Genomic DNA, 114098 nt, shown 5'->3' on the forward strand with positions numbered 1-114098 from the left:
GATTACGACGACATCCTTGATGCCTGCACATCGGCCTGGAAGCACTTTATTGCCGATGTGGAGCGGGTGATGTCACTTTGTAGCCGAGATTGGATAAAACTGACCTAATGTTTAATCCGATTGGTATCACAATAATTTGAGGAATGGACACATGTTCAAAAGAACAGTAACGATGATGCTGGCGGCGGGAACCCTGGTATTAGGCGGTTGCGCATCCAATGGTGGTGCAGAGCAGGCGGCGGCGGACAACAGCGACTTCGGCGGCAAGTCCATCTACCTGCGTGGTGAGATGAACGACTGGATGGCCACCGACGAAAGCAAGGTCGTCAAGGTTGCCGACAAGCTCTACATGGCCAAGGGGACGCTCAAGAAAGAGTGGGCTCCTTACAAGTTCAAGTTTGCCGACTCCGGCTGGAGTTGTGGCACCAACTTCGGTTACAAGAGCCCGAGCGATGGCGTTGCCGTGCTCGGCGGGGAACCTGTACCGGTCAACCCGTGCTCCAAGTATGAGGACATGAAGTTCTCGCCCGAAGCGGATGGCGTCTATGAGTTCTATCTGAATATGGCGGGTGAGACACCGAGCGTATACGTCAAGAAACCCTGAGATAGTCTCTCGCTTTAAATCTCTCGGAAATTGAACCGGTTAAATGCCCTGGCCCAGAAATCTGCTGGCCGGGGCATTTTTTTAGGATAAAATCGGCGCCCTTACGACGGATGAATCACAACATATTGTGTTTTAAGTTCTTAAATTTACTACTGGTAGTATTCTTGTCACGATATTGCCCCATTCACAGGAGGTTGATTGACCATGGCTAAATCCATTCCGGTACTGGAGGGCGTCACCGCCAGCCGCCAGATCCCTCTGCAGGAGACGTCTCTCGAGATCTGGGACAGCAAGTATCGTCTCAAGAGCAAGGATGGCACCCCCATCGACGGCTCCATCGACGAGACCTACCAGCGTGTCGCTCGCGCGCTGGCTGCGCAGGAGCGCGAACCCGACACCTGGTATGAACCCTTCCTGTGGGCCCTGCGCAATGGTGCCATTCCGGCGGGCCGTATCACCTCCAACGCCGGGGCGTTTGAGCACAAGCCGGCGACCTCCACCATCAACTGCACCGTCTCCGGCACCATTGAGGATTCGATGGACGATATCCTCGGCAAGGTGCACGAGGCGGGGCTGACTCTGAAGGCGGGTTGCGGCATCGGTTACGACTTCTCGACCCTGCGACCGCGTGGAGCCTTCGTCTCGGGAGCGGGGGCCTATACCTCCGGGCCGCTCTCCTTCATGGATATCTACGACAAGATGTGCTTTACCGTCTCCTCTGCCGGTGGCCGTCGTGGCGCCCAGATGGGCACCATGGATATCCGTCACCCCGATGTCGTCGAGTTCATCCAGGCCAAGCGGGAGGATGGTCGCCTGCGTCAATTCAACCTCTCCCTGCTCATCACCGAAGAGTTCGTCAGTGCGGTGAAGGAGGATGCCCCCTGGCAACTGATCTTCCCCTACACAGCCAAGGAGGTGGAGCAGGATGGCATCACGCTGGATGACCCTGCGAGGGTGGTCTGGGCGGACTGGCCCAACAAGGAGGGGGTGGTGATCAACGAGCTGGGTCAGGTGGCCTGCAAGGTCTACAAGACCCTGCCCGCGCGCAAGCTGTGGAACGTCATCATGACCTCTACCTACGACTATGCGGAGCCCGGTTTCATCCTGATCGACAAGGTGAACCAGATGAACAACAACTGGTTCTGCGAAGAGATCCGTGCCACCAACCCCTGCGGTGAACAGCCTCTGCCGCCCTATGGGGCCTGCCTGCTGGGCTCGGTCAACCTGACCACCTTCGTGCGCGATCCCTTCACCGAGCAGGCCGCCTTCGACTGGCCCGCGTTTCGCAAGGTGGTGGCCATCTTCACCCGCATGCTCGACAACGTGGTGGAGATAAACCAGCTGCCGCTGGCCAAGCAGCGCGAGGAGATCACCGCCAAGCGTCGCCACGGCATGGGCTTCCTGGGGCTGGGCTCGACCCTCACCATGCTGCGCATCAAGTACGGCTCTGCGGCCTCCGTCGCCTTCACCGAACAGGTCTCCCAGGAGCTGGCGATGACCGGCTGGCAGGAGTCTCTGCGTCTGGCGAAGGAGAAGGGGCCCGCCCCCATCATGGAGCAGGAGTTCGAAGTCACCGGCAAGATGCTGCGTCTGCGCCCCGAAATGGCGGCAGATGGCATCAAGCTCGGCGACAAGGTGAAGGGCAAGGTGTTGCATGCCCGCTACAGCCGCTACATGCAGCAGGTGGCCGAAGTGGATCCCGCTCTGGTGGCCGAGCTGGCCGAGGTGGGCGGACGCTTCACCCATCACAGCAGCATAGCGCCGACCGGTACCATCTCCCTGTCGCTCGCCAACAACGCCAGCAACGGCATCGAGCCGAGCTTTGCCCACCACTACAGCCGCAATGTCATCAAGCCGGGCAAGAAGAGCAAGGAGAGGGTGGATGTCTACTCCTTCGAGCTGCTGGCCTATCGCGAGCTGGTGAACCCGGCCGCCATGCCCTATGCCGAGGAGGAAGGTAGCCGCCTGCCGGATTACTTCATTACCGCGGACGACATCACGCCGACCGGGCACGTGGATATCCAGGCGGCGGCCCAGCGCTGGATCGACTCCTCCATCTCCAAGACCGCCAACGTGCCGACCGATTTTCCGTTCGAGCAGTTCAAGGATATCTACCTCTATGCCTCGGACTCCGGTCTCAAGGGCTGTACCACCTTCCGCTTCAACCCGGCCGCCTTCCAGGGCGTGCTGGTGAAGGAGAAGGATCTGGAGAACACCAGTTACGAGTTTACCCTGGAAGATGGCACCGTCATCACGGCGAAGGGGAACGAGGAGATCGAATACGATGGCGAGCTGCACACCGCCGCCAACCTCTATGACGCCTTGAAAGAAGGCTATTACGGCAAGTTCTGAGGACGAGACATGGTCAAGAAGATCGACAGAAAAATCGTCGCCTACAAGGTAAAAACCCGGGATGAGCCGCAAGATGCGCCGACGCCCCAGGATGACGTGGTGCACATGCATGAAACCGTGCTGCGCCCGGAACGGTTGATGGGCACCACCTACAAGCTGAAGACGCCGGAGCATGTCTCCGAGCACTCGCTGTTCATCACCATCAACGACATCATTCTCAACGAGGGCACGGTGCACGAGACCCGGCGCCCGTTCGAGATCTTCATCAACTCCAAGAGCCTGGAGCACTATCAGTGGATAGTGGCGCTGACCCGCATCATCTCGGCGGTGTTTCGCAAGGGAGGGGACGTCACCTTTCTGGTGGAGGAGTTGCGCTCCGTGTTCGATCCCAAGGGGGGCTACTGGAACAAGGGCAAGTACGTGCCTTCGCTCATCGCTGAAATTGGCAATGTGATCGAAACCCATCTCACCGAGATCGGCATGCTCAAGGTGCCCGGGCTGGACGAGCACCAGCAGGCGTTCCTGGCCGAGAAGCAGGCGCAATTGCAGGCACAGCAACAGGCAGAAGAGCAGCCGGCGGGCAGCGGTTTCCCACCCAGTGCCGCGCTCTGCTACAAGTGCCACACCAAGGCGCTGGTGCAAAAGGATGGCTGCATGACCTGTCTCAATTGCGGGGATTCCAAGTGCGGTTGAGGTGCTGATTGCCACCAAAGGCCGGCAACATGCCGGCCTTTTCGTTGCTGATTTTATGTTCGAACGACGCCCATGATGGCAGCGATTTGTTGCGCACCGGTAAATTCGGGCGTAGCGTTGGGGGTAATAAAACTGTCACGGCCGTGTGGTTTCAATGACATCTGAGATTCACACACGTGGCACCTTCAGTGCCAAGGAGGATGCTTATGGACAACACGGACCGAAAGCTGTTTATCCTGGATACCAACGTTCTGCTTCACGAACCCCTCGCCATCTACTCCTTCAAAGAGCACGACGTGCTCATCCCCATGACGGTGCTCGAAGAGCTCGACAACATCAAGGATCGCCAGAAGGACGTCAGCCGTGATGCCCGCATCGCCATCCGTGCCCTGGAAGATGTTTTCCGCGATGCGACTCCGGAGCAGATAGTGCAAGGAGTGGCACTGGCCGGCGAGGCGAGCGGCCGTATCTCCATCTTCAGCGATCACCATCTGCCCCAGGATGCCGAGGTGTTCACCGACAAGGAGGCGGACAACCGCATCATCAACGCCGCCCTCTACCTGCAAAAGCACGAGATGAAGCGTCAGGTGGTGCTGGTCACCAAAGACATCAACATGCGCCTCAAGGCCAAGGGAGCAGGTCTTGCCCATGTGGAGGATTACCGCAGCGACCAGCTCATCGACGACATCCGCCTGCTCGCCAAGGGCTTCCAGGTGGTGCCCGGCAGCTTCTGGGAGCGGGTCGGCGAGTGCGACAGCGAAACCCATGGCCGCGATACGGTCCACGTCATCGATGCCAACCTGCTGGAGGGAGTCCACGTCAACCAGTACCTGCTGGACGAGGAGAACTTCTTTGCCGCGCGGGTACTGAGCCACGACGGCAACAAGATCCGCCTGAAAGATCTCGGCCGCGAGCGGCTGATGTCCCGCAAGGCCTGGGGGGTGCATCCCAAGAACGTCTATCAGGGCATGGCGCTGGATGCCCTGCTGGATCCGCACATCGACCTGGTGATCCTGACTGGCCCGGCGGGCTGCGGCAAGACCCTGCTCGCCATGGCGGCGGCGCTGGAGCTGGTGATCGAGAAGGGGATCTACGAGAAGGTGATCGTCACCCGCAATACCCCGGAAATTGCCGAGAGCATCGGCTTCCTGCCCGGCACCGAGGAGGAGAAGATGATGCCCTGGCTGGCGGCGGTGACCGACACCCTGGAGGTGCTGCACAAGCAGGACGAGAACATGAGCGGGTCGCTCAGCTACATCATGGAGAAGGCCAATATCCAGTTCAAATCGGTCAACTTCATGCGCGGGCGCAGCATCCAGAACACCTTCGTGCTGCTGGACGAGTGCCAGAACCTGACCGCGTCCCAGATCAAGACCATCATCACCCGCTGCGGGGAGGGGACCAAGATCGTCTGCTCCGGCAACCTGGCTCAGATCGACTCCAACTACCTGAGCCCGGTGACCTCGGGTCTGACCTACATCGTCGAGCGGTTCAAGGACTTCGACGGCAGTGCCAACATCTTCCTGAACGGGGTGGTGCGCAGCAGGCTGGCTTCGTTCGCCGAGGAAAATCTCTGATTTGACGGGATCTCTGCATGAGAAAGGGGAAGTCGGACGGCTTCCCCTTTTTTGATCCCGCCTATCTCATGCCTCTCTCGGTCGGCCCAGGTAGCGCAGCAGCCCGGGGTGATCGCTGCTGTGCAGGATATCCGGCTTGCCCTGCAAGGCGATGCGCCCTGCGTCGATGAAAAGCACCTGATCGGCGATGAGCTGGGCATCCTCGGGGTTGTGAGAGACCATCAGCACGGTGATGCCCTGCTCGCAGGCGAGGCGGGCGACCTCCGCCAGCATCTCCCGGCGCAGGGCCGGATCGAGGGCCGAGAAGGGCTCGTCCAGCAGCAGCAGCGGCCTGCCCCGCACCAGGGCGCGGGCCAGCCCCACCCGCTGCTGCTGGCCGCCGGAGAGCTGCTCCGGCAGGCGCGTCAGCATCTCCCCCAGGCCCACCTTGTCAGCGGCCTCCTGCACCTGCCTTTTCTGGGCCGGATTCAAGCGCAGGCCGGGATGCAGGCCGATGGCGATGTTGTCGAACACCGACAGGTGCAGGAAGAGGTTGTGATCCTGGAACAGGGTGGTGACCGGGCGCTCGGCGGGGCCCAGTGACAGCAGATCCTGGCCGTCGAAGGTGAGGGTGCCCGACTCCACCGGCACGAAGCCCGCAATCATGCCGAGCAGGGTGGACTTGCCGGCGCCGCTCGGACCGATGAGGGCGGTGATCTCCCCCTTGGGCAAGGTCGCACTGAAGGTCACCTGCCAGTCGGGATAACTGGTGACCAGTTCCTCAATTACCAGCATGTTTGGCTCCTGAATGTCGTTTTATAGAACAACAAGTAAGAAAAATTGATGAAAGGCAGCGTGAGTGACTGCTCCAAGGGGCGCCCCAGGGGCGTGCCCGGCCGGATCCTGGGGGTAGGGAGGCGGCAATGCCGCCGGGGATCAGTGATCCACATGCCTGCCTCCCAGCCCCCGCTCCACCAGCCAGAACAGGGAGAAGCAGAGGGTGAGCAGCAGCAGGGCGGTGGCGGCCGCCTCGGTCAGCCGGTAGCTGCCGAGCTGTTGATAGAGCAGCCAGGGCAGGGTAGTGAGCGTCTGGCTGCCGAACATGGCGATGGCCCCGAGATCCCCGAGGGACAATATCATCGAGAGCGCCATGGCCAGGGCCAGCGGACGGCGCAGCAGGGGCCACTCCACCAGGCGCAGGCGATGCAGGCCGCGCACCCCCAGGCTGTCCGCCAGCCGATCGTACTGGCGCACCACCAGTTGCATGGGGGCCGAGAGGGTGCGCAGCACATAGGGCAGCGCCATCAGGGCGTTGACCAGCACCACCAGCCAGGGGCCCAGGGCAAAGACGTCGGTGAAAGGCATGAACAGGATGAAGAGGCCGGTGGAGAGCACCACCGCCGGGATCATCAGGATCATGGAGCCGCTGGCCTCCCACAGGGCGGCGGCCCGCCGTTTGCGATCCCGCACCCTCAGATGCCGGCTGGTGAGCAGCAGCCCGGCGCCGAGCAAAGTGGCCAGGGAGCCCGCCGCCAGGGCTATGCCCAGGGACTGTCCCCCTGCCTGCCACAGCCGGGGTGAGCCGAGCGCCGCCAGCAGACCGGGGTTGAACCCGGCGACCACGATGGCCAGCAGGGGCGGCAGGAAGATGGCGAGCCCCATGGTCAGGGCAAGGCCATCCACCAGCGCGCTGCCCTTCTGGTGTCTGTCGGGACGCAGGCAGGGGCGACGGCTGGTGAGGCGACTGGCCGGGGTGGTCTGCAGCTTGTGTTGCAGCAGGAGCAGGGCCAGGGTCAGCAGTAGTTGCACCAGGGCGAGCCCGCCAGCGGTGGCGAGATCGAAGTCAAAGCGCAGCGCCTGGTAGACGGCCACCTCCAGTGTGGTGGACTTGGGGCCGCCCCCGAGCGCCAGCACTGTGGTGAAGCTGGTGAAGCAGAGCATGAAGATGAGGCTGGCGAGCCCCGGCAATATGCCGCGGATGAGCGGCCACTCCAGCAGCCGGAAGATGTGGGAGGAGCGCATGCCGAGCTGGCTGGCGAGGCGCCAGGAGGACTCGGGGATGCTCTCTATGCTCTGCAGGATGAGGCGGGCGGCCAGCGGCATGTTGAAGAAGACATGGGCCAGCAGGATGCCGAACAGGCCATAGAGATAGTTGCCGGGATCCAGGCCCAGGCCGTGCAGCAGTTGCGGCAACCAGCCCTGACGACCGTGCACCGCCACCATGCCGAAGATGGCGATGATGACCGGCAACACCAGGGAGAGACCGAACAGCTTGAGCAGCAGGCGGCGTCCGGTGAAACGGCGTCGCGCCAGGGCTCTGGCCACCGGGATGGCAAGCCCCAGGCTCAGCAGGGTGGAGAGCAGTGCCTGCCAGAGGCTGAAACCCAGCACGTGGCGCAGGTAGGGATCGCCTAGCAGGGCGCGGGGGGAGAGGGCCCCCGCCTGCCACAACAGGGCGACCAGCGGCCCAATGGAGAGCAGCAGGATGACCAGGGTGGCTGCACTGCCGGGCAGCCACCAGAGGGTGCGACGACCTGAACTCACTGGGTGACGGCTTGCAGCCATTCGCGGATCCACCCCTTGCGGTTGGCGGCTACCTCGTCAGAGCTGAAGGTGAGTGGCTTAGCTACGGTGATCATCTGTTCGAACCCCTTGGGCAGCGCCACGTCTGTCACCGGATACATCCAGTTGCCGCCGGGGATCTCGTTCTGGAAGGCGGGGCTCACCATGAATTGCAGGAACTGGTCAGCCAGTTTGCCCTGTGTGGCGCCCTTGAGCTTGGCGGCTACTTCCACCTGGCGGTAGTGACCCTCCTCGAACGCGGCCGCCCGGTACTGGGGTTTGCTCTCGGCAATCAGGTGATAGGCGGGGGAGGTGGTGTAGGAGAGCACCATGTCCGCCTCGCCGTCGAGGAACATGCCGTAGGCCTCTGACCACCCCTTGGTGACGGTGACCGTCTTTTTGGCCAGTTGCGCCCAGGCGGTCGGTGCCTCATCCCCGTAGACCGACTTCATCCAGAGCATCAGGCCCTGACCCGGGGTGGAGGTGCGGGGATCCTGATAGATCACCTTGATATCGGGGCGCGCCACCAGCTCCTTCAGGCTCTTGGGGGGCTGCTTGAGCTTGTTGCTGTCATAGACGAAGGCGAAGTAGCCGTAGTCATAGGGGACAAAGGTGTCATCCTGCCAGCCACCCGGCACCTTGAGGTCATCGAGCCTGGTGGAATGAGGGGCGAACAGGCCGCTCTGTTTGGCCTCGCTGATGAGGGCATCGTCCAGCCCCAGCACCATGTCGGCCTTGCTGTGCTGGCCTTCCAGCCGCAGCCGGTTGAGGATGGCGACGCCATCCTCGAGGGGCACCAGATTGAGGGTGCAGCCGCACTCCTTCTCGAAGGCCTGCTTGATCTTGGGACCCGGCCCCCATTCGGCGGCGAAGGAGCCGTAGGTGTAGACGGTGAGGGTGTCGGCGGCAAACGCCTGGGCAGAGAGCAGGCTGGTGGCGATCAGCAGCAGGGTCTTCATCAATGGCACTCCTGTGGATGTCGGGGTGCTCATCAATGGCACCTCGCGTGTGGTGAGCGCCGGCGGATGAGGGCACAAAAAACGCGCGCCATGCCTCAAATTCCTCCGCCAGCATTATCTGGATCAGGTTCACGGGTATAATCTCAGCGGTAAACCGCACCCCGTTTGAGCAACGCATCGCATTGTATTGGCGTTCCTGGGGGGAGGCCAGCACTATGTTTCACGGGCCGCATCGTGCGAGCCACCACCAAGGAGGAAGTCCCCAGTGATCACCAGCACCAAGGAAAGACGTGCCTTCCAGCGCATGGTCATCAATGCCCCCGTCACCCTGTTCCAGCATCAGCAGGTGCTGGAGGGGGTCTGCCGGGATCTCAGCGCCAACGGCATGGGCGTCGAAGTGAACAAGCACGAGTTCGATCTGGCCCAGCCCATCCGGGTGAGCCTGGCGACCAGCAGCAATCTTCTGCCTCCCTTCGAGGCCCAGGCTCGCATCGTGCGGGTGTTGGAGGAAGAAGACGGTCTCCTGCTGGCGCTGGAGTTTCTCTCCCTCACCTGAGACCCGGGCGCCCGTCCTCCTCGAGACAGGCCAGCCATGGGCTGGCCTGTCTCATTTCCCCTCATCCTGCACCGGCTGCACACTCAACTGGCCGCTGTCGACCAGCGTCTTGCTGGTGGGCGCGAGCTGGCCCATGGGCAGCTGGGCCGGGCCGGTCGGCTCCATCAGGAGGTAGGTCTCCCCCGCCCGGCTCAAGGTGGCGTCCCCCGGTTTGGCTGGCAGGGCCACCCCCAGCAGGGCATGTCCCGGCACGAACACCATGGCCTGCTTGAGATCGGGATACCCCTGGGCCAGCAGGGCGGCCATCAGGGTCACCTTGCTGTCGCAATCCCCCCGGTTCTGCTCCAGCACCTGGCGCGGGCTCAGAAACCCCTTGCCAGAGCGGCCCGACTGGCTGTCGAGCAGTTGATAGGGGATGGCCTGGATGAAGTCGAGCATGTGGGCCACCGTCTTCTGGCGCGCCTCGGTCTCGGTGGCCCCTTCCTGCTTGAGCTGCTCCATCAACGGGGCCAGTTCGTCCCGGCTTTCCAGGGCGATGCGCACATGATCCTGCTTGATGGCGGGAGCGCCGTCGGGGGCAGTGAAGGGCTGGAAGTAGTGCTGCGTGAGCCAGGCGGCCTCCAGTTTGGCCTGCTCGGGCTTGACCCATTGGGAGGCTTCCCGCGCCTTGTCGGCGTTGCGGCTCTTGATGCTGAGGCTCATGGCGGGGCGAACGAGGGAGAACTGCACCTCGGGGAACGCCAGGGGGGCCTGCTGCAGCAGGCTTTGCAGTACGTCTTCCTGCATCCTGGCCGGACGGTAAGCGATGAGAGGGGGCAGCTTGCCCGCCTCCAGCCGATAGCTGAGCTGCTGCGCCTTGCCCTCTCTGTCCTGCCAGCCGACGTTGAGCTGACCGCCACTGTTGGTGAAAGAGGTCTGCCCGCCCAGGGCCGGGAGGCTGATCAGCAGGCAGAGCAATGAAAGGGCGCCCCTTGCGGACATAGGTGTCTCCTGTCGGACATGCAGAGGTGGCGGGCTTTGTACTGCGACCCGACAATAAAACAGGGAGCCTCGGCTCCCTGTTGATTCTACTCGCTTTTTTGTCGCAGGCTCGTCAAATCCAGCTTGGCTGCTTCGCCTCGAAGGCGCTGATGGCGGCCTCGTGCTGCAGGGTCAGACCGATGGCATCCAGCCCGTTGAGCAGACAGTAGCGACGGAACTCGTCGATTTCGAAGCCGAACGTGAGGCTGCCTGCACGCACCTGGTTGGCCTCCAGATCCACTTCGATCTCGATACCCGGCTGGGCGGCGACCAGCTGGAACAGGGCGTCGACCTCCTCCTCTTTCAGACGAACCGGCACCATGCCGTTGTTGATGGCGTTGCCGTAGAAGATGTCGGCAAAGCTCGGAGCGATCAGGGTCTTGAAGCCGTAGTCCGCCAGCGCCCAGGGGGCGTGCTCGCGACTCGAGCCGCAGCCGAAGTTCTCCCGCGCCAACAGGATGCTGGCCCCCGCGTAGCGGGGCTGGTTCAGTACGAACGCCGGGTTCGGCTGCTGGCCTGCATCGTCCAGGAAGCGCCAGTCGTGGAACAGGTGCTTGCCAAAGCCGATGCGGTTCACCTTCTGCAGGAACTGCTTGGGAATGATGGCGTCGGTGTCGACGTTGGCGCTGTCGAGGGGAACGACGATCCCTTTATGCTGTTTGAATCCTGTCATCGCTGTTTCCTCTTACAGTGCGCGAATGTCGGCGAAGCGGCCGGTGACGGCGGCGGCGGCGGCCATGGCCGGGCTCACCAGGTGGGTGCGACCGGCACGACCCTGACGCCCCTCGAAGTTGCGGTTGCTGGTGGAGGCGCAGCGCTCCCCCGGTTGCAGCCGGTCGTTGTTCATGGCCAGACACATGGAGCAGCCGGGCAAACGCCACTCAAAGCCTGCCTCGATGAAGATCTTGTCCAGCCCCTCGGCCTCGGCCTGGGCCTTCACCTGCTCGGAGCCCGGCACCACCAGGGCCTGTACCCCGGCGGCGACCTTGCGGCCACGGGCGATGGCGGCGGCCGCGCGCAGATCCTCGATGCGGCTGTTGGTGCACGAACCGATGAACACCTTGTCGATGGCCACGTCGGAGAGCTTCTGGCCCGGTTGCAGGTCCATGTAGGCGAGGGCCTTGCGGGCGGACTGCTGCTCCACCGGATCGGCGAAGGATTCCGGTGCAGGGATGGGCTCATTGACGGCAATCACCTGGCCCGGGTTGGTTCCCCAGGTCACTTGCGGGGCGATGTCGGCTGCGTCGAGCACCACTTCGGCGTCGAAGTGGGCACCTTCGTCGCTTTTGAGGGTCAGCCAGTAGGCGATGGCCTGTTCCAGCGCTTCCCCCTTGGGAGCGAACTCCTTGCCACGGATGTAGTCGATGGTGGTCTGGTCGGGGGCAATCATACCCGCTTTGGCGCCGAGCTCGATGGCCATGTTGCACACCGTCATGCGCCCTTCCATGGTGAGCCCCTCGATGGCTTCACCGGCGAACTCCACCACGTAGCCGGTCCCGCCTGCATGACCCACCTTGCCGATGATGGCGAGCACCACGTCTTTGGCGCTGATGCCTGCGGCCAGTTTGCCGTTGACAGAGATACGCATGGTCTTGGCGCGGCCCTGTTTCAGGGTCTGGGTGGCCATTACGTGTTCCACTTCGGAGGTGCCGATACCGAATGCGAGCGACCCGAAGGCACCGTGGGTGGCGGTGTGTGAGTCACCGCAGACGATGGTGGTGCCGGGCAATGTGATGCCGAGCTCGGGGCCCATCACGTGGACGATGCCCTGGTACTTGTGGTTCAAGTCATAGAGACGAACCCCGAACGCCTTGCAGTTGGCGGCGAGTGTCTCCATCTGGATGCGGGCCATCTCGCCGGAGGCGGCGATGTCCTTGGTGGTGGTGGAGACGTTGTGATCCATGGTGGCCCAGGTCAGATCCGGGCGACGCAGCTGGCGGTTCATGGCGCGCAGGCCGTCGAATGCCTGGGGGCTGGTCACTTCATGCACCAGATGACGGTCGATGTAGATGAGAGGGGTTTCCCCTTCCACTTCCCGCACCACGTGGGCGTCGAACACTTTCTGATAGAGGGTCTTGGACATTGCTCGGTTTCCTTGTTATCGATGCCGTGGGATCAGATGCGCGCGGCGATCTGGCTGCCCATGTCGGCCGTGCTCTGCACCGGGTGCGTGGCGCTGGCCTGATGCAGGTCGGCGGTGAAATAGCCTTCTGCCAGGGTCTGGGCCACGGCCTGCTCGATGGCCTGGGCGGCGGCTTCCTGGCCGAGACTGTAACGCAGCATCAGGGCGGCGGAGAGGATCTGGGCGATGGGATTCGCAATCCCCTTGCCGGCGATATCTGGGGCCGAGCCACCGGCCGGCTCGAACAGGCCGAAGCCGGATTCGTTGAGGCTGGCTGAGGGGAGCAGGCCCATGGAGCCGGTGATCATGGCGCACTCGTCGGAGAGGATGTCACCGAACAGGTTGGAGCAGAGCAGCACGTCGAACTGGGACGGATCCTTGATGAGCTGCATGGTGGCGTTGTCGATGTACATGTGGTTCAGGGCCACGTCCGGGTAGGACTTGGCGACCTCGGTCACCACCTCGCGCCACAGGATGGAGGAGGCGAGCACGTTGGCCTTGTCGATGGAGGTGACCCTGGCCTTGCGCACCCGGGCCGATTCAAACGCTATCTTGGCGATGCGCTCGATCTCGAAGCGGTGGTACACCTCGGTGTCGAAGGCCTTCTCGGTGGCGCCTTCCCCTTCACGCCCCTTGGGCTGGCCGAAATAGATGCCGCCGGTCAGCTCGCGCACGCAGGCGATGTCAAAACCGCGATCGGAGATGTCGGCACGCAGCGGGGAGAACTGCTCCAGACCGGTGTAGATGCGGGCCGGGCGCAGGTTGCAGAACAGTTTGAAGTGGGCACGCAGGGGCAGCAAGGCGCCGCGCTCCGGCTGATCGTTGGGCGGCAGGTGCTCCCACTTGGGGCCGCCCACCGATCCGAACAGCACCGCATCGGCCGCTTCACAGCCTGCAATGGTGCTCTGGGGCAGCGGTGTGCCGTGGTTGTCGATGGCGATGCCGCCGACGTCGTGACGGTCATAGTCGAGGGAGAAGCCGAATTTGGTCTGCACCTTTTCCAGTACCTTGATGGCCTCTGCCATCACTTCCGGGCCAATGCCGTCACCCGGCAATACTGCGATCCGATAACTGCTCATACTCTCTCCGTCTTGATAGTGTGATTCCGTTTCATCCGGGAGGCCGGTCCGGGCCACGGCCCTGGCCCCGGTCCTCCCCATGTCATGTTGTCATCTTGTCCGGCGGCGGGCTCAGACGGTTTCCGATTTGATGGTGTGGTTGCGCTCCATCTGCTCGGCGACCTGGTCCGCGCGCCAGATGCTGTTGATCACGTGGACCAGGGCCTGGGCCGAGGATTCGATGATGTCAGTGGCCAGCCCCATGCCGTGGAACTTGCGCCCCTTGTACTCGGCGACGATGTCCACTTGGCCGAGGGCGTTCTTGCCCTCGCCCTTGCCCTTGAGTTCGTATTTATCGATGCGGATCTCGTAGCCGGTGATGCGGTTGATGCACTGGTAGACCGCATCCACCGGGCCGTTGCCGGTGGCGGCCTCGCACACCAGATCCTGGCCTACCTTGAGCTTGACCGAGGCGGTGGCGAGCACCGAGCTGCCGCTCTGCACGCCGAGGTACTCCAGCTTGAAGTGCTCGGGCTCCTCGTGGATCTGGCTGAAGAAGGCGAGGGCCTCCAGGTCGTAGTCGAACACCTGGCCCTTCTTGTCGGCCAGGGTGAGGAACTTGGCGTAGAGATCGTCGAGGTCGTAGCTGCTCTCGGCGTAGCCCATGGACTCCATCCGGTGCTTGATGACGTGGCGGCCGGAGCGGGAGGTCATGTTGAGGTTGTTCTGGGTGAGACCGATGCTCTCGGGGGTGATGATCTCGTAGGTGTTCTTGGCCTTGAGCACGCCATCCTGATGGATGCCTGAGCTGTGGGAGAAGGCGTTGGCGCCGACGATGGCCTTGTTGGGCTGCACCGGCATGTTGCAGATTTGACTGACGAGGGTGCTGGTGCGGTGGATCTCGCTGTGGCGGATGTTGGTGTGTACCCCGAGCAGATCGGCGCGGGTCTTCAGGATCATCGCGACCTCTTCCAGGGAGCAGTTGCCAGCACGCTCGCCGATGCCGTTGATGGTGCACTCGATCTGGCGGGCCCCCATCTGCACGGCACTGATGGAGTTGGCCACCGAGAGGCCCAGATCGTCGTGGCAGTGCACCGAGATGATGGCCTTGTCGATGTTGGGTACCCGGTTGAACAGGGTGTGGATGATACCGGAGAATTCGGTCGGCACCGTGTAGCCCACGGTGTCAGGAATGTTGATGGTGCGGGCGCCTGCCTTGATGGCGGCTTCCACCATGCGGCACAGGTTGTCTATCGGGGTGCGGCCCGCATCTTCGCAGGAGAACTCCACGTCATCGGTGTAGCGCAAGGCGTGCTTGATGGCGCCGACCCCCATCTCCAGCACGTCTTCGAAGCTCTTTTTCAGCTTGCTCTCCACGTGGATGGAGGAGGTGGAGATGAAGGTATGGATGCGAAACGCCTCTGCCACTTTCAAGGCTTCGCCGGCGGCATCGATGTCTTTTTGCAGGGCGCGGGCCAGGGCGCAGACCCGGCTGTTCTTGATATGGCGGGCGATGGTCTGAACCGATTGAAAATCGCCGGGGGAGGAGACGGGGAAACCCACTTCCATGATATCGACACCGAGCCGCTCCAGCGCCTGGGCGATCTGCAGCTTCTCCTTGACCGTCAAGCTGGCCGACAGCGCCTGCTCACCATCACGCAAGGTGGTGTCGAATATGATGACCCGATCTGACATGTGACTTCCCTCTTCCTAAGTTCGCTGCGTGCATCCTGCATGGCATAAAAAAACCCGTGCGGGGTGCACGGGTTTCTGTAAATTCCGGCTATGCCTTAGCCCGGCTACAAGGATCCCGCGCGAGGAGTCGCGATTAGGGAGAGCAGTAGTAGCGGAGCGGCAATACGCATGATGTCTCAATCCTTCCAGTCGATAACGCTACTACCAATAACGAGATTTTTATGCTGTGTCAACCGGAATGGACAGGTTCAATCCACTGGTTTATTTAATCGGATTGTAAAGGAGTGCAAATTCTCTTGTCCCATATTCGGTTCATGCCTGATTATCTGGTCATTCCTGCTGTACTCGATCACCCGCACAATCAGATCGACTTATCAGCCCTTGCTGAATTATCTGAGGTATTCCATGGAAAAACGCAGACCTGGCCGTCCAGTCGGACGTTCCGACATTCGTGACAAGCTGCTTGCCGCCGCACGCGAACGTTTTCTCAACACCCCCTACAGCAAGGTGACGACCCGCGAGATTGCCGAGCTGGCAGGCTCCAATCTGGCGATGATCCACTACTACTTCGGCAGCAAGGAAGGCCTCTACAAGGCGGTGCTGGGGGATGTGGCCGAGCCCCTCGAGCAAGCCTGGCACGACGAGAGCAGCAACCGCAGCCTGACCGATCTGCTCAACACCTACTATCAGGTGATGGCGCCCAACAGCGAGCTGACCTCCGCCATCTCCAGCGCATTGTCGACCGAAAAGAGCCCGGGGCGTGATTTTGTGCTGAGCCGCCTGCTGGATCGCCAACTTCCCCAGTTCGATGCCCTGCTCGAATCCATGCGCTCCAACGGCCAGCTGGCGGACAACCTGGACCCCGAGATGCTGAAGATCTCCTTCCTCAACATGATGTGGCAGCCTTTCGTGATGAAGGATCTCTACGAACAGGTGTTTGGTCTGACGGTGGATGAGCACTTCATGAGCCGCCTCGCGGCCCACAACTGCCGCCTGATGGAAAACGGCCTGCGCGGTGCCCTGAACTGACTTTTTCGGGATGACGGATGAAAAAGGGCCCCTGGGCCCTTTTTTTCATCAATCTGTTATCTGGGCGTCAACGAAGTGTCATGCCGCCCTCCTAGTCTGCACTCAGGATGCAAGGGAGGGCCGTGATGAACAAGATCCAGCAATGGGACCTGCGGGTGTGCCGTGTCTGCCTGCTTCATCCCTACAATCAGCCGCAGGCCAGGATAAGCCGGCTTGTCTCCCGTACCGGTGACGGCCCCCTCTATGCCGTGGCGGCTTGCCTGCTCTGGTGGCAGGGGAGCGCCGGGCAGGAGGCGGTCAGTATGGCGCTCTGGGCGTTTGCCCTCGAGTTGCCGCTCTACCTGCTGCTCAAGAATGCCCTCAAACGCCAGCGCCCGGCAGGGCTGCCTGTCTTCATCACCCCGTCGGATCGTTACAGCCTGCCCTCGGGCCATACCGCGGCCGCCTTTCTGATGGCGACCGTAGTGGCCGCCAGTTTCCCGCTCTGGGCACCGCTGCTGTTTGTCTGGGCCGCGCTGGTGGGGGCGTCCCGCCTGCTGCTCGGGGTGCATTATCTGAGTGATCTGGTGGCCGGGGCGCTGCTTGGCGGTGGTTGCGCCCTCTGGGCGCTGGGTTGGAGCCAGGGATGAGGATACTGTTCGGCGTTCAGGGGACCGGCAACGGCCACATCAGTCGCAGCCGGACCCTGGCGCGCGCATTGAAGAGCAGGGGCGTGGCGGTGGACTATCTGTTCAGCGGGCGCGCTGCCGACGGCTACTTCGAGATGGGGGAGTTCGGGGATTATCGCACCTTCCCCGGTATCACTTTCGCCAGCCATCAGGGGCGCATCTCGGGCTGGCGCACCCTCAAGGGACTCTCCCCCCTGCGTTTCTGGCAAGATCTGCGTGCCCTCGATTGTCGCGAGTACGATCTGGTCATCAGCGACTTCGAGCCGCTCAGTGCCCATGCAGCTCGCCGCTGGGGCAAACCCAGCCTCACCATCAGCCATCAGGCGAGCTTCGACTGGCCGATCCCGCGCTGGGGGGAGAGCGGCTTCAACCGCCAGCTGATGCGCCATTTTGCGCCGGTACGCCAGTCCCTGGGGCTGCACTGGTTCCATTTCGGCCAGCCCCTGCTGCCTCCCATCGTCGATCCCCTCGAGCCGGTGCCGGACAACCAGCAGATCCTGGTCTATCTGCCATTCGAGCAGACAGAGACGATCGCGGCCCTGTTGTCGCGTTTCAGCACGCAGTCGTTCATCTGCTTCCATCCCGAGGTGCGCAAGCGTAGCGAGTGGCGCAACATCCGCTTTGAACCTCAGGCCAGAGAGGGGTTCAAGCTGGCGCTGGCCGGTTGTCGCGGGGTCATCAGCAATGCGGGATTCGAGCTTGCCTCCGAGGCGCTCTCTTTGGGCAAGAAGCTGCTGGTCAAACCCCTGGGTGGCCAGTTCGAGCAGTTGACCAACGGCAGGACCCTGGAGCTGATGGGGCTGGCCCAGTTGATGGACAGCCTGGATGCCAATGCGGTGCGAAGCTGGCTGGAGGCCCCTTCTCCTGGCAGGGTACGCTATCCCGATGTGGCAGGAGAGCTGGCCGACTGGTTGCTGGCCGGGGCCGGGGAGGAGGTGGGGGCGCTCTCCCGCCGCCTCTGGGGCAGGACTCTCTTTCCGGAGGAGGTGTGTGACAGCCTGGGGGAGCTTGCCAGCCGTACCGGCCAGGAGCGTCCCTGGTTATCCCAACTCAGCGCCTTTGACTAAACTGAGTCGATCCCACCACGGAGAGGACGGACACCATGCGCTTTACCAATGAAAACGGCGACACCATGACCCTGGCAGACAATCTCACCCTGCATGAGCTGCTCGACATGGGTGTCAGCATTTCGGTCTGCGAAGAGACGGATCCGGATCAGCAGATCTGGCTGGCAGAACCCGAAGACGAGCAGTGAAACCAGCCAGTTTTTGACGGCCCACCCCCTCGGGGTGGGCCGTTTATTTTGTTCCTGACCGACGCGGGCAGCATGATCCGCTGGTTGTTCCCCCCAGGGCCCCTCTTTGTTGCCCGTCTGGTGGCCAAGTCACTGAATGTTAATAGCTGTTTGAAATTTATGACTGTTATGGCCAGACAAAGCCGTGGACAAGCGTTCACGGGCGGGTTAAGTTGGTTTTTCACCCGCTTTTCGGGTGAATGATGGAAAACCCCTATTTTTCTACTATCGACGGCTCCGAACTCGCCTGATCTGCCTGCAGACAACAACAAGACTCGGATCGGCGCTGCCGGGAAGCAGCGGACTGTCGATAGCTTTCGCTTAACGGAGCAAAGCCTGGAGGGCTTTATCATGGAGATGTTATCAGGCGCCCAGATGGTGGTTAGAGCGCTGGAGGATCAGGGAGTGGAACACGTTTTCGGCTACCCTGGTGGCTCAGTGCTCGACATCTATGACGCTCTCTTCGAAAACGGCAAGATGGAGCATGTCCTGGTGCGGCATGAGCAGGCCGCAGTGCACATGGCGGACGGTTACGCCCGCTCCACCGGCAAGGTGGGCACTGTGCTGGTGACCTCGGGTCCCGGCGCCACCAACTGCATCACGGGGATCGCCACCGCCTACATGGATTCCATTCCCCTGGTGATCCTGTCCGGCCAGGTGCCGACCAGCATGATCGGGGAGGATGCGTTCCAGGAGACCGACATGATCGGCATCTCCCGCCCGGTGGTGAAGCACAGCTTCCTGTGCAAGAAAGCCAGCGACATTCCCGAGGCCATCAAGAAGGCCTATTACATTGCCGCCAGTGGCCGCCCGGGGCCCGTGGTGGTGGATCTGCCCAAAGACGTGCAGAATCCGAAAGAGAAGTTCCCCTATCAGTATCCCGAGTCCGTTTCCCTGCGCTCTTACAATCCGACCAAGGCCGGGCACAAGGGCCAGATCAAGCGGGCTGCCAAGCTGCTGACCGAGGCGAGCCGCCCGGTCATGTACGTGGGTGGCGGCGCCATCAACGCCAATGCGGATCACCTGGTGACCAAGCTGGCGGAGCTGCTGAACCTGCCGGTGACTACCACGCTCATGGGGCTGGGCGCCTTCTCCGGCACCCATCCGCAGTTTATCGGTATGTTGGGGATGCACGGTACCTTCGAAGCGAACAAGAGCATGCACAACGCGGATCTCATCTTCGCAGTGGGTGCCCGCTTCGATGATCGCGTGACCAACAACGTAGCCAAGTTCTGCCCCAACGCTACCATAGTCCACATCGACATCGACCCCACCTCCATCTCCAAGACGGTACAGGCCCACGTGCCCATCGTCGGCTCGGTGGAAACCGTGCTGGAACAGATGCTGGAAGTGATCCGCGAGTGCGGCTTTGACAACGACAAGCAGGCGCTGGCGGACTGGTGGGAGCAGATCAACCAGTGGCGCTCCCGCAACTGCCTGGCCTACGAGACCCACCCCACCCTGATCAAGCCGCAGCAGGTCATCGAGACTCTCTACAAGGTGACCAAGGGGGAGGCGTTCGTCGCCTCCGACGTGGGTCAGCACCAGATGTTTGCCGCCCTCTACTACCCGTTTGCCAAACCGCGCCAGTGGATCAACTCCGGCGGTCTCGGCACCATGGGCTTTGGCATTCCCGCCGCCATGGGCGCCCAGTTTGCCAACCCGGAAGCCGTGGTCTGCTGCGTCACCGGCGACGGCTCGGTGCAGATGAACATCCAGGAGCTCTCTACCTGCATGCAGTACGGGGTGCCCATCAAGATCATCTCCATCAACAACCGTGCGCTGGGCATGGTCAAGCAGTGGCAGAAGATGTTCTACGGTGGCCGCCACAGCCACTCCTACATGGAATCCCTGCCTGACTTCGTCAAGCTGGCGGAAGCCTATGGCCACGTCGGCATCGCGGTGAGCGATCCGGCGGAGCTGGAGAGCGCCATGGAGAAGGCCTTTGCCATGAAGGACAGACTGGTGTTCATGGACATCTCGGTCGATCCGGACGAGCACGTCTATCCGATGCAGATCAAATTTGGCGCCATGGACGAGATGTGGCTGAGCAAGACGGAGAGAACCTGATGAGACATATAATTTCCGTTCTGCTGGAGAACGAATCCGGTGCCCTGAGCCGTGTGGTGGGCCTCTTCTCCCAGCGCGGCTACAACATCGAGACCCTGACGGTGGCCCCTACCGAGGATCCCACCCTGTCCCGCATGACTATCGTCACCATGGGGGATGAGCGGGTGCTGGAGCAGATCCAGAAGCAGCTGCACAAGCTGGTGGACGTGCTCAAGGTGTGTGACCTGAGCGAGGGTGAGCACATCGAGCGGGAGATCGCGCTGGTCAAGGCGCGCGCCGCCGGTGGTGCCCGTGACGAACTGAAGCGGCTGGCGGACATCTTCCGTGGCCAGATCGTCGACGTCACCCCCGAGCTCTACACGGTGCAGCTCGTCGGGACCAGCGAAAAGCTGGACGCCTTCATCAAGACGGCTGCCCAGACCAACGAGATCATCGAAGTGGTGCGCTCCGGTGTCTGCGGCATCTCCCGGGCGGACAAATCCCTGCGTCCCTGATGTGGCCGGATGTGAAAATAGCTGTTCAAGGGCTCTTCGGAGCCCTTTTTCGTGTCTGGCAGCGTTGCGGGCAAGTGGGGGGGGCCGGTAGGGATGATGGCCACAGCATCAGGAGGTTATCAAGGGGGTGAAAGAGAAGATGAGAGGGAGGGCCTTCACCTGTCATTTTCTTTCAAATGATCGGTAAACTATCCACAAAAGCTGTGGAAAACTCTGTAGATTAGCGGTGTGTCTGGCGTTAGTCTCATGATCTTAAAGGGATATTTCAATTTGATCCTGGCTGGATCGCATTTGTGCAATCCCCTGGCGAGGGTGTGAGCGTTTGCTTATCCCTCGTGCCTTGCCAAGGGCGGAACGCGGATCTGTTCGTGGATCCGGACGGGATCCCGATCTGATCTTGCGGATCAACATTTCTGGGCGCGAGCCATAAAAAAACCCGCCTCTCGGCGGGTTTTTCATTGCATCGGACTGCGGGTCGATTACTCGGCCTGGGCTGCCTGGATGCCGGTCAGGGCGATGGTGTAGACGATGTCGTCCACCAGGGCGCCGCGAGAGAGGTCGTTGACCGGCTTGCGCATGCCTTGCAGCATGGGGCCGATGGAGACCAGCTCGGCGGAGCGCTGTACCGCCTTGTAGGTGGTGTTGCCGGTGTTCAGATCCGGGAAGACGAACACGGTGGCCTTGCCGGCAACCGGGGAGTTCGGTGCCTTGGACTTGGCGACGTTCTCCATGATGGCCGCATCGTACTGCAGCGGGCCGTCGATGATGAGGTCGGGACGCTTGGCCTTGGCCAGCTCGGTCGCTTCACGCACTTTCTCCACATCCGCGCCGGCGCCGGAGGTGCCGGTGGAGTAGGAGATCATGGCCACGCGCGGCTCGATGCCGAAGGCGGCAGCGGAGTCGGCGGACTGGATGGCGATCTCGGCCAGTTGCTCGGCGGTGGGATCCGGGTTGATGGCGCAGTCACCGTAGACCAGCACCTGATCCGGCAGCAGCATGAAGAAGATGGAGGAGATCAGGGAAGAGCCCGGGGCGGTCTTGATGATCTGCATCGGCGGACGGATGGTGTTGGCAGTAGTGTGCACTGCGCCGGATACCAGACCGTCGACCTCGTTGCGCTCCAGCATCATGGTACCCAGTACCACGTTGTCTTCCAGCTGCTCGCGGGCAACCACTTCGGTCATGCCCTTGTTCTTGCGCAGCTCGACCAGACGAGCCACATAGCGCTCGCGTACGGCAACGGGATCGATGATCTCGACGCGGTCGGTCAGGATCACGCCCTGCTGTTCAGCGACGCGGCGGATCTCGTCCGGGTTGCCCAGCAGCACCGGACGGGCGATACCGCGCTCGGCACAGATGGCGGCCGCCTTGATGGTGCGCGGCTCTTCCCCTTCCGGCAGCACGACGCGCTTGTTGGCCTGACGGGCCAGCTCGGTCAGCTGATAGCGGAAGGCCGGCGGGCTCAGGCGACGGGAGCGGGTGGACTTGGCGGAGAGAGACTCGATCCAGTGCTTGTCGATGTGACCAGCAACGTAGTCCTGCACCAGCTCGATACGCTCGCGGTCATCTTCCGGGATGTCGACGTTGAAGTTCTGCAGGCTGACGGCGGTCTGCCAGGTGTTGGTGCCGGTGATCATGATCGGCAGACCGGTGGCCATAGCCTGTTGGCACAGGGCCATCACCTGGGGTTCCGGGTGGTAGTTGCCGGTCAGCAGCAAGGCACCCAGCTTGACGCCGTTCATGGCGGAGAGGCAGGCGGAGACGATGACGTCGGAGCGGTCGCCGGAAGTCACCAGCAGGCTGCCTGGACGGAAGTGCTCGATCATGTTGTGGATGGAGCGGGCGCAGAAGGTCACGGTCTGCAGGCGGCGGCTTTCCAGCTCACCCTTGTTGATGATCTTGGCGGCCAAGTGCTTGGCGAGATCCTTGGCGCGTGGTGCGATCAGCTGGGTGTTCCAGGGAATGCAGCCGAGGATGCGCAGCGGACTCTTGCCGAAGACCTGCAGCACTTCCAGGTTGTGGCCGGTATCGGCGCCGTGGTGGTGCGCTTCGAACATCTCGGTCAGGTCGGGACGGGTCACGCCGTGCTCGTCAACCGGGGCACCCACCTTGTTGATGACGCAGCCCACGATGCGCGGGTTGTTGACGCCACCGAAGTTGGAGCAGGCCAGCTCGATGCGCTCTTTGAGCTTCTGGCTGGAGTCGTTGCCCGGATGGGTCACGAACACCATGTCGGCGTCCAGCGCCTTGGCGACGTCGTAGTTCAGCTTGTTGGCAAAGGGTTGCTTGTCGGTCGGAACCAGGCCCTCGATCACCACCACTTCGGCACCGCTGGTCTTCACGTGCTCTTCGAAGCGGGCCACGATCTCTTCCAGCAGGATGTCGGTGTTGCTGGAGGTGATCATGTTCTCGGCGTAGGAGAGGGCGAACGGCTCGGGCGGGTTGATGTTGGCAGCGGCGCGGATCACGGCGGTGGAGCGCTCGGTACCGGTTTCACCCGGACGCGGCTGGGCGACCGGTTTGAAGAAGCTGACATTGACACCGTGACGTTCCATGGCGCGAACGACGCCAAGACTCACGGAGGTTACGCCGACACCAGTGCCGACCGGGATGAGCATAATAGTGCGTGCCACTTATTACCCCTTGTTCATTTTTTGGGATCAGGAAAAGGCCGCCCTGGGGCGGCCTTGCTCTACAGCTAATTTATGCGCCGACCAGTTCCAGCGCGTCGTGGGCGATGACCCACTCTTCGTTGGTCGGGATAACCAGGGCCTTGGTGGAACCAGCCTTGGTGATCTCGCCGCCCTTGCCGAAGCGAGCCTTCAGGTTGGCGTCGTGGTCGACGTCAAAGCCCAGCAGGCCCAGCTTGTTCAGGGTGATCTCACGGATCGGGGCGGAGTTCTCGCCGATGCCGCCAGTGAAGACCACGGCATCCAGACGACCGTCCATGGCGGCGGCGTAGGCACCGATGTACTTGGCCAGACGGTAGCAGTACACGTCCATGGCGCGCTTGGCTTCTTCCTTGCTGTCGTAGTTGTCTTCAACGAAACGGCAGTCGGAGGTGACTTCGGTCAGACCCTGCAGGCCGGATTCCTTGGTCAGCATGGTGTTGATCTCGGCAACGCTCATGCCCAGCTTGTCGTGCAGGAAGAAGATGATGGCCGGATCGATGTCACCGGAACGGGTACCCATCACCAGGCCTTCCAGCGGGGTCAGGCCCATGGAGGTGTCAACGGACAGGCCGTTCTTGATGGCGCAGACGGAGCCGCCGTTGCCCAGGTGGCAGTTGATGATGTTGAGCTCTTCCACCGGCTTGTTCAGCTGCTTGGCCGCTTCCAGGCTGATGTAGTAGTGGCTGGTGCCGTGGGCGCCGTAGCGACGGATGCCGTTCTCTTTGTAGAGCTTGTACGGCAGGGCGTACAGGAAGGCTTCTTCCGGCATGGTCTGGTGGAAGGCGGTGTCGAACACGGCGACATTCTTCTCGGCCAGTTCCGGGAAGACCTTCAGGGCGGCACGGATACCGATCAGGTGAGCCGGGTTGTGCAGCGGTGCGTAAGGAATGGCGGCTTCGATGCCGGTAATGACGTCATCACAGATGCGAACGGAGGAGGTGAAACGCTCGCCGCCGTGTACCACGCGGTGGCCGATGGCGATCAGGTTCTTGGACAGTTCCGGGTTGAGCGGCAGGATCTTGTGAACGATGAAGTCCAGCGCTTCCTGGTGAGCGGCACCGGCACCCAGATCAGCGTTGCCTTTCTCGCCGTTCAGCTTCCACTTGATGCGGGCGTCGTCGAGGTTGAAGCATTCGGCCAGGCCGGACAGCAGGTCATCACCGGTGGTTGCGTCAATGACAGCAAACTTCAGGGACGAGCTGCCACAGTTAAGAACAAGAACCAGCTTACTCATGAATAAATCCTATCGCAGATTGGGTTGGGTTGGAGGATGCGCCGGACGCGGTGCGTCCAAAAACTATCAACTTATCCTTATGAGGGTTGGCAATCTGTTGCTTGCCCCTTGTATAGTGATACAAGACCCGAAATTCAGACGTCCCTGACTGGTCAGTGGCCGTGCCCCAGCGTAAAAATGGGCGTACAAAGGATAACCTGATTGTTGAAAAATAACAAAGTCATCCTCAACCTTTGTTATTGCCTCTCAAATATTGTCGAGGTTTTGCCGTTAATGCGTTCGAAAAGAGCTCGGAGGTAGCATGAGCATGAACATTTTTGGAACTAAATTACAGCAAGGCCGTCATTATATGACTCTTTGGCCGCGCCGTCCCGAGCTTAATTCCATGTTCCCGGAGAATCGGGTGATCAGGGCCACCGAATTCGCCCTCAAGGTGATCCCGGCACTGGCGGTGCTCAGCGTCATGGTGCAGTTCCAGTTTGGCGAGCTTCATTACTGGCCCTCTGTGATGGCGTCCGTGCTCTTCCTGCTCAGCCTGCCGCTGCAAGGGTACTATTGGCTCGGCCAGCGCGCCGATACCCGGCTGCCCCCCTCCCTCGCCACTTGGTATCGGGAGATAAACGGCAAGATGAACGAGCAGGGCGGTCAACGTCAGCTGGTGGCCCGTCCCCGCTACGAAGAGCTGGCCGATACCCTCAACGCCGCCTTCAAGCAGCTGGACAAATCCTTCCTCTACGAATGACTTTCCGGAGTCAGACTGACGACAAAGGCGCCCTCAGGCGCCTTTTTCACATTCAGGCGGCCAGCACCTTGCTGATCTCCTGGATGGAGAGCTTGTACTGACGGGGGCACTGACGCCAGACCGCCAGCATGCGCTGGTACTTGTCCCGCATGGCGATGTCGCTGGAGAGCTCATCGCAGGGGCAGGGCAGTTCGGGGAAGCGCTTGTCCACTTCCAGCAGGAAGCAGACGTAATCCGCCAGTTCCCGCTCCTGGCTGCGGCTGTAGCCGTTGAAGGCAAGGCGGCTCTCGTTGACATCGGCCCGGGCGCTGGCATCCAGGTTGCCCCAGGAGATGGCCAGTGCATGGTGCAGCTCCAGAGTGTCCAGCACCTCCTGGCAGGTGGCGAGATCCAGATGGCCGAAGCTCTTCTCCAGCTCGAGGATCTGCAGGCAGTAGCCGCGCTCGACGATGGTGCTGGCACGCTGGTAAAACGCCGCCTTTTCCGGATTGAGTTTGGCCAGGATCTCGTACTGGTTGCTCAGGATCAGGCGTTCGGTGTGGCTCATGTTCATGGGCTGTCTCGCTGGAAAATGAATCTGGGGTCACGTTAACCCATATCCAGGATGAATTTTTTGATCTGAGAGGGGAGGTTGGCGAGAAAAGGGGGGGAAGAGGCGCCCTGGTGAGCCGCCAGAGAGTGGGGCTGATGCCGTGGTGAAACGAGCAGGGCCCGCCATGGCGAGCCCTGCAACAATACCGCTGGCGGCTTAGCCCTTGACGAGGTCGAGCACCACCTGATGGTGATCGCTGGTCTTGAACTTGTCGAAGCGATGGGCAACCTTGCCCTCTTCGTCGATGAGGAAACTCAGGCGATGGATGCCGTCATACTCCTTGCCCATGAACTTCTTCGGGCCCCAGACGCCAAAGGCATCGGCCACCGCGTGATCCTCATCGGCCAGCAGGCGGAAGTTGAGGTTGTCGCGCGCCTCGAACTTTTTCAGGCGCTTGGCGCTGTCCGGGCTGATGCCGAGCACCACCACATTGAGGGCAGCCAGCTCGCTATTGACGTCGCGCAGACCGCAGGCCTGGGTGGTGCAACCCGGGGTCATCGCCTTGGGGTAGAAATAGATCAGCACCTTCTTGCCGCGCAGGTCGGCGAGGCGAACCTGATTGCCGTCCTGATCGGAGAGGGTGAAATCGGGGGCCTGGGTACCAGCTTCTAGTGGTGACATGGGGTCTCCTCGGATAAACGCCGTCAGGCGTACTTGTGATTGACGATGAATTCGAACGACTCGGCGCCCAGTCCACGACAGAAATCGGCGAAGGCTGTCTTCGAGCCAGGCTCTTCTCCCTGCTTGGAGAGATTCAACTGAAAGTTAGCCTTGAGCAGGTTGAAGGGCTGCTGTTCCAGGGTGATGGTCTGCATGGCCTGGATGTCCCAGCCGTGATCGCTGAAGAACTGGGTGCACTGACTTACGATGCCCGGCTGATCCCGGATCAGCACCTCTGCGCTGGCGCTGATGTCATATTGCAGGGAGTGGTGGCGCTCGGTGCGTTTCATCATGGTGATGAGATCCCACTCCTGGCTGCGCAGTGGGAGGCTGATTTCCAGTTGCATCAGGCTGTTCCAGTCACCGGACAGGAGCATGATGAAGGTGAATTCGTTGCCGAAGATGCCAAGACGGCTGTCGACAATGTTGCAACCGCAGCCACTGACGTGACGGGTCACCTCATTGACGATGCCAGGCCTGTCCGTGCCGATGGCCGTTACGACCAGGTAGTGAGTCATAAATCGTCTCTCGTCCATTATTGAGAATGCGTTGACCGCGGGTGCCGGCACCCTGCCGGGAGGCCTCTTGTGCGCTCGTGCATTCATACGTTTTGTGCCGGATGGTAACACGGCTTGTCCCGTGCCTCCCTTGTTTTTCAAAAGGGGCAGCTTTACCATTACGCCCCTGAAAATCGGGAGAATTATCCATGTTACGCGGTAGTATTGTTGCGCTCGTTACCCCCATGCTGCCTTCGGGCGACATCGATTGGGTCAGTCTGGCAGCGCTGGTGGAATATCATGTGGATGCCGGGACCAGCGCCATCGTCGCCGTGGGAACCACGGGAGAGTCGGTCACCCTGAGCGAGCAGGAACATATCGCCGTGGTTGAGAAGACGGTGGAATACGCCGCCGGACGCATTCCCGTCATCGCGGGCTGCGGATCCAACAATACTGCTCACGCCATCGCCCTCTCCCAGCGTTTCGCCACCATGGGCGTGGTGGCGGGTCTCTCGGTTACCCCCTATTACAACAAACCCACCCAGGAAGGCCTCTATCGTCACTATTGTGCGATCGCCGAGGCTAGTGGTCTGCCTCAAATTCTCTATAATGTGCCCGGTCGCACCTGCTGTGACCTCAAACCCGAGACGGTGGCCCGTCTGGCCAAGGTGCCCGGCATCATAGGTTTGAAAGAAGCGACTGGCGATCTTGGCCGTACCCCGCTGCTGCGCGAATTGTGCGGGCCGGATTTTGCGCTTTATAGTGGCGATGACGCCAGCGGATGTGATTTTATGCTGCAAGGGGGCGATGGTGTCATTTCGGTCACCACCAATATTGCGGCGCCCCAGATGGCCGACATGTGTCGTGCTGCCCTGGCCGGTGATGCCGGGCAGGCTCATGACATCAACAATCGATTGATGCCGTTGCATCAGACTCTGTTCTGTGAACCGAGTCCCATTCCGGTGAAATGGGCCTGTGCCCGGCTGGGATTGATGGCGACGGCGACCTTGCGTCTGCCCCTGACCGATCTCACCCCCGAGGGGGAAGCGGCGATGGCGCGAGCACTGACGACTGCGGAGTTGATGGCGAGTGTTTAAAGCAAATGGAAAGGGAAATGCAGTGCGCCTGGTACTGAGTGTCGCGACGGTGGCCGTGCTGGCTGCCTGCAGCTCACCACAGGAACGCAAAATGGCCAACCGTGGCTTCGAGTATGAAGAGAGCCGCCTCGAAGGCCGCGCCTTCCTTGTGCCCGCCGGGTTGAGTACCCCCGCCTTTAACAGCAATTTCGACATTCCGGCCCTGCCCGAGAGCAGCCGTGAGGGCGCCCTCGGGGCCAAGGTGGACGTGCGTCCACCCGCCCAGTTGCTCACCGTGGTGCCCGGCAGCCAGGTGGTGGCCAATGCCAGCGAGCCAACCGTTGCCTTCTATGCCCTCAGCACTTCCCAGAGCGTGGAGCGCGATACCTGGGCCTTCCTGATGAACTTCCTGGCCGAACACAAGGTCACTACCGAGAAGCTGGATCAACAGGACGGCGTCTTGCAGACCGGCTGGTTTGACAACTCAGCGGTGCTCGATGGCTGGGCGGAAGATGACGATGACTTCAAGATCCGTCAGCGTTACCAGTTCACCCTGCGCAACGATGTGCAGCGCCACGCCATCAAGATGTCGGTACGGGTGCTGGATCACGAAGAGACCATCGACGGCGAGACCAGCACTGTGCTGACGCCGGCGGACGCCCAGCGTTATGCTACCCGCGCCCTGAACCAGTTCTCCCTCTATTACGACAAGCAGCTCAAGGCCCGTGAACAGCACAAGTCCAGCGATGGCATGGGGCTGGAGCTCGGTCTGGACAACAACGAGCTGAGCGCCTGGATTGCCGAAGGGTCGTTTGACCAGGTATGGCGCCGCCTCAATCAGGTGCTGCCTGCCTATGGTTTCACCATCAAGGATACCCAGCAGTCCCTGGGCTGGATCGACGTGGAGTACGATGAGCCGGACAGCGAGTTCTGGAAGGCCAAGGGAGCGGAGCCCTTCAAGCTCGAGGAAGACAAGTATCGCTTCCAGCTCGGCGAGATGACGGGCGGCAAGACCTCCATCACCCTGTTCGACAAGGACAAGAAGCCTGTCGCATCCGGTGTCATCTCCCAGATGTACATCAGCCTGTCCGAGGCCTTTGCCAAGGGCTTGGCCGATCAGGGGGCGAAGTAAGCATGAAAACAGGGGCCTCGCGCCCCTGTTTTGTTATGTCCGGGTTGCCGCAGGGCCAGCGTGCCGAGCCGGTTGCCCCGGGCCTGAGTACCTGATGATGTGAATCCCCCACAGACAGGGGTCTGGTGCCCCTGCCTAACTAGTCCCACAACAGGAAGTGTTATTAGCCATGAGTCTTGCAGATCAAGTATTGGCGGTGAACGACGATTTGCCGATCCGTACCGATAAACCTGTCCATTCCGGCAAAGTGCGCAGCGTCTACTGGTTGACCCCGGCAGACAGTGCCCGGCTCATTCGGGAGAAAGGCTATGATGTGCCGGCCGATACGCCCCTGGCCCTCATGGTGATCAGTGATCGCATCTCGGCTTTCGACTGCATCTGGCAAGGGGTGGACGGTCTGAAAGGCGTGCCGGGCAAGGGCGCGGCGCTCAATGCCATCTCCAGCCACTGGTTCAAGCTGTTCAAGGAGCAGGGGCTGGCGGACAGCCACATCCTGGACATCCCGCACCCCTTCGTCTGGATCGTGCAAAAAGCCCGTCCCGTGATGATCGAGGCCATTGCCCGCCAGTACATCACCGGCTCCATGTGGCGTGCCTACAAGGATGGTGAGCGGGAATTCTGCGGCATCACCCTGCCGGAAGGGCTCAAGAAGGATCAGAAGCTGCCCGAGATCCTCATCACCCCGTCCACCAAGGGGATCCTCAAGGGGCTGGATGGCGTGCCGGAAGCGGACGACGTCAACGTCTCCCGCGGCGACATCGAGCGCCACCATCAGGCCTTCGGCTTCCGCTCCCCGGCGGACATCGACCGCTACGAGGCGCTGCTCAAAGAGGGCTTCAACGTCATCAGCGAGGCGCTGGCTGCCCTGGATCAGGTCTTCGTCGACACCAAGTTCGAGTTCGGTTACGTGACCGATGCCGCCGGTCGCGAAAAGCTCATCTACATGGATGAAGTGGGCACCCCCGACAGCTCCCGCATCTGGGACGGCGCAGCCCTTCGCGGCGGCGAGATCATCGAGAAGTCCAAAGAGGGCTTCCGCCAGTGGCTGCTGAACCACTTCCCGGATCCGGACATCCTGCTCAACAAGAACCGCATGCCCGAGCGCTTCGCCCTGGCCCGTGACAACAAGCTGCCCACCGAGGTGATGATGGATATCTCCCGCACCTATGTGGGGATCGCCGAGAAGATCATCGGTCAGCCGCTGGTACGCAGTGCCAATCCGAAGCAGGAGATCATCGAGGTACTGCGGGAGCAGTACGGCCTGATCGACTGAGGCCGACCGCTTTTTTTGCCGCAGGCGAACAAACGTTTGCCGGTGGCAGGGGAGGCGCTTGCAACGCAGATGACAAAACGGGCCCCATGACGGGGCCCGTTTTCATTGGGTTGTCCGGAGCGCTCAGCCATTGACCCGGAAGATCTGACCGGTCTGTACCCCCAGTACCGATTTCTTGTAAGCCTGGGCCACCCGGGCGGCGGGTACCGGCACGAAGCCCGGGAAGAAGTCGGCATACTTGCTCATGGACTCTTCCAGCACGGTGGGGCTGACCACGTTGATGCGAATGCCCCTTGGCAGCTCGCAGGCGGCCCCTTTCACGAAGTGCTCGATGGCACCGTTGATGGTGGTGGCGCTCACCCCCCAGTGGATGGGCTCCTCGCTCAGAATGCCGCTGATGAGGGTGATGGAGCCACGGTCGCTCAGGTGGGCAATGGCGGCCCGGGTCAGGTTGATCTGGCCCATCAGCTTGCTCTGAAGCCCCACCTGCCACTGCTCGTCCGTCATCTCGGTCAGGGCATTGAAGGCGACGCTGCCGCTGGCGACCACCAGGGCATCGAAGGATCCGATCTGCTCGAAGAGCGCCCGGATGGAGGCGGGGTCGCGCATGTCCACTCTGGCATCCCCCTGGCTGTGACCGACCCGGATCACCTGGTGATCCTGGGCAAGCAGTTCGCTGACGGCGGCGCCAATGGTGCCGGAGGCACCCACAATCACAATCTTCATATCTATCGCTCCTGGTTGAGATGAGTTGATGATAGCGGGATAAAAAGGGAGAAAAAGCGCTTATGATGAACCAATTGTTTCCATATTGGTGCTAATGATGGATATCACCCACCTGGCCAGTTTCTATGAAGTGGTGCAACGGGGCAGTTTCTCCGCCGCTGCCGATGCCCTGGGGGTGAGCAAGGGGATGCTGAGTCGCCATGTCAGCGCCCTGGAGTCCGCCCTCAATGCCCAGCTGCTCCAGCGCACGACCCGCAGACTCAGCCTGACCGAGGCGGGGCGGGTGCTTCACCAGCAGGCCGGTGAGATCTTCGCCCTGGCCCGGGAGGCGGAGGAGGGGATCCGCGCCCTGACCGAGGAGGACAGCGGCCGCCTGCGCTTCACCTGCCCGGTCAGCACGGGGGACCGCATGGTGAGCGAGCTGCTCGCCCGTTTTGCCGAGTTCTGCCCCGGCGTCCAGGTCGAGCTCAACTTCACCAATGCCATGATCGACATGAGCCAGGGGGAGAATGACATCGCTCTGCGGGCCATGGAGCTGATCCCCGACAACCTGGTGGCCCTGCCGCTCGGCAGGCTCAAGGATGTGGTGGTGGCAAGCCCCGCCCTGCTGGCGCGAGAGGGGATCCCCGCCACTCCCTATGAGCTGGGGGGGCGCTCCTGCCTGCTGCAGGGCCACAACCCGGACTGGGAGCAGTGGCACTTTCGCCAGGGGGAGGAGGAGGCGCACATCCTGGTGCAGGGGCGAGTGCGGGCCAACCACTACAGCACCCTGCTGCAACTGGCCCGGGCGGGCATGGGGTTTGCCAAGTGTCCACTGATGCTGGTGGAGGCCAGCCTGGCCCGAGGGGAGCTGGTGGCCGTGCTGACGGAGTGGCAGACCGGCCTGCACCCGATCCATGTGCTGCACGCCCAGCAGCGCCGGGGGCCGCGCAAGATCCGGCTGTTCAAGCAGGTGCTGGCCCAGTGGTTTGCCGAGCGGCCCCATTATCTGCTGGGGTGAGCCTGCATCCCGTTATTTTTCTGTCATCTGGGGCTGCTACCCTGCGCCCTTCATCGCGAAAGGAGAGTCAGGGAATGAAGCGTCATCAGGGTTGGGCAGGGGTTGCGCTGCTGTGCTGCGGCGGTGTGCAGGCCGAGGTCAGGGTCGAGGTGCCCCGGGATTTCCAGATCCTGGCGGTGAGCGCCGGCAAGGTGCAGGACGAGCAGCATGCCGTGCTGGCCGACGGGGAGCAGCAACTGCTGGTGCGCTACGAGGGGGTGATCCCGAGTCGCAACAGCAGCGACAACGATCGCCAGGTTCGCTCCGAGCCTCAGGTGCTTCGCTATGAGGCACGCGGGCAGTCGGTGCGCCTGCAGGCTCCCGTGCCTGCGGACGAGGCCGGGATGGAACGCTACGCCAGGGCCCCTGTCCTGGGCCTGGTGGCGGGGGGGCAGCCCCTCGAGGTGCGCCAGGATACGCTGATGGTGCAGGGGATGCAGATCGGCATGGACTGGCATGCCAGGCTGATGGAGTACAACCGCAGCGAGGGGCCTGCCGTGCTCGCCGGTGCGGCGGATGTGACTGCGGCCGCCGTGGCGACGCCCCGGGCCTCCTCCGTGCCGGCCAGCGCCCTGGAAGGGCAGTTGCAACAGCTTTTCCTGCAGGCGGACCCCGCGCTTCGCAAGCGCTTCATCGGTTGGGCCGTGCCGCGCCTTTAAGTTTGCTCCCCGTTGCAGTAACGTGGGCACATCTTTGATTCCCGATGTGCCCATGTTGATCAGCGAGGCCCCCATGTTTGAATTGCACCCCCGCCTTCAGGCGGATACCCGGATACTGGGGGATCTGCCCCTGTGCCGCGTCCTGCTGGCCAAAGACAGCCAGTATCCCTGGCTGATTCTGGTGCCCCGGGTCGCCAACCTGCGGGAGATCCATCATCTGGCCCCCGAGCAGCAACAGCAGTTGATGCAGGAGTCCTGCGCCGTCGCCACCCTGATGGAGCGGGCACTCGGCCCGGACAAGATCAACGTGGCGGCCCTCGGCAATCTGGTGCCTCAGCTGCACCTGCACCACGTGGCCCGCTTCAGCTCGGATGCGGCCTGGCCCGGCCCCATCTGGGGTGCCTGTCCCGCCATTCCCTATGAGGAGCAGGCCTTGCAAGGGGCGGCTGCCAGTTGGCAAACCCGTCTGGCTACCCTGGATGGATTTCAGCCATTTCTGACTGATAATCCAGTCAAGTGAGAGGTGGCTCGCGCTTTGGGCACCGGGATCACGCAATCTGTTAGCGTATCGCGTCGGTGCATGGTGACATGGGCGACACGAGTGACAGCCCCATTATTTCGATCAGCAGGAAGGTTCCATGATAGTGACAAGATCCGAGGATGATGCCGTATTGACCACAGAGGACGTACTGCTGAGCCTGTGCAATTCGGTGACGAGCGTATTGAGTGCGGCGACCCAGACCCAGGTGCGCTTCTCCGGCATGGTGCAGCGGATCAGCAAGACCTGCCTCAAGCCTGACATCGGCTGTTTCGTGCTGTTTGACGGCGGCTTCTCCGGGCTGGTGGTGATCAACTTCTCCGCCGCCGCGGCCATGGAGCTCTACCAGAGCTACATGCTGAGCATGGGGCTCTCCAAGGAGGATCTCGCCATCTCCCACACCTCGGACGAGGTGAGCAACGTCATGGGCGAGCTGATGAACCAGATTGTCGGCAGCTTCACCACCAAGGTGGGGCGCGAGCTGCAGACCCACATCACCCAGAACCAGCCCAAGATGCTGGCGCTCAACAAGCAGGTGATGCTGAGCGTCGACACCAACCTCGACAATCCCGAGACCCGCCGGGTGACCTTCTTCACCGCCAGCAACAACATCTTCTATCTGGAGCTGGCCATGGACAAGACGGAGTTTATCCGGATCCATGATGGCGGCGTGCAGGAGGAGGTGGATCCCGACGAGCTGATCGCCCAGGCCAAGCAGTCAGCCAAACCGGCACCGGCGGCCGCGCCGGCGAGCAACGAGCACGACGATCTGCTGGATTCCCTCGGCATCTGATGGTCGAGGGTTGTGCAAATGAAGAGGCCACCCCGGGGGTGGCCTCCTTGCTTGGGGCGGGTCAGAAGTTGTAAAGCAGCCCGGTACTGAAGCGAAGCGCCTCGGCATCGTAGAAGTCGATGTCGGAGTCGGCGCTGGAGTAGGCCGCGGTGAAGGTGGCGGCAAGGGGTTTGATGCCGAACAGGTTGTGCCAGAAGAAGGTGCCATTGAGGGCGAACTCGCTGGCATCGGCGCGCTGGCCGAACAGGGGATTCGCCTCGTCATACTTGCGCTTGCCGGCGTAGAGGTTGCTCACGATGGACCACTGGGAGGCACGCTTGGCATAGGTCAGCTGCAGACCGGTGTTCTTGAAGCTCTCCGCACTCCCGTCCAGGCGGGCCTCCTTGTAGAGGAAGGCGGGCTCCAGCAGCTGGTCGCCGCCGAAGTGGTACTGGTAGGAGACAGCCAGGTCGTGGACCTTGCCGTTGCGGCTCAGCATGGAGGCGTAGTGGGTGCCGTGGGTCAGGTCATATTGCTGGCCGCTGCGCTCCTCGTCGAGCTCCACTTCCCGGCTGGTCAGGGTGGCGTAGACGTTGCTGCCCCAGATCCTGTCCCAGGCAAAGCGCACCCCTTTCGAGGTGAGATCGGTGGCGCTGCGGTCCACGCCGGTGGCGAAGGGATCGCTCCACACTTCCACCGGCATGAGGTTGAACACCAGGGAGGTGGCGACGATACCCTTGTCACCCATCTCCTGGCGCAGACCGAGTTGCTGGGTAAAGTCGAAGCGCACCGCGTCCTGGATGAGGTTGCCGAGGAAGACCTGGGTGCGGGTATCGGCGAAGGTGTAGTGGATATCGGCATTGAGCAGCGGGCTCAGACCGCTTTCGCGGCCGGGGGAGCCCAGATCATCGATACGGCTGTTGCTGTCGTCACCGGCATAGAAGTTGGACTTGTGGCTGCCGGCATTGACTCCGCCCAGCAGAAAACCGGACCAGCCGGTCTGGCGGGGGATCTCCCCCAGATCGGCGTGGGCGGTGGTGGCGACCAGCAGGCCAAGGCTCAACAGAACATGATTTCGCATCGGGTATGCTCCTGACATAACGAATGAGAAGGGTGACAGTGCGCCCCGGTATCCCGGTGGGACCGGTGCTGACTGAGGCATGGCAGGCATGCTACCCCAGCCGGAGTGTGACGTTAATCAATAATTGAATACGCGACGGACAAGAGTTCATGGCGCCGTACTGGTATCCTGTTTGCGCAAGAAAAGGGGAGAAAACAACGAGATGAAGCAGATCAAATCCTGGGCGCAATATTACGTCGACCTGATGACCAAGCTGGGACTGGTGCGCTTCAGCATGTTCCTGGCCACCGCCATCATAGTGCTGGCCGTTTCGATCCAGATGGGGGTGACCCTGTTTTTGCGCGGCACCGTGGACATCGTCGACCTGGTGCGCTCTGTCTTCTTCGGCCTGCTGGTGACCCCCTGGGCCGTCTATTTTCTCTCCATCGTGGTGGATCAGCTGGAGGACTCCCGCCAACGGCTGACCCGGATGGTGCGCAAGTTGCAAGACATGCGCGAGCGGGATCTCGAGCTCAACAGCCAGTTGCAGGAGAACATCAGCCGGCTCAACGCCCAGATCGCCGAGACCAACCGGGCCGAGGCCCTGCGCCAGCAAGCCATCGAGGATCTCGAAAACGAAGTGTTCCAGCGGGAGAAGGCCCAGTTGCATCTGGGGGAGCGTACCGCCCTCTTGCGCTCCTTCATCGACTGCTCCCCCGATCTGGTCTATTACCGCAACGAGGACGAGCAGTTCTCCGGTTGCAACCGCGCCATGGAGGAGCTCACCGGCAAGGTGGAGGCGGAACTCATCGGCCTGACCCCGTTCGATGTCTACAAGCACGACATCGCCAGCAAGGTGGTGGAGACCGACAAGCAGGTCTTCGCCCAGAACGAGCCGCTCACCTATGAGCAGTGGCTGGAGTATCCCGATGGCCGCAAGGCCTACTTCGAGCTGCGCAAGGTGCCCTTCTTCGACCGCTTCGGCAAGCGGCTCGGCCTGCTCGGCTTTGGTCGCGACATCACCGAGCGCAAGCAGTACCAGGACAAGCTGGAGAAGGCGAGTCGGGACAAGACCACCTTCATCTCCACCATCAGCCACGAGCTGCGCACCCCGCTCAATGGCATCGTCGGACTGAGCCGGATGCTGATGGATACGCCCCTCGATGCCAGACAGCAGCAGCAGCTCAAGACCATCCACCTGAGCGCGGTGACGCTCGGCAACATCTTCAACGACATCATCGATCTGGACAAGCTCGACCGTCGTCGGCTGGAGATTGCGCCGGCTCCGCTGGATTTGCCCGCCTTCCTCGACGAGCTGGAGACGCTGTCGCGCATCCAGGCGGAGCAGAAGGGGCTCTACCTGTACTTCGACCGGGACGGCGACATGCCCCAGTTCGTGATGGCGGACGGCACCCGGCTGCGCCAGGTGCTGTGGAACCTGGTGGGCAATGCGGTCAAGTTCACCGATGAAGGGGGCGTCACCATACGCTGTCTCGCCCACGCCGCTGATGAACCGGGCAAGCTGGCGCTGCACTTCGAGGTGGAAGACACCGGGGTGGGCATTCCCCGCGCCCAGCAGGAGAAGATCTTCGCCATGTACTATCAGGTGCAGGGCAAGAAGCACGCCACCGGCACCGGCATCGGGCTGGCGGTCTCCCGTCAGCTGGTGCAGGCGATGGGCGGCCAGCTCTACGTGGACAGCGACCCGGGCGAAGGCGCCTGCTTCACCGCCGAGCTGGAGGTGGACTGCGTCGAGCCCAAGGCCGCGGCCCCGGAGCCCGAGATGCCCTGCCTCGATATCCTGCTGGTGGAGGACGTCGAGCTCAACGTGACAGTGGCCTGCGCTCTGCTGAACAAGCTCGGCCATCAGGTCAAGGTGGCGCGGGATGGTGCAGAGGCGCTGGCCATGGCCAACCCGGATGATTTCGACTTGATCCTGCTCGACATCCAGTTGCCGGATATGACGGGGTTCGATGTGGCGGAGCAACTGCTCGCGCGCTACGGCGACAGCCTGCCCCCCATGGTGGCGCTCACCGCCAATGCCACCGGCGATCGCCAGTACTACCGGGATCACGGCATGCAGGATGTGATCAACAAGCCGCTGGGCTCCAAGGCGGTGCGGGAGGTGATAGGCCACCTGTTTGCGGATCTCGCCGGGGACGAGGCGGACGAGCAGGACGATGTCCACCATCAGGATGCCCTGCTGGATCTGCCCTTCCTCACCGATTACGCCAGCACGGTCGGCAAGCCGGTGCTGCTCTCCAGCGTCGAGCTGTTCGAGAAGATGATGCCGGACTACATGGCAGTACTCGACTCCAACATGATTGCCAGGGATCAGGCCGGTGTGGTGGAGGAGGCCCACAAGATCAAGGGGGCGGCGGGCTCCATCGGCCTGCGCCGGTTGCAGCAGACGGCCCAGCTTATCCAGAGCCCGGATCACCCCGCCTGGTGGGAGAACGTGGAAGACTGGATTGAAACCCTGCGCCGGGAATACCCGGGTGACATCGCCCGCCTGCGGCGCTGGCTGCTCTCGTAGACACGACGCCTCAGGCAAGGAGCCACGACATGTATGACCGTTTGATCCCCCCCGAGCGCATTCACCCCTGGGGAGACGAAGACCTGCTGGAGGCGACGGAGCAGGACCGCACCCGCATCGTGCAGGCGGCGCCGGTGCGTCGGTTGCAGCAGAAGACCCAGGTCTTCCCGCTCGATGTGAAAGCCTCGGTGCGTAGCCGCCTCACCCATTCGCTGGAGGTGCAGGAGACCGGTCGCCAGATCAGTCGCCGCATCCTGGCGGCGCTGCCGGCCGGAGTGGTGTGCGAGGGGGCCTTCATCAATCTGGTGGAGATGTCCTGCCTGTTGCACGATGTCGGCAACCCGCCGTTTGGCCATTTCGGCGAGCAGGTGATGAGTCAGTGGCTTGCCCAGGAGCTGGACGGCCTCTTCACCCGTGCCCACGACCAGTTGCCGAGCGCCCAGTGGGCAACCCTTCGCCAGGATCTGCTGGTGTTTGACGGCAATGCCCAGAGCCTGCGACTGGTGCACAGCCTGCACGAGCTGAACCTCACCCTGGGGCAACTGGCGGCGCTGTGCAAATACCCGCAGCAGCCCCTGCCGGGATTGCACCATCCCCAGGGCTATGGTCAGCACCACGGCTGGACCAGCAAGCGCGGCATCTTCTTCAGCGAACAACCCCTCTATCGTGCCCTCGGCCAGAGCCTGGGGCTGGCCGAGGGGTGCCGTCATCCGCTGGTCTACATCATGGAGGCGGCGGACGACATCTCTTACTGCATCGCCGATCTCGAGGATGCGGTGGACAGGCACATCCTCACCCAGAACGAACTGCTGGCAGCCCTGCGCGAGGCGGACGAGGGCGGTTACATGGCCGACCTGCTCGATGAGGCGCTTGCCTCCGGTCGGGGGTTCTTCCCCCATTTTCGCCAGCATCTGACCCGGGATCTGGTGGCGCTGGCCGCCCATACCTATGTGGCCGAGCACGATCAGATCCTGAGCGGGGCCTATCCCCAGGCGCTGCTGCACGGTCAGGCTCCGGCAGCCCGGGTACTCGATACCCTCAAGCGGGTGGCTCGCGAGCTGGTGTTCATGCGCCCGGAGGTGGAGGCGCTGGAGCTGGAAGGCTATGCCGCCCTGCGCGGGGTGCTCTCCACCTACGCCTGCCTGCTGGCCCTGCCCGTCAGCCAGTTCGAGCGGCTGCTCGCAGGCAACGGCGGGAGCGAGCTCTTCTTTGCCCGGCGGCTGTTCCACCGCCTCTCTGCCCGCCACCTCAAGGCGTACCGGCTGGCGGTGGCGAGCCGGGATCCCCGTTTCGAAAAGGAGAGCGAGCAGGAGTGGTACTACCGGGTGCGGCTGCTGCTCGATTATGTGAGCGGCATGACGGATACCTATGCACTGGAGGAGTTCCGGCTGTTGTCAGGGATTTGACTGAACCTCTTTTTGGCCGCATTCCACCCATATGGGTGGGAGAGATATTGCGTAAAATTCGGTGTTTTTTTACACTGCGGCAACTTGTTCAACTTTCACACGGTAAGGAGACGACCATGCAACATTCCATGTTCAACGTTGCGTTCGATCGCTGCTCTGGCAGCGCGAAGACTCGTGCTCTTTATTTGCCGCGTGGAGGGGACAGGTAACACCTGCTTTTTTCATCACCCGCGGTTGTCCCGCAGGGTGATCACCTCTCTCCGGGGGAACCGCACGTTCAACTGGAGAATATTATGTCTATCGAACTCGCCCTGCTGCGCCACGTAGAGACCCTGGTTCAAAAAAGGATCACCCGGCTGGAGCGTCGCGTCAGCTACCTGCATCTTTCACCTGCCCTGCTCAAAGACATCGGGCTGGAAGGCAAGGAAGTGCAGATCGCCCACATCCGTGAGCGGGAGTTTCAAACCGGTTTCCGGCTCGGGAACCGAATAACCTGATGGGAGGGGGCCTGGCCCCCGACCTGGTGGATGGCAGGCCTGGGCCTGCCATTTTTCTTTCCTGATGAGCATTGTCTCAATTTAGTTGTCGCACATTGCGCCAAACACTCTATGATCCACCTCCGTTTCGTATGGGAGTTGATAATGTTCCGCCGCTGCTGTCGTCTCATCCTGCTATGTGGTCTGGCTTTCTGGAGCCTGATGGTTGCGGCTGCGCCGGCGCAACTGGACCAGAGCAACTTCACCCTGGACGAACTGCGCTGGCTTGCCACCCATGATGAACTGGTCGTCGGCATGCCTTCGGCGGCCTGGCCACCCTATGTCTATACCGATGGACGCGGCAATTTCACCGGCCCCCTGGATGAGTTCGCCTCCCAGATTGCAGCCAGGCTGGGGGTGAGCCTTCGCTACCGTGCCTACGTCAACAATGCGGCGGTCCAGCAGGCCTTGCTGGATGGCAAGGTCGACATGTTGATCGGGGTGGCACCGAGCCCGACCCGCACCCTGCAGATGCAATTTACCTCCGAGCTGATGGCACTGCCCCGCGCCGTGCTGCTGACGGGGGGGCGGGAGAGCCTCTCCCTGGAGGAGGCCTATGGGGTGCGCTGGGTCTGCGTCTTCGGTGTCAGCGCCTGCGATGAGCTGCTGCGCCTTGGGATCTCGAACCTGATCACGGCCGACAGCCGGGACGAGGCGATCTTCATGCTCAAGGAGGGCAAGGCGGATGCCTATCTGGCCGAGCTGCCCATGCTGAACAGGCTGCAAGCCATGGCGGGCATGGCGCTGGCCAGGATCGACTGGATGAGGGATACCTCCCTCGCCATGGCCGTGGCACCCAGGAATGATGTCTTGCAGGGATTGCTGGAGCGGGCCCTCGAGGATATCTCTCCCTTGGAGCGTCGCGCCATTCTGGAGGCGGGGGATATCCTCGACTATGCCCTGGTGAAAAGGAGCAGGGAGATCGTCTTCAATCCGCAGGAGCAGGCGTGGTTGCAAGCACATCCGGTCATCCGCTACGGGGTTGCCCCGGATTGGCCCGGGATGAGCGAGGTGGACGACAGGGGGCGGCTCAAGGGGCTCATTGCCGATCTGCTGACACTGATGAGCCAGCGTGCCGGGCTTCAGTTCACCCTGGTGCCGACCCGGAGCTGGGCCCAGAGCATGGCGCTCTTCCAGGATCGCAAGCTGGATCTCATCCCTGCCATGACTCCCACCGCGGAGCGTCAGCAGTTTGCCCGGTTTACCCCCAACTACGCGTCGATCAACCGGGTGGTCGTGGCGAGGCAGGGGATGGCCGAGCTCACCGCCGCCAGGGCACTGAAAGGGCACAGGGTGGGCATGGTAGGGGGCTCGGTGGAGCAGGTCTTGCTGAACGAGGTGGGGGCCATCGCCGTGCCGGTGGCCAGCGATGCCGAATTGCTGCCCCTGCTGGACCAGCAGAAGGTTGACTATGTGCTGATGAGCACCACCACCCTGGAGCAGTCGCTGCAAAAGGGATTCAGCGACCGCTACCAGGTGGTCTTCTCCGGCAGCGACCTGCGGGTACCCATCGCCATGGCGACCCAGTTGCAGGACCCCATGCTGCAGCAGATCCTCACCAAGGTGTTGATCGCCATTCCCCCCGACGAGCTCTCCGCCCTGGAGAAAAAGTGGCTCTCCCTGACCATACAGACGGGACTGGATCCGAAGACGGTGCTGCTCTGGTCCTCCCTTGGCGGCGGCATCTTCCTGCTCTGCCTCTTGCTGTTCATGGGCTGGAACCGGACGCTGCGCCGCCAGATCAGCCAGCGGCGGGAGGCCGAGCGGCGGCTCGAGGAGCAGTTGATGTTTGTCCAGATGATGCTGGATGCCCTGCCCAACCAGGTGGTGCTGACCAACGAGCGCTATGAAGTGGCAATGACGAACCGGGCGTATCGGCAGATGTTTCTCGGCGGGGAGAACCTGACGGGCTCCTATGAGCGGTTGCTCCAGGATCGATTGCCCGAGTCGATCCGCGCCAGGGTGATGGAGGAGGATGCCAGCGTCTGGGAGAGCGGAGAGGAGCTTCATGGACGGGGCGAGATCCGGTTTGATGACGATCGCCTGCACCAGATGATCTACACCAAGCGGCTCTTTGCGGGGCCCGATGACAATCGGCTCGGGATCCTGACCGTGCTGACCGACGTGACCGAGCTGGAGCAGGCGCGGTTTGCGGCCCAGGAGGCGCAGACCCGGCTGACCCAGATCACCGACAGCATGCCGGGTCTGGTCTATCAGTATCACTGGCTTGGGCCGGGCAAGGGGCACTTCCTCTACACCTCGCAAGGGGTCAGGGAGATGGTGGGGGTCGAAGAGGAGCAGGCCGGCATGGCGGTCACCGGTGCCTCCATCCTGGGGATGACAGGCAAGGCGCACCAGGACTTCGTGGCCACGGTGGATCGTCATGCCCTGAGCATGCAGCCGCTTGATCTCGAGGTGGAGATCCGGCGTCAGGGGGAGGCGGGCTATTTGCAGATCCGTGGTCACTTCGTTCACCAAGAGGGGCTTGAAGGGGTCATATTGAACGGCGTGGTGCAGGACATCACCAAGCTCAAGCGCCAGGAGCTGGAGCTGCGCCAGGCCAGGCGGGTGGCGGAGGAGGCGACCCAGGCGCGCAGCCGCTTCCTCGCCACCATGAGTCATGAGCTTCGCACTCCCATCTCCGGCATGCACGGCATGCTGGAGCTGCTGCAAATGAGCGCGCTGGATGACGATCAGCGCTACATGTTGCGCAATATCTCGACCTCCACCAACCATCTGCTCTATCTGGTGAACGACATCCTGGACTTCTCCAAGATGGAAGCCGGGCAGTTGCAACTGCACCCCCATCACTGCCGCCTGACCTCGGTGATTTGCGATGTCATCCGGGGACATGCGGCCCTGGCCTATGGCAAAGGGCTCAACGTGACGCTGCGGTGGGGGAAGACGGTGCCGGATCTGGCCTGCATCGACGGGATAAGGGTGGGGCAGGTGATCTCCAATCTGTTGAACAACGCGGTGAAGTTCACCGAGGCAGGGGCGATCGCCATCCAGGTGGATTATGAAGACGACCGGCTGGCCTTCCGGGTCCGGGATACCGGGATCGGCATCGCCCTGGAGCAGCAGCGCACCCTCTTCATCCCCTTCAAGCAGGTGGAGTCCGACACCAATCGCCGGTTTGGCGGCACCGGGCTTGGGCTTGCCATCTGTCATCAACTCACCCAGAAAATGGGGGGGAGCCTGACCCTGGAGAGTACCCCCGGAATGGGCACCTGCGTGACCTTCACGCTGCCCCTGGCCGAGTGCCAGTGGGAAGCGCCGCCCCTGACCGGTCAGGTATGGTGGTGGTTTGGGGAGGATGAGGGGCTGGAATCAGTGATGGTCAGGCTGGGCGCCAGACTGGTTCGCATGGAGGCACACCATTGGCAGCAGCCCCTCGAGGGGCATCTGCTGGCGCAGGAGAATCACCTGGAACAGGCCCTTGGCAGTGACTGGCTGGCCTGTTTGCAGCGTTCGAACCTCAAGGGCATAGTACTCTCTCCCCATGAGGCCCTGCGGGGGCGCATGGGGGGCGACGCTTGGTGGCGACTGGGACAATCGCCCCTCTACCCCGATCTGTTGCTGGAAACCTGCCAGTCACTGTTCAACCAGCAGGCGAGCCAGTCGATGGGGATGGAGGGGGAGAAGCTCAGGGGGCGGGTGCTGGTGGCCGATGATCACCCCGTCAACCGGGCATTGCTGACGAGACAGCTCGCTATCCTGGGGCTCGAGTCCGAGGTGGTGGAAGATGGCGAGGAGGCGCTGCGCGCCTGGCAGGGGCAGGACTTCGCCCTGCTGCTGACCGACTGCCACATGCCGGTGATGGATGGCTATGCCCTCACTCGAGCCTTGCGGGATGCCGGGGACAGTGCTCCCATTATCGGGGTGACGGCCGATACCTCTGAGGAGGCGAGCCAACAGATGCGTGATGCCGGCATGAACGACATGCTGTTCAAGCCCTACAGCCTGGATGCCCTGAGCCAGACCCTGGGACGCTGGTTGCCGACTCAGGAAGAACAGCTCGCCTCGGAGGCGCCCCGGCAAGCCAGGGTTCAGCTGCCAGGCATAAGCTGGTTGACCCTGTTCGGGGATGAGGCGGTGGCTCGCAGCATGGCCAGCGAATACCTGGAAGCCAACGAGCAGGATGGCGAGGACATGAGGCTGGCGCTGGCCAGCCAGGATACCCAGGCGCTGGTGGAGACGGCACATCGCATCAAGGGGGCCGCGCGCATGGTAGGACAGCAGGCATTGGCAGAGGAGGCGGCCCGGCTGGAGGCGGCGGCCAGATTGAAACAACTGGACAAGCTCGATGACCTGGCCAGGGCGGTACAGGCATTGATGGACTCTATCAGAGGTGAAACGGGGTTATGGCTCGATGAATAGCGCACGGCATGAGTTGGCGATCATGGTGGTGGAGGATCTCAACTTCCAGCGCAAGGCCCTGATGCACCAGATCCGCGGACTGGGCTACGGCAACCTGCTGGAGGCGCAGGACGGGGAGGAGGCGCTGGCACAGTGCCAGCACCACAGGGTCGACATCCTGTTCTGCGATCTGCGCATGCCGGGCATGGATGGCATGGCGCTGCTGCGCCGCCTCTCCCTTGGCGGGTTCCGCGGCGGCATTGTGCTGTGCAGCGCCCTGGAGGATGACGTGGTCGATGCCGTGCTGCGCATGAGCCGGGCCTATGGCCTGCAGGTGTTGGGGCGCATCGAGAAACCCGCGTCTCCCCAGCAGATCGCGCAGCTCATCGGTGCCTGGCGGCCCCAGCAGGTGCGCAGCCAGGAAGAGGATGGTTATCACCTGACCCTGGATGAGCTGCGCCGGGCGCTGGATCAGGACCAGTTGCTGCCCTGGTATCAACCCAAGGTGGGTTTTCACAACGGGGAGTGGCTCGGCATGGAGGCACTTGCCCGCTGGCAGCACCCCGAATATGGCCTCATCTCGCCGGCCCGTTTCATTCCGCTGGCGGAGCACAACGGGCTCATCGACCCGCTCACCGAGGTGATCATCGGCAAGGCGCTGCGGGACGGCCACCTGTGGGAGAAGACCGGGCTCTCCCTGAACCTGTCGATGAACCTCTCCACCACCTCCCTCATCGAGGGGGATCTGTGCAACACCCTGCTCAGCCACTGCCAGCGCTGGAGCATCAACCCCGAGCTCATCACCCTCGAAGTGACCGAGAGCGCCTTCGTCAAGGATCTCGGCAAGTCGCTGGAGGTGCTGACCCGCTTGCGGATGCACGGTTTTGGTCTCTCCATCGATGATTTCGGGACCGGCTACTCCTCCATGCAGCAGCTTGCCCTGCTCCCTTTTACCGAGTTGAAACTGGACAGATCCTTCGTGGATCGCTGCTATGAAGATCCCTCTCGCCTAGCCATCATCGAGTCCAGCATCGAGCTGGCTCGCAAGTTGGGCTTGAAATCGGTGGCCGAGGGGGTCGAAGATGAGGCGACCTGGCAATTGCTGGCGAAGCTGGGGTGCGATCAATGCCAGGGCTTCTTCTCCGCCCGTCCCATGCCCCGCGAGGAGCTGATGGGATGGCATCAGGGTTGGCAAGCTCGTTTGCCCGCGCTCATCAGACGCTAATCCCGGGCAGGATGCCCGACGAATTCCAAGGATGGCCATGAAAATATCAAGCAAGTTGTTGTTGAGCTTCTGTTTTATCAACCTGCTCATCATTCTCTCCTCCGCCCTTGTCTATCATCAGCTCGGCCGGATCGAAGGCTCGCAAGATGCCTTGCTGGCCCAGGCCCTGCCCGCCCTGCAGCGGGACGAGGCGAGCCAGAAAGCCCTGATTGCCACCGTTTCATCCCTGCGGGCCTATCTCATCCTCGGCAAGGATCCGGCACAGGGTGATCGCATCAAGCAGGAGTGGGAAGAGGCCTGGCACGCCATCGAGCGCCAGCGTTTCACCCCCGACCTGACCCGGGCACTCAAGGATTTCAAGGGGGCACAGTCACAGGTGTGGGCCCTGGCTCACACCGAAGAGAACCTGCCCGCCCACACCCTGATGCTGCTGGAGGCCGGCCCTCTGGCGGAGTCGGCCCTCGATCAGTTGCAGTCTTTTGCCAATGAAGAGGTGGCAACGCCCCAGGCGACGTTGCCCGGTGACAGGCGCCTGCTGCTCAAGCAGGTGGGGGATGCCTACAACAGCCTGGGCAATGCGCTCTCCGCCCTGCGGGATTTCCTCATCTCGGGGGAGAAGGAGTACCTGGACAAGTACCGGGACTACTACCAGTTCCACCAGCAGCGGGTGGCCGAGCTGAAGCAGCAAGAGGCCAACTTCACCGAGGCACAAAAGGGGCTCTGGACGCTCTTTGAAGAGATGTCAGCCCCCTTTGCCGAGCTGGTCGGCCAGGTGATCGAGAAGCGCCAGGCCCCGGACTGGGACAGGGCCAACCACCTGATGGCCACCGAGATAGAGCCTGCCCTGACCCGGCTGGCGGATCAGCTGGCGACCCAGGTGACCCATACCCGTGCCGAGGTGGACAAGATGGCGGGGGAGATGGCGGCCGCCAGTCAGACCATTCACCGCACCCTGCTGCTGGCCACCACCAGCGTCATCCTGCTGGGCACCCTGGTGGCCCTGCTGTTCAGCCGACGCCTGACCCGGGACATCGCCAGCCTGGTGAAACGGGCGGGCCTGGTGGCCGATGGCCGCCTCCCCGTCACCCCCTTGCCCGTGCTTCGTCAGGATGAGCTGGGAGGGCTCACGGGCTCCATCAACCGGATGTCGGCACAGTTGCGCGAGCTGGTGGGGGAGATCCAGGGGGCGGTCGGTCAGGTGGAAGGGGCTGGCCGCGAGGTGGGCCAGACCACCAATGCCATCGTGGATGATCTGGCAAGCCAGAATCAGCGGCTCGATGCGGTGGCAGCCGCCATCGAGCAGATGTCGGTCAGTACCCGGGATGTGGCGGGCAACATTGCGGACGCGGCGGGAGCGGCTCGCCAGACCGAGCAACAGGCAAGGGAGGGGGAGCAGGCCCTCGCCCGCATGGGGACCACCATGGCGCAGATTGGTGCCATGATTGCCCAGGCAAACCAGGCGATGACGCAGCTCAGCAGCCAGAGCGAGCAAGTGGGGAGGGTCACCGAAGTGATCGCCACCATCGCCGAGCAGACCAATCTGCTGGCACTCAATGCGGCCATCGAGGCGGCGCGGGCCGGTGAGCAGGGACGGGGATTTGCCGTGGTGGCCGATGAAGTGAGGCAGTTGGCCAGCCGCACCAGCGCATCGACCATGGAGATCAACCAGACCATTGCCAGCATCCAGCAGCAGACCCGGGAGACCGCGGATACCGTGGGCAGCGGCACCCTGCTGGTGGAGCAGGGGCGCGGCGCCGTGGCCTCGGTGACCGAGACTCTGGAGTCGATGGCGACGCTGGTGCAGGATCTCAGCGGCCAGCTTGCCGCCATCGCCACCGCCACCGAGCAGCAGTCAAGGGCGGCGCAGGAGGTGGCGGGCACGGTGGAGGAGATTGCCGGGCTCAGCCATCAGTCCAGCGAGCATGGCCAGCAGGGGGAGCAGATCGCCGCCCGCCTGACCCGGGAGACCGGGAGACTGACATCGGCCATCAGCCGCTTCGAACTGGATGCCTGACGCAAGTGAGAGAAAAACGGGGCAGACCTCTGGGTCTGCCCCGTTTTTTTCGGCCCGAAAACCTGGTGGTGGAAGGATGCACGCCGCAGGTGCGGTCCTGACCGTTCGGAAGCTGGGGGATGGTGTCTTGTGTACTGCCCTGTGGCTCTTTCTGCCGGCAGGACGGGTCACTCCAGGCGGCGGAAGGCCTGGTTTTCGAAGCTGCTGCAGGTCTCCTGGTTGAGCAGGTTGACCAGCAGGATGGCCCGCTTTTCGCCATCCGGTTCCAGATAGATGGCTTCAAACCCGGCGAGGGGGCCGGATTCGATAAGTACCTTGTCTCCCTGGGTCGGCAGGCGGGCATAGCTGGCGCGCGCCTCGTCGCTGTCGTCCCGGCTCATGAGCCGGTAGATCAGCTGGCTGCTGACTGGGGTCCACTCCTTGCCGAAGTGGATGATGCGACTGATGCCCCGGGTCGATTTCAGGGTGACCGGGGTGACCTCTTCCAGATCCACGTAGATGAAGAGGTAGTTGGGGAACATGGGCTCGCGCTGGGGCACGCGCTTGCCTCGCCGCAGTTTTTCAATCTCGACCATGGGGTAATAGGATTCAACGCCCTGGGCTGCCAGATGGGCGCGGGCGCGGGCCTCTTCCTTGGGTTTGCAGTAGGCCAGATACCATTTCTTCATTGTTGTTCTGTTTTTCGTGTTGCCGTGCTTGTGGCTATGATAACGGGGGTAAAAAAAAAGGCCACGCTTGACGTGGCCTTTTTTCCAGAGTGAGTGATTACCAACCTTTCACCAGACCGCCCTTGAACAGCTCGGTCCCCTTCTTGAAGACCTCGTCGGTCTGGAAGGACTGGACGAACTCCTTGACCTTCTCGTCGTCCTTGTTGTTCTCGCGAGCAACGATCAGGTTGACGTAGGGGGACTCCTTGTCTTCGACAAACAGGCCGTTCTCGGTCGGGGTCAGACCAATCTGACCGGCGAAGGTGTTGTTGATGATGGCCAGATCCACGTCTTCCAGGGAGCGCGGCAGTTGTGCGGCTTCCAGCTCGACGATCTTGAAGTTGCGCGGGTTGCTGGCGATGTCCAGTACGGTCGCTTCCAGACCGGCACCCTCTTTCAGCTTCAGCAGGCCCTGCTTCTCCAGCAGGATCAGGGAACGACCCAGGTTGGTCGGATCGTTCGGCACCGCGATCTGGGCACCGTCTTTCAGCTCGGACAGGGCCTTGACCTTCTTGGAGTAACCGGCGATCGGGTAGACGAAGGTGTTGCCGACCGGCACCAGCTTGAAGCCGCGATCACGGATCTGGGCATCCAGGTAGGGCTTGTGCTGGAAGGCGTTGACGTCGACGCTGCCGTCGTTCAGGGCCACGTTCGGGGTGACGTAGTCGGAGAAGGTGACCACTTCGACGGTCAGGCCGTATTTTTCCTTGGCCACCTTGGCCGCGGTCTCAACCAGCTCGGTCTCGGGACCGGCGATGGCGCCCACCTTCAGGGTCTTGTTCTCTTCCTTCTGGCCGCAACCGACCAGTACCAGGGTTGCCAGCAGCGCAGCTGCTGCGGATTTGATGCCCAATTTCATAAAAACCTCCTGTCAGAAATCGACGATTAACGATGATCACATTGTTTGACCAGGCGCTCACCCGCGCTCTGGATGAGTTGAACCAGCACCACCAGAATGACCACGGTGACCAGCATGACGGTGGGATCGAAACGCTGGTAGCCGTAGCGAATACCCACATCACCGAGACCACCGCCTCCGATGGCACCTGCCATGGCGGAGTAGTTCACCAGGGTGACGAGGGTGATGATGACACTGTTGAGGATCCCCGGCAGGGCCTCGGGCAGCAGCACCTTGGCGATGATTTGCAGGGGTTTGGCCCCCATGGCCTTGGCCGCTTCCAGCAGGCCGTCAGGCACCTCCATCAGGGCCCCTTCCACCAGGCGGGCGATGAAGGGAATACAGCCCACGGTCAGCGGCACGATGGCGGCGATGGTGCCGATGCTGGTGCCGACGATGAAGCGGGTCAACGGAATGATGGCGACCAGCAGAATGATGAAGGGCACCGAGCGACCGACGTTGACGATGACGCCCAGGACCTTGTTGAGCAGCGGATTGGCCAGGATCTGGCCCGCCTTGGTCACGTGCAGCGCCACGCCGAGCGGCAGGCCGAGCAGGCAGCCGAACAGGGCGGAGGCAAACACCATGATGAGGGTGTCGCCCAGAGCCGAAATCAGCAGATTAATCATTGCTTCGGACATAACCCATTACCTCCAGCTGAATGTGGTTGTCGATGAGGAACTGCTGGGTGGCCTCGCACTGGGCCTCGTCCCCGAACAGTTCCGCCAGCAGGAAGCCGAACTTGACGCCACCGGCGTATTCGATGTCTGCGCTCAGGATGCTGATGTCGATGTTGAAACGGCGGCTCGCCTCGGAAATCAGCGGCGAATCCACCGTGGTCCCGGTAAAGCCGAGCTTCACCAGGGGATAGCTGCCGGGCACCCGCTCGGCACTCATCCGATCCTGATACTCCTGGGGCACTTCCAGGTGGATGGTGGAGTGGATGAAATCCCGGGCCAGCTGGGTCTTTGCATTGCTGAAGAACCAGGCCACTTCCCCCTGCTCGATGAGATGGCCGTCGCTGATGATGGCCACTTCGTCGCAGATCCCCTTCACCACGTCCATTTCGTGGGTGATGAGCAGTATGGTGAGCCCCAGCTTGACGTTGATCTCCTTGAGCAGGGTCAGGATCGAGCGGGTGGTCTGCGGGTCGAGGGCCGAGGTGGCCTCGTCACACAGCAGGACCTTGGGAGCCGGTGCCAGGGCACGGGCGATGGCGACGCGCTGCTTCTGCCCGCCGGAGAGCTCGGACGGATAGGCGTGGGCACGGGCTTCCAGCCCGACCAGGGCCAGCAGTTCGCTGACCCGGCTCTGGATCTTGTCCTTGCTCCAGCCCGCCAGCTCCAGCGGGAAGGCGATGTTGGCGGAGACGGTGCGAGAGGCCAGCAGGTTGAAGTGCTGGAAGATCATGCCGATCTGGCGGCGAGCCTGAGTCAGATCCCGCTCGCTGAGGGCGACCAGGTCCTGGCCATCGACGATGACCTGCCCCTCGGTGGGGCGCTCCAGCAGGTTGACGCAGCGGATGAGGGTACTCTTGCCGGCACCGGAGGCACCGATCACCCCGAAGATCTTGCCTTGGGGCACATGCAGGCTCACGTCACGCAGGGCGTGCACGGCATCACTGCCTTTACCGTAGACTTTGTTGAGACCGATCAACTTAATCATGGATTCTTCCGTGCTAACAGCCTTAAAGCACAGGGCGCTACAGGCGGGTAAATTGGGCAGAGGTTTCACTGGGTAGCTCTGTCATCATGGAGGATGATGCTAAGATGTCCGGATGGCTGTGTCAACGCATGTTTTTACGTCTAGACGTCTAAAAAATGGATAAGGATTCCCGCCATTTGACTATGGTGTGGAGGTATAACCACCAGCATCAATATAAGATTCCGATTTGATGACATTAGTCCGAATATAAGCTGGTAAATATCTTTTATGTCGTCGATTTGATGTCTCCCCTTCGGACAAGGTACCCGGTCGTCCGGGCAGCATCGCTGCCGGTTTCCCCTTCCTCCTGCCGTCTCTTTTTCTGTTTTCTTTTCCATCTCCTTGATGCAGAACAATAAATGACCAGTTCGTGGCCGTGTCGACATGCCAGCTCCCTATACTGGCTGCAGGTAGATGCCAGGAGGGAGGCGAGATGCGATTCCAACAGATCAAGGACCTGATGCTCTATCTCGAGGAGCTTCATCATCGGCAAGGGCACATTTACGGGCGCCAGATCCCCCGGGTGGATGCTGAGCGCAGCAGGATGTTGCTGGCCTATTTGCAAGGGCGGGAGGATGCCGCGGCGGCTCATCTGCACGATTATCGCGAGCAGATGGGAAGCGCGGTGAAGGAGACCTGGCTGGATCAGGGATTTGGCGAGGATCTGCTGGCCGAGGGGGATCGTCTGGCACTGCCCGCCACAACCCAGCCCGCGGAGATAGTGGCCCTGGTGTCACGCCAGGAGGAGAGGCTCATCGGCGAGCTGGAACGTCTGGCCCGGGAGTGCCCCACGCCCGACACGGCGGCGCTGCTGAAAGCCCTGGCCTCCATGGCCCAATCCCGCCTGACCCGTCTGGTACACGGTGCTCATCGCCTCGACGATCTCTGAGCCCGGATGAGAGAGACCCGGCACGGGCCGGGTCTTCTGATGTTGCTGGCGGTCAGCCCCCTTGCCGGGCCGCGCCATAGAGGGCGGCGCCTATGATGCCGGCCTGGTTGAGGTTCGCGGCCGCCACCAGGGGAGCCCGGGTCTCAATCTTGTCGATGAACTTGTCGAGCTTGGCGGCGCTGCCGCCCCCCAGGATGAAGAGGTCGGGGGAGAACAGAAACTCCAGGCGAGCCAGGTATTTGTTGAAACGTTTGCCCCAGCGGCCCCAGGAAAGATCCTCGCGCTTGCGCACCGCATCGGAGCAATAGTGTTCGGCCACCATGCCTTCCAGCATCAGGTGACCCAGCTCGGTATTGGGCAGCAACTGACCATTGACGAAGACGGCGGTACCGATGCCGGTGCCGACGGTGATGAGAATGATGACGCCCTGGCGATCCTGCCCGGTGCCAAAGCGCATCTCCGCCAGACCGGCCGCATCGGCGTCGTTCAGGACATGGCAGGGCAGGCCGGTCACATCGGCAAACAGGTGGGCGGCATCGGTCTCAATCCAGCTCTTGTCGATGTTGGAGGCATTCTTGGCGATGCCGTTGTGGATGGTGGCGGGAAAACCGCACCCCACGGGACCCTTCCATTGGAAGTGTTCGACCAGCGCCTTGAGGGTGTGTGCCACGGCGGCCGGGGTTGCCGGTTGCGGTGTGGCGATGCGGTGGCGTTCGCCAATCAGCTCCCCGGTTTCGGTGTCGACCAGGCAGCCCTTGATCCCGGACCCCCCAATATCTACTCCCAGCATCTGCATCAGAATCTTCCTTTTATTGTGCCGATGTTCAATGGTCGGCAGAGCATGAAAAAATGGCTGCGATCCGGCAAGGGCCAGATCACTTATGCGTGATCCGGCAGACCTTTTTCGATGCAGCGGATCAGCAATCGCGTCTTTTTATTCTCTTCCTGCTGACGCCTGGCCAGGGTCGCCAGCGCCCACTCGATATGCTCGGCCACCATGGGCGCCGCCTCAGGCAGCGCCTGTTGCAGGGCGGCCAGGACCTCGCTGCTGGCCGGTCCGTTGCCAAGGGCCACCGCCAGGTTGCGGCGCCAGCGCTGATAGCCGATGCGGCGGATGGGGCTGCCTTCCGTGTGCTTGAGAAACTCGGCCTCGCTCCAGCCCCACAAGGTCAAGAGGGGCGGGCGGTGCAGATTGGGGCGCGGGCTGAAGTCGGGCTCCGGGCTGGCATTGGCATAGCGGTTCCAGGGGCAGATGAGCTGGCAGTCGTCACAGCCATAGATGCGATTGCCCATGAGCGGCCTGAACTCCTCGGGAATGGGGCCGTCGTTCTCGATGGTGAGATAGGAGATGCAGCGCCGTCCGTCTACCACATAGGGGGCGATGATGGCACCGGTGGGGCAGATATTGATGCAGGCCACGCACTTGCCACACAGCTCCTTCTCCACCGGGGTATCCACGGGCAGCGGCAGGGCGATGAGCAATTCTCCCAGAAAGAAGAAGGAGCCGGCGGACTCGTTGATCAGCAGCGAGTGCTTGCCCACCCAGCCAAGGCCCGCCTTGGCCGCTAGCGGCCTTTCCAGAATAGGGGCCGAGTCGACGAAGGGGCGCCACTCGCCCAGGGTTTGTCCCGCCGCCTGCAACAGGGTTTCGCACCGCAGCTCGATGCGCTCCCCCAACTGTTTGAGCCGGTTGCGCAGCACCTTGTGGTAGTCGCGGCCGAGGGCATAGCGGCTGATGTAGCCGAGGGTGGGATTGCGCAGGGTGGCGGCAAAGCCCGCCTCGAACGGGAGGTAGTTCATCCGCACCGAGATGACCCGCAAGGTGCCCGGCAACAGCTCGTGGGGGCGGGCCCTCATCATGCCGTGGCGCGCCATGTAGTCCATGGTCCCGTGATAACCGGCATCCAGCCAGGCCTGCAACCTTGGCTCTTCCAGGGTGAGGTCGGTGTCGGCGATGCCGACCTGGTCAAATCCTAGCTCCCTTGCCCAGAGCTTGATATCGTGGGCCAGTTGCGCAAGTTCGGCAGCCGTCATGCAGCATCCCCCCTCTGCCTGTAGGAGTGTGGCAGGCGCAGGGCGGCAATATGGCGTGCCAGTTGCCGGGTCATGGGATGATGAAACGTGGGGGCCGTCATGGTAGAGGTGTTCGGGGACGCTATCCGCAAAAATGAGTGGGAGAGTCTAGCACAACCCCTGTGGCGGGCCGAGCAGATCCGCAGCATGGAACGGCGCTGGGCCGAGCAGGAGGGGTTGCCCCTCTATGTGCTGATGGAGCGGGCCGGGAATGCGCTGTGCAACTATGCCTGTCACCACTGGCCCGACAGCCGCCAGTGGTGGATCTTCGTCGGCCCTGGCAACAACGGTGGGGATGGCTACGTGCTGGCCCGCCTTGCCCGGCGCATCGGCCTCGAACCTCTGGTGATTGCCGCCCGGGCTCCCGGCCTGCTGAGGGGAGATGCCAGGCGGGCTGCCGAAGAGTGGCTCGCATCGGGGGGGAGCGTGACCATGGCCGAGGATCTGCTGCCCGCCACGCTGCCGCCGCCGGATCTGGTCATAGACGCACTGCTCGGTACCGGCGTCCAGCTTCCCCTCTCCTCGTCAATGACAAAGATCGTCGCAACAATCAATGGCTTGAACGCGCCCGTGCTGGCGGTGGATCTCCCCTCCGGTCTCAATGCCGACACCGGCCGCGCCATGGGCGCACTGGTGCGTGCCACCCGCACCCTCACTTTCATCGGCATCAAGCAGGGCATGCTCACCGCCGACGGGGTGGACGGAGTCGGCCACCTCGACCGGGATCCCCTGGGAGTGACGCCGGGGGAGGAACGGGTTCCCGCTGCCGAGCGGATCGATTATCCCAGCCTCAAGGGGTTGCTGACCCCGCGCAGGCGCTCGGCTCACAAGGGACACAGCGGCAAGGTACTGCTGACGGGGGGGAACCTCGGCATGCAGGGGGCCATTCTGCTGGCGGGTCAGGCCTGCCTGCGGGCGGGGGCGGGATTGGTACGCCTGCGCCAGCACCCGGATTGCCCGGCGGCCAGCCTGGTTCAACCCGAGCTGATGGGATGCCCGGCGGACATGGATGAAGGGTGGGCATCGGTGCAGGTACTGGGCCCCGGGCTCGGTCAGGATGGGTGGGGCCGGGCCCGGTTCGAACAGGGCATCGGAGCCGCCGTGCCACTGGTATTGGACGCCGATGGATTGAATTGGCTGGCGCAGGCCCCCCGTCATCAGGATAATTGGGTGCTCACGCCCCACCCCGGGGAGGCGGCTCGCCTGCTGGGTTGCTCCATCGCCGAGGTCGAGGGGGACAGGTTTGCGGCCGTCTCGCGACTGCAACAGCGCTACGGTGGTGTGGTGTTGCTCAAGGGGGCGGGGTCGCTCATCTGCGACGGCAGGCGCATTTCCCTGTGCGACGAGGGCAACCCCGGCATGGCCAGTGGCGGCATGGGTGACCTCTTGTCTGGTATAATCGCCGCCCTTCTGGCTCAGGGCTGGTCTGCGGGCATGGCCACCCGACTCGGGGCCGTGATCCACGCAGAGGCCGCCGATCTGGCCGCTGCCGAGGGTGAGAGGGGCATGCTGGCATCGGATCTGCTGCCCTGGATCCGTCGTCTGGTCAATCCGACACAGTAACAAGTAACAAGAAGAACATGGCAAAAACCTTGATGATGACACTGCCGGACGAGGCAGCAACAGTGGCGCTGGGTGGCCGTCTGGCAAAGGCGTGCCAACAGGCCACCACGGTATTTCTGCACGGTGCCCTCGGGGCCGGCAAAACCACCCTGACCCGAGGCTGGGTGCAGGGACTGGGTCATGAGGGCAAGGTCAAGAGTCCGACCTATACCCTGGTGGAGCCCTATGAGCTTGCCCAGTGGCAGGTCTATCACTTCGATCTCTATCGACTGGCCGACCCGGAAGAGCTGGAGTTCATGGGCATTCGCGACTATTTCGCCGCCGATACCCTCTGCCTGGTGGAGTGGCCAGAGAAGGGCGAGGGCTGGCTGCCAGCCCCGGATCTCGAGATCACCCTGAGTTATGCAAACGAGCAGCGCGCGGTGCAGATTGATGCCCGCACTGCTATCGGCGAAGCCATTCTAGAACGGTTGTCATCTCAGTGCGCGTGATCCTTGTTTTTGTTCTCTCCCTGATGGCATTGCCCACCTGGGCCAATCAGCTCAAGAGTGTGCGGGTGTGGCCATCACCGGACAACACCCGGGTGGTGCTCGACATGAGCAGCGCCCCCAATTTCAACTACTTCACCCTGACCGGTCCGAACCGTCTGGTCATCGACCTGAAAGGGGCGAGCAACGCCACCAACCTGGCCCGCATCGAGAACAAGAGCGAGCTGGTGCGCAAGATCCGCGAGAGCACGCCGCTGGAGAAGGGCGGCCTGCGACTGGTGCTGGATCTCGGCTCTGCCATCAAGCCGGTGGTCTTCCCGCTGGCGCCGGCAGGTCCCTATGGCCACCGTCTGGTGATCGATCTTCCCTATGAAGAGAAGGGGAGCGCTGCGGCGCAGCCCGCTCCCGTCGGGGGGCACGGCAAGGCCATCGTCATCGCCATCGATCCTGGTCACGGCGGGGAAGACCCGGGCTCCATCGGCCCGCGCCGCACCTACGAGAAACGGGTGACCCTGGCGGTCTCCCAGAAGCTGGCGACCCTCATCGACCGGGAGCCCGGCATGCGCGCCGTGCTGACCCGCCGTGGCGACTACTTCGTCGATCTCAACAAACGCTCCGAGATTGCCCGCAAGGCCAAGGCAGACCTGCTGGTGTCAGTGCATGCCGACAGCTTCCACAACTCGACTCCTCGCGGCGCCTCCGTCTGGGTGCTGTCGACCAACCGCGCCAACCGCGAGATGGGTAGCTGGCTCGAGAAGCAGGAGAAACAGGGGGAACTGCTGGGAGGCGTTGGCAAGGTATTGGCCGAGTCTGATCCCAACCCCTATCTGGCGCAGACCTTCCTGGATCTCTCCATGGACAAGTCCAGGGCCGAAGGCTATGACGTCAGCCGCCAGATCCTGCGCTCGCTCGGGCGGGTGGCCAGATTGCACAAGAAGGCGCCGGAACATGCGAGTCTGGCGGTGCTGAAGGCGCCGGACATCCCCTCGGTACTGGTGGAGACGGGCTTTATCTCGAACCACGCCGAGGAGAAGCTGCTGGCCACCGCCAGCTATCAGGATCAGCTGGCCCGGGCCATCTTCGAGGGGATCCGCAACTATTACCGCAGTCATCCGACCAAGGGGCCCATGCTCACCGGCAAGGGCCAGGTTGCTGCCCCGCCGCGTCAGGCGCCTGCCAACAAGCCGGTCGCTGTCAGCAAGCCGGCTGCCCAGCCAACGCAGCAGGTCGTGACCAACCGGATGCCGGCGAGCGAGCCCTATCGCGTCGGTGAGGGCGGCGCCCCGGTCAGCAGCGTCGGCAGCGCCTCCGGTGCCGGCGTGATCAAACCTTACAAGGTCGCAGCCCAGGAGCCGAGTGCGCCGGTAGCCAGCGTGCAGAGCAACGACAAGTCCAACATGATCCGCCACGTGGTCACCCGTGGTCAGAGTCTCTCCCGGCTCGCCGAGAAACATGGGGTGAGTCAGGCGCGACTGGTGGAGATCAACAAGCTTAAGTCGCGGGACATCCAGATAGGGCAGGTGCTCTATATTCCGCGAAAATAGCGCGGGTGAAGAACGCCGCCCTTCTCTGCCGATGGCAGGGAGGGGCGGTGAGCATTGATGGCGCCAGGTCCACCTCTTCCCCTTTTTCATCTGCAGGAGCAAGCGATGCCAATCCGTATATTGCCGCCGATTCTGGCCAACCAGATTGCTGCCGGTGAGGTGGTGGAGCGGCCCTCCTCCGTGGTCAAGGAGCTGGTGGAAAACAGCCTGGATGCGGGGGCTGACCGGGTCGAGATCGACATCGACAAGGGAGGCGCCAAGCTTATCCGCATTCGTGACAACGGCTGCGGTGTCGCCAGGGATGAGCTGGTGCTGGCGCTGTCGCGCCACGCCACCTCCAAGGTGGCGACCCTGGACGATCTGGAAGGGATCAACAGCCTGGGCTTTCGCGGGGAGGCGCTCGCCTCCATCAGCTCCGTCTCCCGCCTCACCTTCACCTCCCGTACGGCAGAGCAGAGCGAGGCCTGGCAGGCCCAGGCGGAAGGGCGTGAGATGAGCGTCACCGTCAAGCCGGCGGCCCACCCGGTGGGCACCACGGTGGAGGTGGTGGATCTCTTCTTCAACACCCCGGCGCGGCGCAAGTTCATGCGCAGCGAAAAGACCGAATTTGCCCACATCGACGAACTGGTGCGCCGCATCGCGCTCTCCCGCTTCGACGCCACCCTGATCCTGCGTCACAACGGCAAAGTGGTGCGCCAGTACAAGGCGGCCAACACGGTGGCGGAGCAGGAGCGCCGCCTTGCCGCCGTCTGCGGCTCCCCCTTCATGCACCATGCCCTGGCGGTATCGAGCGAACACAGCGACGTGCGGTTGTGGGGCTGGCTGGCCACTCCGGCAGGGGCCAGGCCGCAGAACGACCTGCAATACACTTATGTCAATGGCCGCATGATGCGGGACAAGCTCATCAATCACGCCATCCGCCAGGCCTATGACGAGCTGCTGCCCGCCGATCGCTTCGCGGCCTATGTGCTTTATATCGAGCTGGATCCCCGCCAGGTGGACGTCAACGTCCATCCGGCCAAGCACGAAGTGCGTTTCCATCAGGCGCGTCTCATCCACGATTTTATCTTCCAGGCGCTGTTTACCGCCCTGCGCCAGGACGGAGCAGGGAGCGCCACCGATGAACCCCTGGCCGAGACCCAGGTCGAGCTGCCGGGCAGCCCGGAGATCACCTATCCGGGTCAGGCGCCGCGCACCGAGTGGTACGGTGCCGAACACGGCTATCGGGCTCCTGCCCCTGCACGAGATGGCGACGGCGTGCGGGAAGGCGGTGGTGGCAGGGGAGGACACTACCAGCCTCCCGAACCCCCGAGCCGGGCCGCGATGCGAGGCATGGGCGCCTTGCTCACCACCCTGCCCGAGGTGGCGACGCCGGCATCCCGGCCCGGAGCCGAGAGCGGTGCCGTCGAGACGCCAGCCCGAACGGGGGAGTGGCGCGCCCTGAGCCTGGTCGAGCAGGCCTATCTGCTGATGGAGCGTCAGGGGCAGCTGGCGCTGCTCTCCCTGGTGCGCGCCGAGCGTCTGTTGTTGCGCCACTGGCTGCTGGATGCCTGGGGCCAGGGGCTGGCGGCCCAGCCTCTATTGCTGCCGGTCTCCTTCAAGTTGCCGAAAAACCTGGTAGCCCTGGTGGAGGAGCGGGAACGCCTGCTCAAACGCATGGGGCTGGAGTTGAAAAGCGGGGGGCGCGACACCATGATCCTGACTCGGGTGCCCGCCCTGCTGCGCCAGACCGATCTGGCCCGCCTCTTACCCGAATTGTTGCAACTGGTCGAGAGCGGATCTGACAGTGATGCCGACGCGCAGGCTGGGGTACTATGCCAGTGGTTGGTGGAACAAGGCATAAGTGACGAAAAAATATACGATTTTGCCACTGCCACCCGGTTGTTGACGGAACTTGTTGCCGATTTCAGTGACCAACTGGCAGACGTTCGCATGGTGCGCCCGTTGTCGCTGGCGAACGTGCTGGCCGAGTTTGCCGATGGCAACTGACGGCGTCTCGTCGTCTGTTGCATCCATATGACCAGTTTTATGCCGGCTCGCCCGTGAAGGGGCGGCCGAAGGGAGTGTTTAACGTGGCTGACTTGCCGACTGCAATTTTTCTGATGGGGCCGACGGCCTCCGGCAAGACGGATCTCGCCATTGAACTGTGCCAGGCCCTGCCCTGCGACATCATCAGCGTGGACTCTGCGCTCATCTATCGCGGCATGGACATAGGCACCGCCAAGCCGACGCCAGCCGAGCTGGCGCAGGCCCCGCATCGGCTGATCGACATCCTGGATCCCGCCATGAGCTATTCGGCGGCGGATTTTTGCAAGGATGCCCTGCGGGAGATGAAAGAGATCGCCGACCGTGGCCGCATTCCGCTGCTGGTGGGCGGCACCATGCTCTATTTCAAGGCGCTGCTGGAGGGGCTTTCTCCGCTGCCTTCCGCCGATCCCACCATTCGGGCCGGCATCGAGGAAGATGCTGCCCGCCTCGGCTGGCAGGCGCTGCACGACGAACTGGTGCGCATCGACCCGGTGGCCGGTGCACGCATCCACCCCAACGATCCCCAGCGCCTGTGCCGGGCGCTCGAGGTTTACCGCATCAGCGGCAAGACCCTCACCGAGCTGACCCAGGTACAGGGAGAGGGGCTGCCCTACCGGGCGCTGCAGTTTGCCATCGCGCCGAGGGATCGGGCCGTGCTGCACCAGCGCATCGAACAGCGGTTTGACAAGATGCTGGGCAGCGGCTTCGAGCAGGAGGTCAGGGCGCTTTACGAGCGGGGGGATCTTACCCCGGATCTTCCCTCCATTCGCTGCGTGGGATACCGCCAAATGTGGGACTACCTGGCGGGGGAAGTCGAGTATGATGAGATGCGTTATCGCGGTATTGTTGCCACCCGCCAGTTGGCCAAGCGTCAGATGACCTGGTTGCGCGGTTGGCCTGATGTGACCTGGTTGGAATCTGGTGAGTCTGGCAATCTGGCCAGGGTCGTCGCCCAAGCTGGTCCGGCTTGACACTCCTGTATAATCAGGTTGTTATATTGAATATCCGGTGTTTAAAAACAACAAACTATAAGGAAAAGAAAGATGGCTAAGGGGCAATCTCTCCAAGACCCGTTTTTGAATGCGCTGCGCCGTGAGCGTATTCCTGTTTCTATCTATTTGGTGAACGGTATCAAACTGCAGGGTCAGATCGAATCGTTTGACCAGTTTGTCATTCTGCTGAAGAACACCGTGAGCCAGATGGTCTACAAGCACGCCATTTCCACCGTGGTGCCGGCCCGTGCCGTCAACCATCACCAGCACGCCCCGGGCGCCGCCGGTGAAGAGCAGGGTGAAGCCGAGGCGTGATATCCTGCGGCGAGTTCACTCGCCAACTCAGATCCATCATGATACCTGTCAAGGAGCAAGCGCTTGTTTGACCGTTACGAAGCTGGTGAACTGGCCGTTCTGGTACATGTCAACTTCAGCGATGAGGGCGAGCGGGAGGATCTGGACGAGCTCAAGATGCTGGTGAGCTCGGCCGGGGTCAATGCACTGGGGGTGATCACCACCAGTCGCAGCGCACCCAGCGCCAAATTTTTTGTCGGCAGCGGCAAGGCGGAAGAGATCGCGTCCCAGGTCCAGATGCTGGACGCCGACGTGGTCATCTTCAACCATGCCCTGACCCCCGCCCAGGAGCGCAACCTGGAGCGTCTGTTCCAGTGCCGGGTCGTGGACAGAACAGGCCTTATCCTCGATATCTTCGCCCAGCGCGCCCGCACTCACGAAGGCAAGTTGCAGGTCGAACTGGCCCAGTTGCGCCATCTTTCCACTCGTCTGGTGCGAGGCTGGACCCACCTTGAGCGACAAAAGGGGGGGATCGGTCTGCGCGGCCCGGGTGAAACCCAGCTTGAAACCGACCGACGCCTGCTGCGTGAGCGCATCAAGGCCATTTTGCGCCGCCTCGACAAGGTGGCCAAGCAGCGGGAGCAGGGGCGCCGTGCCCGCAACCGCAACGAAGTGCCGACCGTTTCTCTGGTGGGGTATACCAACGCCGGAAAATCCACTTTGTTCAACCAACTTACAGATGCCAGCGTGTATGCTGCCGACCAATTGTTCGCAACCCTGGACCCCACCCTGCGCAAATTGGTGATCCAGGATGTGGGTGATGTGATCCTGGCGGATACAGTTGGATTTATTCGGCACTTGCCCCATGATCTGGTCGCGGCCTTCAAGGCGACCCTGCAGGAGACTCGCGAAGCGGACCTGCTGCTGCACGTGGTGGACTGTGCCGATGAACAGATGCAGGAGAATATCGAGTCGGTCCAGCGTGTGCTGGCCGAGATCGAGGCGGATGACCGTCCCCAACTGATGATCTGCAACAAGATCGACAAGCTGGGGGATCGTCCGGCTGGTCTTGAACGGGATGAGGCTGGACGACCGGTGCGAGTCTGGTTGTCGGCCCAGACTGGCGAGGGCAGTGAATACCTGTTCCAGGCACTGACCGAACTGCTGGCCGGCTCCATGGTGCATCACACCCTGCAACTGCCCCCTTCCGCCGCCAGACTGCGCAGTGCGCTCTATCGGCTGAAAGGTATCGAGCAGGAAGGTTTCAGCGAGGAGGGGGACTTTGTGCTGGAAGTTCGCCTGCAACTGGCTGACTGGAACCGCCTCATGAAACAAGAAGGTGAGAGTTTACAACGCTTTATCAGGCATTGATGGGTCGATGAACATAACTGGTTTGCTGACTTCATCGCCCCTCTGTGGCCCGATAGAGATGATATCCATCCGCATGTATTAATGGAGACGCTGATGGCTTGGAATGAGCCTGGTAACAATGGCAAAGACCGTGACCCCTGGGGGAACAACGGCAAGAATCAGGGCCCCCCTGATCTGGACGAGATGCTTCGCAAGGTGAGCCGTCGTTTTGGCGGTCTGCTCGGTGGTGGCAAATCCGGTGGTGGTGACGTCGGCAAGTTCGGCCTCTCCATCGCCTTGGTGGTGGCCGTGGTGGTGTGGGTCGTCAGCGGCTTCTACACCATTCGCGAAGCCGAGCGAGGCGTGGTGCTGCGCTTTGGCGAATACTCCCACAACGTGGATCCCGGCCTGCGCTGGAAACCGACCTTCATCGACCGGGTGATCCCGGTGGACGTGGAGTCTGTCCGTTCCCTGCCGGCGTCCGGTTTCATGCTGACCCAGGATGAGAACGTGGTACGGGTCGAGATGGACGTGCAGTATCGCGTGGTCGATCCCGAGCAGTACCTGTTCAGCGTGACCAACGCCGACGAGAGCCTGAGCCAGGCCACCGACAGCGCCCTGCGCTACGTGGTGGGTCACACCCGGATGGACGATGTGCTGACCACGGGTCGTGAGAAGGTGCGTCAGGAAACCTGGCAGGTGATCGACAGCATCATCGAGCCCTATCAGATGGGTCTGCAGATCGTGGACGTCAACTTCCTGCCGGCGCGTCCGCCGGAAGAGGTGAAGGATGCGTTTGATGACGCCATCTCCGCCCAGGAAGATGAGCAGCGTTTTATCCGTGAAGCGGAAGCCTATGCCCGTGAAGTGGAGCCCAAGGCTCGTGGCCAGGTCAAACGTCTGGAGCAGGAGGCCGAAGCCTACAAGTCCCAGATCGTGTTGAAGGCCAAGGGTGAAGTCGCTCGCTTCAACGAGCTACTGCCCCAGTATCAGGCCGCGCCCGAGCTGACCCGTGATCGTATCTACCTGGAAACCATGGAAGAGCTCTATCAGCAGGCCAACAAGGTGGTGGTCGACATGCCGGCTGGCAACAACAGCATGATCTATCTGCCGCTCGACAAGCTCTCTGGCAAGGCGAATGCCGTGCAACCGGCACGTCCTGCGGGCACCCCGGCAGTCGAGGCGGCCCAGCCGTCCAACGAAGGGGCCAACTCCACTCCGACCCCGCTGCGTGGCGGTGATCGTTTCAGCACAGGGAGAAACTGATAGATGAAAAAGCTAGCTATTGGTGTCATCGCTGTGGCCGCCATGGTCTGCTTCTCTTCCATCTTCATCGTCGATGAAGGACAGAAGGGGATCGTGGTGCAGTTTGGCAAGGTGAAACGGGTCGACTCCGGTGAACCGCGCCTGTACGAGCCGGGTCTGCACTTCAAGGTGCCGCTCATCGACCAGGTACGCAAGATGGATGCCCGCATCCAGACTCTGGAAGGCCAGGCGGATCGCTTCGTTACGTCCGAGAAGAAGGACCTCATCATCGACTCCTACGTGAAGTGGAAGATCGAGGACTTCTCCAAGTACTACCTGGCGACCGGTGGTGGCAACAAGATCCAGGCTGAAGACCTGCTCAAGCGCAAGATCAACAACGGCCTGCGTTCCGAGATCGGTAACCGCACCATCAAGGACATCGTCTCCGGCGAGCGCAGTACCGTGATGGAAGATGCCCTGATGAAGATGGCGCGCTCCTCCGAGCTCGGCATCAAGGTGGTGGATGTGCGCATCAAGCAGATCAACCTGCCGGTGGAAGTTTCCAGCTCCATCTATCAGCGGATGCGTGCCGAGCGGACCGCGGTTGCCCGTGAACACCGTTCACAGGGCCGCGAGCAGGCCGAGATCCTGCGTGCCGACATCGACCGCAAGGTGACCGTGATGATCGCCGACGCCGAGAGTAATGCCCGTCAACTGCGTGGTGAAGGGGATGCCGAAGCCGCCAGGATCTATGCCGACAGCTACAAGAAGGACCCGGAGTTCTTCAGTTTCGTGCGCAGCATGGAGGCCTATCGCAAGAGCTTCGCCGGTGGCAACGACCTCATGGTCCTGAAACCGGACAGCGAGTTCTTCCGCTACCTCAAGTCGCCGCACGGCAACAAGCAGTAAACATGTGTTGATATGACCCAAGGGCCTGATGATTCAGGCCCTTTTGTTTGCCGGCCACAGACCGGCAGGGGAACAGGGATAGGGAGAGGTGATGCTGACATCCATGTTGATGGGGCTGGGGTTGCTGCTGCTCTTCGAAGGATTGGGGCCCTTGCTCGCTCCCAGGGCATGGCAGCAGATGCTGCGCCTGCTCGGGGAGTTGCCGCCGGAACAGCTGCGCCGCATCGGCGGCTGTCTGGTGGTGGCAGGTGGCGTCATCTTGTGGGCGTTGGCCTGTTAGAACCTGTGTTGATACGACAGTGGCACGGCGAATTCAGACAATAAAAAAGAGGCCAGAGGGCCTCTTTTTTATTGTCCGCCGGCTGGCATCAGGCGCTGCGCTGCACCGCCATGTGGGCCAGGGTCTCCAGCGCTTGCTTGTGCCGGGAGTCAGGCAGGATGGCGAGGGCGGCGATGGCCTTGTCAGCCTCTTCCCGAGCTCGCTGGCGGGAGTATTCGAGAGCTCCGGTGCGATCCAGGATGCCCAGAATACGCTCCAGATGATCCATACCGTTGCGGTGCTCGATGGCATCGCGCACCAGTTGACGCTCTTCCGGGGTACCCACTTCCATGGCGCGCAACAGCGGCAGGGTCGGCTTGCCTTCGGCCAGATCGTCACCCACGTTCTTGCCCATCTCCTCGCTCTGGGAGCAGTAGTCCATCACGTCGTCGATGATCTGGAACGCGGTACCCAGGTACTTGCCGTAGTCGGTCATGGCCTGCTCGACGGGCTCGGGCTGATGGGTCAGCACGGCGGCGAGTCGGGTCGCGGCTTCAAACAGCTTGGCGGTCTTGCAGTAGATGACCGTCATGTAGCTCTCTTCCGTGGTATCCGGATCGTTGCAGTTCATCAGCTGCAGCACTTCGCCTTCGGCGATGGTGTTGGTGGCATCGGAGAGGATCTCCATCACCTTCAGGTTGGAGAGTTCGCTCATCATCTGGAAGGAGCGGCTATAGAGGTAATCACCCACCAGAACGCTGGCGGCGTTGCCAAACAGGGCGTTGGCGGTTTCCCGGCCGCGGCGCAGGTCGGATTCGTCGACCACGTCGTCGTGCAGCAGGGTGGAGGTGTGAATGAACTCGATGATGGCGGCCAGTTTCAGGTGATCTTCACCCTCATAGCCCAGTGCGCGTGCGGCCATCACGGTCAGCATGGGGCGCATCCGTTTTCCGCCTGCACTGACAATATAGAAACCCAGCTTGTTGATCAGGCTGACATCGGACTGGAGTCTCGTCAGGATCAGTTCATTGACCGCCGTCATGTCGGCGGCACAGAGCGCACGGATAGTCTGTTGGTCCATAAGTCTCGTAACGTGACGGCAGCATTTACTGCGTTTTTAGCAATGGCGGGGATTCTACACGATTTCACAATGGGTTACAGTTAGGCGTTTATTCACGGGGGCAGATATGCGCACAAAATAAACTTTTTGCTAAATTGGCCTTGCCTCGGCAAATCGTTCTGCGTAGAATGCCCGCCCATTGTTATAGGTTTTTGTGCGTGTCTGGCCTTGAGCAAAAGACACGCCTTTACGGAGTTAATCAAATGTACGCGGTATTCCAAAGCGGCGGAAAACAACACCGTGTGGCCGAAGGTCAAATCGTTCGTCTGGAAAAGCTGAACGTTGAGACTGGCGCTACCATCGACTTCAACGAAGTGCTGATGGTTGCTGCAGGCGACACTTTCAAAGTAGGTGCTCCTTTCGTTGAAGGTGGCAAGGTTGTGGCTGAAGTTGTGGCTCACGGCCGTGGCGAGAAAGTGACTATCGTCAAGTTCCGTCGTCGTAAGCACCACCGTAAGCAAGCGGGCCACCGTCAGTGGTTCACTGAAGTCAAAATCACTGGCATCAGCGCTTAATTAGAGGAGTACGATAGATGGCACACAAAAAAGCTGGCGGTTCATCTCGCAACGGTCGCGATTCTGAAGCTAAACGCCTGGGCGTGAAGCGTTTCGGCGGCGAAACAGTTCTGGCTGGCAGCATCATCGTTCGTCAGCGCGGCACCAAGTTCCACGCTGGTGAGAACGTTGGTCTGGGCAAGGACCACACTCTGTTCGCTACCGCGAACGGTAAAGTGCAGTTCGAAGTTAAAGGTCCGCAGAATCGTAAGTACGTCAGCATCGTTGCTGAGTAATTACGGACCGCAAGGATCCGAAGCCCCGCCAACCTGGCGGGGCTTTTGTTTTTCTGATGAGTTTGACGAAAAAACGGCACGCGGATGAGCCGGCGCTGACAGCCCTCATCGGCCAGATGCGCCTCGCCCGAAGGGGCCCGTATCACTGTAATTGCGTATCGGTTTTTCGAATTAAGGTGACGGTTACCTATGAAGTTTGTTGATGAAGTCCAGATTCGAGTCGATGCCGGTGACGGTGGTAACGGTTGTGTGAGCTTCCGCCGCGAGAAGTACATCCCGAACGGCGGCCCGGACGGCGGTGACGGCGGTGATGGTGGCGACGTGTATCTGGTGGCCGATGAAAACCTGAACACCCTGATCGACTACCGTTTCGAGCGCTTCCACGCCGCCGAGCGTGGCGAGAACGGTCAGAGTGCCAACTGTACCGGTCGTCGCGGCAAGGACAAGATCCTGCGCGTGCCGGTGGGAACCCGTGCCACCGATGAAGACACCGGCGAATTGCTGGGGGATTTGACCAGTCACGATCAGAAGCTGCTGGTTGCCAAGGGCGGCTTCCACGGCCTTGGCAACACCCGCTTCAAGAGCTCGGTCAACCGGGCGCCGCGCCAGAAGAGCAACGGCACCCCGGGTGAAGTGCGTACCCTGAGGCTGGAGCTGCTGCTGCTGGCGGATGTCGGCATGCTGGGTCTGCCCAACGCAGGCAAGTCCACCTTCATTCGCGCCGTTTCTGCGGCCCGTCCGAAAGTGGCAGACTACCCCTTCACCACCCTGGTACCGAATCTGGGTGTGGTACGCGGTGAAAACTCCCGCTCCTTCGTCATTGCCGACATTCCTGGCCTCATTGAAGGGGCTGCCGAGGGGGCAGGCCTGGGGATCCGCTTCCTCAAGCACCTGGAGCGTTGCCGCGTCCTGATCCATCTGGTGGATATCTGCCCGGTGGATGGTTCAGATCCTGCCGAGAACGCCGTGACCATCGTCCGGGAGCTGGAAAAATACAGCCCCGAGCTGGCGGGCAAGCCGCGCTGGCTGGTGTTCAACAAGATGGACCTGATCCTGGAAGAAGAGGCTCAGGAAGTGATGGACAGAGTCAAGGCAGCCCTCAACCACGAAGGTCCGGTCTACGCCATCACCGCCATCAGCAAGGAAGGTACCAAGAAGGTGTGCTACGACATCCTGGATCTGCTGGACACCATGCCCCGTCAGCTGGCGGAAGATGCCAGAGACGCCATCGAGAAGGTGGAGTTCAAGTGGGACGACTATCACAAGAACCAGCTTGCCAAGGCGGAAGCCGATGCCCTGGCGGCGTCCAAGGCCTTCGATGATGGTCTGGACGATGACGACTGGGACGATGAGGACGACGACGGCGTCGAAGTCATTTACGTTCGCGATTGAGCATCATGTTCGTGACAAGACCGGAGCCAGACAGGCTCCGGTTTTTTTTATGGGAGGATCGACGGGATCACCCTATAGATATATTTTTCATGTCTCTTATTGCCTGACAGTGGCTGCGGATTATACTGCGCACCTGAATGTAACCTGTATGAAACATTATGCTAACCATTCAAATTGAATCGATATGCATGACTGTTTTGGTTTGTTCTTATGGATGGTTCGCCTGATAAAATATTTATGCTTGAAATGATCAATTAACGGCTTGTTTGTGCAGTTTTTTGGGTTATTCTTGCGCCCGTTTTCCGGGCGAGGGCATGAGTATGCAGGCGGCCCGGCTGAAGGAAAAGTCACATTTAAGGCTGTTTATATGTTGGAAAAGACCCTGGAAGCACCGGCAATCCGTACTCGCCGCAACGTGCTGATGTTTTTGATCCCGTCACTGATCGGGATCCTGCTGTTCATGACCCCGGTCATCTATGACGGCAATGTCACCATTCCCGTCGCCGTGCTGGCGAAGCTGGTTCAAACGGTGTTTGCCGATCATCTGGTGGCCATGGTCAGCGCCATCATCACCACCACCATGCTGATGACCCTGATCGCCTGGCTGTTCAAACCGGCGATCCTAGTAAAACGCCCCTTCCTCAACAGCCTGTTCAACGTCTCCCCCTTCTGGGCGTGCGTGCGGGTGCTGGGCGGGGTCTTCGTGCTGTTGACCTTCTTTGAAGCCGGTCCCGAGGTGCTGCGCTCAGGGTCGACCGGCGGCCTGGTGCTGCATGATCTGTTGCCGGTACTGTTCTCCGTCTTCATCTTTGCGGGCCTGCTGCTGCCCTTGCTGCTGGATTTTGGTCTGCTGGAGTTTGTCGGTACCATGATGACCCGCATCATGCGTCCGGTGTTCCGTCTGCCGGGTCGTTCTGCGGTGGACTGCTTCGCCTCCTGGCTCGGTGATGGCAGCGTCGGGATCCTGCTGACCAGCAAGCAGTATGAGGGCAAGTTCTATACCCAGCGGGAAGCGGCCGTCATCGGTACCACCTTCTCCGCCGTCTCCATCACCTTCTGTCTGGTGGTGATCTCCCAGGTGAAGCTGGAGCACATGTTCGTCCCCTTCTACCTGACCGTCTGCCTGGCCGGTGTGGTGGCCGCCATCGTGGTACCGCGCCTGCCGCCGCTCTCCTGGAAGAAGGATGTCTACAGCGACGGTACTCCCCTGTGCCGCAAGCAGGAGGCCATCCCCCATCAGCACAGCGTGCTGAGCTACGGCTACCATCGTGCCCTGACCAAGGCCGACGGCATGACGGATCTCGGCGCCGTGGCGCGTGAAGGGGTGAAAAACGCCCTGAACATGGTGTTTGGCGTGCTGCCGGTGGTGATGGCCGTCGGGACCTGTGCCCTGATGCTGGCGGAGCACACCCCGGTGTTCAACTGGCTGGGAGCGCCCTTCGTGCCTTTGCTCGAGCTGCTGCAATTGCCGGAGGCGGAAGCCGCTTCCAAGACCATCATGGTGGGCTTCGCCGACATGTTCATCCCGGCGGTGCTGGCCTCCACTATCGAGAGCGACATCACCCGCTTCGTGATCGCCGCCATGTCGGTCACCCAGCTCATCTACATGTCGGAAGTGGGCGCTCTGTTGCTGGGCAGCAAGATCCCGGTCAAGTTGTGGGAGCTGTTCGTCATCTTCCTGCTGCGCACCCTGGTCACCCTGCCGGTGATTGCCGGTGTGGCGCACCTGCTGTTCTAAGGGGCGAAGTGGAACGAAAAACGGTCAACCCGGGTTGACCGTTTTTTTATGGGCGAGTGTCAGCGGAAGGTCAGTGTGATCCTGCCAGCAGGGCCTGGCATTCGACCTCGTCCAGCTGCTCGGGGGCGAGGAAGCGTCTGGCGTAGTCCCGCCAGATGCCGCTCTCGATGAAGAGGGCAAACAGGGCCGGGTCTATGTGCTGTTCCTGCACCATCTTCACCATGATGGCCAGGGACTGGGAGACCGTTTTGCCAGACTTGTAGGGGCGATCGCTCGCCGTCAGCGCCTCGAAGATGTCTGCAATGGCCATGATGCGGGCTGGAATGCTCATCTGCCCCCCTTGCAACTGGCGCGGATAGCCCGTGCCGTCCATCCGCTCGTGATGGCCCCCCGCAATCTCCGGCACCTTGCGCAAATGGCGGGGGAAGGGGAGCTTCTCCAGCATGCGTATGGTCTGGATGATGTGATCGTTGATCTTGTAGCGCTCCTCTTCGGTAAGGGTGCCACGGCCGATGGCGAGGTTGTAGCGTTCCCCCCGGTTGTAGAGGTGGGTGGGCACCCGCACCTTGAAGCCCCATGGGTTGTGTCGGGCGAGATTGTCGTGCTCGGGGCGAGGGACGAGATGCACCGCCTTGTCGGTGAGCAGCGACTCTCGGCAGGGGAGGGGAGAGGGGGCCTCCTGGTGGCGCTTGCGTTCCTCCTGACTGATGCCGAGCCGATCGTCCAGAGTGCGCAACCAGGTGCGGCTGACAATGGCATCCAGCCTGGCGAGCTTCTCCGGCGCCATCCACTCGCCCCCCAGATTGCACTCGGCCACGAAGGCAAACTCCTGATCCAGGGTGTGCCAGAGGGGGATCACGGCCTCGAGGGCGGCCTGCTGCCTGGATGGGGGCAGCAGGGCGCAGAGTGCCTCGATGTGGGCATCCCGCTTGAGCACCTCGAAGCGAGTGCGGATCTCGTGGATCCTGTCGTAAATGGTCTCGAGTTTGGTCGCCTTGTCCACCACGAACTCCGGGGTGGTGACCTTGCCGCAGTCGTGCAGCCAGCTCGCGATATGGATGGCCTCCCACTCCTCTTCGTTGAGCCGGAAATCGGCAAAGGGCCCCGTCTGCTGTGCGCAGGCAGCCTGGGTCAGCATCCTGGCCAGTTCCGGCACCCGCTGGCAGTGGCCGCCGGTGTAGGGGCTCTTGGCATCGATGGCACCGGCGATGAGCTCGATGAAGGCTTCCAGCAGTTGCTTCTGCTCCTCCAGCAGGCGCTGGTTTTCGATGGCGGAGGAGGAGGTGCCCGCCAGTGCCTCGATGAGGCTGATGCGCGAGGCCAGTTCGCGGGCCGAGCAGTCTGGCAGGATCAGCAGCAGGCAGCCGATCAGCTCCTGACGGTGGTTGTGAAGGGGCTCGACCAGCAGTTGGCAGGCACCGGGGAAAGGGCCCCAGTCGGTGAGGAAGCGGGCCCACTGTGCCTCGTCGAGGGGCAGGCAGAGGCGCTCCGTGTGGTAGAGACCGCCGAGCAGCGCCGCCTGCCACTGTACCTGTTCGCACGCCAGCGGCTGCCCCTGCCAGATGGCGTGAACGGCCTGCATCTCGCTCTCCTGGGCCAGGAATAGGCAGCCGCCCTCGGCCTGGGCTGCCGCCACCGTCTCGTGCAGGATGCGGCTGAGCAACGAATCGAAGCGATGCTCTGCCGCCAGCGCCCGGCCCATGTTCATGAAATTGCCGAGGGTCAGGCGCATGCTGGACATGGCGCGGGCGAGGTCGTCAATTTCGCGGATCGCCGAATCCGGCCCCGGGCTTTCGCCAAAGTCGAAGTGCTGGATCCGCTCAGCCTCCCCGGTCAATACCAGCAAGGGGGCGGCAGTGCGCCGGGCGGCCAGCCAGATGACGGGCAGCAGGAGCAGCAGACCGGCAAGGGCCCAGGCGAGATTGTGCAGCGCATCCTGGCGCGCCGGGGCGGTGAGCACCTCGGTGGGCACCAGGAGGGCGAGATAAAACGGAGACTCTTCCCCGAGGGAGGAGAGGTTGACCAGCCACTCCTGACCCTGAACCGTTGCCAGGGTCAGCTCGGCGGGGTGATGCAGCAGGGCAGGCCGCGCAGCCATCTCCTGTTGCAGCCTGGTGAGAATGGGGTGATTGAGGGCCGACAGCATGGGCAGGCGGCTCAGTTGCTCGAAGCTTGGAAGGCGCTCGGGATCCGTGGCCAGCAGGGTCCCGACCTCGTCAAACAGCACCAGCTGGCTGTGACCGGGCAGGGGCAACTCGCCGATGAGGGAAGAGAGTCCCTCCACGCCCGCATCGAGCCCGATCACCGCCCGGCGATCGTCGCTCTCCACCGCCAGTGTCATGCCTGGCTCCCGGGTAGTGAAGAAGAGGTAGGGGTGGGTCACTATGATGCCCGTGCTCCAGCGCGCCTCCTTGTACCAGCCCCGATCTCGCGGATCGAAACGGTAGTCCGGCATGGGGCGCCGCTCCAGCAGCCGCAGCCGCTGGTCGAAATAGAGGAACTCTTCCTGTCCCTGATGCAGGCTCTGGACCAGCAGGCGGCTCTCGGGCGGAGGCGCCTCCAGCGCCCCTCTCGCCCGTTCGGTCAGCTTGCGAACCAGAAAGAAATCGCCGTCCTCGTAACCGGCATAGATGGCGCCGTAACTGGTGCTGTTGGCCAGTACTTCCGCCAGCTGGGGCAGGAAGGCGAGCCGCGTCTCGAGGTCTGTCATGGCAGACAGCTGGCCGCTGCGCAGCAGATTCAGGGACATGCGGGCTGGTCGCTGGTTCAGCTTGATGGCGAGGGCAAGCTGCTCCCGGTATTGCTGGAAGCTCTGACGTTCGTGCTCCAGCCCCTGCTGCATGCCCTGCTGGAACTGCAGCACGATGAGGGCGCCCCCCAGCAAGGAGAAGAGCAGGATGAAAAGGGTGGCAATGTGTACGTAAAAGGGTCTGCGACTGAGACTTGCGTTTGTCATGGACGGATCCTTGTCCCCTGGCGATCGCCGTATTGGTCACCTAACAGTGTGCTTGCTGGATGACAAAAAGCCTAGGACTCGATCTTGCGCTCTTCGGCCCGAAATCAACAGTCGGCCTCCGGGCTGCCCCCTTGCTCTGTGGTGAGATGATTCGTTCAGATATCTCGTGCTACATTGCTCCCCTGATAAACGCCCTGTGAACCAATGGAGTGTCCCATGTCTGTCGTCCCCTATTCCGTGCTGGATCTGGTGCCCGTTCCCGAAGGTGGTCTACCGGCCGAGTCGTTTCGCCACTCGCTGGATCTGGCTCGCCATGCGGAGCGCTGGGGTTACCACCGCTACTGGCTGGCGGAGCACCACAACATGCCGGGCATTGCCAGCGCCGCCACAGCGGTGCTGATTGGCCACCTGGCAGGGGGCACCACGACGTTGCGGCTCGGGGCTGGCGGCATCATGTTGCCGAACCACTCCCCCCTGGTCATTGCGGAGCAGTTCGGCACGCTGAGCTCCCTCTATCCGGATCGCATCGATCTCGGCCTGGGCCGCGCCCCTGGCAGCGATCAGCGCACCATGCAGGCGCTTCGCCGCCAGCGCAGCGGCGAGGTGGATGACTTCCCGGCGGATGTGCGCGAACTGATGAGTTATTTCGGCGACGAGGTCGGTGCCGTGCAGGCGGTGCCGGGTCAGGGACTCCATGTGCCCATCTGGCTGCTGGGATCCAGCCTCTACAGTGCCCAACTGGCAGCGGCCATGGGGTTGCCGTTCGGCTTTGCTTCCCACTTCGCTCCCGCCATGTTGCTGCAGGCGCTGGAGATCTACCGTACCCAATACCGTCCCTCTGCCCGCTGGCCCAAACCCCATGCGGTGGTGTGCGTCAATCTGATCGCCGCCGACACCGATCGTGAGGCCCGCTTCCTGTTCACCACCCTGCAGCAGCAGTTCCTGCGTCTCTACCGGGGGGATGCCGGCAAGCTGCCACTGCCGGTGCAGACGCTGGGGGATGAGTGGTCTCCCCGCGAATTGATGGCGATGGAGCAGACTCTGGCTCGCTCCCTGGTAGGGGAGCCGGATCGGGTACGCCACGGCCTCAAGGCTCTGCTGGCAGAGACCGGAGCGGACGAGCTGATGTTCAACGGCCCCATCGTCGATCATCAGGCGCGCCTGCGCTCCTTCGAGATTGGTGCCGAGCTGATGCAGGGGTTGTAACCCCCCGTGACGTCTGGCCGCCAGCGGCACGCCAAGCCTGGCTGCTCGGGGCGCAAAAGCCACGATTGCGTGGTAGTAAGATTTTGATTTTTAAAGGAAGTCAGGTGAGTGTCGGCCATCTGTCGTGTCGCCTCTCATCCCCTTTCCCTATGCTGGCCCTGTCAATCACCACAAGGAGCGTAAGATGATCGTCAGGAAGTTGAGATTGCAACGGGGATGGTCCCAGGAACAGCTGGCGACCCTCACTGGCCTGAGCGTTCGCACCATTCAGCGAATAGAGCAGGGACAACAACCCGGACTGGAATCCCTCAAGGCCCTGGCCGCCGTCTTCGAGCTCGATGTGACCCAACTGCAGGAGAGCGAGATGAAAGGGAATGAGGGCGAAGATCGGGGACGCGTGCAGGTGGCGCGGGATGAGCGGGAGGCGATGAAGTTCGTGGAGGGGCTCAGGGGCTTCTACGGCCACCTCATGAGCTATGTGCTGGTGATAGGGGGGCTGTTTGTCATCAACTACCTGAGCAACCCGGACTATATCTGGGCCTGGTGGCCCATGCTGGGATGGGGGTTGGGGCTGGCTTCTCACGCCATCAACCTGTTCCAGCCCTTCAAGCTGTTTGGCCCGGAATGGGAGCGGCGCCAGGTCGAGAAACGGCTGGGGCGCAGGCTCTGATCCGCTCATCATGAAAAAACGGGCCCGGCATTGCCGGGTCCGTTCTGTTTTCAGCTCCATTTCGCAGGAGAGGGCATTGCTCTCCTCTCAACGGCGGATCATTCCCTTGTTCCGCAGAGAGCCGATCTACTTGGCATAGGCCGGGCAGGGGGTGGCGATCAGGGCGTCGTCCTCGTAGCGCCACAGGGTGAGGCTGTTGCCCCAGACGCACCCGGTGTCGAGTCCCTTGATATCGGATTTGCCGGTGTCGCCCATCAGGGCCGCCCAGTGGCCGAAGACCAGGATGGGGTCATCTATATGGTGCTCGCGCTGCTCGAACCAGGGGCGCAGGCCCGGGGTCGATTCGGTGGGGCCCTTCTTGCATTTGAAGTCGAGGCGCCCGTCGAAGTAGCAAAAGCGCATCCGGGTGAAGCTGTTGATGATGTAGCGGTAACGCTCTATGCCCAGCAGGTTGTCGTTCCAGCTGTCGGGCTGATCGCCATACATGTTGTGCAGCAGCCAGCTGTACTGATCCCCGCGCAGCAGGCTCTCCACCTCCCGGGCACAACTGCGGGCGGTGTGGGCGTCCCAGGCGGGGGAGAGGCCCGCATGCACCATCATGATGGGCAGGTCGGGGTGTTCTGCCAGCAGGGGACGGTGACGCAGCCACTCCAGCAGCTCGTCCCGATCCGGCGCCTCCATCAGCGCCTGCAGCTTGTCTTTCTTCTTGAGCGGGGCGACTCCGTGGGCCACCGCCAGCAGGTGCAGGTCGTGGTTGCCGAGCACGGTGACGGCCTGCTGCCCCAGTGATTTGACGAAACGTAGGGTGTTGAGGGAGTCCGGCCCCCGGGCGACGAGATCGCCGCACAGCCAGAGCGTGTCGTTATCGAAGTCGAACTCGGCAAGATCCAGCAGACGGCGCAAGTCGTCGTAGCAGCCCTGGATATCGCCGACGAAACAGTTCGCCATGAAACCTCAGTTGATAATGTTTGGAATGGCCAGTGTGAAGGGGGCGATGGGCGCCTCGAATTGCTGGCCAGATTCATCTTGCAGGATGTAACTGCCTTCCATCACGCCGAGCGGCGTGGCGAGCGGCACGCCGCTCTGGTAGGTAAAGGTCTCGCCTGGGGCGATCAGGGGTTGTTCACCGACGACCCCGGGCCCTTCCACTTCCTGCATCTTGCCATTGGCGTCCGTGATGAGCCAGCGTCGATGCAGCAGCTGCACCGTGCCCGGACCCAGGTTCTCTATCTCGATGCGATAGAGAAAATGGTAAGGGTCTGCCGTCCCTGACACATAGCTGGGGTGGGGGCGGACCAGGATCCGGGCTTTCGTCATGGGATCAGGCCTGCTGCTGATCGGCCAGCCAGTTGGCGATCGTGACGAACTGCTCGAGGGAGAGGTTCTCCGGGCGCAGGTTGCCATCGATGCCAAGCTCGGTCAGCTGGGCGTCTGTGATGAAGTTGGCGAAGCTGTTGCGGATGGTCTTGCGACGCTGGCCGAAGCCCTCGGTGCAGACCCGGTTCAGGCAGCGGATATCCTTCGCGACTATGGTCGGGTTCTTGTGCGGCACTAGGCGTACCACGGCGGAGTCCACCTTGGGTGCCGGCTTGAAGGCGCCAGGGCCCACTTCCAGCACCGGGATCACCTGGCAGTAGTACTGGGTCATCACGCTCAGGCGGCCATAGGCCTTGCTGCCCGGACCGGCGGCCAGACGCAGTACCACCTCTTTTTGCAGCATGAAGTGCATGTCTTCGACCCGATCGGCGAACTCGCACAGGTGGAAGATGAGCGGGGTGGAGATGTTGTAGGGCAGGTTGCCGAAGATACGAAGCGGCCCCTTGCCTTCCCCCATCAGGGTGCTGAAGTCGAAGCGCATGGCATCGGCCTCGATGACGGTCAGCTTGTCTTTAAGAGTGGGGTGCTCGCGCAGGCGTGCGGCGAGATCCCGGTCCAGCTCGACCACGGTCATCTTGTCCATCTGGGCGGCGACCGGTTCGGTCAGCGCCGCCAGACCCGGCCCGATCTCCACCAGGTTCTGACCTGGCTGGGGGTTGATGGCGGCCACTATCTGGTCGATCACATAACGGTCGTGCAAGAAGTTCTGACCGAAACGCTTACGGGCCGTGTGGCCCATGTGCACCTTACTGCTCATATCTTTTTTTCTCTACCATCTGGATGGCGTGGTTGATCGCGGTGATCAGGCTGCCGGGATCGGCCAGGCCCTTGCCTGCCAGATCCAGCGCAGTGCCGTGATCCACCGAAGTACGGATGAATGGAAGTCCGAGGGTGATGTTGACCGAGTTGCCAAAGCCCTTGTACTTGAGCACGGGCAGCCCCTGGTCGTGGTACATGGCGAGTACCGCATCCGCATCCTTGAGGTATTTGTCCTGGAACAGGGTATCGGCCGGCAGGGGGCCGACGAGATCGATCCCCTCCTGGCGCAGAGCGGCCAGAGCGGGTTCGATCACCTCGATCTCTTCACGACCGAGGTGGCCCCCTTCCCCGGCGTGGGGGTTGAGGCCGCAGACGTAAATCCGGGGCTGTTCGATGCCGAACTTGCGCTTGAGATCCGCATCCAGGATGCGGATCACCTTGCCAAGGCGCTCCTCTGTGATGGCCTTGGCCACATAGGCCAGCGGGATGTGGGTGGTTGCAAGCGCCACCCGCAGCCCTTCGGTGGCCAGCAGCATCACCACGTCGGCGGTGTCGGACTGCTGGGCGAAGAACTCGGTGTGGCCGCTGAACGACACGCCCGCCTGGTTGATGATCCCCTTGTGCACCGGTCCGGTCACCACGGCGGCAAACTCGCCGCTCAGGTTGCCGTCGCAGGCGCGCTGCAGGGTGGCCAGCACATAGGCGCCGTTGCCTTCGTCGAGCATGCCCGGCACAGCAGGGGCGCCAAGGGGCACGGCGCAGATGCTCAGGGTACCCGCCCGCTGGGGACGGGCAGGGGCCGTGGCGTCGTAGGGTTCCAGCTCGACAGACAGCCCCAGCAGGGCTGCCCGCTCTTGCAACAGAGCGGGATCGGCGATCACCACCAGTTGATGGGGCCAGTCCCGCTGGGCGATGTGCAGCACCAGATCCGGGCCTATGCCCGCCGGCTCACCCGGGGTGATGGCAAGACGATGACAGCTCATCAGTTCGGTTCGATCTGGATGTAGGCTTCGTCGCGCAGCTCATCCAGCCAGGACTGGGACTCTTCGGCGAAGCGGCGGTTGAAGATGAGCTGGTAGGCTCGCTGCTCCTGGGCCTTGCCGGTGGCGTCCTGGCTGCGGCGATCCTCCAGCTGGACGATGTGCCAGCCGTGGGTGGTGCGGAAGGGTTCGCTGATCTGGCCAGGTTGCAGGCGGCCCACCATGTCGCGGAACTCCGGCACGTAGACATTGGGATCAGACCAGCCCAGCTCGCCGCCCTGTACCGCAGAACCCGGATCCTCGGAGTACTTCTCCGCCATGCTGGCGAAGCTCGCCTTGCCGCTCTTGATGTCGTGCAGGATGCCGTCCAGGGTGCTCTTGGCCTTCTCCTCGCTCAGGATGATGGAGGGCTTGATCAGGATGTGACGGGCCTTCACCTCGGTCTGCATCACCTGCTGCTGACCCTTGGTGTCGAAGATCTTGACGATGTGCAGACCGGCACCGGAGCGCAGCGGGCCGACGATGTCGCCTTTCTTGGCGCCCTGTACCGCTTCGGCCATCAGGGTGGGCATCTCCTGCGGGCTCATCCAGCCCCAGTCACCCCCTTCCAGGGCCTTGGGACCGTTACTCTCGGCGATGGCCAGCTTGCGGAAATCCGCCCCCTCTTTCAGGGCGGCGAGGATGCGTTCGATCTTGGCCTTGGCGGCGTTGAGCTGTTCGGCATTCGGGTTATCCGGCAGGGCAACCTGGATGTGGCCGATATGGAACTCGGTCTGCTGCTGGCCCTGCTTGCTCAGCGCCTCGACCACCTGCTTGACCTCCTGATCGGAGATGTTGATGCGGCGACGCACCTGGCTGCGGCGGACTTCGTTCATCAGGATCTCGCGACGCACCTCTTCCCGGTACTGGGCATAGGTCAGCCCTTCCCGATCCAGCTGGGCACGCAGCTGCTCCAGGGTCATCTTGTTGTCGGCGGCGATGCTCTGGATGGCCTGCTCCAGCTGGGTGTCACTGATCTTGAGCCCCTGGCGCTCCGCCAGTTGCAGCTGCAGGCTCTCCTGGATCAGGCGGTCCAGCGCCTGCTTGCGCAGGGTGACGTCATCGGGCAGGGACTGGCCACTCTCCTGGGCGGATGTCTTCACCTTCTGTACCAGGGCTTCCTGCTGACTGGCCAGCACCACGTCCTTGTTGACCACGGCCAGCACCTTGTCCATCAGCTCGGGGGCGGCGAAGGCGCCCTGGCTCATGACACCGAACAGGCCTGCGGTCAGCAGGGAAATCAACGTCTTCTTCATATCCATCTCTCAAGGCGTTTGCCAGACCGGTTATTGGTCTCGCAGGTTAAACGGACGAATGTAAGGCAGTGCTTCGGTGTCCAGGGAGGTGCCCTTGGCGCCGGTACCCACGCTACCCAATCCTTTCATTTCAAATTGAATGCCGAAACTGCGCTCCGAAGTCGGTTCCAGATTCACGTTATCCGGTGTGTTGACCCACTCCAGGTTGAAGTTGATGCTCCAGCAGCAGGAGTCGTACTTCAGGCCCACCTTGCGGTCCACTTTGACGTTCTGGTTGAGCTCCTGATAGTAACCCCCGTAGAGGTGCCACTGGTCGTTCAGGGGCGTGGTCAGCAGCAGGCCGATCTGGTTGAGATCCGTGACCTGTCCCTTGTTGTCGAGGTCGTAGTTGGCATCGCGCACGAAGCGGTGGTTCAGCTGGCTGATCAGCTTCTCGTGGCGGTACTCCAGGGCGCTGTTGGCAGAGCTTATCTGGCGCTGTTCCACGTCATACTGTGCCCCGGCATGGGCGTACCACTGCTCGTTGATCTTGGCGTCCCCCTCGAACGACAGGGGCGAGCGGGTATTGGTGCTCAGCTCGTCGCTGCTGTAGAGCTTGACCCTGGGGGCCACGAAGTCGAAGGCTTGGGCAACGGCCAGCCGGATTCGTTCATCCCCGGCCGGATCATAAATGCGGGTCGTGACCCCCAGGGAGAGACGATTGGAGTCGCTGATCCGGTCCAGACCGGCGTAGCGGCGATCGCTGAACAGGCTGTAGTAGTCCTGGCGCATGGTGGTGGAGTCGTAGACCCCGATGTTGTCCTGATCCTTGTAGGGGATGTAGAGGTACTGGAACTCCGGCTCCAGGGTCTGGTTGGCGCCCTCGCCAAACCACTGCTGATCACGCTCGAAGGTCATACCCCCCTTGAGACGGAAAGAGGGCAGCACCCGGGTGATGGTGCCTTCTTCCAGCGTGACATCCCCCCCGCCTACCGGGGTGAAGCGGTTGGTGAAGGTGCTGCTCATGTTGTCCGGTACCGTCTGATCGTAACGGGTGTACATCAGCTTGTACTGGCTGTCGAGGAAGTAACCGGCTTCGTCGATGAGCGGGATGGTCAGGGTGGGCGCCGTGTGGAAGCGGGTCCCGGTGTAGGCCTCCCCCTGGTTCTGCGCGATGGCCTGATCGTTGTTGTAGCCGAAGTTGGTCAGTTCGGTGTTCCAGGCCAGATCGTACCAGCTCCCCTGCTGGTAGTAGTTGTGGTTGATGCGCGGCATCAGCTCGTGGGGCTGCTGGGCGCTGGCCAGCAGGATCTGGTAGGTGCGCACCTCGGCATCGAGGTTCCAGTTCTGCTGGTAGTAGCCGGCCTTGAGGGACTGTTGCAGCTGGTTGTCGACCTGGGTCCCCACCTTGGGGGAGAAGTCGTTGAAGTAGTTGTAGTCCTGATCCCGCACCTTGGTGTAGTCCACCGAGACGCGCAAGGCATTGTCCTGGAACATGGAAGTATGGCGGGCGCTCAGCAGGTAGCGGTGGCCGTCGGAGAGGTGGTCGTTGAGGCTGTCCGTCTCGTCGTACTGCTTGTCGTTCGCCAGGTTCTCGAAGTAGAGGCTCCCCACGTGGGCCGGATCGGGCATGTAGCGGAACTCGACCTGCTCCATCAGGCCCCGTCTGTCCATGAAGCGGGAGGTGATGGTGGCATCGTAGTTGGGCGCTATGTTCCAGTAGAAGGGCTGGGTGATGTCCATGCCGTTCTTGGAGCTCTGGGTATAACCCGGGTAGAGCAGGCCCGTCTTGCGCTCGTCCTTGATGGGGAAGTTGATGTAGGGGAAATAGAAGACAGGGTAGTCATAGAGCCAGAGGCTGGCGTTCCAGGCTTCTCCGAACACCTCGGACTGGTCGATGTCGATGCTGCCGGCCTTCAGGGTCCAGACCTCCTGACCCGGCGGGCAGGTGGTGTACTGGGCCCCCTCCAGGGTGATGTTCTGGTTGTTGTTGGTCATGGTCACCTTCTCGGCGAAGCCGCGCACCGGTGAGCCGTGAACCTGATACTTGCCCTCTTCCAGCTCGGAGTTCTTGGTGTCCAGGTTGGACTTGAGGGTCTTGTCGCTGGTGACCGTGATCTGGCCATCGTTGTAGTAGATGTTGCCGATGGCGATGACGTCCCGGCTCTTCTGATCGAGCTGGGCGTAGTCGGAGTCGAACTTGCGCACCCCCTGACGAACCTTGACATCGCCCTCGTAGACGGCGGTGCCGCCCTGCTTGGCCTCCAGGCGATCGGCATCCACCTCGACGGGCAGGGCATTGGCATCTTGGCCTGCGGTGGGTTTCTCTATCTTGGGCACATAGTCATAGCAGAGGCTGTCGAGGATCCCGGTGGCGGGCGGTGCGTTGAGTGGCGCAGCCTGAACCATGAGCGGACTCACGGCAGGAACAAGGCTGATGGTCAGGGCGATGGGACAGGAGTATCCCAGTGTCCATTTTGTCATGTGAAAGGCTCGCGCAATCCGTAGTAAAAACGGTTAGTTCAGGGCATGCATTTTATGTCAGGATCCATCGAGTTGACATTGCATGTCATTGCTTTATGTTAGCCGGCAATGATAAAGCATTATTGCGGCCAGGGCTAACAGCCAAGTGCTGCTTTCCAATTTGGTTCCCGACTCATGCACGATCGCGCTTCCCTGCTTTTGCAATGGGCACGCCGGATTTCCGGTGATGCCAACCTTCCGTTGACCCTCATATCCGGTGACGCCAGTTTCCGCCGTTACTTCCGCGGTGGTGGTCTGGTGTGGGTGGATGCTAATCCTAAAACCGAAAAAAATCATGAGTTCGTTCGCAATGCGGTCGCATTGCATGAAGTGGGGTTGAAGGCGCCCGAGGTCAGGGGGGTGGACTACGATCTCGGACTGCTGGCGGTGACGGACCTCGGGGATACCCAGCTCATCGGCTGCCTGGACGAGAGCAACGTGCTGGCCTGGTATGGCAAGGCCATCGCCCTGTTGCCCCGTCTCGGCGCTGTTGAACTGGAGCTTGAGCCTTTTGATGCCGCCTTCATGGCCCGGGAAAACGCCATCTTCCCCGAGTGGCTGCTGGGGCAGCACCTGCAGCTGACCCTGAGCGCCGAGGAAGAGCAACTGCTGGCGGAGACCTTCGCCTGCCTCACCGCGAACAACCTGGCCCAGCCCCAGGGGGTGATGCACCGGGACTTCCATAGCCGCAACCTCATGGTGTGCGGTGGGCAGACCCCGGGCGAGAGCGAGCTCGCCATCATCGACTTCCAGGACATGGTCATCGGCCCTCTGAGTTATGACCTGGTCTCCCTCCTGAAAGACTGTTACGTGCGCTGGCCCGACGAGGTGATCGAGCAGGGCATGCGCCAGGGCTTCGAGACCCTTCGTCAGGCGGAGCTGCTCGGCGGGCTCGACTATGCCGCGTTTCGTCGCGCAGCAGACCTCACCGGCATGCAGCGCCACCTCAAGGCGGCGGGGATCTTCACCCGCCTCTGGCATCGGGACGGCAAGTCCGGCTACCTCAAAGACATTCCACGCACCCTCGACTATGTGGTCGATGTCTGTCGCACCCATGGCGAGAGCTATCCCGTGCTGGTCCGCTTCGGTGCCTGGCTGGAGCAGGTGGTGCTGCCGGGTCTGACCCGGGTGGCCGAGGCCCGTGCCGACGGAGCTGCATCATGAAGGCGATGATCCTGGCCGCCGGCCGCGGCGAGCGGATGCGCCCGCTTACCGACAGTCTGCCCAAGCCGCTGCTGGCGGCGGGAGGCAAACCCCTCATCGTGCACCATATCGAGAAGCTCAAACGCGCCGGCATAAGCGAGCTGGTCATCAACCATGCCTGGCTTGGCCACAAGCTGGTGGCGGCTCTCGGCGATGGCAGCGCGTTCGGGGTGTCTATCCGCTGGTCGGCAGAGGAGAGCGCGCTGGAGACCGCTGGCGGCATCGTGCAGGCGCTGCCCCTGCTCGGCAGCGACCCCTTCCTGGTGATCAACGGCGACACCTGGATCGATGCCGACTATGCCACCCTGGTAAGTCAGCCCCTGGGGAGCGATCTGGCCCACCTCTGGCTGGTGCCCAATCCCCCCCAGCATCCCGATGGGGACTTTTCCCTGCAAGCCGGCCGGGTGCAGGATGCCCCGGCCCTGACCTTCAGCGGCATTGGTCTCTACCACCCCGCCGCCTTTGCCTACCTGCCCTCGGGCGCCCGCAAGCTGGCGCCCCTGCTGCGGGACTGGATGGCGCAGGGCAGAGTCGGCGGCAGCCTGCTCGCCGGCGAATGGCGGGACATCGGCACCGTGGAGCGGCTGCGCGCGCTGGACGAGCAGCTGCTCGCCGGCACTCATTAACATCACGAGGTCTTGAACCATGCGTATTTGGGGTAAGGTGCTTGGCGCCTTCTTCGGTTTTCTGCTCGGCAACATCTTCGGGGCCCTGCTGGGCCTGTGGATAGGTCACCGCTTCGATCGGGGCATGGGCATGTCCTTCCGCCGTGCCCCCAGCCAGCAGCAACAGGCGGTCTTTTTCCACGCCACCTTCGCCGTCATGGGCCACATCGCCAAGGCGAGCGGCCAGGTCACCGAACACGAGATCCGGGTGGCGTCCAACCTGATGGACAGGATGCGCCTCTCCGGTGAGCAGCGCGTGCGCGCCCAGGAGTCGTTCCGTCAGGGCAAGGAGAGCGACTTCCCGCTGCGCGAAACCCTGGCGGAGTTTCGCCAGGCCAGCCAGGGGCAGCGAGACATTCTGCGCTTCTTCCTCGAGGTCCAGCTGCAGGCCGCCTTTGCCGATGGCAAGGTGGAGGCCAACGAGCGCGCCATCCTGCAGACCATCGCCGACGAGCTGGGGTTCAGCCGTATCGAGCTGGCGCGGATCCTGGCGATGGCCGAGGCCCAGATGAACTTCTTCCACCGCCAGCAGCAGGGCGGTGGGCAGGGGCAGCAATACCGGCAGGAGCCCCCCTCCCGGGACCGCCTCAAGGATGCCTATCAGCTGCTCGGGGTGAGCGAGAGCGACAGCGATCAGGAGATCAAGCGCGCCTATCGCAAGGAGATGAGCAAGCATCACCCGGACAAGCTGGCCGCCAAGGGGTTGCCGCCGGAGATGATGGAGATGGCCAAGGAGAAGGCCCAGGAGATCCAGCAGGCCTGGGAGTGGATCCGCGAGGCTCGCGGTATCCGCTGAGCGGCGATGCCAGACATGAAAAAAGCCCGTCGATGACGGGCTTTTTTGTGGGGGCAAGCGAGGGTTAGTGGCTGTCGACCCAGACAAACTTGAGCACGAACAGCAGGGCCACCACCAGCACGCAGGGGTTGATCTCGCGCCAGCGGCCGGTGCCCGCCTTCATCACGCAGTAGGAGATGAAGCCCACGGCGATCCCCTCGGTGATGGAGAAGCTGAACGGCATCATGACGGCGGTCATGAAGGCCGGCACCGCCTCGGTCAGGTCTTCCCACTTCACCCGGGTCAGCTCGGAGCACATCAGCACGCCCACGTAGATAAGGGCGCCCGCGGCGGCGTAGGCCGGCACCATGGCGGCGACCGGGGAGAAGAGGATGGCCAGCAGGAACAGCACGCCGACCACGATGGCGGTCAGGCCGGTGCGACCGCCCACAGCGACCCCGGAGCTGCTCTCGATATACGCCGTCACGGAGGAGGTGCCCATAAAAGCGCCGCCGACGGAGCTCACGCTATCCACCACCAGGGCCTGCTTCATGCGCGGGAAGTGACCCCTGTCATCGGCCAGCTTGGCGCGGTTGGTGACGCCGATCAGGGTGCCGGAAGAGTCGAACAGGTTGACCAGCATAAAGGAGAAGATGATCCCCGCGAGGCTGATGTCGAGCGACCCCATCAGATCCAGCTGGCCGAAGACCGGTGCAATGCTCGGCGGCATGGAGACGAAGCCCTTGAAGGTGACATCCCCGAACAGGAAGCCCAGCCCTGTGGTGACCACCATGGAGATGAGCACGGCGGAGTGCACGCCACGGGCGGAGAAGATGCAGATCAGGAAGAAGCCCAGCAGCCCCAGCAGGCAGGGCAGGGAGGTGAGATTGCCCACGGTCACCATGGTCGCGGGGCTCGCGACAACGATGCCGGCGTTGTGCAGGCCGAGCAGGGCGATGAGCAGGCCGATGCCGGCGGTGATGCCGACTCGCAGGGTGAGCGGGATGTTGGCGATGAGCCAGTAGCGCACCCGCAGCAAGGTGAGGATCAGCAGGCCCAGGGCGCCCCAGAAGATGGTGCCCATGCCGACCTGCCAGGAGTAGCCCATGCCGGCCACCACCACGAAGGCGAAGAAGGCGTTGAGGCCCATGGCGGGCGCCAGGGCGATGGGCAGGTTGGCCAGGAGACCCATCAGGATGCTGCCGATGCCGGCGATGAGGCAGGTGGTGACGAACACGGCCTGGGTGTCCATGCCCGCAGCAGAGAGGATCTGCGGGTTGACGAACACGATGTAGACCATGGTCAGGAAGGTGGTGATACCGGCGATCACCTCGGTGCGGGCCGTGGTGCCATGACCGCGCAGGGCAAACAGGCGCTCGAGCAGTCCATGCCCGGCAGCCGGGCTGGCGGTCTGCCCGGTAGCGTGATGTGGTTGATTCATGTTGGATTCCAATGGGTAACGTGAAATAAGCAGCAGGGGGGCCGCACCCATCCATGCGGGGTGAAGGGCCCTGTTTCTGGCGGTGAAATGACCAGACTCGTCCTGATACCGTGACAGCGCGCACATTTTTACACAGGCGGCCAGGTTTACAAACCCCGGATCTGCGAGGCGGATCAATGAATAGAGTAAAAATTCAAACGTTTGCTCCGGGAGGCGTTAAAACGGGGCTCGATAGAACCTTATCTATGGGGGCCATCAACGGCTCTTCAGGTAGCGCTCGATAAGCTGGCTGAGCACGGCGTCGCTCTGCTCCAGCAAGGGGTCGAGTGCCAGCCCCAGGCGCTGCAGCAGCAGGCCGGCCTGGGCCTCGCTCAATTTGCGCCCCTCGATGAGGAACTCCTGCTCCGGCAACTGCTTGTCATGGCGGGGGATCAGCACCCAGTCAACCCGTTCGGGCTCGATGGCGGCAAAGACCCGACTGGCTGCCGTGCAGAAGGTGTCGATGTGGTGCTTGCCATCCGGCCCCAGGCAACCGGGTTCAAGCCGGATCTGGATGGTGAGTCTGGGGGCGGTGGGCTGGGTCATGGCGCGTTGTCACTGGGTGAAGGAGGGGATGATTGTAATCCGGAAGGCGATAAAAAGGGGAGCCCATGCTCCCCTTGTCATCACAGCGTTTGCCATGCCGTCCCCGGTCGGTGTGGTCCGGCAGGCCGCCTTGCTTCATCGCCAGGCGCAATTACTTGGCGATACGCTTGTATTTCGCGCGATGCGGCTGGACGGCCTCGGCGCCATAGGTCTTCTTCTTCCACTCTTCGTATTCGGTGAAGTTGCCCTCGAAGAACGCGATCTTGCCCTCGTCCTGATAGTCCAGGATGTGGGTGGCGATGCGGTCGAGGAACCAGCGGTCGTGGGAGATGACCATGGCACAACCCGGGAACTCCAGCAGGGCGTTTTCCAGGGCACGCAGGGTTTCGATGTCCAGGTCGTTGGTCGGTTCATCGAGGAGCAGCACGTTGCCGCCGGTCTGCAGCAGCTTGGCCAGATGCAGACGGCCACGCTCGCCACCGGAGAGCTCGCCGACGCGCTTCTGCTGGTCAGAGCCCTTGAAGTTGAAGCGACCGATGTAGGCGCGGCTCGGGAACTCGTAGTTGCCGATGCGCAGGATGTCCTGACCGTCGGCGACCTCTTCGAACACCGTCTTCTTGTCATCCATGCTGTCGCGGAACTGATCCACCGATGCCAGCACCACGGTTTCGCCCAGGGTGATGGCGCCGGAGTCCGGCTGCTCCTGGCCCGACATCATGCGGAACAGGGTCGACTTACCGGCACCGTTCGGGCCGATGATGCCGACGATGGCACCCTTGGGAATGGCGAACGACAGGTCATCGATCAGCACCCGATCACCGTAGGATTTGCGCAGGTTGGCTACTTCCACCACCTTGTCGCCGAGGCGCGGTCCAGGCGGAATGAACAGCTCGTTGGTCTCGTTGCGCTTCTGGTAGTCGTTGGTATTGAGCTCCTCGAAGCGAGCCATACGAGCCTTGGATTTGGCCTGACGACCTTTCGGATTCTGACGAACCCACTCCAGCTCCTTCTCGATGGACTTGCGACGGGCGGCTTCGGAACTCGCTTCCTGAGCCAGACGCGCGTCTTTCTGCTCCAGCCAGGAGGAGTAGTTGCCTTCCCAGGGGATGCCCTCGCCGCGGTCCAGCTCGAGGATCCAGCCCGCCACGTTGTCGAGGAAGTAGCGGTCGTGGGTGATGGCCACCACGGTGCCCTCGTAGTCGTGCAGGAAGCGCTCCAGCCAGGCCACGGACTCCGCATCCAGGTGGTTGGTCGGTTCGTCCAGCAGCAGCATGTCCGGTTTTTCCAGCAGCAGGCGGCACAGGGCCACGCGGCGACGCTCACCACCGGAGAGGTGCTTGATCTGGGCATCCCAGGCCGGCAGGCGCAGGGCGTCGGCCGCGCGCTCCAGCTGGTTTTCCATGTTGTGGCCGCCCTGGGCGGCGATGATGGCTTCCAGCTCGCCCTGCTCGCGGGCCAGCTTGTCGAAGTCGGCGTCCGGATCGGCATAGGCCGCATAGACCTCGTCCAGACGAGCCATGGCGCGTTTCACCTCGCCCACGGCCTCTTCCACCGCCTCGCGCACTGTCTGCTCCGGATCCAGCTTGGGCTCCTGAGGCAGGTAGCCGATCTTGATGCCGGGCTGCGGGCGGGCTTCCCCTTCGATCTCGGTGTCGAGCCCGGCCATGATGCGCAGCAGGGTGGACTTACCGGCGCCGTTCAGACCCAGCACGCCTATCTTGGCGCCCGGGAAGAAGGAGAGGGAGATGTTTTTGAGAATATGACGCTTGGGCGGCACGACCTTGCCGACCCTGTTCATGGTGTAAATAAATTGAGCCATTGGCTAATTCTCTTCCTTTCAGCAGTTTAATGTCTTGGCATTAACAGACTGATGTCGTGGTGGGGCCGGGTCGGCGGGGCCGACACGGTTCCAAAAAACCCGTCGATTGTAAACCAATGGGAGGAGGGCGGCAAAGCCGCCACCGGGGGGCTGGCGCTGGCTAGGCTGGGGAGCGGGAGGGCCGCATCAGGCCACCCGCCGGGGCTCATGCTTAAGACTTCCTTAACTCTGGCCCGATAGGATACCCACTGAACGGCGGTGCGGGCCCGGATGGTGGTCAGCGTGGCCGTTTCTGCCCCTTGTCCGCATCGTGTCCCGAGTAGTAGAGCACCCGCTGCACATACTCCTGGGTCTCCTGATAGGGAGGCACGCCACCGTGGCGCATCACGGCCTGCTCCCCGGCATTGTAGGCCGCGCTGATCCTGACCCAGTCAGGGCCAAACTGCTTCTCCAGCCATTTCAGGTAGATCATGGCGCCACGGATGTTCTGCTGCGCATCGAACGGACGGGTCACGCCGAAGCGGGCCTGGGTCTCGGGGATGAGCTGCATGACCCCCTGCGCCTGTTTGGGGGAGACGGCCTGGCTGTTCAGATTGGATTCGGCGATGGCGATGGCCAGTGCCAGCCTGGGATCGACCTTGTGACGCAGGGCCGCCTTACGGATCTGGCTTGCTAGCTGCTGCTTGGCGACCGGTTGGCGGGCGATGTAGTGCTCCAGATCGAACGGCGTGCCCGGTTGCACCCAGGGGGCGCCGCCACCTCCCCCGACGCCGCAGTTACCCAGGGGGGCATTGCCGACCCGTGCGTTGTAGTAGCGGGCGGCCTGCTGGTTGCCGAGGCGCATGGCCATGGCCAGGTAGGCGTTGGCGCTGCGGGCGTTGCGGATCCCCTGGGGGCCGCGAGCCAGCAGGCGGCCGATGCGGAAATAGGCCTCGGGGTTGCCGAGGCGAGCCGCAGAGCAGTAGTGGGCGATGGCCTGCCTCGGGTTGCTGCGCTCCAGGGTGGCGCCCTGGCGCAGGGCGCTCATCGCCTTGGGGGCCTGGCGAAAGGCTTCGGCGTGGGCCGGGGTCGTGGTCAGGAGGAGGAGGAGCCCCCAGCCCCAGATGCAGAGTCTCTGCATGATGGATACCTCATTTTCGTATCCGCAAGATATAGGTTCTAGGTGGGCTGGCTGCCAGCCAGATGATGGAACATGTGGTTATGTCTCAGTTCATCAGAGACGAAAATGGTATGGAACTTTTGACCAGGAGATGCACCTGCGGGTTGCGGTGCCCGGAAGAGCGGCAGGACAAAATGACTGCGTAATGCACAGTGGTTGATGCCGTCGTTAATTGCAGAGTGGTAGACTGCGAACGTCATGATGCAATACCTTGTATTTTAGTGGGTTATGGCGTTAAGGCCCTCTCCCTATCGCATGATGTGAGCAACAGGATTAGTTGCGTTCTTCAATTGTTGGGAAGCTCTTATGGGTTATTCAGTGGATGTATCAGTCGTAGTGCCAGCCAAGGATGAGCGGGACAATCTGGCCCCCCTCATCACTGAAATCGATACCGCTTTGGGGGGCAGTTACGACTACGAATTGATCTATGTGGATGACGGCAGCGAGGACGACAGCTACGCACTCCTGTGCGAGCTGAAGGCCCGCTTTGCCAGACTGAGGGTGGTGCGACACGTCAGGGCCGTCGGCCAGAGCATGGCGGTGCTGAGCGGCGTGCGCCAGGGGCGCGGTGACTGGCTGGTGGTCCTCGATGGGGATGGCCAGAACGATCCGGCCGACATTCCCGCCATGCTCGAGGAAGCCAAGCGCCGCTTCGAGGCGGACAAGAATCAGGTGGGACTCATCGGCCATCGCGTCACGCGCCGCGACGACTGGGTCAAGCGCCTCTCGTCGAAACTGGCCAACGGTTTTCGCGATCTGCTGCTCAAGGACGGTATCCCGGATACCGGTTGCGGGCTCAAGGTGGTGCGCCGTGAATGGTACCTGCGCTTGCCCTCCTTCAATCACATGCACCGCTACATTCCCGCCCTGATCCAGGCGCAAGGGGGCGCCATGTCTCCCTGGCCGGTCAATCACAGGCCTCGGCAGGCGGGTGTCTCCAAGTACGGTGTCTGGAACCGGCTCTGGGTCGGGCTGGTGGACGTGGTCGGCGTCTGGTGGTTGCAGCGCCGCTCCAAGGTGGTCGAGATCCGGGAGATTCTGGAGTGATGGATACCCTGCTCTCCATGCCACTGGACTGGCTGGACTGGACCGGTCTGCATGTCACCGGCTGGAAGATCATCGGTTACACCGGGGCGCTCATGTTCGGCGGCCGCTGGCTGGTGCAGTTCATTGCCTCGAAGCGGGCCGGGCGGCCCGTCATTCCCCGCCTGTTCTGGTACATGAGTGTGCTCGGCAGCCTGATGACGCTGAGCTACTTCGTCTTCTCCCCCAAGCAGGACTCCGTCGGCGTGCTGCAGAATCTCTTCCCCACCTTCACCGCCCTCTACAGCCTCTATCTGGACATCCAGCATCGCGGCTGGAACCGGGACAAGCTGGCCACCAACCGGGAGGTGCGCGATGGTGGCGAGTGATCGCTTCTTGCTCGACCAGCGCTCCCTGGGCTGGTTGCTGCTGATCGCTCTGGTGGTGCTGGGAGCGGGTCTGGGCCTGCGGGATCCCTGGCCGGCCGACGAGCCCCGTTTCGCCCTGGTGGCCAAGGAGATGGTGGAGAGCGGCCAGTGGCTGTTCCCCATGCGCGGCGGCGAGATCTACCCGGACAAGCCCCCCATGTTTATGTGGGGGATAGCGATAGGGTATCTGCTGACCGGCTCCATCAAGGTGGCCTTCCTGCTGCCCTCCCTGCTGGCGGGTCTGCTGACCATAGCGCTGGTGTGGGATCTGGGCCGCCGGTTGTGGAGCGCGCAAGTGGGCTTCATGGCCGGCCTGCTGCTGCTGTTCACCGTCCAGTTCACCCTGCAGGCCAAGACGGCGCAGATTGACGCCCTGGTGACCTTCTTCATCACCCTCGGCGTCTACGGTTTCATCCGTTTCCTGCTCTGCGAGGGGGGCTGGCGCTGGTACTGGCTCGGCTGGTTCGCCGCCGGCCTTGGCATCATCACCAAGGGGGTGGGGATCCTGGCCGTGCTGATCCTGATCCCGGCTGTCTGGACCCATAGGGAGCAGATCCGCGCCGCCTCCTGGGCCGACTGGCTGAAAGGGCTGGCGGGGCCCCTGTTCATGCTGCTGGCCATCGGCCTGTGGCTGGTGCCCATGTTGCTCGCCGTGGCCCAGAGCGGGGATCCCGTGCTGCAGGCCTACCGGGACAACATACTGCTGCGCCAGACGGTGACCCGCTATGCCAACTCCTGGCACCACGTCAAACCCTTCTGGTATTACCTCTCTTCGGTGATCCCGCCATTCTGGCTGCCCCTCTCCCTGCTGCTGCCCTGGCTGGTGGTGGCGTGGCGCAAGGCCGTTCAGGGGCGGGACAAGCGCATCATCCTGCTGCTCGGCTACCTGGTGCTGGTGATCGTGTTCTTCTCGGTGTCGCCGGGCAAGCGCGGCGTCTATGTCACGCCGGGCACGCCTGCTCTGGCCCTGCTGACGGCCCCCTTCATCGCCGATCTGCTGGCCCGGCGCTGGCCCGGCAGTCTGCTGTCGGGCCTTGGCTGGTTGCTGGGGATCGTCGGCGTGGGCGGTGCCGCGGCGCTGGTCTTCAGTGCCAGGCTGGCGAGCAAGGCCGGAGAGCTGGGGCCGGCCCCCTGGCTGCCCTTGCTGGTGCTGGGGGTTGCGCTGCTGCTCCTCAACGCCGGGCTGCGCCGGGCGCCCCTCACCGCCATCCTCAGTTCGCTGGCGGTGGGCTGGCTGATCTACTCCTGCTGGATCTGCGTGAAGCTCAATGACCTGCGCACCCCCGAGGGGGTGATGGCACTGGCGGTGGAGCGGGTGCCCGCGGAGAACGCGCTGCTGCTGGCCGGCTTCAAGGAGCAGCATCTGCTGTTTACCCGTCAGCCGCTCTGGCACTACTCCTATCGGATGCCGGACGAGGAGCAGGCTCGCGAGGCGGCGGCCTGGGTGGCAGCCGCCCCCGGCCGCCAGGTGCTGGGGGCAGCCGATCTCATGGCGCGCTGCTTCGAGCCCTCCCTCATGGAGAATCTCGGCAATCGCCACCGCACCGACTGGATGCTGGCCGACAGCTCGGCCCTCAAGCCCGAGTGCCGCGGGCTTACCCCCGGGGTTGAGCCGTTCCACTATGCCCCCGGCCCCTGAGGCTGGAGACCCGGGTCCGGATAAGCAGAAGGGCTGCCAGTGGCAGCCCTTCTTGTTGTCGGATCCCCCGGTGCGATCAGACCTTGCAATATGCCTTGTACCAGTGGACGAAGCTCTCTACCCCTTCCCTCAACCCGACTCTGGGTCTATAGCCGGTTGCTTCGGTACGAACAGGGCCCGTTGGGGGCTCAGGCTTGGTAGTAGGATCTGTACCAGTCGACGAAACTCTCGACCCCCTCTTTCAACCCGACTCTGGGTCTATAGCCGGTAGCTTCGGTACGAACAGCGCCCGTTGGGGGCTCAGGCTTGGTAGTAGGATCTGTACCAGTTGACGAAACTCTCGACCCCCTCTTTCAACCCGACTCTGGGTCTATAACTCGTCGCCTCGAACAGCGCCTCGGTGTCGGCCCAGGTGGCGAGCACATCGCCGGGTTGCATGGGCATCATGTTGCGGATGGCCTGCTTGCCGAGGGCTGCCTCGATGGCCTCCACAAAGTCCAGCAGCCGCACCGGGCTGCCGTTGCCGATGTTGAAGAGCCGATAGGGGGCCGGGCTCGACTCGGTCTGCCCATGCCAGTTCGCCTCGCCGACCGGCGGGCGGTCCGCGATGCGCACTATGCCTTCCACTATGTCGTCGATGTGGGTGAAGTCCCGGCTGAGCTGGCCCTGATTGTAGATGTCGATGGGCTCGCCATTGAGGATGGCGCGCACGAACTTGAACAGCGCCATGTCGGGGCGTCCCCAGGGGCCGTAGACGGTGAAGAAGCGCAGTCCCGTGGTCGGCAATCCATACAGGTGGGAGTAGGAGTGGGCCATCAGCTCGTTGGCCTTCTTGCTCGCCGCATACAGGGAGACGGGGTGATCCACCCCGTCCGAGGTCTTGAACGGCATCTGCTCGTTGAGGCCGTATACCGAGCTGGAGGAGGCGTAGACCAGGTGCCCGACCCCGTGATGGCGGCATCCCTCCAGCACCGTCAGGGTACCGGTGAGGTTGCTGTCTGCGTAGGCAAAGGGGTTGTCCAGGGAGTAGCGCACCCCGGCCTGGGCACCGAGGTGGATCACCCGATCGAACCGCTCCCGGGCACTCTCGCGGGCAAAGAATGCCGCCATGGCTTGCCTGTCCGCGAGATCGCAACGCTCGAAGCGGAACCCGGGCAGCGGCAGGAGCCGGGCCAGGCGCGCCTCCTTCAGGCTCACCTCGTAGTAGTCGTTGAGATTGTCGAGACCGACCACCTCGTGGCCCTCCTTGATGAGCCGCTGCGCCAGGTGAAAACCGATGAAGCCGGCGGCGCCGGTGACGAGATACTTCATTGTGCCTTCTCCAGAATGCGTGCCTGTTCCAGGCTGTTGCCGCGGCCAATGGCGTAATAGGTGAAGCCGCGCTGGTGCAGGCGGGCCGGATCATAGAGGTTGCGGCCGTCGAGGATGACGGGCTGCTTCAGGGTGCGTTTGATGAGCTCGAAGTCGGGGGCGCGGAACTGTTGCCACTCGGTGCAGATGAGCAGGGCATCGGCGCCCTTGAGGGCGGCTTCCTGGGTGCCGCACAGGGCCAGATCGTCGCGCAGGCCGTAAAGGTGCTGGGCCTCTTTCATCGCCTCGGGATCGAACGCCTGCACCTTGCCGCCGGCGGCCCAGATGGCCTCCATCAGCACCCGGCTCGGGGCTTCGCGCATGTCGTCGGTGTTGGGCTTGAAGGCCAGCCCCCAGAGCGCGAAGGTGAGACCGCTCAAGTCTGCACCGAAGTGCTGGTGGAGGCGCTCGGCGAGCCTGTGCTTCTGTCTGTCATTCACCTGCTCCACCGAGCGCAGCAGGGGCACGTCACAGCCGTTTTCGCTGGCGGTATGGATCAGCGCCTTCACATCCTTGGGGAAGCAGGAGCCGCCGTAGCCGCAGCCCGGGTAGATGAAGTGATAGCCGATGCGCGGATCGGCGCCTATCCCCTTGCGCACCTCCTCGATATCGGCCCCGAGGCGCTCCGCCAGCCCGGCCATCTCGTTCATGAAGGAGATCTTGGTGGCCAGCATGGCGTTGGCGGCGTACTTGGTCAGCTCGGCGCTGCGTTCGTCCATCTGGATGATGCGATCGTGCTGGCGGTTGAAGGGGGCGTAGAGCTCTTCCAGCAGGGCGAAGGCATGGGACGAGCCGGTACCGATGATGATGCGATCCGGCCGCAGGCAGTCATTGACGGCGGCCCCCTCCTTGAGGAACTCGGGGTTGGAGACCACCTCCAGGGGCAGCTCGACGCCGCGATCGCGCAGTATGGCCTCTATATGGTGGCGTACCCTGGCGGCGGTGCCGACCGGCACAGTGCTCTTGTTGATCACCACCTTGCCTGCCTGCATCAGCTGACCTATGGTGCCCGCCACCGCCAGCACGTGCTTGAGATCGGCGGAGCCGTCCTCGTCCGGCGGGGTACCGACCGCGATGAAGATGAGCTCGGCGAAGGCTACCCCTTCGGTCACATCCGTGGTGAAGTGCAGGCGGCCGGCCTGATGGTTGGCCTGCACCATGGGGGCGAGGCCGGGTTCGAAGATGGGGATGAACCCCTCCTTGAGGCGCGCCACCTTGGCGGCATCCACATCCACGCAGGTCACCTGGTGGCCCATCTCCGCCAGCACGGCGGCCTGGACCAGACCGACATACCCTATCCCGAATACGGTGACTCTCATCTGCGATAGCTCCTTGAGGCAGACTTGTTGCAAGACAGCCATTCTAGAGCGATTCAACCCCGTGAACAGCGGGCTCTGCCGGGTTTTCAGCGTTTCTTCAGGTTCTCTTCAGCCTGGCCCAAGAGGGAGTGGCAGATCTTGGTGCAGGGGCTGTAACGCTGGGCTGACGAGCACCATTTTGGTGCGTGTGGTCGCGGACTTGTGATCCGGCTCACTCAAACCGGACACTGTGGCCATTACGAAGTCCCGGCCCACGGGGCTCATTCCCGCCAGAGATGGCGGCAGACACTCTTTCACTTCGCATGGACACCCGGTTATGGACAACACCCCCCGCTCTGCGCACCCGCTCTATGAGGATGTGCTCGCCCTGCTGACCGCGGCAGGTTTCGTTTCACTCGGCATCTTCCTGTTCCATCAGGTCGGGCTGCTCACCGGTGGCACCGCCGGGTTGGCCCTGCTGTTGCAGCAGGTGACCGGCATCAGCTTCGGCCTGCTGTTCTTCACCATGAACCTGCCCTTCTATGCCCTGGCCTGGCTCAGGATGGGGCCGCGCTTCACCCTCAATACCTTCGCCGCCGTGGCCACCGTCTCCTTCATGACGGATCACCTCAACGCCGTGTTGCAGATAGGCAAGATTGAGCCCGTCTATGCGGCCCTGATCGGGGGCACCCTGATCGGCATGGGGCTGCTCATCATGTTCCGCCACAAGGCGAGCCTGGGGGGCTTCAACATCCTGGCGCTCTTCATTCAGGACAGGTTCGGCATCCGGGCGGGAAAGCTGCAAATGGGGCTGGATTGTGCCATCGTCATCGCCTCTTTCTTCGTGGTCTCCCCCTGGTTGCTGGCCCTCTCCGTGGTGGCCGCCATCATCTGTAACCTGGTGTTGACACTCAATCACAAGCCGGGCCGCTATCAGATTGCCTGAGCCGCCGGCTTGCCGTGAAACAAAGAGAGCGCCTGATGGCGCTCTTTTTGTATCTGCAGTCTGGGGGGGCTGGTGCTCGGCCCCGGCTCTCTGGGCGGTCCGTTTCCGGGGCCTGGGGGGTTATCGCGATGGACGGCGGCGGGCCCGAGATCAGATCACCATGGGCAGGCCGCTCCGGGGGTGGTGGAGCACCTGGGCCGGGTAGCCGTAGAGCCGCTCGATGAGCGCCGGCGTCAGCACCTCTGCCGGGGCGCCGTCCGCCATCAGGCGGCCCTGCGCCAGCATCACCAGCCGGTCGGCGTAGCGGGCTGCGAGGTTGAGATCGTGCAGCACCACCAGCACGGCGGTGTGGCGGCCGGCCAGGGCGCGGGCCATGGCGAGCAGCTGGTGCTGGTACTTGAGGTCGAGGGCCGAGGTGGGTTCGTCGAGCAGCAGCAGCCTCGGCTGTTGGGGCTCGTCGGGCGCCTGCCAGATCTGGGCCAGTACCCGGGCAAACTGCACGCGCTGGCGCTCCCCGCCGGAGAGGCCCGGGTAGAGGCGGCCAGCCAGATGATCCACCCCTGCGTGGGCCATGGCGGCCCGCACTATGTGGTCGCGCCGGCTGGCGGGCTCGCTGTGGGGCAGGCGCCCCATGGCCACCACCTCCTCGCAGAGGAAGGGAAAGCTCAGGGAGGAGCTCTGGGGCAACACGCCGACCCGGTGCGCCAGCTCGTTGCCGGCCCAGCTCTGGCGTTCCCTGCCGAACAGGGTGATGGAGCCCTGACAGGCCAGCTCGCCGGTCAGGCACTTGAGCAGCGAACTCTTGCCCGCGCCATTGGGGCCGAGCAAGGCGGTCAGACTGCCCGCCTGCAGGCTGAGATCCAGGCAGTCCAGGATGAGGCGGTTGCCCCGGGTGAGGCTGATCTCCCGGCACTCAAGCAGGGGGGAGGGGGTTCCGGGCAAGGGGACTGTCTCCTGTTACAGGGGCCGGCGGCTCTTGACCAAGAGCCAGATGAAGAAGGGAGCCCCCATCAGGGCGGTGATGATGCCGACCGGCATCTCGGCCGGCGCCAGCAGGGTGCGGGCCAGCATGTCGGCGCCCAGCAGCAGGGCTGCCCCGAGCAAGGCGGAGAGCGGCAGCAGCCGGACGTGGTTGGGGCCGGCCAGCAGCCGCGCCAGATGGGGCACCACCAGGCCGACGAAGCCGATCATGCCCGCCACCGCCACCGCCACGCCGACTCCGGCGGCGGTGAGCAGGATGAGCCGCCGCTTGAGGGCCTGCACGTTCACCCCCAGGTGGCGAGCCTCCCCCTCGCCCAGCAGCAGGGCGTTGAGGGGGTTGGCATCGCGCGCGAACAGCAGCAGCAGGGTTGCCAGGGTCAGCAGCGCCAGAGCCACGTCCACCGGCTTGCCTGCTGCCAGCGATCCCATCTGCCACAGGCTCAGGTTGCGCAGCATCTGATCGTCGGCGAGATAGGTGAGCAGGCCGATCACGGCGCCGGAGAGCGCCGTGATGGCGACGCCGGCCAGCAGCATGACGGTGACCGAGGTGCCTCCCTCCCGGGTGCCGAGCAGATAGACGAGGGTGGTGGTCAGCGCCCCGCCGAGGAAGGCGAGCAGGGGCAGCAGGCCGAGGCCGAGCAACGCCTGCAGCTGCTGTCCCAGGGGAGCCAGCAGCACGATGGCCAGGGCGGCGCCGAGCGCCGCGCCGCCGGAGACGCCGATGATGCCGGGATCGGCCAGGGGGTTGCGAAACAGCCCCTGCATCACGGCGCCGCAGAGGCCGAGGATGCCCCCCACCGCGATGCAGAGCAGGGTGCGGGGCAGGCGGATCTCTTTCACGACGAGGAGCTTGTGGGCCTCCATCCCGCTCTCCTGCCCGGCGAACAGGGCGCGCAGGCTTTCGCCAAACGACAGGGACATGGGGCCGGTCGCCAGGGAGCCGACCAGCAGCAGTGCCAGCGCACCGCCGGTGAGGGCCAGCAGCCAGGGCAGTGGCAGGCGCATCATGATCCTTGCTTGATCCACTGGGCGATCTGGTTCGCCTGCTGCAGGGAACGAAGGCTCAGGCCCCCCTGCAGGGCGTGGCCGTCGATGGCGTGGATGGCCCCGCGCTTGCCGGCGGGGGTGGCTTCCAGTGCCGGCACCTGGCCCAGCACGGAGGCGGGATCCTGATACTGCTGCCAGTCGCGCCCGCTCACCAGCACCAGATCCGGCTGCAGCTCGATGAGGGATTCGGTGGAAACGGGTTTGTAGTCGTGCAGCCGGGCCACCGGGTTGACGCCACCGGCCAGGGTGATGAGAGCGCTGGCGGTGGTGTTGCCACCGGCGACGCTGGTGGGTTGCCCCTTGTGCAGCAGCAGGAAGAGCACCTTGAGCGGCTTGTTCTGCTTTGCCTGGGTGGCCAGGGCATCGCTCTGGGCCCGGATCTCCGCCTTCAGGCGCGCGCCGGCGGCCGGATCCTTGAGCAGGGCGGCCAGGGTGTCGATGCGCTCGTCGAGGTTGGCGAGGGTGGGGGCGGTGGGCAGCACGTCCACCGCGACCCCGGCCCGGCGAAGCTGTGCCAGGGCGGGCGGCGGCCCCATCTCGTCACTGCCGATCAGCCGGGTCGGGGCCAGGCTCAGGATCCCCTCGGCGGCCAGGGCGCGGTGGTAGCCGACCCGCGGCAGGTTTTTCGGCTCCGGGCTGCTGATGTCGGTGGCGATGAGGCTCTGCTGGCCCCCCAGCGCCAGGATGAGTTCCGTGGTGGCCGGGCCTATGCTGACGATACGCTCCTTCGCCGCGGCGGGCAGGGAAGAGAGGGAAAGGGCGCAGCCTAACAGGCTGAGAGCGAGGGCAAAACGACGGCCCATGCGAACCTCCGAGGAGTGAGTGAGAGTGGGATTGCCGCCGAGAATATCAAGCCCGCGAGAAAAATGCACTGAGAATGAAAGCGATTATCAATTGCGTTAAGTGGGTCGCTTCATTACAGTATCCGCCGCGACATCGAGCACCATTGCAGATCATCCAGGGGGAGAACCGATGAGCATTGCACAACGCATTCAGACACTGCTGGAGCAGGACCCCAGCGCCCATCCGTCCAGCATCGCCACCCAGCTGGCCGTCAGCGAGTGGGAGGTGGTGCGCCACCTGCCCGCCGACTTGATGACCCAGGTGCCGAGCGATCAGGCCGAAGCCCTGCTGGCGGATCTGGCCGGCTGGGGCCCGGTGACCACCATCGTCGAGTCCGACGGCTCCATCTTCGAGGTGAAAGCCCCCTTCCCCAAGGGCAAGACGGCACGCGGCTACTACAACCTGATGGGACGGGACGGCGAGATGCACGGTCACCTCAGGCTCGACAACGTGGTGGGTATCGCCCTGGTCAGCAAGCTGTTCATGGGCAAGGAGGGGCACTCCTTCCAGTTCTTCGGCCACAGCGGTCGCTGCATTTTCAAGATCTACCTGGGCCGCGACGAGCAGCGCCAGCTGCTGCCTGATCAAGTAGAGCGTTTCATGGCCCTGCGCCACCAGTATCAAGAGGAAGTGAAAGCATGAGTGAACGTCAGGATCGTCTGCAAAATCGCCTGCAACCGGAGATCCGCGAATTCCGCGACGGTTGCCGCACCCTGCAGCTGGCGACCGTGGATGGCGAAGGCAACCCCAATGCCAGCTATGCCCCCTTCGTGCTGCAGGAGGATGGCTACTATGTGCTTATCTCCGAGATCGCCCGCCACGCCCGCAACCTGCAACAGGTGCCCAGGGTCTCTCTGATGCTGATCGAGGACGAGAGCGGCGCCCGCGAGCTGTTTGCCCGCAAGCGCCTCACTTTCGATGCGGTGGCCGAGGTGGTGTCCCGGGACGACGTGCGCTGGGAGCAGGCCGTTTCGGCGCTGGAAGGGCGCTTCGGCGAGATAGTCAGGGGGCTTTCCAACCTCAAGGACTTCGTGTTGTTTCGCCTCAAGCCCGAGCAGGGACTCTTCGTCAAGGGCTTCGGCCAGGCGTTCCGCGTCTCCGGCGACGAGCTGGTGGACTTCGTCCATCTGGTGGAGGGGCACAAGCGCATCGACAACGGCGCCGAGCTGACCAGCCCGGCGGACGAACCTGTCTGACGGACACGAGTCTGGCATGAAAAACGGGCAGCCCAGGCTGCCCGTTTTGTTGTCTGCACGCCCAGGTCACTCCTGCCAGGAGGCCTGGTTGGGGAAGGCATCGCGATCGGCCTGGGAGGCGGTCTCGTTGCATTCTCCCCGGATCTTCCAGGAGGTCTGGCTGAGGACGATGTAGCCACTGCGGCAATACTTGTTCGTCGCCAGCATCTGGGTCAGCTGATCGTCCTGCAGCGCCTCCCGGCGCTCCAGCAGGCTCTTGCTGCGGCGGGTCAGGCGACTGTCATCGTCCTCCTGCAAGCGGCCCGGCAGGGCGTCTAGGGGCGCGGCCTCGAAGGTGAAGCGCTTGCTCCCCTCCTCGTTGATGTGGGTGTGGAACAGGGGGGCCGGGCCATCGGGCGCTATCCCCGGCAGACCGGAGCAGGCGGTGATCGCCGGTAACGACAGCAGCAGGGCAACGGCAGAGAGTTGACGCACACAAGACTCCAATCAGGTGATCGCTTCAGGGCGGGCAGCTTATCACGCCCGCTCGGGTTAAATGGTGGCCAGCAGCTCATCCGTCGTGAGCAGGGTCACGCTTCTGCCTTGAGGCAGGCTCAGATGCCGCCACATGAAGTGGTGGTGCTGGATGATCTGCTCCGCACTCAGGTGCGGCCTGTCCGCCGTGGTATGGGCGTCGGTCACCGCAAAGGCGTCAAAGCCCCTGGCGGCGGCGCTGCGCAACGTGGTATCGACGCAAAAGTCGGTGGCACAGCCGCAGATGAGCAGTCTGTCTACCGACTGCTCTGCCAGCAGGAAGCCGAGCTCGGTGTCGAGGAAGCTGTCACAGGCGGTCTTGCGCACCCGGCTGTCGTGGGGAGACGGGGCAAGATCGGCGTGCAGTTGCCAGCCCGCACTGCCAGGTTCCAGCTCGGAACCCGGTTCGTCGTGTTGCACATAGATGACCCGTCCGTGTTGGCCCCGCACGCGATCGGCCAGACGATTGATGTTGGCGATGACCTGGGCATCCTGATGGCGGGGGTTATCGAACAACCCCTGTTGCATGTCGATGACGAGTAACACATCCATATGAAATCCTTGGGCTATTTTGAGGGTTGCAACCATTGGCTGCAGTCACGGCTTCGGGATTGATGCAGTGCGCCCATATCTTGCTTCATTTCCTTTGCATTTAGCCAGCGTTCCGGCAGGGGAGCGATGTGGACCCTGACATCTGCGTCTCTCCCGGGGGCTGTCTCGTCACCGGTTTGCGGCACGATGAGCGCCACCTTGAGTGCCGGATTGCGGCTGGCGATGCGACTGGCGATCCCGAGTCCCCCCTCCACGTGGAAGTTGCCTGCGATATGCATGATGCGCCTGCCGGGATGCTTGCCCAGATAATCCACCATGCTTTCGGCCATGGTGTCGTCCCAGCTGGTCTGGGCGGCGAAGCGACGGGCATTGCCGTCCGCATCCCCATGGTGCATGGAGGCCATGAACTTCTGGCGGTAGCCGTCATCCCCCAGAGTCAGCTCGCGGGCAAGCTGGCTGCGGCGATTGGCCGGCAGTTTGTCGAGCCAGGCCGGTCCCTCCTGACCGACGCAGCTCACCAGGGGTTTGGGGGCATTGGCGGCGATCACTGGCAGGTGTTGCGCCTTGGCGAACTCCACCAGAGGGCGGTAATCACTCTGGTAGTTGGGCCAGGCATGGCCATCTCGAATGAGGGCCGATTCGCCGATGCGTCCGGCCAGGTAGGCATCCAGCACCGGCTGATCGGCGCGGCTGAACTGCTCCATGGAGAGTACCAGGGCCCGGCCATCGGCTTGCGATATCTCGTCAAGCCCTGCCAGCAGACGGGCCTGCAACAGATGGATGGCTGGATGAGTGTGAAGCTCCCCCACCAGCACGATATCGGCATCCGCCACCCGCGCCACCGCCTGCTCGAAGGTCAGCGCCTGCCCCTGGGCCGTATCGAGCCGTGCGTGATAGAGGGTCTCGGGTGGGGTGTTCTGCGGCGTGGTGGTGCAGGCGGCCAGCAGCAGGGGCAGGGCGAGCAGGGGGAGTCGTCGGATCATGGTTACTCACTCAAGAAACAGGGGATGGGAAAAGGCTGCACCATGGGATGGCGGCATGGCGAGCAAAAAGTGGCGCCAGTGTAAGGGGGAATGACGATAAAGTGAAATGAGAATGATTCACTTTATTGTTGATCTTTGTCTCTGGCGGGGTAATATGCCTTCCGCTTGATAATAATTCTCAATAAGGACTTTGCAGTGGCGCACAACAACACCCCCTCCCTGATAGCCCTCGCCGTGGCGGCCGGGCTGATCTCCCCCGCTTTCGCCGCAGACAAGAAAGCCGATGAAGTCATGGTCGTCAGCGGCTCCCGGATGGAACAGAAGCTGGAAGATGTTTCCGGTCCCATCGGCGTCATTACCTCGGAGCAGATTGAAGAGCAGGTCGTCAGCAACGTCGCCGATCTGTTCCGCTATGAGCCCGGGGTGAGCGTGCAGGGAGGCGCAGGAGATGCCCAGACCTTCACCATTCGCGGCATGAGCGAAAACCGGGTCAAGGTGGTGCAGGACGGTGTGCGCCAGAACGATGCCTACAAGAATGGCGGCGTGGGTCAGACCTACTTCGACACCGACATGATCAAGCAGGTGGAAGTGGCCAAAGGGCCGGCCTCCGCCGCTTACGGTTCCGATGCTCTGGGAGGCGTCATTGCCATCACCACCAAGGATGCTGGCGACTTCCTCAAGGGCCGCGGCAGCTATCTGGATGCGACCACGGGTTATGCCTCCAGCAGCCACCAGAGAATGGCTGGCATCACGGGGGCGCTGCGCACCGGGGAAGTCGAGAACCTGCTGCGCTACACCTGGCGCGATGGCGGTGTCACCCAGAATTATGACGGCGACAAGAACGAGTTCGACATCGTCAGTCAGGCCGTGCTGTTCAAGAGCAAGTGGAATCTCTCCGATGATCAGTTCCTGAAACTGACGGTGGATTACTTCACCGAGGGGCAGGATCCGGATGCCATCGATCTGACCAAGGCGGGCTCCGTCTTCAACCAGCCCATTACCGACAAGGAGACCGACAACCTCTTCCTGGTACTGGATCATGGCCTCGCCCTGAACGCCTCCTGGGCGGATCGCGTGGACAGCAAGATCTACTACAGCCGCGCCAAGCAGACCCTGGATCAGTACGCTTCGTCCAAGTATCCGGTCATGCCGGGCAACCCCTATGTGACCAAGAACTCCCTGGATCACAACGGTTTCGAGCAGGAGAGCCTGGGCGCCCAGGTGAAGTTCAACAAGGCGCTCGCCAGCCAGCGTCTGGCCTGGGGCCTGGAATACGAGCATACCGACAACGAGCGCACCCGCTTCAAGGGGCCGACCGTGCCGGGGGATTTCGTCGGCTACAACGAGCTGAGCTTCCCCTCCACCACCACCGAGCGCAGTGCGCTCTGGGCCTTTGACGAGATCAAGTTCGGCGAGCGCTGGGTGCTGACGCCGGGAGCCCGCTACGACTACTACCGGATGAACCCGGATCAGGATCCCGCCTACACCGGCGAGAACCTCAAGCGTTTCTCCGAAGGGGAGTTCTCGCCCAAGCTGGGGCTGGTGTTCAAGGCGCACGAGGCGGCCAACCTGTTCGCCCAGTACAGCCACGGCTACAAGACCCCCATGTATGACAATGCCTTCTCGACCCTGAGCCACCAGGCATATGGCTATCGCATCGAGCCCAACCCGAACCTCAAGCCCGAGAGCAGCGACGGCATCGATCTGGGGGTGCGCGGCAGCCGTGGCGGGTTCAGCTATGAAGTGGCCACCTTCTACAACAAGTTTGAAGACTTCATCGAGTTGGCCGGGGTCGGCACCGAGGGCCGCACCGCGCTGTATCAGTATCAGAACCTGGACAAGGCGACCACCAAGGGGGCCGAGGCCAAGGCGGACTACTGGCTGAACGATCTGGTCAACGTCTGGGGCAACCTGGCCTACATCGAGGGCAAGGATGGCGAGGGCAACTACATCAACAGCCTGAGCCCCCTGAACGGCAGCGTCGGAGTGCGTCTGGAGCAGCCGAACTGGAACATCAACACCGCCCTGCGCTTTGCCGACGACATGGACAAGGTGGGCAAGGATGCGCGAGGCAACGACAACATCAAGAGCGCAGGCTGGGGCGTGGTGGATCTCTATGCCCAGTTCAAGCCGGTGCAGGACCTGCAGCTCAACGTGGGGGTGTTCAACCTGTTTGACAAGGAGTACGTGAGCTACGAGAGCATCACCGGCCTTGCCGCCACCGCGGATACCAGCAAGCAGACCGAGCCTGGCCGCAACCTCAGTGCACGGGTCAAGTACGTGTTCTGATGGTCGTGGACCAGCATGAAGGAAAAGGGGCCCTCGGGCCCCTTTTGTCATGAAGGTCGGCGTCTGCAAAAAAGAAACCCGCCAGGGGCGGGTGGAAGGATTGCAACACTCATCAGGAAGCGGTGTTACCCAATAGACAGGGGGATGTGACAAAGGTTCAACTTTATTGATATTTATGGTTTTTATCTGTCATGCTGCCTGGGGATCCCCGTCCCGAAATCGGTTATCATTTGTGCCCCTTGTCCCGCTGCCGAGCCCCTATGCCCGCGTTCTCCTGGTTAGCCCTGTTTTTTGGCGCCTTCTACTTCGTTTATGGCGCCTACCTGCCGTTCTGGTCGCTCTGGCTGGAAGGCATTGGGGTGAGGACTGAACAGATAGGGCTGTTGCTGGGGGTGGGCATGGCCATCCGTTTTGCCGGCAACCTGATGGTGATGGGGCGAGTCAAGGGTGCCGGCCAGTTGCTGCCCGTCACCCGCCTGCTCTGTCTGCTGAGTCTGCTGGCCTTCCTCGGTTTCTATCTGGGCCACAGCCTCTGGTGGCTGGTGGTGCTGACCCTAGCGGCCAACTTCATCTACCCGACCCTGATGCCCATGGGAGAGGCACTTGCCACCCGCATGGTGGTTCAGACCCACCTCGACTACGGCAAGGTGCGGCTGTGCGGCTCCTTTGCCTTTATCGTCGCCTCCACCCTGGTGGGGGCCCTGGTGGGCAACTTTGGCAGCGACTGGGTGCTGCACACCATGGTGGCCGGGCTGCTGATCATGCTGGGGCTCAGCCTGCTGCCGCTGCGACCCGCCCCTCGGGAGCTGCAAGGGGAGCGTGCCAAGGCCTCGCTGCTCGTCACGCTCAGGTCGGCCCCGGTGCGCCGCTTCCTGCTCATCACCGCCCTGCTGCAGGGGAGCCACGCGGCCTACTACGGTTTCAGCGCCATCTACTGGAAGAGCGCCGGCTACAGCGGCACCCTGATCGGGTATCTCTGGGCTCTGGGAGTGGTGGCGGAGATCGCCATGTTCGCCGCGGACAAGCGCTTCCTCCAGCGCTTCGGCGCCCAGACCCTGTTTCTGGTGGGGGCCCTTGGCTGTGTGGTGCGCTGGGTGCTGCTCGGCAGTTCTACCGACCTGGCGGTGCTGGTGCTAGGCCAACTGCTGCACGGGGTCACCTTCTGCGTCAGTCACCTCGGCGCCATCCGCTTCATGACCCGCCAGTTGCCCGCGGAGCAGCAGATCCCCACCCAGGCGCTCTATGCGGCCCTGGGTCTTGGCATGACGGTGGCGGCCCTGATGGCGATCTGCGGCGTGCTGTTCGAGCCGCTGGGGGGCGGCATCTTCTTTATCATGGTGCTGGTAGTGCTGCCGGTCTTCGTGTTGCGGCTGCGTGAAGAGAGCCCTGAACAGGGCCGATGACACAGGTCTGCCGGTCTCTGGCGCGGCAGACCTCCGACTTATCTGGACAAGGGAAGTAGAGAGATGCACCAAGGATGGCTGCTGATCGGGTTGTCGCTCGCCTATCTGGGCTTGCTGTTCCTCATCGCCTATGTGGCGGACAAGAACAAGCGCCGTCGCCCCAAGGGGCAGCCTCTGCTCTACAGCCTGTCGCTGGCGGTCTATTGCACCTCCTGGACCTTCTTCGGCACAGTGGGCCAGGCCAGCGAATCCCCCTGGTCGCCGGTGCCCATCTACCTGGGCCCCATGCTGGTGTTCCTGTTTGGCTGGCGCCTGCTGGCCCGCCTCATCCTGGTGGCCAAGCGCGAGCACATCACCTCCATCGCCGATTTCATTGCCGCCCGTTATGGCAAGTCCCAGCGCCTGGCCATGGTGATCAGCCTCATCGCCGTCATGGGGATACTTCCCTACCTGGTGCTGCAGCTCAAGGCGATCGTCACCGGGCTCGATCTGCTGATGGCCAACAGCACGGGGGTCAGCCCCACCAGCAACATGGCGGAGCTGGCGCTGGGTGTCACCCTGCTGCTGGCCCTGTTCAGCATTCTGTTCGGCACCCGCAACCTGGATGCCACCGAGCACCACAGGGGCATGGTGGTGGCCATCGCCTTCGAGTCCGTGGTCAAGCTGCTCGCCTTCATGGCGGTGGGGGGCTTTGCGCTCTGGCTCATCATCGCCAGACCGAGCGAGGCGCGTACCCTGGTGGCGGGCGACTTCCTCGATGCGGTGGTGGCGGTGACGCCGGGCGGCCTGCTGGAGCTCGCCATCTACACCCTGATCGCCATGTGCGCCGTCATCTGCCTGCCGCGCCAGTTTCACGTGACCGTGGTGGAGAACAACCAGGGGCAGGATTTGCACTGGGCCCGCTGGATCTTCCCCCTCTATCTCTTCCTGATGGGGCTCTTCATCTGGCCGCTGGCGCTGGCAGGCAAGCAGTGGGTCGGGGCAGACATGGCCTCGGATACCTATGTGATAAGCCTCCCCATGTCCCTCGGATTCGACGGCATGGCGATGCTGGCATTTCTCGGCGGTACCTCGGCGGCCACCGGCATGGTGATCGTCTGCACCATCGCCCTGGCCATCATGGTGAGCAACGATCTGGTGTTGCCGGTCCTGCTGCGCCGGGTCTGGCAACAGGGGCGGGACGAGCGCCTGATGCGGTTGCTGCTGCAGGTGCGTCGGGGCGCCATCTTGCTGATTTTGCTGGCGGCCTGGGCGCTCTATCTCTGGCTCGGGGATCTCACCAGTCTGTCGCGCATCGGTTATCTTTCGTTCGGGGCCGTGGCTCAGTTCGCACCGGCCCTGCTGCTCGGCCTGTACTGGCGTCATGGCAATCGCAAGGGGGTCTATCTCGGGCTCGCCCTCGGGGTCAGCCTCTGGTTCGTGACCCTGCTGGCGGAGAGCGGACTGCTGGCTGGCTCCCCTCTCGAAGCCCTGCTGGCGCCGCCGGACTGGCCGGCGGTGCGGGATCTGAGCCTGGGGGCCTGGTGCCTCTTCCTGAGTCTTCTGCTCAACCTGGTCGGCTATGTGGCGGGCTCCCTGCTGTCTCGGGCGGCGGTGAGCGAGCGGCTGCAGGCCGCCAACTTCGTCGGCAAGACGAGCCGGGATACCTCGGCGCTCTATCATGCGCGGGTCTCGGTGAAGGAGCTGGAGATGCTGGCAGCCCGCTTCGTCGGTTCCAGTCGGGTCAAGCGCGCCTTCGGCCGCTTCGCCGGCGAGCGGGGAGGCACCCTGGCGCCCCAGATGCAGGCCTCCGCCGAGCTCATCGCTCACACGGAGCGACTGCTGGCCGGGGTGTTCGGTACCTCGTCCGCCCGCCTGGTGCTGGCCTCCGCCCTGCAGGGACGCAACATGCAGCTCGAGGAGATCGCCACCATAGTGGACGAGGCCTCCGACATGTTCCGCTTCAACCGCGGCCTGTTGCAGGGGGCAATCGAACACATGGGGCAGGGGATCTCCGTGGTGGACAGGGAGCTCAGGCTGGTGGCCTGGAACCGACGCTACATCGAGCTGTTCTCCTATCCCCCCGGTCTCATTCAGGTGGGCCGTTCCATCGAGGAGATCATCCGCTACAACGCCGGACAGGGGCTGTGCGGCCAGGGAGACATCGAGGCCCAGGTGGCGCGGCGGGTTGCCTTCATGAAGCGTGGCAGCCCCCATGTCTCGGCGCGGGAGCGTCCCGATGGCCGGGTCATCGAGATGCAGGGCAACCCCATGCCTGCGGGGGGCTTTGTCATGACCTTCACCGATATCACCCCGTTCAGGGCGGCGGAGCGGGTGCTGCGGGAAGCGAACGAGCACCTGGAGGCGCGGGTGGCCGAGCGCACCCACGAGCTCTCCGAACTCAACCGCCAACTGCTGCTGGTAAACCAGCAGGTGGAGAGGGCCAACCAGTCCAAGAGCCGGTTCCTTGCGGCGGTGAGCCACGACCTGACCCAGCCGCTGAACGCGGCCAAGCTCTTTACCTCCTCCTTGCTGGAGATGCTGCCCCCGGAGGACGAACCGGCTCGCATCGCTCGTCACATCGACGACGCCCTGGGGGCGACCGAGGATCTCATCACGGATCTGCTGGACATCTCGCGCCTCGAGGCGGGCAAGTTCAAGGCGAAGAAGCTCGATTTCGCCCTGAGCGATGTACTGGACAATCTCAAGGCGGAATTCGGCGTGCTGGCCCAGGCCGGTGGGATCCAGTTCTCCGTGGTGGAGAGCCGCCTTGCGGTCTACAGCGATGTGCGCTTGCTGCGGCGGGTGTTGCAGAACTTCCTCACCAACGCATTTCGCTACAACCCCGGCGGTCGGGTGCTGCTCGGCTGTCGCCGCATGGGGGATAAGGTGCGCATCGAGGTGTGGGACAACGGCCCCGGCATCCCGGAGGGCAAGCAGGAGGCGATCTTCGACGAGTTTTCCCGCCTCGATCACTCCCGCACCGCCAGGGAGCAGGGACTTGGCCTCGGGCTCGCCATCGCCCGCGGCATTTCGCAGGTGCTGGGTCATCAGCTCTCCCTGCGCAGCTGGCCCGGAGCGGGGTCCGTCTTTGCCATCACCCTGAACCTCGCGACCCGGCCCGTCATCCCCAGCCAGGTGACGACCCCGGCCTTGCGAGACAGTCAGCTGGAAGGGGTCAGGATCCTTTGCATCGACAACGAGGAGGATATCCTCATCGCGATGGCGTCCCTGCTGGGACGCTGGGGCTGCGAGGTGCGCTGTGCCCAGAGCCAGGAGCAGGCGGAAGAGATCATTGGCGGCGGCTTCCTTCCTGCGCTGGTGCTGTCGGATTATCACCTGGATGACGGCAAGACAGGGTTGCAGGCGCTGCACATGATCAGGCTGGCCCACGGCAACGGTATCGGCGGCATCATCATCAGTGCGGATCGCAAGAGCGAGTTGCAGGCACAGATCCGTGAGCACGGCTTCGGCTACGTGAGCAAACCGGTCAAACCTCTCAAGCTGCGCGCCCTGATGAACAGCCTGCTGATGCCGGTTCAGTGACTGGTCTCACAGAATCGAGCATTGGCTGAACATTTTCTGGATGCCATCCAGACGTCATGATCGCCGATGATTGCGCCTCTTTCGTCGCCATTTTCCAGATTTGGTGATAATTGAGTCTTGTTGGGTGTCACTTTTGGCAGGTGGCACCCGGGCGACTCTCCTCTATAGTCATTCGGCGATTATTTTTGTCGCAAATCAAGTTGTGCAAAAAGGCAAACCGGATGAAAGTCCGGGACGCAAAGCTTCCGGTCTAAGGGTCTGCGTACCTAGGATAGCGGGGCCACCACAGGTTGTATCGTCCATGGGCCAAGCCATGGTTGCGATGTTGTCTGCGTTACCTGGCAGGTTGCGTTGCCTTTTTCGTTGTTAATTCCAATAACGAAATAAGGAAGTTCAAATATGTTAAGTCCAAAACTTTCCCTGCTGGCGCTTCTGGTCGGGGGGCTTTGCACTACCTCCGCCTTCGCCGCTGCCCCGGGCAAACCCACCATTGGCTCCGGCCCCACCAAGTTTGCCATCGTTGAAGTCAATCAGGCCGCTTCGGCCTACAACCAGCTGGTGACCGTCCACAAGGATGGCGCTCCCGTCAGCGTGACCTGGAACCTCTGGTCCGGTGACGTCGGACAGACCGCCAAGGTACTGCTCGACGGCAAGGAGGTGTGGTCAGGCCCGGCCTCCGCCGCGGGTACCGCCAACTTCAAGGTCACCAAGGGGGGGCGTTACCAGATGCAGGTGGCCCTGTGCAACGCCGATGGCTGCACCCTTTCCGACAAGAAGGAGCTGATGGTCGCCGATACCGACGGCAGCCACCTGGCGCCGCTCAATGCGCCCCTCAAGGAGAACAACAAGCCCTACGCCAACAAGTCCGGCAAGGTGGTGGGGGCCTACTACGTGGAGTGGGGTGTCTATGGTCGCAAGTTCACCGTGGACAAGATCCCGGCCCAGAACCTGACCCATATCCTCTACGGCTTCACCCCCATCTGCGGTGGCAACGGCATCAACGACAGCCTCAAAGAGATCTCCGGCAGCTTCGAGGCGTTGCAGCGCTCCTGTGCGGGCCGCGAAGACTTCAAGGTCTCCATCCATGATCCCTGGGCGGCGATCCAGATGTCTCAGGGCAACCTCAGCGCCTGGGATGAGCCCTACAAGGGCAACTTCGGCAACCTGATGGCCCTCAAACAGGCCCACCCGGACCTCAAGATCCTGCCGTCTGTCGGCGGATGGACCCTCTCCGATCCCTTCTATTTCCTGGGTGACAAGACCAAGCGCGATACCTTCGTCGCCTCGGTCAAAGAGTTCCTGCAGACCTGGAAATTCTTCGACGGCGTGGACATCGACTGGGAGTTCCCGGGCGGACAGGGGGCCAACCCCAGCCTGGGCGGCCCGAATGACGGCGCTACCTATGTGGTGCTGATGAAGGAGTTGCGAGCCATGCTCGATGAACTGGAAGCCGAGACCGGCCGCCAGTATGAGCTGACCTCGGCCATCAGCGCCGGCGGTGACAAGATTGCCAAGGTGGATTATCAGGCGGCCCAGCAGTACATGGACCACATCTTCCTGATGAGCTACGACTTCAGCGGCGCCTTCGACCTGACGAATCTGGCCCACCAGACCAACCTCTTTGCCTCCAGCTGGGATCCGGCCACCAAGTACACCACCGACAAGGGCGTCAAGGCGCTGCTGGGTCAGGGGGTGACACCGGGCAAGATAGTGGTGGGGGCGGCCATGTATGGCCGTGGCTGGACCGGAGTGAAGAACTACCAGGCCGGCAACCCCTTCACCGGCACCGCCACCGGACCGGTGAGCGGTACCTGGGAAAATGGCGTGGTGGATTACCGCGACATCGTCAACAACCGCATGGGCGCAGGCTGGGAGCAGGGCTATGACGAGTCGGCCGAGGCCCCCTATGTCTTCAAGGCCAGCAGTGGCGACCTCATCACCTTTGACAACGACCGCTCGGTCAAGGCCAAGGGGCAGTACGTGCTGGCGAACCAGCTCGGCGGTCTGTTCGCCTGGGAAATTGATGCGGACAACGGCGACATCCTCAACGCCATGCACGAGGGGCTGGGCCACGGCGAGGGTACGCTGCCGCCGGTCAACAAGCCGCCGGTTGCCAATGCCGGCAGCGATCTGAGTGCCACCGGTCCGGCCGAGGTGACCCTCAACGGCAGCGCCTCCCATGATCCGGAAAACGGGGCGCTGACCTACAGCTGGAAACAGGTCTCCGGACCCCAGGCCAGCCTGCTGGATGCCACCCAGGCCAAGGCCCGTGTGGTACTGGATGCCGTCAGCAGCGACATCAATCTGGTGTTCGAGCTGACCGTGACCGACGATCAGGGGCTCTCGGCCAAGGATCAGGTGGTGGTCACCAACAAGGCGCCGCAGCCGAACCTGCCCCCCGTGGTCAGCGTACCGGCCAGTGCGACCGTCGAGGCCGGCAAGCAGGTGAGCATCAAGGCCACCGCTTCCGACCCCAATGGTGATGCCCTGAGCTATCAGTGGACAGTGCCGGCCGGACTCAGCGCCACCGGTCTGGACAGCGCGACCCTGGTGGTCACGGGCTCGAACGTGACCAGTGATACGGCCTACGATCTGACCCTGGTGGTCACCGACGGGGCGCTGGATGCCACAGCCGTTACCCGCCTGACCGTCAAGCCGGCCAGTACAGGTGGTGGCTGCGAGGCCAGCGATCCGGATGCGGCCAACCATCCTGCCTGGAGTGCTGGTACCGTCTACAACACCAATGACAAGGTGAGCCACAAGCAACTGGTGTGGCAGGCCAAGTATTGGACCCAGGGCAACGAGCCGAGCCGCACCGCCGATCAGTGGAAACTGGTGAGCCAGGTGCAACTGGGTTGGGATGCCGGAGTGGTCTACAACGGCGGTGATGTCACCAGCCACAACGGCCGCAAGTGGAAGGCCCAGTACTGGACCAAGGGCGATGAGCCCGGCAAGGCCGCCGTCTGGGTCGATCAGGGCGCGGCGAGCTGCAACTGATCTGCCGTGATGAGAAATGGGGCCGAGGGCCCCATTTTTGTCTTGCTGCGTGGTCGGGTGTCTCTTCCTGTCAGGGGAAAGGCGCACTCGCTTTGTCAAAAAGGCCCGTCAGGGCCTTTTTTCATGGTTTGTCACCGGTTTACAGCGGTTTTTGCCACAGGCTGAGCAGCAGATCCTGCTCGAGGGCGTCGGGCCCCTGGTGGGTGAAGGCGTGGCGCTGCTCGCCGCTGGCACGCCAGCCGAGGCGACTGGTCTCCAGAATGTGCTCGCGCAGGCCCTGATCCAGCGCCGTACTGAACTGGGCGCGTTGCTGGGCAACACTGACAAGCCCGGTGAGGGCGGGCCAACTCAGGGGATGTTCCATGCTCACCGGATTGAGGCTGACGCGCAATTGCCACTGATGGCGAGGGCCTGGCTGCACGTGGAGCAGATAGCCGCCCGGCGCCAGCCAGCTGACCAGGAGTTCCGTCTTGACCTTGAGGTCGTTGACCAGCAGCACCTGGGCCGTGCCAGGCAGTAGCGGGGCGCGCGCCGGGTCGGCGATGACGAACTGGCCTTCCGGTTGCGCCTTGTTGGCGGCGAAGATGGCATTCTTGGCCAGATCGAAACCGCCGACATGCCAGCCGGACAGCCGCTCAGCCAGGGCGCGGCAGTAGTACCCCTCGCCACAGCCGAGGTGGACAAGCTCGCGCTCGCCAAGAGGAGCGAGCAGGTTCGCCATGGCGTCCACCAGAGGCAGCTGGTGGCCTTGTTCCAGGAAGCGGCGCTTGGCGCGCAGCAGGGCCCGGCTGTCACTGTCCTTGGGGTTCTTCTTGCCGGGGATGAGGTCCAGATAGCCTTCCGGTGCGGGATCGAAGTGGTGCTTGTTGTCGCAATAGACCCCGCGGGAGGCGGCATGAAGGTGCAGGGGGCTGCGGCAAAGGGGGCATTGAAGGTGCATAGAAGTTCTCTTGGCGAAGGCCATGACGGCGGGGCGTTCGGGATTATAGGGGAGAGGATCGGAAAAGGCTGCCATGGGCAGCCTTTTTATCCAACGGCGCTGTGCGGGCGCCGTCGGCGGAACCCGGTCAGCGGGTACCAAACACCACTATGGTCTTGCCGTGGGCGGAGATGAGCTCCTGCTCTTCCAACATCTTGAGGATGCGGCCGACGGTTTCACGGGAGCAGCCGACGATCTGGCCTATCTCCTGGCGGGTGATCTTGATCTGCATGCCATCCGGGTGGGTCATGGCATCCGGCTGTTTGGCCAGGTTGAGCAGGGTCTGGGCAATGCGGCCTGTCACGTCCAGGAAGGCGAGGTTGCCGACCTTCTGGCTGGTGTGTTGCAGGCGCTTGGCCATTTGACCGGATAGACGCATCAGGATGTCCGGGTTGACCTGGATCAGCTGACGGAACTTCTTGTAGGAGATCTCGGCGACTTCACAGGCGCCTTTGGCACGCACCCAGGCGGAACGCTCCGGATTCTCGTTCTCTTCGAACATCCCCATCTCGCCCAGGAAATCCCCCTGATTCAGGTAGGAGAGGATCATCTCCTTGCCTTCGTCATCCTTGATTAGGACGGCGACGGTGCCCTTGACGATGTAGTAGAGGGTTTCCGCTTTTTCACCGGCGTGGATCAGGGTGCTCTTGGCGGGATACTTATGAATGTGGCAATGCGACAAGAACCACTCAAGGGTGGGATCGCTTTGCGGTTTGCCAATGATCATGAGACTTCCTCTGTAGTGTCATTTTTATGGACTGTGCGTCCAGGCAAGTTGCCAAGCTTGCCATTCCTTACTCTTTGGTCGCAGTAGAATAAGAGCCTTTGCCTGTGCTGACAAGGCTTTGGGGTTTTGCCGTCCACCGGTGAGCCGCCATTTGCTGCGTCGTCCGGGGCATTCTAGGCAAGAAGAGGAGGTCGGATGTTGATTTCGATCTATTTCCCTTTGGGTCGTCGTCCGTTTCGCAGGAGAGGCTGCTGTCGCCACAAACGGGGCTTTATCGTCGGGAACGGGCAAGATCCTGGCGCATGTGCCACTCGACCCCGGCTTGAGGTATGCTATGGGCGTTAGAACCGTCGTCATTGAGAGGAAAGTGAGAGATGAAAGCCAAGGTCAGCTGGGTGGAAGGCATGAAGTTTGTGGGGGAGAGCGAGTCCGGTCATCAGGTGACCCTGGATGGCGCCAACCCGGGTGAAGGTGCCAGCCCGATGGAGATGATCCTGCTGGCTGTCGGCGGTTGCAGCTCCATC

100 protein-coding genes and 2 riboswitches (1 of these 102 running past the window's edge) are annotated in these 114098 nt (G+C 62.6%); of the genes, 56 read left to right on the plus strand and 44 right to left on the minus strand.

All coding sequences use genetic code 11. The annotated features are described in order from the left end of the window. The first annotated feature begins 151 nt into the window (after positions 1–151). From PG892_RS00005 to PG892_RS00020, 4 genes are all read left to right on the plus strand, one after another. The gene (locus PG892_RS00005; protein ID WP_029313820.1) at positions 152–604 is read left to right on the plus strand and encodes a pullulanase; all 453 of its coding nucleotides are present in this window, start codon (positions 152–154) and stop codon (positions 602–604) included. Between the two features lie 204 nt (positions 605–808). Next, positions 809–2956, plus strand: coding sequence for an adenosylcobalamin-dependent ribonucleoside-diphosphate reductase (locus PG892_RS00010; protein WP_109111928.1), 2148 nt, complete (start codon positions 809–811; stop codon positions 2954–2956). Positions 2957–2965: 9 nt separating this feature from the next. After that, complete coding sequence (locus tag PG892_RS00015; RefSeq protein ID WP_010673144.1) at positions 2966–3649, plus strand: TSCPD domain-containing protein; 684 nt, start codon at positions 2966–2968, stop codon at positions 3647–3649. 206 nt (positions 3650–3855) lie between these two features. Continuing rightward, positions 3856–5226 (plus strand): PhoH family protein, encoded by a 1371-nt coding sequence (locus PG892_RS00020; protein ID WP_010673145.1) that lies wholly within the window; start codon positions 3856–3858, stop codon positions 5224–5226. Positions 5227–5292: 66 nt separating this feature from the next. Here PG892_RS00020 and thiQ read toward each other — a convergent pair whose 3' ends face one another. The 3 genes from thiQ to thiB form a co-directional block, all read right to left on the minus strand. After that, a complete protein-coding gene (gene thiQ / locus PG892_RS00025; RefSeq protein ID WP_052816553.1) occupies positions 5293–6000 on the minus strand; it encodes a thiamine ABC transporter ATP-binding protein in 708 nt (235 codons plus the stop codon). A gap of 141 nt (positions 6001–6141) precedes the next feature. Beyond that, on the minus strand, positions 6142–7770 hold the full coding sequence (gene thiP / locus PG892_RS00030; protein WP_042016674.1) for a thiamine/thiamine pyrophosphate ABC transporter permease: 1629 nt from the start codon (positions 7768–7770) through the stop codon (positions 6142–6144). Next, positions 7746–8726, minus strand: a complete 981-nt coding sequence (thiB, locus tag PG892_RS00035; RefSeq protein ID WP_109111917.1) for a thiamine ABC transporter substrate binding subunit — start codon at positions 8724–8726, stop codon at positions 7746–7748. The genes thiP and thiB overlap by 25 nt, the downstream gene beginning before the upstream one ends. An 83-nt stretch (positions 8727–8809) precedes the next feature. Further along, positions 8810–8900: riboswitch (TPP riboswitch) on the minus strand. A 91-nt stretch (positions 8901–8991) separates the two neighbouring features. Here thiB and PG892_RS00040 point away from each other — a divergent pair. Continuing rightward, on the plus strand, positions 8992–9282 hold the full coding sequence (locus tag PG892_RS00040) for a PilZ domain-containing protein (protein ID WP_010673149.1): 291 nt from the start codon (positions 8992–8994) through the stop codon (positions 9280–9282). Positions 9283–9333: 51 nt separating this feature from the next. On the opposite strand, the gene PG892_RS00045 is transcribed toward PG892_RS00040, so the two are convergent. The 5 genes from PG892_RS00045 to leuA all read right to left on the minus strand — a co-directional run bounded on the left by PG892_RS00045 (position 9334) and on the right by leuA (position 15177). Beyond that, on the minus strand, positions 9334–10263 hold the full coding sequence (locus tag PG892_RS00045) for a hypothetical protein (RefSeq protein WP_048208321.1): 930 nt from the start codon (positions 10261–10263) through the stop codon (positions 9334–9336). A gap of 112 nt (positions 10264–10375) precedes the next feature. Then, the gene (gene leuD / locus PG892_RS00050; protein ID WP_109111918.1) at positions 10376–10975 is read right to left on the minus strand and encodes a 3-isopropylmalate dehydratase small subunit; all 600 of its coding nucleotides are present in this window, start codon (positions 10973–10975) and stop codon (positions 10376–10378) included. Positions 10976–10987: 12 nt separating this feature from the next. Then, the gene (leuC, locus tag PG892_RS00055; RefSeq protein ID WP_104454709.1) at positions 10988–12385 is read right to left on the minus strand and encodes a 3-isopropylmalate dehydratase large subunit; all 1398 of its coding nucleotides are present in this window, start codon (positions 12383–12385) and stop codon (positions 10988–10990) included. 32 nt (positions 12386–12417) lie between these two features. Then, complete coding sequence (gene leuB / locus PG892_RS00060) at positions 12418–13503, minus strand: 3-isopropylmalate dehydrogenase (RefSeq protein ID WP_010673153.1); 1086 nt, start codon at positions 13501–13503, stop codon at positions 12418–12420. A gap of 111 nt (positions 13504–13614) precedes the next feature. Beyond that, positions 13615–15177, minus strand: coding sequence for a 2-isopropylmalate synthase (gene leuA, locus PG892_RS00065; protein WP_010673154.1), 1563 nt, complete (start codon positions 15175–15177; stop codon positions 13615–13617). Positions 15178–15582: 405 nt separating this feature from the next. Here leuA and PG892_RS00070 point away from each other — a divergent pair, with 405 nt between their 5' ends. The 6 genes from PG892_RS00070 (at position 15583) to ilvN (ending at position 20732) form a co-directional block, all read left to right on the plus strand. After that, on the plus strand, positions 15583–16206 hold the full coding sequence (locus PG892_RS00070; RefSeq protein WP_128313671.1) for a TetR/AcrR family transcriptional regulator: 624 nt from the start codon (positions 15583–15585) through the stop codon (positions 16204–16206). A 125-nt stretch (positions 16207–16331) separates the two neighbouring features. After that, on the plus strand, positions 16332–16835 hold the full coding sequence (locus tag PG892_RS00075) for a phosphatase PAP2 family protein (protein ID WP_041211115.1): 504 nt from the start codon (positions 16332–16334) through the stop codon (positions 16833–16835). After that, positions 16832–17941, plus strand: a complete 1110-nt coding sequence (locus tag PG892_RS00080) for an MJ1255/VC2487 family glycosyltransferase (RefSeq protein WP_029313827.1) — start codon at positions 16832–16834, stop codon at positions 17939–17941. Before PG892_RS00075 ends, PG892_RS00080 begins: the two co-directional genes overlap by 4 nt. A gap of 35 nt (positions 17942–17976) precedes the next feature. Continuing rightward, entirely contained in the window at positions 17977–18129 is a 153-nt protein-coding gene (locus tag PG892_RS00085; protein WP_010673158.1) for a hypothetical protein, read from the plus strand. A 390-nt stretch (positions 18130–18519) separates the two neighbouring features. Next, the gene (locus PG892_RS00090; RefSeq protein ID WP_010673159.1) at positions 18520–20238 is read left to right on the plus strand and encodes an acetolactate synthase 3 large subunit; all 1719 of its coding nucleotides are present in this window, start codon (positions 18520–18522) and stop codon (positions 20236–20238) included. After that, positions 20238–20732 (plus strand): acetolactate synthase small subunit, encoded by a 495-nt coding sequence (gene ilvN / locus PG892_RS00095; RefSeq protein WP_010673160.1) that lies wholly within the window; start codon positions 20238–20240, stop codon positions 20730–20732. Before PG892_RS00090 ends, ilvN begins: the two co-directional genes overlap by 1 nt. Before the next feature lie 479 nt (positions 20733–21211). Here the strand turns inward: ilvN and pta are convergent, their stop codons facing one another. Together pta and PG892_RS00105 are read right to left on the minus strand one after the other, a co-directional pair. Next, positions 21212–23365: a phosphate acetyltransferase gene (gene pta / locus PG892_RS00100; protein ID WP_041211116.1), complete on the minus strand. Its 2154-nt coding sequence runs from the start codon at positions 23363–23365 to the stop codon at positions 21212–21214. A 70-nt stretch (positions 23366–23435) separates the two neighbouring features. After that, positions 23436–24638, minus strand: coding sequence for an acetate kinase (locus PG892_RS00105; RefSeq protein ID WP_270825064.1), 1203 nt, complete (start codon positions 24636–24638; stop codon positions 23436–23438). A gap of 301 nt (positions 24639–24939) precedes the next feature. Here PG892_RS00105 and yfbV point away from each other — a divergent pair, with 301 nt between their 5' ends. Continuing rightward, the gene (yfbV, locus tag PG892_RS00110; RefSeq protein WP_039040944.1) at positions 24940–25380 is read left to right on the plus strand and encodes a terminus macrodomain insulation protein YfbV; all 441 of its coding nucleotides are present in this window, start codon (positions 24940–24942) and stop codon (positions 25378–25380) included. 52 nt (positions 25381–25432) lie between these two features. On the opposite strand, the gene PG892_RS00115 is transcribed toward yfbV, so the two are convergent. The 3 genes from PG892_RS00115 to PG892_RS00125 all read right to left on the minus strand — a co-directional run bounded on the left by PG892_RS00115 (position 25433) and on the right by PG892_RS00125 (position 27150). Continuing rightward, on the minus strand, positions 25433–25933 hold the full coding sequence (locus PG892_RS00115; protein ID WP_039040945.1) for a YfbU family protein: 501 nt from the start codon (positions 25931–25933) through the stop codon (positions 25433–25435). 195 nt (positions 25934–26128) lie between these two features. Next, complete coding sequence (gene bcp, locus PG892_RS00120) at positions 26129–26593, minus strand: thioredoxin-dependent thiol peroxidase (protein WP_201995996.1); 465 nt, start codon at positions 26591–26593, stop codon at positions 26129–26131. Positions 26594–26616: 23 nt separating this feature from the next. After that, complete coding sequence (locus PG892_RS00125; RefSeq protein WP_010673166.1) at positions 26617–27150, minus strand: glycine cleavage system protein R; 534 nt, start codon at positions 27148–27150, stop codon at positions 26617–26619. 188 nt (positions 27151–27338) lie between these two features. Here PG892_RS00125 and dapA point away from each other — a divergent pair, with 188 nt between their 5' ends. The 3 genes from dapA to PG892_RS00140 all read left to right on the plus strand — a co-directional run bounded on the left by dapA (position 27339) and on the right by PG892_RS00140 (position 30610). After that, complete coding sequence (gene dapA, locus PG892_RS00130; protein WP_201995998.1) at positions 27339–28226, plus strand: 4-hydroxy-tetrahydrodipicolinate synthase; 888 nt, start codon at positions 27339–27341, stop codon at positions 28224–28226. Beyond that, positions 28219–29337 (plus strand): outer membrane protein assembly factor BamC, encoded by a 1119-nt coding sequence (gene bamC / locus PG892_RS00135; RefSeq protein WP_029313833.1) that lies wholly within the window; start codon positions 28219–28221, stop codon positions 29335–29337. The genes dapA and bamC overlap by 8 nt, the downstream gene beginning before the upstream one ends. 169 nt (positions 29338–29506) lie before the next feature. Next, on the plus strand, positions 29507–30610 hold the full coding sequence (locus tag PG892_RS00140; protein ID WP_270825065.1) for a phosphoribosylaminoimidazolesuccinocarboxamide synthase: 1104 nt from the start codon (positions 29507–29509) through the stop codon (positions 30608–30610). 123 nt (positions 30611–30733) lie between these two features. Here the strand turns inward: PG892_RS00140 and PG892_RS00145 are convergent, their stop codons facing one another. After that, positions 30734–31336, minus strand: a complete 603-nt coding sequence (locus tag PG892_RS00145; protein ID WP_042016682.1) for a short chain dehydrogenase — start codon at positions 31334–31336, stop codon at positions 30734–30736. 97 nt (positions 31337–31433) lie between these two features. Here PG892_RS00145 and PG892_RS00150 point away from each other — a divergent pair, with 97 nt between their 5' ends. The 4 genes from PG892_RS00150 to PG892_RS00165 all read left to right on the plus strand — a co-directional run bounded on the left by PG892_RS00150 (position 31434) and on the right by PG892_RS00165 (position 34365). Next, positions 31434–32336 (plus strand): LysR family transcriptional regulator, encoded by a 903-nt coding sequence (locus PG892_RS00150; RefSeq protein WP_270825066.1) that lies wholly within the window; start codon positions 31434–31436, stop codon positions 32334–32336. A 74-nt stretch (positions 32337–32410) separates the two neighbouring features. Continuing rightward, entirely contained in the window at positions 32411–33034 is a 624-nt protein-coding gene (locus PG892_RS00155; RefSeq protein ID WP_201936017.1) for a DUF2057 domain-containing protein, read from the plus strand. Between the two features lie 73 nt (positions 33035–33107). Beyond that, positions 33108–33554, plus strand: a complete 447-nt coding sequence (locus PG892_RS00160) for an HIT domain-containing protein (protein ID WP_039040966.1) — start codon at positions 33108–33110, stop codon at positions 33552–33554. Between the two features lie 118 nt (positions 33555–33672). Continuing rightward, positions 33673–34365, plus strand: coding sequence for a DUF3334 family protein (locus PG892_RS00165; RefSeq protein WP_029313837.1), 693 nt, complete (start codon positions 33673–33675; stop codon positions 34363–34365). 61 nt (positions 34366–34426) lie between these two features. On the opposite strand, the gene PG892_RS00170 is transcribed toward PG892_RS00165, so the two are convergent. Then, complete coding sequence (locus PG892_RS00170) at positions 34427–35425, minus strand: DUF2860 family protein (protein ID WP_270825067.1); 999 nt, start codon at positions 35423–35425, stop codon at positions 34427–34429. Between the two features lie 202 nt (positions 35426–35627). Between PG892_RS00170 and arcB the strand changes: the two genes are divergently transcribed. From arcB to PG892_RS00200, 6 genes are all read left to right on the plus strand, one after another. Continuing rightward, a complete protein-coding gene (gene arcB / locus PG892_RS00175; protein ID WP_270825068.1) occupies positions 35628–37940 on the plus strand; it encodes an aerobic respiration two-component sensor histidine kinase ArcB in 2313 nt (770 codons plus the stop codon). 29 nt (positions 37941–37969) lie between these two features. Then, complete coding sequence (dgt, locus tag PG892_RS00180) at positions 37970–39346, plus strand: dGTPase (RefSeq protein ID WP_270825069.1); 1377 nt, start codon at positions 37970–37972, stop codon at positions 39344–39346. A 293-nt stretch (positions 39347–39639) separates the two neighbouring features. Next, positions 39640–39843, plus strand: a complete 204-nt coding sequence (locus PG892_RS00185; RefSeq protein ID WP_041211124.1) for a hypothetical protein — start codon at positions 39640–39642, stop codon at positions 39841–39843. 144 nt (positions 39844–39987) lie between these two features. Continuing rightward, positions 39988–44262 (plus strand): transporter substrate-binding domain-containing protein, encoded by a 4275-nt coding sequence (locus PG892_RS00190; protein WP_270825070.1) that lies wholly within the window; start codon positions 39988–39990, stop codon positions 44260–44262. Beyond that, positions 44255–45466 carry an EAL domain-containing response regulator gene (locus PG892_RS00195; protein ID WP_270825071.1) on the plus strand — a complete coding sequence of 404 codons (1212 nt, stop codon included), beginning with the start codon at positions 44255–44257 and terminating at the stop codon, positions 45464–45466. The genes PG892_RS00190 and PG892_RS00195 overlap by 8 nt, the downstream gene beginning before the upstream one ends. 37 nt (positions 45467–45503) lie before the next feature. Next, positions 45504–47480 (plus strand): methyl-accepting chemotaxis protein, encoded by a 1977-nt coding sequence (locus PG892_RS00200; protein ID WP_043152548.1) that lies wholly within the window; start codon positions 45504–45506, stop codon positions 47478–47480. 167 nt (positions 47481–47647) lie between these two features. On the opposite strand, the gene rfaH is transcribed toward PG892_RS00200, so the two are convergent. The 4 genes from rfaH to metN all read right to left on the minus strand — a co-directional run bounded on the left by rfaH (position 47648) and on the right by metN (position 50750). Further along, positions 47648–48148 carry a transcription/translation regulatory transformer protein RfaH gene (gene rfaH / locus PG892_RS00205; RefSeq protein WP_010673182.1) on the minus strand — a complete coding sequence of 167 codons (501 nt, stop codon included), beginning with the start codon at positions 48146–48148 and terminating at the stop codon, positions 47648–47650. Between the two features lie 97 nt (positions 48149–48245). Continuing rightward, entirely contained in the window at positions 48246–49046 is an 801-nt protein-coding gene (gene metQ / locus PG892_RS00210; protein ID WP_010673183.1) for a methionine ABC transporter substrate-binding lipoprotein MetQ, read from the minus strand. Positions 49047–49072: 26 nt separating this feature from the next. Beyond that, complete coding sequence (locus PG892_RS00215) at positions 49073–49726, minus strand: methionine ABC transporter permease (protein WP_029313844.1); 654 nt, start codon at positions 49724–49726, stop codon at positions 49073–49075. Continuing rightward, the gene (gene metN / locus PG892_RS00220) at positions 49707–50750 is read right to left on the minus strand and encodes a methionine ABC transporter ATP-binding protein MetN (RefSeq protein WP_103261496.1); all 1044 of its coding nucleotides are present in this window, start codon (positions 50748–50750) and stop codon (positions 49707–49709) included. Before metN ends, PG892_RS00215 begins: the two co-directional genes overlap by 20 nt. Before the next feature lie 472 nt (positions 50751–51222). Here metN and PG892_RS00225 point away from each other — a divergent pair, with 472 nt between their 5' ends. Further along, positions 51223–51678 (plus strand): hypothetical protein, encoded by a 456-nt coding sequence (locus PG892_RS00225; protein ID WP_010673186.1) that lies wholly within the window; start codon positions 51223–51225, stop codon positions 51676–51678. A gap of 52 nt (positions 51679–51730) precedes the next feature. Here PG892_RS00225 and ppgK read toward each other — a convergent pair whose 3' ends face one another. Together ppgK and queG are read right to left on the minus strand one after the other, a co-directional pair. Then, positions 51731–52474: a polyphosphate--glucose phosphotransferase gene (gene ppgK, locus PG892_RS00230; RefSeq protein ID WP_010673187.1), complete on the minus strand. Its 744-nt coding sequence runs from the start codon at positions 52472–52474 to the stop codon at positions 51731–51733. Between the two features lie 83 nt (positions 52475–52557). Next, on the minus strand, positions 52558–53712 hold the full coding sequence (queG, locus tag PG892_RS00235) for a tRNA epoxyqueuosine(34) reductase QueG (RefSeq protein WP_201890642.1): 1155 nt from the start codon (positions 53710–53712) through the stop codon (positions 52558–52560). Positions 53713–53811: 99 nt separating this feature from the next. On the opposite strand from queG, the gene PG892_RS00240 reads away from it, so the two are divergent. The 10 genes from PG892_RS00240 (at position 53812) to PG892_RS00285 (ending at position 64444) form a co-directional block, all read left to right on the plus strand. Then, positions 53812–55314 carry a bifunctional ADP-dependent NAD(P)H-hydrate dehydratase/NAD(P)H-hydrate epimerase gene (locus PG892_RS00240; protein ID WP_042016838.1) on the plus strand — a complete coding sequence of 501 codons (1503 nt, stop codon included), beginning with the start codon at positions 53812–53814 and terminating at the stop codon, positions 55312–55314. A gap of 17 nt (positions 55315–55331) precedes the next feature. Next, positions 55332–55805 carry a tRNA (adenosine(37)-N6)-threonylcarbamoyltransferase complex ATPase subunit type 1 TsaE gene (tsaE, locus tag PG892_RS00245; protein ID WP_109111729.1) on the plus strand — a complete coding sequence of 158 codons (474 nt, stop codon included), beginning with the start codon at positions 55332–55334 and terminating at the stop codon, positions 55803–55805. A gap of 23 nt (positions 55806–55828) precedes the next feature. Beyond that, on the plus strand, positions 55829–57346 hold the full coding sequence (locus PG892_RS00250; RefSeq protein WP_202395083.1) for an N-acetylmuramoyl-L-alanine amidase: 1518 nt from the start codon (positions 55829–55831) through the stop codon (positions 57344–57346). Positions 57347–57451: 105 nt separating this feature from the next. Next, complete coding sequence (mutL, locus tag PG892_RS00255) at positions 57452–59335, plus strand: DNA mismatch repair endonuclease MutL (RefSeq protein ID WP_119197354.1); 1884 nt, start codon at positions 57452–57454, stop codon at positions 59333–59335. Between the two features lie 92 nt (positions 59336–59427). Then, entirely contained in the window at positions 59428–60345 is a 918-nt protein-coding gene (miaA, locus tag PG892_RS00260; RefSeq protein WP_119197807.1) for a tRNA (adenosine(37)-N6)-dimethylallyltransferase MiaA, read from the plus strand. 72 nt (positions 60346–60417) lie between these two features. Next, on the plus strand, positions 60418–60681 hold the full coding sequence (gene hfq, locus PG892_RS00265) for an RNA chaperone Hfq (protein WP_011704864.1): 264 nt from the start codon (positions 60418–60420) through the stop codon (positions 60679–60681). 63 nt (positions 60682–60744) lie between these two features. Further along, a complete protein-coding gene (gene hflX / locus PG892_RS00270) occupies positions 60745–62031 on the plus strand; it encodes a ribosome rescue GTPase HflX (protein ID WP_270825072.1) in 1287 nt (428 codons plus the stop codon). Between the two features lie 93 nt (positions 62032–62124). Then, entirely contained in the window at positions 62125–63276 is a 1152-nt protein-coding gene (gene hflK / locus PG892_RS00275) for an FtsH protease activity modulator HflK (RefSeq protein ID WP_010673195.1), read from the plus strand. A gap of 3 nt (positions 63277–63279) precedes the next feature. After that, the gene (hflC, locus tag PG892_RS00280; protein WP_010673196.1) at positions 63280–64164 is read left to right on the plus strand and encodes a protease modulator HflC; all 885 of its coding nucleotides are present in this window, start codon (positions 63280–63282) and stop codon (positions 64162–64164) included. Positions 64165–64255: 91 nt separating this feature from the next. Continuing rightward, positions 64256–64444 (plus strand): DUF2065 domain-containing protein, encoded by a 189-nt coding sequence (locus PG892_RS00285; RefSeq protein WP_119197355.1) that lies wholly within the window; start codon positions 64256–64258, stop codon positions 64442–64444. An 88-nt stretch (positions 64445–64532) separates the two neighbouring features. On the opposite strand, the gene ispB is transcribed toward PG892_RS00285, so the two are convergent. Beyond that, on the minus strand, positions 64533–65504 hold the full coding sequence (gene ispB / locus PG892_RS00290; protein WP_119197356.1) for an octaprenyl diphosphate synthase: 972 nt from the start codon (positions 65502–65504) through the stop codon (positions 64533–64535). Positions 65505–65746: 242 nt separating this feature from the next. Here ispB and rplU point away from each other — a divergent pair, with 242 nt between their 5' ends. From rplU to PG892_RS00310, 4 genes are all read left to right on the plus strand, one after another. Further along, entirely contained in the window at positions 65747–66058 is a 312-nt protein-coding gene (gene rplU / locus PG892_RS00295) for a 50S ribosomal protein L21 (RefSeq protein WP_005304210.1), read from the plus strand. A gap of 17 nt (positions 66059–66075) precedes the next feature. Further along, positions 66076–66333 (plus strand): 50S ribosomal protein L27, encoded by a 258-nt coding sequence (gene rpmA / locus PG892_RS00300; RefSeq protein WP_010673199.1) that lies wholly within the window; start codon positions 66076–66078, stop codon positions 66331–66333. A gap of 189 nt (positions 66334–66522) precedes the next feature. Then, complete coding sequence (gene cgtA / locus PG892_RS00305; protein WP_010673200.1) at positions 66523–67725, plus strand: Obg family GTPase CgtA; 1203 nt, start codon at positions 66523–66525, stop codon at positions 67723–67725. 367 nt (positions 67726–68092) lie between these two features. Further along, complete coding sequence (locus tag PG892_RS00310; protein WP_119197357.1) at positions 68093–69463, plus strand: YjiH family protein; 1371 nt, start codon at positions 68093–68095, stop codon at positions 69461–69463. Between the two features lie 70 nt (positions 69464–69533). Here PG892_RS00310 and PG892_RS00315 read toward each other — a convergent pair whose 3' ends face one another. Beyond that, positions 69534–72419 carry an HD domain-containing phosphohydrolase gene (locus PG892_RS00315; RefSeq protein WP_270825073.1) on the minus strand — a complete coding sequence of 962 codons (2886 nt, stop codon included), beginning with the start codon at positions 72417–72419 and terminating at the stop codon, positions 69534–69536. Between the two features lie 216 nt (positions 72420–72635). Between PG892_RS00315 and PG892_RS00320 the strand changes: the two genes are divergently transcribed. Beyond that, on the plus strand, positions 72636–73625 hold the full coding sequence (locus PG892_RS00320) for a luciferase-like monooxygenase (RefSeq protein WP_010673203.1): 990 nt from the start codon (positions 72636–72638) through the stop codon (positions 73623–73625). Positions 73626–73809: 184 nt separating this feature from the next. Further along, positions 73810–74295 carry a 2TM domain-containing protein gene (locus PG892_RS00325; protein ID WP_041211140.1) on the plus strand — a complete coding sequence of 162 codons (486 nt, stop codon included), beginning with the start codon at positions 73810–73812 and terminating at the stop codon, positions 74293–74295. A 126-nt stretch (positions 74296–74421) separates the two neighbouring features. On the opposite strand, the gene PG892_RS00330 is transcribed toward PG892_RS00325, so the two are convergent. Genes PG892_RS00330 through lptD form a run of 6 tightly spaced genes read right to left on the minus strand, consistent with a single transcriptional unit; the run spans position 74422 to position 81169 of the window. Continuing rightward, on the minus strand, positions 74422–75243 hold the full coding sequence (locus tag PG892_RS00330; protein ID WP_119197359.1) for a symmetrical bis(5'-nucleosyl)-tetraphosphatase: 822 nt from the start codon (positions 75241–75243) through the stop codon (positions 74422–74424). 6 nt (positions 75244–75249) lie between these two features. Then, positions 75250–75612, minus strand: a complete 363-nt coding sequence (gene apaG / locus PG892_RS00335) for a Co2+/Mg2+ efflux protein ApaG (protein WP_210558426.1) — start codon at positions 75610–75612, stop codon at positions 75250–75252. A gap of 4 nt (positions 75613–75616) precedes the next feature. After that, positions 75617–76429: a 16S rRNA (adenine(1518)-N(6)/adenine(1519)-N(6))-dimethyltransferase RsmA gene (gene rsmA, locus PG892_RS00340; protein WP_210558424.1), complete on the minus strand. Its 813-nt coding sequence runs from the start codon at positions 76427–76429 to the stop codon at positions 75617–75619. Then, complete coding sequence (pdxA, locus tag PG892_RS00345; protein WP_223915110.1) at positions 76419–77414, minus strand: 4-hydroxythreonine-4-phosphate dehydrogenase PdxA; 996 nt, start codon at positions 77412–77414, stop codon at positions 76419–76421. The genes rsmA and pdxA overlap by 11 nt, the downstream gene beginning before the upstream one ends. Continuing rightward, complete coding sequence (gene surA, locus PG892_RS00350) at positions 77414–78706, minus strand: peptidylprolyl isomerase SurA (RefSeq protein ID WP_210558420.1); 1293 nt, start codon at positions 78704–78706, stop codon at positions 77414–77416. Before surA ends, pdxA begins: the two co-directional genes overlap by 1 nt. Positions 78707–78736: 30 nt before the next feature. Further along, positions 78737–81169: an LPS assembly protein LptD gene (gene lptD / locus PG892_RS00355; RefSeq protein WP_210558418.1), complete on the minus strand. Its 2433-nt coding sequence runs from the start codon at positions 81167–81169 to the stop codon at positions 78737–78739. Between the two features lie 174 nt (positions 81170–81343). On the opposite strand from lptD, the gene PG892_RS00360 reads away from it, so the two are divergent. Genes PG892_RS00360 through djlA form a run of 3 tightly spaced genes read left to right on the plus strand, consistent with a single transcriptional unit; the run spans position 81344 to position 83872 of the window. Further along, positions 81344–82372: an aminoglycoside phosphotransferase family protein gene (locus PG892_RS00360; RefSeq protein WP_210558416.1), complete on the plus strand. Its 1029-nt coding sequence runs from the start codon at positions 81344–81346 to the stop codon at positions 82370–82372. Then, complete coding sequence (gene murU / locus PG892_RS00365) at positions 82369–83037, plus strand: N-acetylmuramate alpha-1-phosphate uridylyltransferase MurU (RefSeq protein WP_210558413.1); 669 nt, start codon at positions 82369–82371, stop codon at positions 83035–83037. The genes PG892_RS00360 and murU overlap by 4 nt, the downstream gene beginning before the upstream one ends. 19 nt (positions 83038–83056) lie before the next feature. Further along, positions 83057–83872, plus strand: a complete 816-nt coding sequence (gene djlA, locus PG892_RS00370) for a co-chaperone DjlA (RefSeq protein ID WP_043758302.1) — start codon at positions 83057–83059, stop codon at positions 83870–83872. Positions 83873–83936: 64 nt separating this feature from the next. Here the strand turns inward: djlA and PG892_RS00375 are convergent, their stop codons facing one another. The 5 genes from PG892_RS00375 to PG892_RS00395 form a co-directional block, all read right to left on the minus strand. Further along, the gene (locus PG892_RS00375) at positions 83937–85292 is read right to left on the minus strand and encodes an NCS2 family permease (RefSeq protein WP_210558411.1); all 1356 of its coding nucleotides are present in this window, start codon (positions 85290–85292) and stop codon (positions 83937–83939) included. Positions 85293–85547: 255 nt separating this feature from the next. Beyond that, complete coding sequence (locus PG892_RS00380) at positions 85548–85877, minus strand: hypothetical protein (RefSeq protein ID WP_223915108.1); 330 nt, start codon at positions 85875–85877, stop codon at positions 85548–85550. A gap of 151 nt (positions 85878–86028) precedes the next feature. After that, positions 86029–87696 (minus strand): energy-dependent translational throttle protein EttA, encoded by a 1668-nt coding sequence (gene ettA / locus PG892_RS00385; protein WP_043758312.1) that lies wholly within the window; start codon positions 87694–87696, stop codon positions 86029–86031. Between the two features lie 277 nt (positions 87697–87973). Beyond that, positions 87974–88816, minus strand: a complete 843-nt coding sequence (locus PG892_RS00390) for a lytic transglycosylase domain-containing protein (protein ID WP_210555934.1) — start codon at positions 88814–88816, stop codon at positions 87974–87976. 38 nt (positions 88817–88854) lie between these two features. Then, positions 88855–89055: a hypothetical protein gene (locus PG892_RS00395; protein WP_210555933.1), complete on the minus strand. Its 201-nt coding sequence runs from the start codon at positions 89053–89055 to the stop codon at positions 88855–88857. Between the two features lie 106 nt (positions 89056–89161). On the opposite strand from PG892_RS00395, the gene PG892_RS00400 reads away from it, so the two are divergent. Genes PG892_RS00400 through PG892_RS00410 form a run of 3 tightly spaced genes read left to right on the plus strand, consistent with a single transcriptional unit; the run spans position 89162 to position 91945 of the window. Further along, positions 89162–89902, plus strand: a complete 741-nt coding sequence (locus tag PG892_RS00400) for a glycosyltransferase family 2 protein (RefSeq protein WP_210555932.1) — start codon at positions 89162–89164, stop codon at positions 89900–89902. Beyond that, positions 89902–90267, plus strand: coding sequence for a lipid-A-disaccharide synthase N-terminal domain-containing protein (locus tag PG892_RS00405; RefSeq protein WP_043758321.1), 366 nt, complete (start codon positions 89902–89904; stop codon positions 90265–90267). Before PG892_RS00400 ends, PG892_RS00405 begins: the two co-directional genes overlap by 1 nt. After that, complete coding sequence (locus tag PG892_RS00410) at positions 90254–91945, plus strand: ArnT family glycosyltransferase (RefSeq protein ID WP_210555931.1); 1692 nt, start codon at positions 90254–90256, stop codon at positions 91943–91945. The genes PG892_RS00405 and PG892_RS00410 overlap by 14 nt, the downstream gene beginning before the upstream one ends. Before the next feature lie 300 nt (positions 91946–92245). On the opposite strand, the gene PG892_RS00415 is transcribed toward PG892_RS00410, so the two are convergent. After that, positions 92246–93256 (minus strand): NAD-dependent epimerase, encoded by a 1011-nt coding sequence (locus tag PG892_RS00415; RefSeq protein ID WP_227262984.1) that lies wholly within the window; start codon positions 93254–93256, stop codon positions 92246–92248. Continuing rightward, positions 93253–94614, minus strand: coding sequence for a UDP-glucose dehydrogenase family protein (locus PG892_RS00420; RefSeq protein WP_210555929.1), 1362 nt, complete (start codon positions 94612–94614; stop codon positions 93253–93255). Before PG892_RS00420 ends, PG892_RS00415 begins: the two co-directional genes overlap by 4 nt. A gap of 316 nt (positions 94615–94930) precedes the next feature. Here PG892_RS00420 and PG892_RS00425 point away from each other — a divergent pair, with 316 nt between their 5' ends. Beyond that, positions 94931–95539 carry a YitT family protein gene (locus tag PG892_RS00425; protein ID WP_134695483.1) on the plus strand — a complete coding sequence of 203 codons (609 nt, stop codon included), beginning with the start codon at positions 94931–94933 and terminating at the stop codon, positions 95537–95539. A gap of 150 nt (positions 95540–95689) precedes the next feature. Here PG892_RS00425 and PG892_RS00430 read toward each other — a convergent pair whose 3' ends face one another. From PG892_RS00430 to PG892_RS00440, 3 genes are read right to left on the minus strand one after another with little or no spacing between them, the layout of a single operon-like run. Continuing rightward, complete coding sequence (locus tag PG892_RS00430; protein WP_210555928.1) at positions 95690–96481, minus strand: heme ABC transporter ATP-binding protein; 792 nt, start codon at positions 96479–96481, stop codon at positions 95690–95692. 15 nt (positions 96482–96496) lie between these two features. Further along, positions 96497–97528, minus strand: a complete 1032-nt coding sequence (locus PG892_RS00435) for a FecCD family ABC transporter permease (RefSeq protein WP_210555927.1) — start codon at positions 97526–97528, stop codon at positions 96497–96499. Then, complete coding sequence (locus PG892_RS00440; protein WP_210555926.1) at positions 97525–98370, minus strand: heme/hemin ABC transporter substrate-binding protein; 846 nt, start codon at positions 98368–98370, stop codon at positions 97525–97527. The genes PG892_RS00435 and PG892_RS00440 overlap by 4 nt, the downstream gene beginning before the upstream one ends. A 169-nt stretch (positions 98371–98539) precedes the next feature. Here PG892_RS00440 and hutX point away from each other — a divergent pair, with 169 nt between their 5' ends. Both hutX and hutZ read left to right on the plus strand, forming a co-directional pair. Beyond that, positions 98540–99052, plus strand: a complete 513-nt coding sequence (gene hutX / locus PG892_RS00445) for a heme utilization cystosolic carrier protein HutX (RefSeq protein ID WP_210547983.1) — start codon at positions 98540–98542, stop codon at positions 99050–99052. Further along, entirely contained in the window at positions 99049–99606 is a 558-nt protein-coding gene (hutZ, locus tag PG892_RS00450) for a heme utilization protein HutZ (protein ID WP_210555925.1), read from the plus strand. Before hutX ends, hutZ begins: the two co-directional genes overlap by 4 nt. 66 nt (positions 99607–99672) lie before the next feature. On the opposite strand, the gene PG892_RS00455 is transcribed toward hutZ, so the two are convergent. Genes PG892_RS00455 through PG892_RS00465 form a run of 3 tightly spaced genes read right to left on the minus strand, consistent with a single transcriptional unit; the run spans position 99673 to position 101654 of the window. Further along, positions 99673–100080 (minus strand): hypothetical protein, encoded by a 408-nt coding sequence (locus PG892_RS00455; protein ID WP_134695477.1) that lies wholly within the window; start codon positions 100078–100080, stop codon positions 99673–99675. A 57-nt stretch (positions 100081–100137) separates the two neighbouring features. Continuing rightward, positions 100138–100671, minus strand: a complete 534-nt coding sequence (locus PG892_RS00460) for a cysteine hydrolase family protein (RefSeq protein ID WP_052815191.1) — start codon at positions 100669–100671, stop codon at positions 100138–100140. Between the two features lie 14 nt (positions 100672–100685). After that, entirely contained in the window at positions 100686–101654 is a 969-nt protein-coding gene (locus tag PG892_RS00465) for a ChaN family lipoprotein (RefSeq protein WP_104454683.1), read from the minus strand. Between the two features lie 195 nt (positions 101655–101849). On the opposite strand from PG892_RS00465, the gene PG892_RS00470 reads away from it, so the two are divergent. The 4 genes from PG892_RS00470 (at position 101850) to PG892_RS00485 (ending at position 111868) form a co-directional block, all read left to right on the plus strand. Further along, positions 101850–103943 carry a TonB-dependent hemoglobin/transferrin/lactoferrin family receptor gene (locus tag PG892_RS00470; RefSeq protein ID WP_270825075.1) on the plus strand — a complete coding sequence of 698 codons (2094 nt, stop codon included), beginning with the start codon at positions 101850–101852 and terminating at the stop codon, positions 103941–103943. Positions 103944–104203: 260 nt separating this feature from the next. Then, entirely contained in the window at positions 104204–105346 is a 1143-nt protein-coding gene (locus tag PG892_RS00475; protein ID WP_103244362.1) for a 3-phenylpropionate MFS transporter, read from the plus strand. 63 nt (positions 105347–105409) lie between these two features. Further along, positions 105410–108871: a hybrid sensor histidine kinase/response regulator gene (locus PG892_RS00480; RefSeq protein WP_210555922.1), complete on the plus strand. Its 3462-nt coding sequence runs from the start codon at positions 105410–105412 to the stop codon at positions 108869–108871. Between the two features lie 201 nt (positions 108872–109072). After that, positions 109073–109159: riboswitch (cyclic di-GMP riboswitch) on the plus strand. 111 nt (positions 109160–109270) lie between these two features. Next, positions 109271–111868 carry a glycosyl hydrolase family 18 protein gene (locus PG892_RS00485; RefSeq protein ID WP_043152616.1) on the plus strand — a complete coding sequence of 866 codons (2598 nt, stop codon included), beginning with the start codon at positions 109271–109273 and terminating at the stop codon, positions 111866–111868. A 139-nt stretch (positions 111869–112007) separates the two neighbouring features. Here the strand turns inward: PG892_RS00485 and PG892_RS00490 are convergent, their stop codons facing one another. Together PG892_RS00490 and crp are read right to left on the minus strand one after the other, a co-directional pair. Then, on the minus strand, positions 112008–112808 hold the full coding sequence (locus tag PG892_RS00490; RefSeq protein ID WP_210555921.1) for a putative RNA methyltransferase: 801 nt from the start codon (positions 112806–112808) through the stop codon (positions 112008–112010). A 127-nt stretch (positions 112809–112935) separates the two neighbouring features. Beyond that, complete coding sequence (gene crp / locus PG892_RS00495; protein ID WP_010673237.1) at positions 112936–113574, minus strand: cAMP-activated global transcriptional regulator CRP; 639 nt, start codon at positions 113572–113574, stop codon at positions 112936–112938. A gap of 374 nt (positions 113575–113948) precedes the next feature. On the opposite strand from crp, the gene PG892_RS00500 reads away from it, so the two are divergent. After that, a protein-coding gene (locus PG892_RS00500) for an OsmC family protein (protein ID WP_010673238.1) crosses the window boundary here: on the plus strand, positions 113949–114098 show its 5' portion. The gene runs 255 nt beyond the window's last position; 150 of the gene's 405 nt are visible here — the first part of the coding sequence; the start codon lies at positions 113949–113951; its stop codon lies off the right edge, out of view.

The sequence above is a fragment of the Aeromonas sp. QDB68 genome, assembly GCF_027707405.1.
Lineage (GTDB): Bacteria > Pseudomonadota > Gammaproteobacteria > Enterobacterales > Aeromonadaceae > Aeromonas > Aeromonas caviae.

Excerpts from the sequence above, each read along its gene's own strand:
- PG892_RS00285 (WP_119197355.1), top strand. The coding sequence starts at position 64,256 with ATGCTGACATCCATGTTGATGGGGCTGGGGTTGCTGCTGCTCTTCGAA.
- PG892_RS00085 (WP_010673158.1), top strand. The coding sequence starts at position 17,977 with ATGCGCTTTACCAATGAAAACGGCGACACCATGACCCTGGCAGACAAT.
- PG892_RS00390 (WP_210555934.1), bottom strand. The coding sequence starts at position 88,816 with ATGCAGAGACTCTGCATCTGGGGCTGGGGGCTCCTCCTCCTCCTGACC.
- pdxA (WP_223915110.1), bottom strand. The coding sequence starts at position 77,414 with ATGAGCTGTCATCGTCTTGCCATCACCCCGGGTGAGCCGGCGGGCATA.
- PG892_RS00125 (WP_010673166.1), bottom strand. The coding sequence starts at position 27,150 with ATGACTCACTACCTGGTCGTAACGGCCATCGGCACGGACAGGCCTGGC.
- PG892_RS00045 (WP_048208321.1), bottom strand. The coding sequence starts at position 10,263 with ATGTCCGCAAGGGGCGCCCTTTCATTGCTCTGCCTGCTGATCAGCCTC.
- PG892_RS00405 (WP_043758321.1), top strand. The coding sequence starts at position 89,902 with ATGGATACCCTGCTCTCCATGCCACTGGACTGGCTGGACTGGACCGGT.
- PG892_RS00425 (WP_134695483.1), top strand. The coding sequence starts at position 94,931 with ATGGACAACACCCCCCGCTCTGCGCACCCGCTCTATGAGGATGTGCTC.
- PG892_RS00165 (WP_029313837.1), top strand. The coding sequence starts at position 33,673 with ATGATAGTGACAAGATCCGAGGATGATGCCGTATTGACCACAGAGGAC.
- PG892_RS00190 (WP_270825070.1), top strand. The coding sequence starts at position 39,988 with ATGTTCCGCCGCTGCTGTCGTCTCATCCTGCTATGTGGTCTGGCTTTC.
- PG892_RS00010 (WP_109111928.1), top strand. The coding sequence starts at position 809 with ATGGCTAAATCCATTCCGGTACTGGAGGGCGTCACCGCCAGCCGCCAG.
- ispB (WP_119197356.1), bottom strand. The coding sequence starts at position 65,504 with ATGGACCAACAGACTATCCGTGCGCTCTGTGCCGCCGACATGACGGCG.
- PG892_RS00020 (WP_010673145.1), top strand. The coding sequence starts at position 3,856 with ATGGACAACACGGACCGAAAGCTGTTTATCCTGGATACCAACGTTCTG.
- rpmA (WP_010673199.1), top strand. The coding sequence starts at position 66,076 with ATGGCACACAAAAAAGCTGGCGGTTCATCTCGCAACGGTCGCGATTCT.
- yfbV (WP_039040944.1), top strand. The coding sequence starts at position 24,940 with ATGAGCATGAACATTTTTGGAACTAAATTACAGCAAGGCCGTCATTAT.
- hflC (WP_010673196.1), top strand. The coding sequence starts at position 63,280 with ATGAAAAAGCTAGCTATTGGTGTCATCGCTGTGGCCGCCATGGTCTGC.
- apaG (WP_210558426.1), bottom strand. The coding sequence starts at position 75,612 with ATGACGAAAGCCCGGATCCTGGTCCGCCCCCACCCCAGCTATGTGTCA.
- PG892_RS00375 (WP_210558411.1), bottom strand. The coding sequence starts at position 85,292 with ATGAATCAACCACATCACGCTACCGGGCAGACCGCCAGCCCGGCTGCC.
- hflK (WP_010673195.1), top strand. The coding sequence starts at position 62,125 with ATGGCTTGGAATGAGCCTGGTAACAATGGCAAAGACCGTGACCCCTGG.
- PG892_RS00315 (WP_270825073.1), bottom strand. The coding sequence starts at position 72,419 with ATGACAAACGCAAGTCTCAGTCGCAGACCCTTTTACGTACACATTGCC.
- PG892_RS00090 (WP_010673159.1), top strand. The coding sequence starts at position 18,520 with ATGGAGATGTTATCAGGCGCCCAGATGGTGGTTAGAGCGCTGGAGGAT.
- thiB (WP_109111917.1), bottom strand. The coding sequence starts at position 8,726 with ATGAAGACCCTGCTGCTGATCGCCACCAGCCTGCTCTCTGCCCAGGCG.
- hfq (WP_011704864.1), top strand. The coding sequence starts at position 60,418 with ATGGCTAAGGGGCAATCTCTCCAAGACCCGTTTTTGAATGCGCTGCGC.
- PG892_RS00465 (WP_104454683.1), bottom strand. The coding sequence starts at position 101,654 with ATGATCCGACGACTCCCCCTGCTCGCCCTGCCCCTGCTGCTGGCCGCC.
- thiP (WP_042016674.1), bottom strand. The coding sequence starts at position 7,770 with ATGGCTGCAAGCCGTCACCCAGTGAGTTCAGGTCGTCGCACCCTCTGG.
- hutX (WP_210547983.1), top strand. The coding sequence starts at position 98,540 with ATGAGCATTGCACAACGCATTCAGACACTGCTGGAGCAGGACCCCAGC.
- ppgK (WP_010673187.1), bottom strand. The coding sequence starts at position 52,474 with ATGCAGATGCTGGGAGTAGATATTGGGGGGTCCGGGATCAAGGGCTGC.
- ettA (WP_043758312.1), bottom strand. The coding sequence starts at position 87,696 with ATGGCTCAATTTATTTACACCATGAACAGGGTCGGCAAGGTCGTGCCG.
- PG892_RS00480 (WP_210555922.1), top strand. The coding sequence starts at position 105,410 with ATGCACCAAGGATGGCTGCTGATCGGGTTGTCGCTCGCCTATCTGGGC.
- bcp (WP_201995996.1), bottom strand. The coding sequence starts at position 26,593 with ATGTCACCACTAGAAGCTGGTACCCAGGCCCCCGATTTCACCCTCTCC.
- metQ (WP_010673183.1), bottom strand. The coding sequence starts at position 49,046 with ATGAAATTGGGCATCAAATCCGCAGCAGCTGCGCTGCTGGCAACCCTG.
- PG892_RS00460 (WP_052815191.1), bottom strand. The coding sequence starts at position 100,671 with ATGGATGTGTTACTCGTCATCGACATGCAACAGGGGTTGTTCGATAAC.
- PG892_RS00250 (WP_202395083.1), top strand. The coding sequence starts at position 55,829 with ATGGCATTGCCCACCTGGGCCAATCAGCTCAAGAGTGTGCGGGTGTGG.
- hutZ (WP_210555925.1), top strand. The coding sequence starts at position 99,049 with ATGAGTGAACGTCAGGATCGTCTGCAAAATCGCCTGCAACCGGAGATC.
- PG892_RS00105 (WP_270825064.1), bottom strand. The coding sequence starts at position 24,638 with ATGAGTAAGCTGGTTCTTGTTCTTAACTGTGGCAGCTCGTCCCTGAAG.
- PG892_RS00145 (WP_042016682.1), bottom strand. The coding sequence starts at position 31,336 with ATGAAGATTGTGATTGTGGGTGCCTCCGGCACCATTGGCGCCGCCGTC.
- PG892_RS00310 (WP_119197357.1), top strand. The coding sequence starts at position 68,093 with ATGTTGGAAAAGACCCTGGAAGCACCGGCAATCCGTACTCGCCGCAAC.
- PG892_RS00150 (WP_270825066.1), top strand. The coding sequence starts at position 31,434 with ATGGATATCACCCACCTGGCCAGTTTCTATGAAGTGGTGCAACGGGGC.
- djlA (WP_043758302.1), top strand. The coding sequence starts at position 83,057 with ATGCGTATTTGGGGTAAGGTGCTTGGCGCCTTCTTCGGTTTTCTGCTC.
- PG892_RS00005 (WP_029313820.1), top strand. The coding sequence starts at position 152 with ATGTTCAAAAGAACAGTAACGATGATGCTGGCGGCGGGAACCCTGGTA.
- PG892_RS00330 (WP_119197359.1), bottom strand. The coding sequence starts at position 75,243 with ATGGCGAACTGTTTCGTCGGCGATATCCAGGGCTGCTACGACGACTTG.
- PG892_RS00360 (WP_210558416.1), top strand. The coding sequence starts at position 81,344 with ATGCACGATCGCGCTTCCCTGCTTTTGCAATGGGCACGCCGGATTTCC.
- PG892_RS00225 (WP_010673186.1), top strand. The coding sequence starts at position 51,223 with ATGCGATTCCAACAGATCAAGGACCTGATGCTCTATCTCGAGGAGCTT.
- leuD (WP_109111918.1), bottom strand. The coding sequence starts at position 10,975 with ATGACAGGATTCAAACAGCATAAAGGGATCGTCGTTCCCCTCGACAGC.
- PG892_RS00440 (WP_210555926.1), bottom strand. The coding sequence starts at position 98,370 with ATGGGCCGTCGTTTTGCCCTCGCTCTCAGCCTGTTAGGCTGCGCCCTT.
- PG892_RS00070 (WP_128313671.1), top strand. The coding sequence starts at position 15,583 with ATGGAAAAACGCAGACCTGGCCGTCCAGTCGGACGTTCCGACATTCGT.
- PG892_RS00215 (WP_029313844.1), bottom strand. The coding sequence starts at position 49,726 with ATGTCCGAAGCAATGATTAATCTGCTGATTTCGGCTCTGGGCGACACC.
- PG892_RS00380 (WP_223915108.1), bottom strand. The coding sequence starts at position 85,877 with ATGACCCAGCCCACCGCCCCCAGACTCACCATCCAGATCCGGCTTGAA.
- thiQ (WP_052816553.1), bottom strand. The coding sequence starts at position 6,000 with ATGCTGGTAATTGAGGAACTGGTCACCAGTTATCCCGACTGGCAGGTG.
- surA (WP_210558420.1), bottom strand. The coding sequence starts at position 78,706 with ATGAAGAAGACGTTGATTTCCCTGCTGACCGCAGGCCTGTTCGGTGTC.
- PG892_RS00395 (WP_210555933.1), bottom strand. The coding sequence starts at position 89,055 with ATGACGTTCGCAGTCTACCACTCTGCAATTAACGACGGCATCAACCAC.
- PG892_RS00435 (WP_210555927.1), bottom strand. The coding sequence starts at position 97,528 with ATGATGCGCCTGCCACTGCCCTGGCTGCTGGCCCTCACCGGCGGTGCG.
- PG892_RS00240 (WP_042016838.1), top strand. The coding sequence starts at position 53,812 with ATGGTAGAGGTGTTCGGGGACGCTATCCGCAAAAATGAGTGGGAGAGT.
- PG892_RS00140 (WP_270825065.1), top strand. The coding sequence starts at position 29,507 with ATGAGTCTTGCAGATCAAGTATTGGCGGTGAACGACGATTTGCCGATC.
- PG892_RS00155 (WP_201936017.1), top strand. The coding sequence starts at position 32,411 with ATGAAGCGTCATCAGGGTTGGGCAGGGGTTGCGCTGCTGTGCTGCGGC.
- PG892_RS00185 (WP_041211124.1), top strand. The coding sequence starts at position 39,640 with ATGTCTATCGAACTCGCCCTGCTGCGCCACGTAGAGACCCTGGTTCAA.
- PG892_RS00195 (WP_270825071.1), top strand. The coding sequence starts at position 44,255 with ATGAATAGCGCACGGCATGAGTTGGCGATCATGGTGGTGGAGGATCTC.
- arcB (WP_270825068.1), top strand. The coding sequence starts at position 35,628 with ATGAAGCAGATCAAATCCTGGGCGCAATATTACGTCGACCTGATGACC.
- PG892_RS00400 (WP_210555932.1), top strand. The coding sequence starts at position 89,162 with ATGGGTTATTCAGTGGATGTATCAGTCGTAGTGCCAGCCAAGGATGAG.
- leuA (WP_010673154.1), bottom strand. The coding sequence starts at position 15,177 with ATGTCAGATCGGGTCATCATATTCGACACCACCTTGCGTGATGGTGAG.
- tsaE (WP_109111729.1), top strand. The coding sequence starts at position 55,332 with ATGGCAAAAACCTTGATGATGACACTGCCGGACGAGGCAGCAACAGTG.
- leuC (WP_104454709.1), bottom strand. The coding sequence starts at position 12,385 with ATGTCCAAGACCCTCTATCAGAAAGTGTTCGACGCCCACGTGGTGCGG.
- PG892_RS00075 (WP_041211115.1), top strand. The coding sequence starts at position 16,332 with ATGAACAAGATCCAGCAATGGGACCTGCGGGTGTGCCGTGTCTGCCTG.
- PG892_RS00170 (WP_270825067.1), bottom strand. The coding sequence starts at position 35,425 with ATGCGAAATCATGTTCTGTTGAGCCTTGGCCTGCTGGTCGCCACCACC.
- metN (WP_103261496.1), bottom strand. The coding sequence starts at position 50,750 with ATGATTAAGTTGATCGGTCTCAACAAAGTCTACGGTAAAGGCAGTGAT.
- PG892_RS00320 (WP_010673203.1), top strand. The coding sequence starts at position 72,636 with ATGTCTGTCGTCCCCTATTCCGTGCTGGATCTGGTGCCCGTTCCCGAA.
- PG892_RS00015 (WP_010673144.1), top strand. The coding sequence starts at position 2,966 with ATGGTCAAGAAGATCGACAGAAAAATCGTCGCCTACAAGGTAAAAACC.
- leuB (WP_010673153.1), bottom strand. The coding sequence starts at position 13,503 with ATGAGCAGTTATCGGATCGCAGTATTGCCGGGTGACGGCATTGGCCCG.
- cgtA (WP_010673200.1), top strand. The coding sequence starts at position 66,523 with ATGAAGTTTGTTGATGAAGTCCAGATTCGAGTCGATGCCGGTGACGGT.
- dgt (WP_270825069.1), top strand. The coding sequence starts at position 37,970 with ATGTATGACCGTTTGATCCCCCCCGAGCGCATTCACCCCTGGGGAGAC.
- PG892_RS00115 (WP_039040945.1), bottom strand. The coding sequence starts at position 25,933 with ATGAACATGAGCCACACCGAACGCCTGATCCTGAGCAACCAGTACGAG.
- rsmA (WP_210558424.1), bottom strand. The coding sequence starts at position 76,429 with ATGAGCAGTAAGGTGCACATGGGCCACACGGCCCGTAAGCGTTTCGGT.
- ilvN (WP_010673160.1), top strand. The coding sequence starts at position 20,238 with ATGAGACATATAATTTCCGTTCTGCTGGAGAACGAATCCGGTGCCCTG.
- PG892_RS00325 (WP_041211140.1), top strand. The coding sequence starts at position 73,810 with ATGATCGTCAGGAAGTTGAGATTGCAACGGGGATGGTCCCAGGAACAG.
- lptD (WP_210558418.1), bottom strand. The coding sequence starts at position 81,169 with ATGACAAAATGGACACTGGGATACTCCTGTCCCATCGCCCTGACCATC.
- queG (WP_201890642.1), bottom strand. The coding sequence starts at position 53,712 with ATGACGGCTGCCGAACTTGCGCAACTGGCCCACGATATCAAGCTCTGG.
- PG892_RS00415 (WP_227262984.1), bottom strand. The coding sequence starts at position 93,256 with ATGAAGTATCTCGTCACCGGCGCCGCCGGCTTCATCGGTTTTCACCTG.
- murU (WP_210558413.1), top strand. The coding sequence starts at position 82,369 with ATGAAGGCGATGATCCTGGCCGCCGGCCGCGGCGAGCGGATGCGCCCG.
- crp (WP_010673237.1), bottom strand. The coding sequence starts at position 113,574 with ATGATCATTGGCAAACCGCAAAGCGATCCCACCCTTGAGTGGTTCTTG.
- PG892_RS00410 (WP_210555931.1), top strand. The coding sequence starts at position 90,254 with ATGGTGGCGAGTGATCGCTTCTTGCTCGACCAGCGCTCCCTGGGCTGG.
- PG892_RS00080 (WP_029313827.1), top strand. The coding sequence starts at position 16,832 with ATGAGGATACTGTTCGGCGTTCAGGGGACCGGCAACGGCCACATCAGT.
- mutL (WP_119197354.1), top strand. The coding sequence starts at position 57,452 with ATGCCAATCCGTATATTGCCGCCGATTCTGGCCAACCAGATTGCTGCC.
- PG892_RS00200 (WP_043152548.1), top strand. The coding sequence starts at position 45,504 with ATGAAAATATCAAGCAAGTTGTTGTTGAGCTTCTGTTTTATCAACCTG.
- rplU (WP_005304210.1), top strand. The coding sequence starts at position 65,747 with ATGTACGCGGTATTCCAAAGCGGCGGAAAACAACACCGTGTGGCCGAA.
- PG892_RS00420 (WP_210555929.1), bottom strand. The coding sequence starts at position 94,614 with ATGAGAGTCACCGTATTCGGGATAGGGTATGTCGGTCTGGTCCAGGCC.
- PG892_RS00475 (WP_103244362.1), top strand. The coding sequence starts at position 104,204 with ATGCCCGCGTTCTCCTGGTTAGCCCTGTTTTTTGGCGCCTTCTACTTC.
- rfaH (WP_010673182.1), bottom strand. The coding sequence starts at position 48,148 with ATGAAGAAATGGTATCTGGCCTACTGCAAACCCAAGGAAGAGGCCCGC.
- PG892_RS00485 (WP_043152616.1), top strand. The coding sequence starts at position 109,271 with ATGTTAAGTCCAAAACTTTCCCTGCTGGCGCTTCTGGTCGGGGGGCTT.
- PG892_RS00160 (WP_039040966.1), top strand. The coding sequence starts at position 33,108 with ATGTTTGAATTGCACCCCCGCCTTCAGGCGGATACCCGGATACTGGGG.
- dapA (WP_201995998.1), top strand. The coding sequence starts at position 27,339 with ATGTTACGCGGTAGTATTGTTGCGCTCGTTACCCCCATGCTGCCTTCG.
- PG892_RS00490 (WP_210555921.1), bottom strand. The coding sequence starts at position 112,808 with ATGCACCTTCAATGCCCCCTTTGCCGCAGCCCCCTGCACCTTCATGCC.